Here is a 115,343-nt window from a genome sequence, read left to right as displayed (position 1 = left end):
CAGCCCATACTAGAAATCTACCAGATTATTTGATTAAGCTCATTGCTAATAAGGGTGGTGTTATAGGCCTAAACTTTGCCCAATCTTTTTTAGGCACATCACCGATAAGTCGAATTGAAGATATCGTAAAGCATGGATTATATCTCATCAATAAAGGTGGGGAGGATGTAGTTGCATTAGGAACCGATTTTGATGGTATTAAACCGGATACAGAAATTAAAGACACTTCTGAAATGTATCGATTATACGATGCATTTAAAGAAGCTGGTTTATCTGTGGAACAATGTGAAAAATTATTTTGGAAAAATGCAGATAGACTGTTAAAGGAGATTTTATAATGACTGATTTAAATCCAATCATTGCAGATCGTTTTACCGAGCATTTGGAAGTCTTTGGTAAGACAATGGAGCATATGGATACCATTCAAGAGATTGCATATCGCTGTAAGGCGGCTTTAGAGAATGGCAATAAAATTTTGTTCTGTGGGAATGGTGGTTCTGCTGCGGATTCTCAACATTTAGCAGCTGAATTGATTTGTCGTTTTAAAAAGGAACGACGCTCTCTTGCAGGTATTGCATTGTCTACTGATACATCTGCATTAACAGCTATTGCAAATGACTATGATTTTGAATCTGTTTTTGCACGTCAAGTAGAGGGCTTAGGCCGTACAGGTGACGTTCTCATTGGTATTTCTACATCTGGGAACTCCAAGAATGTTGTAAAAGCTGCAGAAATGGCCCGTTCTATCGGCATGCACACCATAGCTTTCACAGGTGAAGGCGGTGGAAAACTAGCTGAATTATGTGATATTACATTAGCTATTCCAAGCAATGTGACAGCACGTATTCAAGAAATGCACATTTTGGCAGGTCATATAATGTGCGAAATCATTGAAGAAGATTATTAACCGTTACGATCATATTTATAAATAGATACATGTTTGAAACCTGGTTTTTTAGATAACTCGTTATACATGTATATTGTGGTAAGGAATAGGTGGATTATGATAAATGCTACCATTAATCAATTTTTGACAAAACAACTACCTAACCTAAAGATTGCCGTTATAGGTGATGTGATGGTAGATCGTTATGTTTTTGGTGATGTAAGTCGTATTTCTCCGGAAGCACCGGTTCCTGTTAACCGCGTGGCAAAGATGAAAGAAGTGCTTGGTGGCGCTGGTAATGTTGCGTCAAACTTATCAAATTTAGATTGCACAGTATATCTTGGTGCTATTGCCGGTAATGATGACCATGGTCGTTTATTACAACAATTGCTAAAGACTGATAAGATTGATACAACAGGTTTATTAACGAGTGATGATCGTTCTACCATTACTAAAATGCGTATCTTAGGTGATCGACAACAGATGATGCGCCTTGATTTTGAAACGATTACAGATATAACAAGTGAGGAAGAGGACCGACTGTCTGCTTGGCTAGAAAATCTATGTAAGGCTGGTATCGATGGTATTGTTGTATCTGACTATGGCAAAGGCGTTTGTACACCAACATTGCTAAAAAAAATCTTTAGTTTAGCTAAGGAGTATGGCGTACAAACCATTGTTGATCCTAAAGGTTCAGACTGGTCTAAATATAATGGTGCAACCTGCATTACACCGAATGTAAAAGAACTAGGTGAATGTGTAGGTCATAAGTTAGCTAACGATGATGCCACCATCGTAGAGGCAGCCAAGTCAGTACTGGTTAATGTTGATTTAGAATATATTGTGGCTACACGGTCTGCAAAAGGGATTACTGTTATTGCAAAGGATGGACGCACATGGCATAATCCGGCTACACAACAAGAGGTATTCGATGTAAGTGGTGCAGGCGATACGGTTGTATCTATGATGATGACATGCCTTGCCAGCGGTCTATCTATGCGCTTGGCATTACATATCGCAAATGGTGCTGCTGGCATTGTCGTATCTAAGGTGGGCACATATCCAATCCACCGATCTGAACTATTGGATTTATGGCATTCTTATAAGCATAGTGTTCAATCTAAACCTTTATATACAAAAGAAGAGATGAAGCAACTTATTGCACAATGGCAAAACAAAGGTGAAACTGTTGTGTTTACTAATGGTTGTTTTGATATTCTTCATCGCGGACATATTACGTATTTACAAGAGGCGGCTCAGTTAGGCGATCATTTAATTATTGGATTAAATTCCGATGCTTCGGTTAGACGCCTAAAAGGGGAAACGCGTCCCATCGTACGTGAAGAGGATAGAGCTGCATTATTAAGCGCATTGCGTTGTATCGATGGTGTGGTGTTATTCGAAGAGGATACACCAGCTGAACTATTAGCTTATTTACGTCCTAATACGCTTGTTAAGGGCGGCGATTATAAGAGAGAAGACATTATTGGACGTGAGTCCGTAGATCATGTAGAGGTGCTTTCATTTAAAGAAGGTTATTCTACATCAGATATTGTAGGGAAAATAGCTACTATGGCTAAGGAGGGTAAATTATGATTATCGTAACAGGCGGTGCTGGTTTTATTGGCAGTAATATTGTGAAAGCGTTAAATGACCGTGGTCGTACAGATATTCTTATTGTTGATGACCTTACAGATGGTCGCAAAATTCGCAATATTCAAAATCTAGAATTCTTAGATTACATCGATTGTGATGATTTTGATTGTGCTATCGCTGACGGTACATTCGATGTGGGCCCTATTGAAGTCGTATTCCACGAAGGCGCTTGTGCAGACACAATGGAATATAACGGCAAATATATGATGAAGAACAACTATGAAGGTTCTAAAAATCTATTCCATTATTGCCAAGACCGTCGTATTCCATTCATCTATGCATCCTCTGCATCTACTTATGGCAATGGTACTAATGGTTTCGTAGAAAAACCAGAAGCCGAAGAAGCCCTCAATCCATATGCGTACTCTAAATTGTTATTCGACCGTTATGTGCGTAAATATGAAGGTGAGTATACAGCGCAAGTTGTAGGCTTACGTTACTTTAATGTATATGGTCCTAATGAAGCTCATAAAGATAAAATGGCTTCCTTAGTTCGCCAAATGTTCTACAAAAATAAAGAAACTGGTATTATCAATCTATTTGAAGGTACAGATGGCTACGAAGATGGTGGTCAAACACGTGACTTTATCTATGTTAAAGACGTAGTTAATGTAAACTTCTATTTCTGGGAACATCCTGAAATTTCTGGTACTTTTAACTGTGGTACAGGTAATGCTCATAGCTTTAACCAATTTATGCAAGCTGTTATCGACTACAACGGTAAAGGCAAGATTGAATATATTCCATTCCCTGAGGTATTAAAAGGTAAATACCAAAGCTTTACTGAGGCTGATACTACTAAATTATTGGCTGCTGGTTATGACAAAGGGTTCCATAAAATGGAAGATGCTGTTAAAGAATATTGTGAACTACTCGATAATAACGAAGGGTATTTACGTTAATGCGCAAGGTATTATTTTTAGATCGCGATGGTGTTATCAATAAAGATGTTAGCTATTTATATAAAATCAGCGATTTAGAATGGGTGGATGGAGCTAAAGAAGCACTAGCTTATGCGTATAGCAAGGGCTATGACCTCATTGTAGTGACAAATCAAAGTGGTGTAGCTAGAGGTTATTATAAGGAATCTGATGTTCAGATTTTACATGATCACATGGCTCATGAACTAGATCGCAGTGGGGCACCAATTTTACATTTTTATTATTGTCCTCACCATAAAGAAGGATCTGTGCAACTTTATGCTGTCGATTGTGAATGTAGAAAGCCAAAGCCTGGCATGATTAATCAAGCTATTAAGGATTATGATGTAGACCCTAAAAGTAGTTTACTTATTGGCGATAGTCAGCGCGATGTTGATGCAGCAGAAGCGGCTGGTGTAAAAGGCTATCTATTTACAGGTACAAATTTATTAGATTTTCTTAAGACTATTATTTAGTCCATTATTTATTTTACGCTTACTTTAGAGTAAATCAGATTCAACGGTGTTATGAGGCTTTTTAGTTGTGGTGTTGTATTTTGGGAGGCTATATGAAAGATTACAAGAATATACTCATCATTAAGATGAGTTCTTTAGGTGATGTGATTCATGCATTGCCTACCTTGTACGCAGTGCGTAAAAATTGGCCTGATGCGCATATTACATGGGCTATTCATGAACAATTTGAGAGTCTCCTACCTGGTAAACCATGGGTAGATGATGTAATCATTATCGACAAAAAACAACTTAAAAAGCCTGCTTATCTATGGCAGTTACGTAAGGATTTACATAGCCGTCATTTTGATATGACTTTAGACCTTCAATGTATTGCAAAGAGCGCCATTGTATCATTATTATCTGGTGCACCTGAAAAATATGGCTACTGGGAGCTTCGTGAAGGCAGTAATTTAGTTAATAAAGCACTTGTTGGTGAACATAAATACGATCATGTTATTGAACGATACCTCGATACCGTACGTGCTCTTGGAGGGGATGTAGAAGGTGTAGAGTTTCCTATGCCTGCTTATGTGGAGGCGGAGAAGTCCGTTAAGCATAAGTTACAATCTCATGGTGTAGAAGATGAATATGTAGTAGTTGTACCAGGTGCTCGCTGGATTGTTAAGGAGTGGCCACTTCTTAACTTTGGCGAGCTATGTATCCGCTTATGTGAATCTGGTAAAAAAGTAGTTATTGCTGGTGCTCCAGATGATGAAGAAAAAGGAGCTTTCATAAAAAACTATGTAAAAAATAAGAATCTCATCAACCTAGTGGGGTCTACATCCATGCCAGAGCTAATTGAGTTGATTCGACACTGTGAAATTTTCATCAGTGCTGATACGGGCCCTTTGCATATTGCTAATGCTCTGAAGCGGCCTTTGATTGCATTATTTGGAACCACATCTCCAAAACGAACTGGTCCATATGGAGGGAGTCATGTACATCTTATTATTTCACCTACATCAAAGGCTACACCTGAACAGCCATTAGTAGATGATCCTGATTGTATGGCTCAAATTCCTGTAGATGCGGTGTGGTCTGTATATGAGCAAGTAATTGGAAAGGAACTATAATGGAACTTGATTATAAACGCATTGTGGTCACCTTTCTTATGCACTTAGGTGATGTTATTTTAACGACTCCATTCTTAGAGGTATTACGTAAAGCTGCTCCACATAGCCATATTACATATGTAATAGATGAGAAATTACAACAAGTAATGCAGTATAATCCGAATATTGATGAACTGATTGTAGTAGATAAAAAGGGGCGTCATAATAGTATTTCTGGGCTCAATGAGATAGCTCGAGAGATTAATGCAAAGGGTAAACCTGATATCGTTATCAATTTACATCCCAATGAACGTACTTCCTATTTAGCTTGGAAGATTCATGCGCCCATTACGACTGGTATGAGTCATTTCCTATTTAGACCATTTATGACAAAGTATACCCGTCTAGACCGTAAAACTCGCCACGCTGCAGATATGTACATCAATGTACTAGAACAATTAGGTGTAACGGATATTTCTAATTCTGGTTTACATATTGAAACTTGTGAGGCATGGCGCCGTGAGGCTCAGGAGTTCTATGCTAGTCATGGTTTAACAGATAGTGATACGCTCATCGGTTTTAATATTGGTAGTGCTGTTCCTGAGAAACGCTGGCCTGCTGAACGATTTGCCCATGTAGCTGATTATTTGGGTCATTTAGGGTATAAAACAGTATTCTTTGGCGGCCCTATGGATCTCGAAATGGTGCAACCTGTAGTAGAACAAATGGAAACGAAACCGATTGTGGCTACCGGAAAATTCCAGTTAGGACCGTTGGCGGCGGCAATGAGCCGCTGTAATCTATTGATTACAAATGACTCTGGTCCTATGCATGTGGCCATCAGCCAAAAGGTGCCAATTGTGGCGCTTTACGGTCCATCAAACCCATTCTTTTATGGTCCGTACCAAGCTCATGCTATCGTTCTTGAAACGATGGACTCCTATGAGGTTGGTAAAAGCATGAAGAAGATTATTAAAGAAGGAAATTACAAAGGTTTGTCCGTAATTTCTGAAGAACAGGTCATTAAAGCAGCGGAAACGTTGCTTTCAGAATCGAAATAAACATATGAACTATATTGTATTTGATTTAGAGTGGAATCAACCCTATAGCAATGACATTAGCTTTATGAAGCGCACAAAAATGCCACTAACAGGGGAAATCATTCAAATCGGAGCGGTAAAACTGAATGAAAAGATGGACATTGTAGATCATTTTACAATGTTCATCAAACCACAATACCTGCCACGGATGCATAAACATGTCCGTGAATTGACAGGTATTACATCACGAGAACTCGATCATGGTGTGCCCTTTAAGACGGCTATGCAGTACTTTCAAAATTGGTGTGGTGATGAGTATATGTTGTTATCTTGGGGGTCTGATGACATTCTCATATTGCGTGAAAATCTAATGCTTCATAGGATGAAAGCTTTATCTTATGATCAATGGGTAGATGCACAGATGATTTATGCTTATCAGCGATATGGTACGAGTCAACAGTATTCTGTGGCTCATGCCATGGAGGACCTAAATATATCTACGGAGCATTTATCTGCTCATAATGCATTACATGATGCTGTATTTACGGCTCATATATGTCAAAAGCTAGATATACAACAAGGTATTTTACATTATGATCTAATTCGAAAGGAAAGTAGTAATCCTTTCTTATATCCACCAATTTTAACGTTCTTTATGTATGAGAACTTTCCTGAAAAGAAGCGCATTGTTCATGATAGAAGGGTTCGATTATCATTCTGCCCGTATTGTCAGACCCGCTTGGAAATGACGCGGCCAGAACGATTGCAAGGTGATAAGCATCTCGCTATAGGCGTTTGTCCTAAACATGGCGATTTTGCAGTGCAACTTAAAGTTGGAAAATATACGATTAAGTCCGGTAGTACTAAATTCTACGTTACAAAGGTATTAACGCATTGTACGGACGAAATTCGTTCTCTATATACTCAGAAGTCTGAAATTAATCGAGAGAAAGAGCGAAAATATTTGGAATTTCGCCGGGCGGAACTAGAAAAGGACCGCCAAAAATAATTTTATTAATTCCTGTTCACATCTATAGTTTCTTAATTATTAGCTTGTGAGCATTTAGAAAGGATAGATTATGGAACGCAAATATGCATGGCATAATTACGACGATGCCACTATGGAAAAGGTATATGCCTTAAGTGATACATATCGTCAATTTTTAGATAATGGTAAAACAGAACGTGAATGTGTTGTACAGGCCGTTGAATTTGCAGAAGCAAAAGGATATGTAAATTTAAAAGATATTATTAAATCCAATACACCAATTAAAGCTGGGGACAAGATTTATTACATACATATGGATAAATCCATTGCTTTATTTAATATTGGTACTGATGATATTGAATTAGGTATGAATATCTTAGGTGCTCATATCGATTCTCCACGTATCGATGTAAAGCAAAATCCACAATATGAAGATAGCAATCTCGTATTTTGGGATACTCATTACTATGGAGGCATTAAAAAATACCATTGGGTTGCTATGCCTCTTGCCATTCATGGCGTTGTAGTAAAAACAGATGGTACTCGTATCAACATCAATATTGGGGATAACGAAAATGATCCTGTATTCTGCATTACAGACTTGTTACCGCATTTGGGACAAGAGCAAATGCAAAAGAATGCAGCTAAGGTAATTGAAGGGGAAGCCCTTGATTTACTCATAGGCAGTCGTCCTGTAAAAGATGAAGAAAAAGAAGGGGTAACTAAATTTATTAACAACCTTCTTGAAAAAGAATATGGTTTTGTAGAACGTGATTTATTATCTGCAGAGCTCGAAATTGTACCAGCAGGTAAGGCGCGTGATATGGGCTTTGACCGCTCCATGGTTATGGCCTATGGTCAAGACGATCGCGTATGCGCGTACACATCCTTAGTAGCTATGCTTGAAGTAGACAATGTTAAACGTACTACTTGTTGTCTGCTTGTAGATAAAGAAGAAATCGGTTCTGTAGGCGCCACTGGTATGCAATCTCGTTTCTTTGAAAATGCAGTAGCAGAAGTTCTCACACTTATGGGTAAACCTAATTCTGTAAGTGTACGACGCACATTGGAAAATTCTCGTATGTTATCTTCCGATGTTAGCGCTGGCTATGATCCTTTATATGCATCTGCATTTGAAAAGAAAAATGCATCTTACTTAGGTATGGGGGTTGTATTTAATAAATTTACAGGCTCTCGTGGTAAAGCTGGTTCTAATGATGCCAATGCTGAATATATGGGCTTTATTCGTCGTGTCATGGAATCTAACAATGTAACATATCAAACTGCAGAGCTTGGTAAGGTTGATCTCGGCGGTGGTGGTACCATTGCTTATATCATGGCCTTATACGGTATGAATGTTATCGACTGTGGCGTGGCTGTGCTTAGTATGCATGCTCCATGGGAGGTTACATCTAAGGCGGATATTTACGAGGCTAAACAATGCTATGTGGCATTCTTAAATGCAGCTGATGAATCAATCTAAAATTATGGGGCTTTCACCATTGGTGAAAGTCCATTCTATGTGAGGTATATATGAATCAAACAGATTTAGGCGCAGCCATAGAGGCAGCGAAGGGAGAGGCAACAGAGGTTAAGACTGTAAAAGTCGATATTTTTGATATTCCTGAAACAAAGGCTGAAGAATATATTGCTAATCGTGAAGAGGTAGCAAAAGCTGCAGCACAGGTAATGAAGCCTTACTGTGTAACGGTAAAGCGTGAAACATTAGATCCTGAAGAAGGGGAGGCTGTAGTTGGTTATTATGTAACGGGTGAAATTTTAATGTGTGTCATCCTCGATCCATTTGAAGTGCCCGTTATGAAGGTAGCACTTGATAAGGGGACTCTTAAAGACTACATTTTAGCAGCTAATGATTTAACAGAAGACATGTTAGCATCTCTCGAAAAATAAGAGGATTTCATATCTTAATGTGTTCTATAAATGGACAAATGTAAAATACTTTAATCTGCTACATTGATGTAGTAAAGAAATTTGTTTATAATAGATGTATTATAGTCATTGCAGATAGGAAGGAAATCCCCATGAACTTAAAAAAAGGTATTGCCCTAGCGCTCACGGCGGCAGCATTGATGGCATTTACAGGCTGTGGCTCCAATGGAACAACATCTAATGGTGAATACAAGGTTGGTGTAGTACAACTGGTAGAACATCCTGCACTTGATGCTGCAAACAAAGGTTTTGTTGATGCTTTAAAAGAAAAAGGCTTGGCAGATAAAATTACCTTTGACCAACAAAATGCACAAGCTGATCAATCTAATTTGAATAGTATTGCACAGCGTTTTGTATCTGATCGTAAAAACTTAATCTTAGCGATTGCAACACCTGCAGCTCAATCTATGGCGAATGCAACTCACGATATTCCGATCTTGGGTACTGCTATCACTGATTATGAAGCAGCTAAACTTGTTAAATCTAATGAAAAACCAGGTGGTAATGTATCTGGTACATCTGATATGAACCCAGTAGAACAACAAGTTGATTTAATTTTACAAGTATTACCAAATGCTAAGACAATTGGTACTATTTATAGCTCTAGTGAAGTAAACTCTCAAATTCAAGTTGAGAAAATGAAAGCTTACGCAGCTACAAAAGGTGTTAAGGTTGAAGAAGTTACTGTTTCTAACGTAAACGATATTCAACAAGCAGCACAAAATCTTGTTTCTCAACGTGTAGACGCAATTTATGTGCCAACAGATAATGTAGTAGCTTCTGCGATGAGCAATCTTGTAGCGATTACCGACCCAGCAAAAATTCCTGTGTTTGGCGGTGAAGACAACCACGTAAAAGGTGGTGCTGTAATGTCCTTGTCCGTAGATTACTACAAACTTGGATACCAAACAGGTTTAATGGCAGCTAAAATTTTAACTGGTGAAGCTAAAGTTGAAGATATGCCTATTGAAATGCAAAAAGAATTTAAATTAGTTGTAAGTAAAGATAAATTACAAAAATTGGGCATCACATTACCAGAAGAGTTGATGAACAAAGCAACTATGATTTAATACAGAACTGGTAAGGAGTTACATATGAACTGGAAAAAAGGTATTGCAGTAGCACTTAGTGCTATTTCTATTATGGCAATTGTGGCAGGTTGCGGTTCTAATACAGCAACTAATGAGCAAAAGAAAATTGGTGTTATTCAATTGGTAGAACATCCATCTCTTGATGCTGCGAATAAAGGTTTTGTTGATGGTCTTGCATCTAAAGGCTATAAAGATGGGGAAAACATCAAATTAGACCAACAAAATGCACAAGCTGATCAATCTAATTTGAATAGTATTGCTCAACGTTTTGTATCTGATAAAAAGGATTTAGTATTAGCGATTGCCACACCAGCTGCACAAACAATGGCAAACGCATCTCATGATATTCCTATCATGGGTACTGCTATTACAGATTACGTTACAGCAAAACTTGTTCAATCTAACGAACATCCAGGTGGTAATGTTTCTGGGACATCTGATATGACACCTGTAGAAAAAGAGGTTGATCTTATTATTGCGTTAGTACCAAATGTAAAACGTATTGGTGCTATTTACACATCTTCTGAAATCAATTCCCAACTTCAAGTTGAAAAAATGAAAGCCTATGCAGCTACTAAAGGTATCACTGTTGTAGAAGCAACTGTATCTAACGTAAATGATATCCAACAAGCGGCTACAAATCTTGTGAACCAAGATGTACAAGCTATTTATACACCAACTGATAATGTATTAGCATCTGCTATGGCTAACTTAGCTCAAATTACTGATGCTGCTAAAATTCCAGTATTTGCTGCCGATGAAGGTATGACAATGACTGGTGGTGTGGCAACATATTCTGTTGACTACTATAAATTAGGTTATCAAACTGGTTTAATGGCGGCAAAAGTGCTTTCTGGTGAAGCTAAAATCTCTGATTTAGCTATTGAAACACAAAAAGATATTAAGTTAACTGTGAATGAAGAACGTGCTAAAAAATTAGGTATTACAATTCCTGAAGCACTTCGTAAAGATATGAAATAATAGAGGAGATTTTGATGTTAGATTTAGTGGTAGGCACCATAACAACTGGCCTTTTATGGTCTTTGTTAGCGGTTGGTGTTTTCATCACCTTCCGTGTATTAGATGTGGCTGACTTAACTGTAGAAGGTACGTTTCCAATGGGGGCGGCCATTTCTGCAATTTTAATTACTAGTGGTATGAACCCAATCTTATCTATCTTGATTGCCGGCATTGGTGGTATGGCCGCAGGTGCTGTAACAGGTTGGATTCATACAAAATTAAAGATTCCTGCGTTGCTCGCTGGTATCTTAACAATGATTGCTTTATACTCCATTAATCTTCATATTATGGGTAAAGCTAACGTATCCTTGCTTCGTATGGATACAATTTATACAATTATCGGTAGTGTACTTCATACAGCAAATATGTGGTCTGCAGCTATCGTAGGTATCATCGTAGCTGTTGTAGTTTGCTTATTACTATTCTGGTTCTTCGGCACTGAAATAGGTACAGCATTACGTGCAACAGGTGTTAACCCTCAAATGATTCGTGCCCAAGGCGTAAACACAGACAACATGATCGTTTTAGGTCTTTTGATTTCCAATGGTTTTGTTGGTATGTCTGGAGCTTTAATAGGTCAATTCCAAGGCTTTGCCGACGTAGGTATGGGTATTGGTACTATCGTAATCGGTTTGGCTTCTGTAATTATCGGTGAGGTAGTATTTGGTACAAAATCCTTCGTACGTAGCCTCATTGCTGTGGTACTTGGTTCTATCGTATATCGTATCGTTATTGCGGCTGTACTCTACATGGGTATGCCACCAAACGACTTAAAATTATTTACTGCTATTCTTGTTGCCATCGCGCTTTCCTTGCCTACATTGAAAGCAAAGTGGTTGGCTCGTTAAGGAGGACACTATGTTAGAAGTAAAAAATATGGTAAAAACCTTCTTTAAGGGCACAATCAATGAAAAAACTGCTCTTCAAGGTATTGATCTTCGATTAGAAGAAGGCGATTTCTGTACTGTAATCGGTGGTAATGGTGCTGGTAAAAGTACGTTGCTAAACTCCATCGCTGGTGTATTCCCAGTAGATGAAGGTTCTATTACAATTAATGATATTGATGTAACAAAAATGCCGGAATACAAACGTGCTAAATACATTGGCCGTGTATTCCAAGACCCTATGGTTGGTACGGCAGGTAACATGCAAATTGAGGAAAATTTGATCCTTGCTATGCGCCGTGGTAAAAACTTAGGTCTTAAATGGGCTTTCAAAGATAGCGAACAAGCATTCTTCAAAGAACGCCTTGCACTATTAGGTTTAGGCCTTGAAGACCGCTTATCTGCTCGTATGGGCTTGTTATCTGGTGGTCAACGCCAATCCATTACATTGTTGATGGCTACTATGCTTCGTCCTGAACTTTTATTACTTGACGAACATACAGCGGCTCTTGACCCTAAGACGGCAGAAAATGTTTTGCAATTGACTGATAAACTAGTTGCTGAACATAACTTAACGACTCTCATGATTACCCACAACATGCGTGATGCATTGCGCTTTGGTAATCGCCTCATCATGATGGATGCTGGTCGCATCATCTATGATGTAAAAGGGGAAGAAAAGAAAAAATTAACAGTTGCCGATTTATTACAAAAATTTGAAGTAGCTGGGGAAAATGCATTGAGCGACCGTATGGTGCTAGGTGCGAAATAATAGAAGAGGGCACAAGCCCTCTTTTGTTTATTTACTGTATTTATTCTTTACAAGATAAGGTAGATACTGTATACTAAATAAGGTCGTAAGACATATCGTAAGCGAAGTATTCGAATCTCCAACGGTTACTTAAGCTTATCGGGATTATTTATTTATTAGGAGGTAACATTAATGTTAACTACAGAAGCTAAATTAGCAGTAATTAAAGAATACGCTACTCATGAAGGTGACACTGGTTCTCCAGAAGTACAAGTTGCGATTTTAACAAGCCGCATCCAATACTTAACAGATCACTTGAAAGAACACAAAAAAGACCATCATTCCCGTCGTGGTTTGTTGAAATTGGTTGGTCAACGCCGTAACATGCTTGACTACCTTCGTCGTAAAGATATCGAACGTTACCGTTCCCTTATCGAACGTCTTGGTCTTCGTAAATAATAAAATTAGCCGTCCTATTGGACGGCTTTTTTATTTTATTTCTCTATGTTATAATAACGTTAGGCAAAGGGAAACGAATGCCGATATTCAATTGTGGCAACACAAAAAAAGGACAGAGCGGCAACTCTGTCCTTTTTTATTGTGCTAGTTGCTATCTAAATCTACTATCTAGCCACTTGATGATGTAATGGCAAGTTACACCACCTATGATAGAGATTATAAGGGAAATGAGATATTCAATCACGACAACACTTCCTTTCTGTTGCCAGAATAGGAGTTAGCAACAACTAGAGTATAACATAATAGTATGAACTAACGTATACTATAATTAATTGAAAATAGCTTATTTTTTCTTGATGATATATAATAAGAAGGTATACATATAAGAAGATTTTTAGGAGGAATAGGAATGGAACAATTCCAAATGGACCTAGCTGGTCGTATGCTTACGATCGAGACTGGGGAACTTGCAAAACAAGCTGGCGGTGCCGTAATGGTTGGTTACGGTGATACTCGTGTACTCGTTACTGCTACAGGTTCTAAAGAGGCGAAGGATATCGACTTCTTCCCACTTACAGTAGACTATGAAGAAAAAATGTACGCTGTTGGTCGTTTACCAGGTGGCTTCATTAAACGTGAAGCACGTCCACCTGAATCTGCGATTTTGAATAGCCGTTTGATTGACCGTCCTATTCGTCCATTATTTGATAAAGGTGTACGTAATGAAGTACACGTAGTGGCAACTGTTATGTCCGTTGATCAAGATTGTGATCCAGCAATCTGTGGTATGATTGGCGCTTCCGCTGCTTTATCTATTTCTGATATTCCTTGGAATGGTCCTATTGCAGGCGTTCGTATGGGGCGTATCAACGGTGAATTTGTTGTAAACCCAACAAAAGAACAATTAGAAGCAACAGATCTTAATATCGTTGTAGCTGGTACAAAAGATGCTATCCTCATGGTTGAAGGTGGTGCTCAAGAGGTTCCAGAAGAAACTATTCTTGAAGTCATCATGGCAGCTCATGAAGAAATTAAAAAAATCGTAGCTTTCCAAGAAGATATGAAAGCAAAAGTAGGCAAGGAAAAACGCGTATTTGAAAGTAAAGACGTGCCAGCTGAAATCGCTGATGCAGTTCGTGCATATGGTCATGATAAACTTGATGTAGCAGTTCGTTGTGCTGATAAACAACAACGTGATGCGCAAGAAAGTGAAGTGCGTGCAGATGTATTAGCTCACTTTGAAGAAATCTACCCAGATAACTTGGGTGATGTAAATAAAGCATTTGACGCAATGACAAAAGAAATCGTTCGTCATATGATTACAGTTGAAAAAATCCGTCCAGATGGCCGTAAACTTGATGAAGTTCGTCCAATCTCTTGCCGTACAGGTGTCTTACCTCGTACACATGGTTCTGGCTTATTTACTCGTGGTCAAACTCAAGTATTGAACGTTGCTACTGTAGCTCCATTGTCTGAAACTCAAACAATTGATGGCATTGGTTTAGAAACAGAAAAACGTTATATTCACCACTACAATTTCCCATCCTTCTCCGTAGGGGAAACTCGTTCTTCCCGTGGTCCTGGTCGTCGTGAAATTGGTCATGGTGCGTTGGCTGAACGTGCATTAGTACCTGTTATTCCTAGTGAAGAAGAATTTCCATATGCATTGCGCTTAGTATCTGAAGTATTGGAATCTAACGGTTCTAGCTCCATGGCATCCGTATGTGGCTCCACATTATCCTTGATGGATGCTGGTGTACCTATTAAAGCTCCTGTCGCTGGTATCGCTATGGGTCTCGTAACTCAAGGCGAACACTACACAATCTTAACTGATATTCAAGGCATGGAAGATGCTCTTGGTGACATGGACTTTAAAGTGGCTGGTACAGCAAAAGGTGTAACAGCAATTCAAATGGATATTAAAATTTCCGGCTTATCTCGTGAAATCCTTCATGAAGCATTAGAACAAGCTCATAAAGGCCGTATGCATATCATGGGTATCATGCTTGATACAATTGCTGAACCACGTCAACAAATGTCTGAATATGCTCCACGTATTATTACAATGAAAATTGATCCAGACAAGATTCGTGATGTAATTGGTTCTGGCGGTAAAGTAATTCGTGGTATCATCGATGAAACAGGTGCAAAAATTGATATCGAAGATGATGGCACAGTATTCATCGCTTCTGTAGACCAAGAAGGTGCTGCTAAAGCTCAACAAATTATCGAAAACCTTACTAAAGAGGTTGAAGTAGGTGAAGTATACCTTGGTAAAGTAACTCGTTTAATGGCATTCGGTGCTTTCGTAGAAGTATTACCAGGTAAAGAAGGTCTTGTACACATTTCTAAACTTGCGAAAGAACGCGTTGAAAATGTTGAAGACGTAGTAAATGTTGGTGATGAGATTATGGTAAAAGTTATCGAAATCGATAAACAAGGCCGTATCAACTTGTCCCGTAAAGATTGTTTAAAATAAGAGGTGTTACATGGATATTCGTGGCTTTGAAGTAGTTTCTGCTTTTGAAGAACAAGATATCAATTTACCGACACGTAAAACAACAGAAAGCGCAGGCTATGATATTGAATGCGCTGAAGCTGTTACTTTAGAACCAGGTCAAGTAGTATTAGTGCCAACAGGTATTAAAGCTTTCATGGCATACGATGAATACCTTGCCATTCACATTCGTTCTAGCATGGCCATTAAACGCCATCTGGCACTCGTGAATAGCACAGGCATTATCGACAGTGATTACTATAATAATGAGGACAACGAGGGTCATATCATGATCGCTCTACTCAATTATGGTAAAGAAACAGTTTCCCTAGAAAAAGGTGAACGCGTTGCCCAAGGCATCTTCTCAAAATACCTTATCACTAACGATGACGATGCTACAGGTATTCGTACAGGCGGTATTGGTAGTACTGGGACTATGTAAACAACATACAATTCTAAATAGAATGGTGAAAGCCGCTCAACTAAAGTTGAGCGGCTTTTTCTAATAAAATTTTTTAAATTAATTATTAACACACACGGATACGTGTATTATAATTACATCATAAGGTGAAAGATATCACCAACATGTAGAACGGAAAGTCTTAGATTCTAATAGCAATCCTATAACATAAAAAGCTTGATTAAGATGAGTATAGAATCTAGTATAATTTAATAGTTATCGTTCATAAACGATTTATAAGGTTAGACACTAGCAGCAATCCATTGATTAAATAACCAGAAAAAGTGATTTTGGAGACCTTTTGGTCTAGAGTATCGTGTCTAGTTTGACTATTGGAACCTTATTTTTGTGTACATAATTTGTGCTATAATGAAGAGTAGGTTTTATAAGGTAACAATCATTTTATATACGAGGAATCATATATGGCAATTAGCAAAGAGATACAAAAATCTAGCGAAATGAAATTTGATGGTAAACTAATTAAAGTTACTTATGATATAGCTGATGTTAATGGTAATGAAGCGTGGCGAGAGGTAGTTCATCATCCAGGGGCAACTGCGATTGTAGTTGTTACGGAAGATAATAAAATCGTAATGGAGCGCCAATTCCGTTATGCTCTGCAACAGCCTATGCTTGAAATTCCAGCAGGTAAATTGGATCCTAATGAAGAGCCTCTAACTTGTGCTAAACGTGAGTTAGCAGAGGAGACAGGATATCGTGCTAACGAGTGGATTCCATTAGGTACTATTGCAACAAGTCCTGGTTTCTGTAATGAAGTATTACATTTATATTTAGCAAAAGATCTCACTATGGGTGAAACTAATTGGGATCCCGACGAGTATGTAGAGCTTGAGTATTTTACTTTGCCTGAATTATTAGAGGCAATTAAGGGTGAACAAATTAAGGATAGTAAATCTTTGGCAGCCCTTATGCTTGCTATGCCGTACCTCAAATAGTATTACGTAATAGGAGGATATATGTTTAAACGAATTATCCTATTAGTTATGGACTCTGTTGGTATCGGTCATGCTGCTGATGCTACAAAATTTGGTGATGAAGGTTCTAATACATTAGGTCATATTGAATCGACGGCTGGTCAGATTCATTGTCCTAATTTAAAATCTATTGGCTTAGATCAAATTGCTGATATTTCTGATACTGGTGAAAGCATTAAAGGTGCTTTTGGCCGCATGGCTGAGCTCAGTACTGGTAAAGATACGACTAGTGGTCATTGGGAGATGATGGGGCATCCTGTTACCGTTCCATTCCCAACCTTTTACGAAGGTTTTCCAAAAGAATTAATGGATACTTTCACAAAGGAAACGGGATATGGTTATTTAGGTAATGAAGTTGCATCTGGGACAGAAATTATTGAGCGTCTGGGAGCAGAGCACATCAAAACAGGTAAGCCTATTGTATATACCTCGGCAGATTCTGTATTTCAAATTGCCGCCCATGAGGATGTGATCCCTCTAGAGGAACTATATCGTATATGTCAAATTACCCGTGATAAGGTTTGCGTTGGTGATTATTATGTAGGCCGTATCATCGCTCGTCCATTCGTAGGTGATCTTGGCAGTTTTGTACGTACCTCAAATCGTCATGATTATAGTCGTATGCCAGAGAAAAAGATGGTACAACAAGAGTTACAAGATGCAGGTGTACCAACCGTAGCCGTTGGGAAAATCGGAGATATTTATGCCCATGTAGGATGGGATGAAAGCTATCCAACAAAGACTAATTCCCATGGCATGAATATGGTTCCATACTTACTTGGCTCCTCTTTTGAGCATGGTCTAATGATGGTTAACCTTGTTGAATTTGATAGCTTATATGGTCATCGCAGAAATGTAGATGGATACAAACGGGCTATTGAGGACTTTGATTACCAACTAGGCGGCTTATTGCAATTACTGAATGATGACGATTTACTACTCATCACCGCTGACCATGGAAACGATCCAACTTGGAAGGGAACCGATCATACTCGTGAATTAGTACCAATTCTTGGTTATAGTCCACGTATTGATGGCCCCATAGACCTTGGCGATAGAAAAACCTTTGCTGATATTGGGGAAACTATATTAGAAAACTTTGGTCTGAAACAATGGGGCATTGGAACATCATTCTTAGAGAAACTTAGTAAATAATTTTCTAATATGTTTTTTGTACTTTTAGGTTCAGAATCTATATTATTACCTATGTACGACACTGATATAATTTCAAAATAACAAAATAATATGCTATATATGAGATACTACCAGTTAAAAATAAATAGTTTTAACTGGTAGTATCTTTAAAATAGTTAGTTACATCATAAAGAACGACCAACTTATGTACATCATAAGTTGATCGTTTTTTTACTTTATAGAAGTATATTTCTTATTTAATTATAGCAAGCCTTTACGCTCCATCATTTCTTTTATATTTAGTAAGGTGGATTTACAAACTACATCATATTCTAGTGTACTCAAGAAATCTGCAAATTTTCTATCATCTTCGTTTTTACAGTTTTCGTAAGGAATTTTACCATTTTGTTGATATGGTTCTAGAATCCGGTTACGTCGGTGCTTCCAAGTATTATAATAAGGACCTTTAAATTTTGTCATAAAGCCATTGCTATCAACTAGTACAAATCCTTCAGACTCATGATGTGAATTAAGTTCCTTATTTATGATGCTATTCAGTTCGTCCATTGTATTAACTTGTTGAATTGTTTTTACAATAGATATTAACTGAGTGTCATACTTTTTAAGGATGGAATCTAGTTCTGCTAGTCGCTCCCTAGAGAAAGATACATCAATATGCTTGCCATTTACATCTAACGTATTTTGAATCATATCAAGTACATAAAGATGGTCTTGGTCATATTTTATAATATGTGTATCTTCTTGACTAATGACTTCAAACATCATAGAACAGCTATTACGTTTTAATAACTCTTTGATTTCTTCTTGTAAGCTTGTAGGTAGTTTTTGGAATAAATTTTTAAACAGATCTACGTGCATACCTTCTGTAGTAGATTTAGAAGCAAAGACTAACTCATCATTAATAACACCAAGAATAGCGAGGTATCCATTTTCTTTAGTTCGAATTTCTACAGGGAAGGAGAGAGTATTAGCTAAATTATTTAACTCAGTTTCTGGTCGTTCATTGAGATTAAAGAATTTATTATAACTACGTAATTTCACATCTCCTGTCATACGATCAACAAATAACCCTCGAGCCTGTACTGTATTTTCATTCCATAATCGTTTGTGGAATACACGTGAGGTAAAGTTCAAGGAATATAGGTTAGGGGAGCATTTTTTTACTTTTACTAATTTAGAATTACCTAAAATATTAATATCTTCATTTTGCGTGAAAATGACATGTTGTGTCATGTTTTGGTATTCATGGCGCATGTACTCTTTATCGTACACATCATTTTTAATACCATTTTTAGTAAAAGCATCTGCAGTAATATCAATGTATTTGAGTTCTCCACCAAACTCTACTTCTCCTTCTAAGCAGAAGGAACATTTACCATCCGGAACACCGCGATGACCATGAATTTGAATAAAGTCCTGACACATTCCTTTTTCATAATTTGTATCATATATTTTAGCAATATCTGTTTCGTAAGCTCCAAAACCATTTATAAAGGTAGAGGTAGCTATAAAGGTCATGTTAGGTACATAGGAAAGACCAGCATGGGATACTAAATATTTTTTGCCATGAAAGCTGAAAGGATAGCATTGACGAAGTGATTTATAAAAGAGGCGTAATTCTCGTTGAAGTGATTCTACATCTTTTTTCGTCATATCTTTTACGATAGGTGCCACTACTTCTTTCATAAATCGTTTGGAATGATCTAAGTTTGAATTGAATGCAAAGTTTGCAATATGTCGTTCGTGATTACCTTCCAACATAATCGTATTAGGCAATGTACTAAGACGCATCATTTCGTACATCATTTCTTTATTTTCAATACCGCGCTCCAAATAGTCGCCACAAAAGATATACAGTGTTTTTTCATCCCATGGAGTGATAGCTTGTTGTAATGCCGTGTAACAGCCGTGAATATCACCGATGACACGCACTCGTTCATATCGATTCGTTAAATTTACAGTAAAGTAATTGTTGATTTCATCGATAGAATTTATTTTCCTACAAAATTTTGGTAATGTAGTTGTTTTAATCATCTTGTGCATGCGTTGTATAACTTGCTCAGGTACTCGTTTGTAATCTGTTCGTGTAGCATTACGAGCTAAACATTCTTCTAATGAGGTATCTGGTTCGTAGTAATATACAGTATATTTATATTTGTTAAGCAATTCTTTATATGCATTAACAGCTTTAGATGTAGTGTGGGTAGCATCTAAAACGACAAAGTCGCCATTGCTCATTCGTTTCTCTAAGCAATCTAATAGGAGTTCCCAGGCCGGACCATTATCCTCTTGTGAAATATACCAGCCGTTTTCACCAAGGGAAGGGCTGCGTAATAGCATACGGAAATGATCGGCTTCTAAGGTGTAAGCCTCAAGATTGTTGTCACGAATCCACTGAGACTTACCACTAGCAGGAGCACCACGCATTAATAATAGTGTTCTCATAGTAATAGTCCTCTAATCTGCCCATAGGGCGTAATAAAATATAACTGTATAAAAAACGAAACAATCATTATATAAAAAAGGGCATAAAAAAACAGCCTCAACGGAAATCCGAGAGACTGTCTTACTTGCTTTTAAAATTATAAAGCGTTTACTTTAGCTGCAAGGTTGGATTTTTTGCGAGCTGCAGTGTTTTTATGAAGTACACCTTTGGAGGCTGCTTTATCAATTACGCTAGTAGCATGAACAAGTGCTTGTTTTGCTTCTTCTACTGCGCCTGCTTGAACAGCTTCTACGGTTTTACGACTTGCTGTACGGATTTGAGATTTTACAGCGGCGTTTTTCGCACGACGTTCAGCATCCGTTTTTACGCTTCTAATACTGGATTTAATGTTTGGCAATTGAGTCACCTCCTTAAAAATCGTTTCTTATACCTGAATGATTATATCATACCACATATTGATACGCAAGGACTTTTCAGCCCAATATTTTCCTTGTTAATATGAAGTATAAAACATTTTCTATTGTTATTTAACTATAGCATATAAGTCTGTTTTATGAAATCAAGATTATTAATATATTTGCTAGTGTTGTAATTAGTTATTTATTTTGATTTTAAAAGTTACTTAGCTCCCTTATGTTATAATAAAGGATAGAATTAAGCGAGGTGTATTATGAAAAAATTAATGATTATAGATGGCAGTAGTTTGTTATTCCGTGCATTTTTTGCATTACCACCGTTGAAGTCTGCTTTGGGGACTCCAACGAATGCGGTGTATGGTTTTTTAACAATGCTCATCAAATTGTATGAAGAAATTAATCCTGATTATATTGCAGTAGCTTTTGATAAAGGTCGTCAGACTTTCCGTACTGAAATGTACAGCGAATATAAAGGCAATCGTCCAGATGCACCAGAGGATTTACGTCCACAGTTTAGTCTTATTCAAGATGTATTAAAAGCTTTAGGTATTTGTGTTATTGAAGAAGAAGGCTTTGAAGGGGACGATATTCTAGGATCTTTAAGTAAGAAATTTGGTACATCAGAGATGGCTGTTCAAATTATTACTGGTGACCGCGATAATCTCCAGCTCGTTACAGAGCATAGTCACGTGTTCTTAACTAAAAAAGGTATTTCTGATATGTTAGAGGTTACTCTTGATAACATGGAAGAACTCTATGGCTATGGTCCTGATAAGGTTATCGAAATGAAAGCCCTTATGGGTGATTCCTCTGATAATATTCCAGGTGTACCAGGTGTAGGAGAAAAAACGGCTCTTAAATTGATTACAGAATACGGTGATCTTGAGTCTGTATATGACCATATCGAAGATATTTCCGGTAAGAAATTAAAAGAGCGACTCGTAGAAAATAAAGACTTAGCATTTTTATCTCGTGAATTGGCAACCATTAAGACAGATATGGACTTATCTTACAAGGTTGAAGATTTTGTACAAAATTTCCATACCTCTGAGGTACAGCCTTTATTCGAAACCTTGGGATTTACTAAATTAACGCCTCGTATCGTACAAGTAATGGGCGGAGAGGAAGCTGATTTTGGTGATCCTGGTTCTTTATTTGCTCCACAAGAGGAAATTTCTCTAGATGATTTAGCAGATGCTAAGGCTTTAACCTCTGATTTCTATACAGATAAAACGGTGGCAATACATGTTGTGCTAGATGGTAAAACCCCATTTAGAACAGTTACGAATGCGTATTTATCTAATGGTGATACTATTGTAAAAACAGATGATACTAAAGCTGTATTAGCTGTTTTACAAGGTGCAAATGCTATCGTTACTACTCAAACTAAAGAGATTATTGAAGCCTTTGGTGAAGATGCGCCAGCTGAGATTTCTTTATTTAACGATGATAAAACCGCTCGTGTCCATGATATGTCTCTTCTTGCGTACTTGTTAGATCCTACGCGTACTAACTATGGTTATCTATATTTAACGGAACGTTTCTCTGTGCCAAGCATTGCTAGTGGTAGCGTAGATGTAGAATGCGTGTCTATGGTGAAAGCTTTACTCGCTATGAACGAAGTAGCTTGTGAATCTGCACGCCGTGAAGAGCTTTGGTCTCTATATGAAACAATTGAGTTGCCATTGATTCATACTTTAGTAGTAATGGAGAAAAATGGCATTTATATTGATACAGAAAAATTAGCTGAAACTACGGCTCGTTTTAAAGAGGAACTAGCGCAAGTACAGCAAGAGATTTACGATATCGCAGGGGAAACTTTCAACATTAACTCGCCTAAACAATTGGGTGTTATCTTGTTTGAAAAGATGAACTTACCAATCATTAAGAAAACTAAGACTGGCTATTCTACTGATGCAGAAGTACTTGATATGCTTCGTCATGAAAGTCCGATTGTAGAGAAAATATTAGCATACCGTTCAGTAGCAAAATTAGTATCTACCTATTGTGAAGGATTGGCGGTTCTTATTAATGATAAGACTAAACGTATTCATACTACCTTTAATCAAATGGTTACAGCTACAGGCCGTTTAAGTTCTTCTGATCCTAACTTACAAAACATTCCTGTTCGTACCGAAAAAGGCCGTGAGATTCGTGCCTTATTCTATCCTGGTGCAGGGTATGACACATTAGTGAGTGCCGATTATTCTCAAATTGAGTTACGTATTTTAGCCCATCTATCTGGCGATGAAGCGTTAATCAAAGCCTTTGTTGACGGTAAGGATATTCATCGCTTTACTGCGGCAGAGGTACTAGGTAAATCTCAAGAGGACGTAACGAGTGAAGAGCGTTCCCATGCGAAGGCGATTAACTTCGGTATCATTTACGGTATTTCTGATTTTGGCTTGTCTCGTGACCTTGGTATTACACGGGGGGAAGCTAAAAACTATATTGATTTATACTTTAGCCGTTATCCGAAGGTTAAAGAGTATATGGATCGCATGGTTCAAGAAGCTCATGAAACTGGTAAGGTTCGCACTATGTTCGGTCGTCAACGTGAATTGCCTGATATTAACAGCCGTAACTTTAACCGTCGCTCCTTTGCAGAACGTACTGCAATGAATACACCAATTCAAGGTACTGCGGCAGATATTATCAAGTTGGCTATGAACCAAGTCGAGAAAAAGCTAGAAGATGGAAACTTTACATCTCGTCTTTTATTACAGGTACATGACGAACTTGTATTAGAAGTGGTGAATTCTGAATTAGAAGCAGTAGAAGAATTATTACGTACGACTATGCAATCTGTTGTGGAGTTACAAGTACCTCTTATTGTAGATGTACATCATGCGGAAAATTGGGCGTTAGTTAAATAACAGTTTTTTTATATTAGCTTATTAAAAATAGAAGGCATATATGTTTAAAATAGGATTAACTGGTGGTATTGCATCGGGCAAGAGTACAGTCCTTACCTATTTTAAGGACAAAGGAATACCTTATATCGATGCAGATATCGTCGCTCGTGAGGTAGTAGAGCCCGGTACTGAAGGTTTAGAAGCAATTGTGGATGCCTTTGGTTCTAATGTATTGCATGATGACGGTACATTAAATCGTGAAGCATTGGGCGCTATTGTCTTTCACAATGAAGAAAAACGACAATTGTTAAATGGATGTCTAAAAACGCATATTCGCAATCGTATTTTGGAACTAACATCTCAATATGAATCGGTTAATACACCAATTTTAATCTATGATATTCCATTACTCATAGAGGGGGAATGGTATACCATGATGGATGAGGTTTGGCTTGTTTATGTAAATGAGCCTACTCAGATAGATCGCTTAATGAGTCGCAATGGATATACCAAAGAGGATGCTTTGGCTCGCATCAATAGTCAAATGCGACTCGACGATAAACGATCTTTTGCAGATCTAATCATTGATAATAATGGTACGCCTCAGTCTTTGACCGCAAAATTAGATACAATTTGGAGTGAGCGTCTAGAGCCGCTTTTACAAAAACCTCAATAATAACAATAGATGTGTCAAAATTGGTATATAAAAAATAGTATTAAATGGTATAATAAGCCCATGAAATTTAGTATTATAGTATCCTAGCATTTGGTTATAGCTAGATTATGGTAAATGTTATAGTAGTTATATGTAGAAAGGGGGATTTATGAAACGTGCAACGGCAACGGCGCTGTCTTGCGTCGTACTTGGGTGGTTTTATTTTGCTCATTTAGATGATCCTTTAGCGCGTCAAGTGGCGTACCCCTTTAACTATAGAGATGTAGTGATGGCTGCAGCTGAGAAGGAACAGGTTCCACCATCCTTGGTGGCTAGTGTTATCTTAGCTGAAAGCAAATATAAGAATACTGCTGAGTCTGAAACAGGTGCTCTTGGATTGATGCAGCTCATGCCAGATACAGCACGTTGGGTTGCTCAACAAGTTGGTCATGGTAATTATACAGATCGTCAGCTAAAAGAGCCTGAAACAAATATCGAGTTAGGAACATGGTATCTAGGCCATTTATTAAAAGAATTTAATGGCGATGAGGTGCAGGCGTTAGCTGCGTATAATGCGGGACGTGGCCATGTTGAATCCTGGCTTAATGAGAATAAATGGAATGGCATGGTTGATACTATACCATTTCCAGAAACACGTAGCTATGTAAAAGCTGTTTTACAGTATCAACAGAAATATGAGGCATTATATGGAAACGATTATTGAAGCTTGTAAAGCATTAGATTATTCATGGTTGCCTCAGCAGATTGGGGGATTTACCTTAGTAGCATCCAATGAATCTGATTACACTGCGCTACTTGAACGCCTTACAGCAGGTGAAGAGGTATTAAAGGTACCTATTTTCCATTATCAAAATGACTTAGGTTGGCGTTGGTGTGCCTTATATGATAAAGAGGTAGAGGATTATACGGTACATATTGAGATGCCTTTATTTTCCTTTGTGGATATTTCGTTTGTACGGGCTGATTTAGAGTCGTTCTGGAAAGGGTTACAAGATCGATGTGTCAAAGGTTTAACTAATATGTTAATCGAGCCAGCGAATAACTTTACCTTTACGTATCGTCGCCGAGGAATACCTGAATGGGATTTTTCAGAGGTCATGCCAAAAGAATTGGAAGGTTTTATATGTGATGTTGATCCAGCTCACGGAATTCGGATGATTAATGGTTCTTTTATTATCGGTGAATATCGTAAGATGGATGAATGTACTGGATTATTGCTATATTATAACGAATTACGTGATGAGTACTTTGCAGAGCTTCGTTACAAAAACTATCCTGAAATAGACCATCATTTAGATGCTAAAAATTTAGTTGATTTAACCACAGTTCTTCGTGAGCATCTAGGTCCTATATTAAAAGGGTTAAATGAGCGGGTTGACTAATAATTGTAAAGTGTGACTATGCTATTTTTTGAGTTATTTTATATTATATGAAATAATCTAAGTGGGAATGTTTGGTTAAAGCCCATAAGAAAGCGTAGAATTTGTATATACACAGTAAATGTGATATACTATATATGACTTTTATATAAATCTTTTAAAAGAGTGGGCTTATGTCCACTCTTTCATTTATGATTAGCCTAATTTTAAGGTGTTTGTAATCAAGAGATATATACAAGATGTAGTAATGAAGGAGGCGATGGCTATGAAGAGAGAAGCAGTAGAGGAATTTGTATCCTCTGTAGTTGAAGGTATTATAGCCGGCACCGAAATGGAACTAGTCGATGTAGATTACGTTCGTGAACGCGATTGGTATTTACGTGTCTATCTCGACAAGCCAGGTGGTGTAGATTTGGATGACTGTCAGTTGGTTAGCGAAAAACTAAGTGCTGTGCTCGACGAAAAAGATCCAATTACGGAAAACTATTTATTGGAAGTATCTTCTCCAGGCCTAGATCGAGTTCTTAAGAAGGATAAGGATTTGGTTCGCTATAATGGTCGTGATGTTGATATCCAACTATTTAAACCGATTAATGGCAGTAAGCAATTTACTGGTGTATTAGAAGGTTTTACAGACACAACTATCGATTTTACTATCAATGGTGAAAGCATGACATTCGAACGGTCTGCCATTGCACAAATTCGATTACATCTTGATTTTTAATATATGGAGGCATACGAGTGAGTCAAGAATTAATTCAAGCGGTAATGGTGCTTACAAAGCAAAAAGGTTTTGCTCCTGAGGTTATTTTTGAATCCTTAGAGGCTGCATTGTTGCAAGCATATCGCAAAGAACCTACATCTAATCCAGATGCGTACGTTGTGATTGACCGTGAAACAGGCGTTTATAAAGTAATGGCTAAAAAACAAGTAGTAGAAACTGTGGAATTGCCAGAAACAGAAATTAGCTTGTTAGAAGCGCGCAAAATTGACAAACGTTTTGAAGTTGGCGACGTAGTAGAAGTCGATGTTACTCCAGCTAACTTTGGCCGTAGTGCTGCCCATACTGCAAAACAAATGCTTATTCAACGTTTGAAAGAGGCTGAACGCAGCGTAGTATATGAAGAATACTATAGCCGTGAAGGCGATATCATTACTGGCGTTATTACACGTGTTGAAGGTAAAAATGTATTTATCAATTTAGGTAAAACAGAAGCAATCTTGCCACCTACTGAGCAAATTGCTACAGAAACATATCGCGAAGGAGATCGTATTAAATGCTATATCGTAGAGGTTAAGAAAACTACGAAAGGGCCTCAAATCATGATTTCCCGCACACATCCTGGTTTATTAAAACGCCTCTTTGAATTAGAGGTACCAGAAATTTATGAAGGTGTGGTAGAGCTTAAATCCGTAGCTCGTGAGCCAGGTATGCGTTCTAAGATTGCTGTTTATAGCCGCGATGAAAATGTTGACCCAGTAGGTGCTTGCGTAGGTCCTAAAGGCCAACGTGTACAACATATCGTTGATGAGTTACATGATGAAAAGATTGATATCGTTAAATGGGATGAAGATCCAGCAATTTATATCGCAAACTCTTTGAGTCCAGCAAAGGTTGTATCTGTTGATGTAAGTGAAGAAGAAAAATCCTCTTACGTTGTAGTTCCTGATTATCAATTATCCTTAGCAATTGGTAAAGCAGGTCAAAATGCTCGATTAGCAGCCAAATTAACTAACTGGAAAATCGATATTAAGAGTGAAACTCAAGCAGCTGAAGAACCTTTTGCAGGTTTTGGTAATGCTGAGGATGGAGAATAGTCATGAAACCGAAATCCCAACCTATGCGCACCTGTGTAGGATGTGGTGAGCCAAAGGTAAAACGTGAATTGATTCGTGTAGCCTTGAGCCCAGACGGTAACATCAGTATTGATCGCACTGGTAAAGCACCAGGACGTGGAGCCTATCTATGTGAATCCATGTTGTGCTTTGAACAAGCCTATAAGGCAAAACGATTAGAACGGTCATTAAAGCATAGTGTATCGAAAGAGATATACGAAGCGTTACAACGTGATTTACAAGAGCATGAGTAATCACTGATATACATGAATGAAGATAAAATTTTGAATCTCTTAGGTTTAGCACAACGAGCAGGCAAAGTTATTTCTGGTGATTTTATCGTAGAAAAGGCTATAAAGAGAAAGGAACCAAAATTGGTACTTCTCGCTGGTGACTGTGCAGCCAACAATGAAAAGAAATATACTCAATTAGCAGAAACACATCATATTCCACTTCATAGTATTGCCAATAAAGAGGCGTTAGGAACTGCCATTGGTAAAGAAGTTAGGGTAGTAGTCGCCGTACTAGATGATGGGTTTGCAAAGGCAATAGTAAAAGAGATTGATCGATAATAAGGGGGTATGTAGATGTCCAAAAAGCGCGTCCATGAAATCGCCAAAGAGTTCGGCGTAGAAAGTAAGCAGGTCATTTCTATCTTGCAACAACATAATATTAATGTTACGAAAGCAGTGAATTCTGTAGATGATTCCGGTTATGAAATTGTAAAAAAACAATTGAGTAAGAAATCTGAAGCACCTAAAGTAGCACAGAAAACAGAACAAAAAGTAGAACAAAAATCTGCTCCAACTGCAGCTCATAAACAAGAAGCTGCGCCACATAAACAACAAAATCCAAATCGTTCTAACGAACAGAAAAAGGATAATCGTAAACAAGGTGGTCAAAAACAAGACGATCAATCTAAACAAAATGACCATAAAAAGGGCAATGTACGTCATGTACAAATCTCTGAACCTACACGTAAATCCGAAGGTAACCAACAATCTGGTGACCGCGCTAACAACCGCCCTAACAATAATAATCGCAATAATGACAATCGCAATAACAATGGTCGTCCTAATGATGCGCGTAATAATGATAATCGCAATAACGACAATCGAAACAATGATAACCGCAATTCTAATAACAATGATCGTCGTAACAAGAAAAATAAAAAAGGTGGTAACAACCGTCCTCAATCCTTGTTATCTACATCTATGCAAAAGAAAAAGAATCGCGTAAAACATCGTAATGAACAGTACTTACAACAAAAAGCTGAGGCTGAACGTAAGGCTGAAGCAGCGATTGCTACAGAAATCGAATTATCCGGGCCTTTAACAGTTAAAGAACTAGCTGAAAAAATGGGCCGCGAAGTATCTGAAATCATCAAAAAGTTGATGCTTTTAGGTGTTATGGCTAGCATTAACCAAGAGGTTGACGTTGATACTGCTACAATCGTAGCTGAAGAATTTGGTGTAACTGTAACAGAAGTAGAACCTGAAGAAGATCCTACTGATATTATCGAAATTGAAGATGCACCAGAAACATTAAAACCTCGTCCTCCGGTTGTTACTATCATGGGTCACGTTGACCACGGTAAAACATCCTTGTTGGACGTAATTCGTCAAACTAATGTAACAGCTGGCGAAGCAGGTGGCATCACTCAACATATCGGTGCTTACCAAGTTCGTTATAACGACAATAAAATTACATTCCTTGATACTCCTGGCCATGAAGCGTTTACAGCTATGCGTCTACGCGGTGCTAAATCTACAGATATCGCAGTTCTTGTTGTAGCTGCTGATGATGGCGTAATGCCTCAAACTATTGAAGCCATAAACCATGCTAAATCTGCAGATGTACCAATTATTGTTGCTATCAACAAAATGGATAAACCAGGTGCTAACCCAGACCATGTTAAACAACAATTGTCTGAACATGGCCTTTTACCAGAAGAATGGGGCGGCGATGTAATCATGGTTCCAGTTTCTGCTAAACAAAAACAAGGTATCGACGACTTGCTCGAAAATATCTTGCTCGTAGCAGAAGTTATGGAATTAAAAGCGAACCCTAACCGTAAAGCTTACGGCGTAGTTATCGAGGCTCAACTTGATAAAGGTCGTGGTGCTGTATGTACCGTATTAGTACAAAAAGGTTCCCTTCGTGTAGGTGACACTGTACTTGCTGGTACTGCTTATGGTAAAGTACGTGCCATGACAAATGAACGCGGTGAAAAGGTAAAAGTAGCTCGTCCTTCTATGCCAGTAGAAATCTTGGGCTTCTCAGAAGTTCCACAAGCTGGTGAAATTATCAATGGTATGGATGATAACGAAGCACGTGCAATCGCAGAAAAACGTATTGCTAAACAACGCGTTCAAGAATTGCAAGCTACTCATAAAGTTACATTGGATGATATCTTCAATCAAATTCAACAAGGTGAGTTAAAAGATCTTAATATCATCATTAAAGCAGACGTTCAAGGCTCTGTAGAAGCATTGCGTCAATCATTGGAAGGTATTAAAAATCCTGAAGTACGTATCGTTATCGTTCATGCTGCAGTAGGTGCTATTAATGAATCCGATATCATGTTGGCTTCTGCATCTAATGCCATCGTTATGGGCTTCAATGTACGTCCTGATGCAAATGTACGTCGCGCTGCAGAAAATGAAAAAGTTGACCTTCGTACATATCGCGTAATCTACGATGCTATTAATGACGTTGAGTCCGCGATGCGTGGTATGTTGGCTCCTCAATTCAAAGAGGTTGTCGTTGGTCGTGCAGAGGTACGTCAAGTTATTTCTACACCTAAAGCTATCGTTGCCGGTTCTTATGTAACAGAAGGTCGTATTACTAACGATTCTGAAGTACGTTTGATCCGTGATGGTATTGTTGTATTTGAAGGTAAGGTTGACTCTTTACGTCGATTCAAAGACGAAGTAAAAGAAGTTAAAACATCCTTCGAATGTGGTATCTCCTTAGAAGGTTACCGCGACATCAAGGAAGGCGACGTAATTGAAGCGTACTTGATGGAAGAAGTTGCACCTCAAATATAGGAGGTTTATATGAGTGACGTTCGTGTCAGAAAATTACAAGAATTCATCAAACAAGAGGTAAGTCAAATGTTGATGCGTGGATTGAAAGATCCTCGCATCGGCTTTACTACTATTACCGATGTTCATGTAACCGGTGATTTACGAGAGGCTACAATTTACGTTTCCTTGTTTGGTTCCGATAAGGAAAAAGAAGATACTCTTATCGCTTTAAAGCATGCAGCAGGCCATATTCGTACTGAGCTTGGCAAAGTACTTAAGTTGCGGCATATTCCTTCTATCACATTTGATAAGGATACGTCTTTAGACTATAGCATGCATATTGAATCCCTTTTGAATGAAATCAAAAAGGACGAAGAAAAAAATTAACACAAAGGATAGAGAACATGAGTAAGATTACTATTAATCAATTACATGTGGCTCTGTGTGAAGCTAATTCTATTATGCTAACCGTCCATGTTAGACCCGATGGTGATGCTATCGGGTCCATGGTGGCCTTTTACGAATCCCTTGTAGGGCAAGGTAAAACTGTATATATGGTAGTGGATGATGTAGTTCCTGAAAAGTACTCATTCTTACGATATACGGACCACATCCATGATGTAGCGTATTTTGAAACAAATCCTGTTGATATTGATATGCTAATGGTATTGGATGCTAGCACGTATGAGCGAATTGGCAAAGTAGGTGCACTATGGAGTGCACCTATTTTTAATATAGACCACCATATTTCTAATACGGAGTTTGCGGATCATCTATATTTAAAGCCTAATTTTGCTGCTACTGGTGAAATTATTACCTATTTATGTACAAAATGGAATTGGCCTATCACTGAGTCTATGGGCACTGCATTATATATGGCTATTGCTACAGACTGTGGCTTCTTTAAGTTCAGTAATACCACAGCCAATACTTTAGAAATGGCTGCAAAATGTGTAGCAGCTGGTGCTAGACCTAATGTTATTTCTGAAACGATTGAAGCTGTGTCTGCCAGTCGTCTTGAATTAACAAAACAAGTTATGCAAACTATCGAGTTTTACAAGAATAACACCGTGGCTACAATCGAGTTGAATCGTGAAGCCATGACAATTCTTGGGGATGATACGGATGGTTTTGTAGATATTATTAGAAACGTTGATACTGTTGATATAGCTATTTTATTAAAAGCTGAAGCTGATGATAGAACGCGGGTAAGCTTGCGTTCTAAAGGAACTGACGTGAATGCTATAGCTAGCAATTTTGGCGGTGGCGGACATATTCGAGCTTCCGGTTGTACCATTAATTTACCATTACAGGAAGCAAAACAAGCTCTTATTGAGGTGATTAAATAATGGATGGCGTTTTACCATTTTTAAAACCTCCTGGAATAACAAGCCATGATGCTGTTGCCATTTGTCGCCGCATTTTAAACGAGAAGCGCATAGGACATAGTGGTACTTTAGATCCTATGGCTTATGGTGTATTGCCAGTATTTCTTGGTAAGGCTACGCGCCTCATCGAGTACACGGATGGATTCGATAAAACTTATGTAGCAGAATGTAAATTCGGTACTTTTACAGATACTGAAGATAGCTCTGGACAACCGGTATTGCCTGATAAAGCTATGGCATTGAGAGATGGTGTTTTATTGAATGAATCGATTCAAAGTTCAGAACTTTCTGATACTATGATAAAACCAACCTTTGATGAATTAGTTAATACATTGAATACCTTTACTGGTGTGCAAGATCAAAGACCATCAAAATATTCTGCTATTAAGATAAATGGTATCCGTGCTTATGAATATGCTCGTAAAGGGATTACTGTAGAATTGCCATTACGTCAAATTCATATAAAACATATTGAGCTGATAGCCTATGGATTTCCTTATTTTACAGTTCGTGTAACTTGTTCTGGAGGCACCTATATTCGTTCATTATTACGTGATATCTGTGTTTCACTAGGTATACCAGGAACCATGACATCTTTGGCACGTACCCAAGTAGGACCATTTGATATTGGTGCCGCTAAAATGGCTGAAGAGTTGATGCTTCATGGTGAAATCCTATTGTTACCAACGGATACAGCCGTTTCTCATCTTTCAAAAGTGACGGTAAATAGTGTACAATTAAAGATGATGGTTCAAGGTAAGGAATTGCCTATTGATAGCGAATTTTCTTTTACCGAGCCAGAGAATTATTATAGAGCCTATGGTCCTCATGGATTCATTGGTATTATGAAACGAACAAACCACACATTAAAGGTGGAAAAAAATATTTTTATTGAAGGATAAGTATGAAGCAATTACATTCGTTTGATGAACTACGTCAAATCAAAGATACAAAAGTATATGCCCTAGGTACCTTTGATGGCATTCATCGAGGTCATCAACGAGTTATACGGAAGGCTGTTGAAGAAGCTGCATTAGTTAATGGTGTTAGCATTATCATTACCTTTGAACATCATCCGTTGACAATTCTACATCCAGAACGTGTTCCGAAGAGGGTTATTCAAGAAGAGGTTATGGATACCGTTCTTGATGATTTGAATGTAGATTATATTTTGCGATTACCTATGAATGAAGAACTACTTCAAATGAGTGCTGATGAATTTTTAGATGCTCTTTGTACGGATATGAATGTTCAAGCCATCGTAATAGGTGAGAATTTTACATTCGGTGCAAAAGGATTAGGTAATCCTACATATATGAAACAAGCATTAGCTGATAAGCATATACAAGTCCTAGTACAGCCTTTATTGCCTTGTGATGGTCTTAGTACACCTATTTCAAGTACTGAAATCAGAAAAGCGATTCGAGAAGGGCGATTAGAAGATGCTACTGCTTGGCTAGGAAGACCATTTCAATTTAAAGGGACTGTTATTAAAGGTGATCAACGAGGACGTACATTAGGGTTTCCTACATTAAATTTATTACTTCCTAATGAAATGGCTACACCTCCAGATGGAGTGTATGCTAATCGCGTGTGTATTGATGGCATTTGGTATGATGGGGTAGGTAATATTGGGGATAATCCTACCTTTAAAAATCAGTACCATAGATGCGAAGTACATCTGTTTAACTTTGACCAAGATATATATGGAAAAACAGTTCTTGTACAATTTATTTCCTATATTAGAGGCGAAGTTAAATTTAATAACTTACAAGATCTTATTGATCAAATGAAGGTGGATGAAGAACAGGCTTTAGCTATTTTGGCTAATGCATAATAAGGGGGTTCTCATGGATATTAAAGAAGCTCGTAAACAAATAGATAGTATTGATGCTGTATTAGTCGCTGAATTTGAAAAAAGACTATCTTTAATCAAAGAAATTGGTAAATATAAAGATGAACATCATTTACCCTTAGTAGATGAAGCGCGTGATGAAAGTATTGTTGCATTGCATACTGCAAATTGCAAAGATAAAACGTTATCACCGTATGTTGAAAATTATATAAAGACTGTTGTTTCTATGAGCAATGAGTTTTTAAAAGAGCATATGCATAAGCATATTTTTCTCATCGGTATGCCAGGAGCTGGTAAGACTACAGTTGGTAAAATGTTAGCCAAGGAATTGGGCCGAGACTTTTACGACTTAGATCAAACAATTCAAGATAAAGTAGGGAAATCTGTACAAAATATTTATATTTATGATGGTAAAGATGCTTTCAGCGAGTATGAATACAGTACAATTAAAGAATTAATTCATAATAAGCCATCTGTTATTGCTACCGGTGGTGGTACCGTTACCTATGACAAAACAGTAAAGTTAATGCGTAATAATGGTCTTGTTGTATTTGTTAATCGCGATGTAAATCATATCCTAGATGATTTGGATCTTGAAATTCGCCCACTTGTTAAAGAAAGCATTGAGTATATCTTTAATGTATATGAAGAACGATACCCTTTATACGAAGAAGTGGCACATATTAAAATCGGTAATGAAGGCAGCATTACCGATGCGGTACAAGAAATTATTGAAGCCTTACCTAATACGGAGAAATAATGGACGCCATACGAGGATTTGTATACCGAACTATATATGAGAATACACAACGTACATATTGCGTGTTTGTCCTTAAAGATTATAATGAGGAATACATTACTTGTACTGGTAAATTTGAGTCTCCTAAAGAAGGGGAGGATATCGAAGTCCGCGGCCGTTATGTAGAACATGAAAAATATGGTCGACAATTTGATGCTACTAGTGTAGAGAAGTTAAAACCTGACAATATGGGTGCTGCAAAGACCTACTTAATGAACTTAGGGATTAAAGGTTTTGGTGAAAAGTCCGTAGAAAAGGTACTTGATTATTTTGGTATTCGTATATTAGAAATTTTACGAGAGGAACGTCCTGAAGAAATTAAGGATGTTCCTGGTCTTCGAAAAAGTATTAAGGATGAACTATTTAATACGTTACTTGGTGAAGGTATTTTATCCGATTTAAATCACTTTTTTGAAAGTCACCATATTTCGTCTAAATGGAGTCGAACTGTATACACTTATTACGGTGTTCAGTCTGTGGCTGTTATTGAAGATAATCCTTATACTTTGTTACGTGTAGCACCAGATATGCTCTTTGGTACGGCTGATACACTGGCGGAACATTTAGGTATTACTGGCAGTGACTCTCGCCGTTTAGCGGCTGGTTTAGAATGGATTTTACGCAGTTTAGATAATCAAGGTCATACTTGTTTGCCTGTAGATCAACTTATTGGCCGTTTAGATGATCTGTTACATACTGATGTAGATGATATTGCTAACTTTATTGAAGATCTTTTGGAGCAAGGTGCTTTATATAGTACTTATTATGAAGATATCTTATATATTTACCCTCCAGAAATGTACGTGTCTGAAGTAGAAAGCGTTCATTATACAAAGGATTTTTTATTAGAGGCAGATCCAATTTCTCTAGATATTCCAAGTTTTATAGATAAATTTGAAGCAGATAATCACATTACATTTGGTGATGCTCAAAAAGAGGCTATTCAGTTATCTTTCTTTGAAAAGTTTTCTCTTATTACTGGTGGCCCTGGTACGGGCAAAACGACGATTATTAAGGCTTTAGTAAAAGGATTTCAACTTGGTGGCTTGGGGCGTATTATTCTATGTGCACCTACGGGGCGTGCTGCAAAACGACTTACAGAGGCTACCGAGTTTGAAGCAACAACGATACATCGCTTATTAGTGCCTGTTCAGGGCAGTGATTCTTATGACTTTACTAAGAATGAAGATGATCCTTTAGATATAGATGTTATTATCATTGATGAAGCATCTATGCTCAATGTACGTTTATTCTATTCGTTAATGGCAGCTATTCCAAAGGAAGCTCATGTTATTATCGTAGGTGACGTTGATCAATTGCCACCTATTGGAGCAGGCTTTGTATTAAAAGATTTGCTCGATAGTGACTGTGTGCCTTATACGCGACTTAACCAGATTTATCGACAAAGTTCTGGTAACACTATTGTAGAAAGCGCCTATGCTATTAACCGTGGTGAAATGCCAAAACTTGATAGTCTAAGTGAAGAGTTTTCCTTTATACCTGTTAAGTCTTACGATATGATGATGAAAGCTATCATAGATGTATATAAGCGAGAACAGGAGCATATTGAGGATGAGTTAGATATTCAAATTATTTCTCCTATGAGACGTGGTGAAGCTGGAAGTACACTCATTTCTCAGTATGTACAACAAGCAGTTAATCCTCCAGATAGTTTAAAAGGGGAAGCACGCGTTAATGGTATTACATACCGTGTAGGGGATAAAGTTATCCAAATCCTCAATGATTATGAGTTAGAAGTCTTTAATGGTGAGATTGGAATTATATATGCCATTACACGGACAGATATTTGTATCCGATTTATTCATAAAGAGGTTCGTCTACCTATCGACGAAGCACATATGATTATGCCAGCTTATGCTATTACAGTTCATAAGAGCCAAGGTAGCGAGTATGGTGTAGTTATCATTCCGTTTGTTCCACGTTATGGTGGTATGTTGCAACGTAATTTGTTGTACACTGCTGTTACACGAGCTAAACGGAAGGTTATTATCGTTGGTACAACGAGCGCTATAGAACGTGCTGTACGTACTGTAAACGGTGATGAACGATATACATTGTTTAAAGAACGACTACAAGGGAGATGTGATTCGTAATGAGTCTTTGGGATTTCCTATTTCCACCTGTATGTCCTCACTGTGGGGCCTCTGTAGCAACACAAGGGGATTGGTGTAAATCTTGTTTTACTGATCTACTGCATATTCGTCATGTACCAAACAAATTTCTACATTATGTAGAGGATGTATGTATATTGGCTGAATACCGCGGTGGTTTAAAGTCTATAATTTACGATGTAAAATTCAACGAAAAAAAGGAGCAGTCCAAAGGGGCTGCTCCTTTTTTAGCATCGTACAACCTTTACATGAAATATGATGAGTTTCATATTGTTAATAGCAAGTGCTCTGTTATTTATGATTATATTATTCCTGTTCCGTCTAGCGAAAGGAAAAAAGCTAAGAGAGGATATAACCAAGTTGATTTATTTTTTACCAAGTGGGCAAAATCTTTACAAAATATAGATAATAAACATTTTGCTTGGTTAGACTGTTTATATAAATTTGATACTTCTAATGATATGTGGGCGTTAACGAATAAGGAACGACATCAAAATATTGAGGAGGCCTTTGTCATTGGCGCTAACTATAAAGATATTGAATTAAAGGATAAGACAATACTTATCGTAGATGATATATATACTACAGGGGCTACGATTGAAGCCGTCGCAAAGGTCATTAGAGCATATAAACCTTGTAAAATTGATGCTTTAACATTAGCTAGCGGTAGTTTTTAAGTATATAAAAAAGCGTTCACCTTATGGTGAACGCTTAATCATGAGACTAACCAAGAACATCGATAAATGCTTTTACTACATCTGGATCGAAAAGGGAGCCAGATGCACTAAAGAGTTCTTCTTTAGCTTTAGCTTTAGTTTTTGCCCAAAATTCAGTAGAAGGATTCACTGTTGTATCGTAATAATCTGCTACAGCGATAATTCTAGCTCCTAATGGGATATTAGCACCACGTAAATGTTTAGGATAACCAGAGCCATCCCATTTTTCATGGTGATAACGAATATAAGGCAAGATTTGTTGACAACATGGGTAGTTTTCAATCATATTGGCACCACTCGCAGCATGTTGTTTATACTTGGACATTTCTTGCTTGTTAAGATATGGAGATTTTTGAATTAATGCATTAGGTACCATTAAAAGCCCTACGTCATGAAGTAAAGCTGCGTGGCGAATTTGCTCAATTTCATTGAATGGTAAACCCATCTTAGCAGCAATACTAACTGCATAGTTTGAAACTTGGATAGAATGAGTGTATAGATGATAGCTCTTCATTTGTATCATTTGCAAGAGCTGAGCACTAATGGCTTCTAAACTGTCCTTCTCCAGTTCGTACAACCCTGATGGTTGCATTAATGATAACATAAACATAATAAACCCCTTTAACTAACATGTAGAACATATGGTACAACCCCTCGTACTTATGTTCATATCGTACAACTTTAGGCCGTTCTTATTTAATAGTATACAAATTATACACCATAAATAATGTTTTGTGTATGATACGTATGTTCTGTTATACATGTTGTATTCATATTTAGCATACTAAAAATAATTGACATTTTAGGAATGCACTAAATATAGTACCTTGAAATATTAATTTTATAAATATTAAAATAATATGAAGAATATTTTAGGTTTTCTATTACAATTTTCTATACATCGGAAAAAAGGGGTTGCAAAATTTGTTCTCATTTCAATGAGAAATAAACGTTAATATGTTCGATAAAGATAAAAGTTTTGTATATTTTATTAAATTATATGTCTTCGTAAATCTAGACATGAATTATGTTATTCTTTATAATACGTCTATACGGGTCTGTGGTTGAAAGTCGATGCCAGTCGCAGGCAAAACGATCCACATAAGCAACCCAAGGGGTTGTGAGCATGGTGCGGCTTAGGTGTAAGTCCTGCCGGGAAAACCGAGAGGAGTAGTAGTGGGGAGTCTCGGACTTATGAGCGAACCTTCCAGCAGGCGAGTGTGGGGGCAAAGACCAGGTCAGCCGTATACGGGCACATGAGGCTTTTCTCATGTGCTTTTTTCTTTTTATACATCTGTATATTAAAAAATCTATAGAAAACCACTACCTATGGGAAAGTTATTATACATTGATATCATAATTATACAATGAGTGCATAAAAATAAAATGCAAATATAGTGATTTATTGATATCTGAGAATTTTCTATACAAAATTGTTGACATAATTATACTAAGTGATATACTAGTGTAATAAAAATAGTTAGTTTAGTGAACGAGGATGATTTGATGTTAAATAGGAAGTTAAAAAAATTAATCATTGGTGGTTGTATGTTAGTATTGGCTGGTACTGTAATTGGCGGTTGTGGAACTTCTACACAAACAACTTCTAATAAATTAATCGTTGGTACTAATGCCACATTTGTTCCATTTGAATTTAAAGATGAAAAAACTCAAGACTATACAGGCTTTGATATTGATCTTATTCGTGCCATCGGTAAGCGTATCAATAAAGATGTAGAGCTTAAGAATGTTGCCTTTGATGCTCTAATTCCAGCGTTAAATACACATGATATTGATGTAGCAGCATCTGGTATGACTATTACAAAAGCTAGAAGTGAAAAGGTGTTATTCTCTTCTCCATATTATGAAAATGCACTTGCTGTAGTATATAAAGATGGTGCCAATATTACATCCCTTGATGATCTTAAAGGTAAAAAGATTGCTGCTCAATTAGGTACAACTGGTGCTGATTTAGCTCATAAAATTGAAGGTACTACTGTAAAAGAGTTTGACCATAGTAATGAAGCTTTGTTAGAATTACAAAATGGCGGTGCTGATGCAACTGTAATTGACTTGCCGGTAGCTCAATTTTATAGTACTAAACATCCAGACCAACATATTAAATTTATGGCATATCCAAATACGAAAGAATATTTGGGCTTAGCAATCAATAAAGACAACAAAGACTTGCAAGAACAAATTAATAAAGCAATCGCCGATATGAAGGCCGATGGAGAATTTAATACATTATATAAAAAATGGTTTAATGTAGATGCACCAGCCGATATGCCAGTAGTGTTAGAATTTAAATAATAGGAGAGATCATGAGTTTTAATTGGGGGTTAATTGCGGATAATTTACCGCTTTTATTACAAGGTGCACTTGTAACCGTTGAAATTACAGCCATGTCTGTAGGCTGTGGTTTCTTTATCGGTCTATTAGTAGCCATAGCAAATTTATCTAAATTTACTGTAGTTAGATTATTAGCAAAATGCTATGTAGATATCATTCGTGGTACACCACTATTGGTACAAATCTTCTTGATTTACTTCGCATTGCCAATGATTACTGGACAACGTATTGATCCATTTATTGCTGCTGTTACTGCATGTAGTATTAACTCTGGTGCTTATGTATCTGAAATCTTCCGTGCTGGCATTCAGTCTATTGATAAAGGTCAAATGGAAGCGGGTCGATCTCTTGGTTTGACTTGGGGCCAAACTATGCGTTATATCATCATGCCGCAAGCTTTCAAAGCAATTATTCCACCATTGGGTAATGAATTTATTGCTATGTTGAAAGACTCCTCATTGGTTTCTGTAATTGGTTTCGAAGAATTGACACGCCGTGGTCAACTAATCATTGCCAAAACATATGCATCATTTGAAATTTGGGGGACAGTTGCTGTTATCTACCTTATTATGACAGTAACAATTTCACAATTGGTTGGTTACCTTGAAAGGAAATATAGCATTAAATGATTAAGTTAGAAAATGTACATAAATCCTTTGGTAAAAATGAAGTATTAAAGGGCATTGATTTACATATCGAAAAAGGTCAAGTTGTAGTTATTATTGGTCCATCAGGTTCTGGTAAAAGTACAGTATTGCGTACTATGAATTACTTGGAAGAGCCTACATCTGGTAAGGTCATTGTAGATGGTATGGATCTTTCAGATAAATCTAAACTTAATGAAGTCCGTACGGAAGTAGGAATGGTATTCCAAAACTTTAATCTTTTCCCACACATGACTGTAATGGAAAATCTGACCTTAGCACAAACTAAGGTCCGCAAAACATCTAGTGATGAGGCTAAAAAAATTGGTCAAATTTTATTAGATCGAGTAGGTTTGAAAGATAAAGCAAATGCTTATCCTGACTCTTTATCTGGTGGTCAAAAGCAACGTGTTGCTATAGCTCGTGCTTTAGCAATGAAACCAAAGGTTATGCTCTTTGATGAGCCTACCTCTGCATTGGATCCAGAAATGGTTCGCGAAGTTCTGGATGTAATGAAGTCTCTAGCCGAAGAAGGTATGACGATGGTTATTGTTACTCACGAAATGGGCTTTGCCAAAGAGGTTGCGGACCGCGTATTATTTGTAGATGGTGGATTAATTCTTGAAGATGATACTCCTGAAAAAGTATTTGATGCACCAACAAATGATAGAACAAAATTGTTCTTATCGAAAATTTTATAATAATAATTTCTAACATAAAAGGAAGTAAATTCTGTTTACAGAGTTTGCTTCCTTTTTTGACTATTTTTAAAGTTAACTGAATTTGTACATATTAGATTTTATGATATATGAATCTATTTATATCTATTAATATATTTGATAACTTGATGTCAATTCATTCAATTAGCCCCTATAAATAAGCCATTCTAGGTATTAATTAATCTATGAAATACGATTATTGCCATAAATATTTGTGATATATAAATATTTTATACATACATATCTTATGATAATAATTTTTAATTCATATAATTTTATGATTATAAAATTATGCAATAAATTAATATGCTGTTCGCAAATATTTATAACGTTGATAAATAAAGGGTTTTATGTGATTTTTGTAGGGTGGGATACAAATAAGATATCTTTGTATATTCATTAAAAGTGTTAATATTATTGTTTGATATTTTATACATGCTGTGTTATGATACAAGTGTAGTGCAAGACAGTAAGACAATATATATATTTTTAGGAGGATGTTACCATGTTAGGTAAAGTAAAATGGTTTAGCGCAGAAAAAGGTTATGGTTTTATTGAACGCAAAGACGGTAGCGATGTATTCGTACATTACTCTGCGATCCAAGACGAAGGTTTCAAATCTTTGACAGAAGGTCAAAATGTAGAGTTTGATATCGTTGATGGTAACCGTGGCCCTCAAGCTGCTAACGTTGTAAAAGCGTAATTACATACCAAAAAATACATAAAAGCAACATATAGTAAAACTCTGATATCGCATGATATCAGAGTTTTTTTGCTACTACTGAAAGTAATATTTATAATTCTACAAAAAATATAAAAATTTTTTGAAAAAAAGAGGAGTTTTATATGTGAATGTAGAAATACTAAATATAACACGAGAGATAAGTAAAAAAATACTACACACTCGTATCTCGTGGATGATTTTTAGAAAGGGTGTTGACTTATGAAAGTAGCAATCAGAGGTAAAAACATTGAAGTGACAGATGCTTTAAGAGCATACATCGAAAAGAGATTGAGCAAATTAACTCGTTACTTCGATGATGAGTTAGATGCACAAGCGGTTTTATCCGTTGTAAAAGATAAATCTACTGTTGAACTTACATGCTTCGTTAATAAAATTGTTCTTCGTGGTGTAGAAACAAACGATGATATGTATGCTGCTATTGATTTGGTAATAGACAAAATCGTACGTCAAATTCATAAACATAAAACTCGTTTAGCTAAACGCTTTAAAAAACAAGAGGCTTTCCATCCAGAAGCTTTAGCGGCTCCTGTAGAAGAAGAAGCTATCGAAGTTGTAAAACGCAAACGCTTTGCAGTGCGTCCTATGGATGTAGAAGAAGCTATTTTACAAATGAATCTTATTGGTCATGACTTCTTTATGTTCTTCAATGCTGAAACAGAAGCAATGAATGTAGTATATCGTAGACATGATGGATTCTATGGCTTGATCGAGCCAGAATTACAATAACTTATAATGTCGGCTGACAATAATCCTAACTCCTTTCTACTTTTTTAATCAGCCGATTATTATACTAAGGTGGATGACCATTTTGAGTCATCCACCTTTTTTATAAAAACCTATAAATAATCGTGAAATGCCTTGAATTCTTTGACTATTCAAGGCATTTTCGTTATAATAAATTAGATAAAATAATGTAAGATGTCCTATAGAGGAGTGATTTGTTTGTTAAGCTTTTTACAAAGGCTATTAGGCAATAATAACGCAAAAGAAATCAAGAAAATGCGTGCTATTGCTGATCATATTAATGAAATTGAACCGAATTATGTTAAATTAAGTGATGCTAACTTAGTAGCAAAAACCGATGAGTTTAAACGTCGTTTGCAAAAAGGGGAAACGTTAGACGACATTTTACCAGAAGCATTTGCCGTAGTTCGTGAAGCGTCTAAACGCGTGTTAGGCATGCGTCATTTTGATGTACAGTTGATTGGTGGTATTTGCCTTCATAGAGGTAATATTGCAGAAATGCGTACTGGTGAAGGTAAAACATTAGTTGCTACATTACCAGTTTATCTAAATGCTTTGACAGGCAATGGGGTGCATGTTGTTACAGTAAATGATTATTTGGCGACTCGCGATAGCGAACAAATGGGGCGTTTATATAACTTCTTAGGCCTTTCTACAGGTCTTATTGTAGCTAATCTCGATTTTAACCAACGTAAAGAAGCATATGCATGCGACATTACATATGGTACAAATAATGAGTTTGGTTTTGACTATTTGCGCGATAACATGGTATCTGATGTATCACAAATGGTACAACGTCCATTGAATTATGCAATTGTCGATGAAGTTGACTCCATCCTTATCGATGAAGCGAGAACTCCATTAATTATTTCTGGTCCTGGTCAACGTTCCACAGATAATTACTACAAGTTAGCTAAAATTGTTCCTCATCTTGTGAAAGATGAAGATTATACAATTGATGAAAAACAAAAAACTATTGCACCTACAGATTCTGGTATTGCTAAAGTAGAAAAAATGCTTGGTGTTGAAAACTTGTATGATTCAGAAAATATTGAGTTAAATCATCTACTTGGTGCATCTCTTCGTGCATATGCTATGATGCATCGCGATACTGACTATGTAGTTAAAGATGGTGAAGTTGTCATCGTCGATGAATTCACAGGTCGTTTGATGTTTGGTCGTCGTTATTCCGATGGTTTACACCAAGCAATCGAAGCTAAAGAAGGCTTGAAGGTTGAACGTGAAAGCCAAACATTAGCTTCTGTTACATTCCAAAACTATTTCCGAATGTATAAAAAGCTTGCTGGTATGACTGGTACAGCCAAAACAGAGGAAAAAGAGTTTATCGATATTTACGGTTTGGAAGTATTACCTATTCCTCCAAACAAACCATTGGCTCGTATAGATTTGCCTGATCAAATCTTTAAAACAAAGGCAGCTAAATATCGTGCTGTAGTACGTAATGCTGTAGAACGCCATCAAACTGGTCAACCAATTTTGATTGGTACTACATCTATTACACAATCTGAAGAACTTTCAGATATGTTATTACGTTCAGGGGTACCACATAAAGTATTGAATGCTAAACATCATGAAAAAGAAGCGGAAATTGTAGCAGATGCTGGTCAAATGGGTATGGTGACAATCGCTACAAACATGGCTGGTCGTGGTACTGATATCACACTTGGTGAAGGTGTCCCTGAATTAGGCGGTTTGGCTATCTTAGGTACTGAACGTCATGAAAGTCGCCGTATCGATAATCAGTTGCGTGGTCGTGCTGGTCGTCAAGGTGACCCAGGTTCCTCTCAATTCTTCTTATCCTTAGAAGATGATTTAATGCGTATCTTTGGTGCTGATAATATTACAGGTATCATGGATAAACTAGGCATGGAAGAGGATGAGCCTATTGAGCATTCTTTGATTACTAAATCTATTGAACGTGCTCAAAAGAAAGTAGAAGATCATAACTATAATATTCGTAAATATGTCCTTGAGTATGATGATGTTATGAATCAACAACGTGAAGTATTATACGAACAACGTCGTCGTATTTTACGTAACGAATCCTTACGTGACACAATCAATGAAATGATTGATAAACTTGTTACTGAATCTGTAGATGCTTATGCAGATGAAAAATTATATCCAGAAGAATGGGATTATGAAGGTCTTTATAAGCATTTAAGTCAATATTTCTTAACAGAAGAGATTATGTCCTCTCAAGATATGGAAGAGTATAGCCGTCAAGAATTGTTAGAACGTTTACTTGAAATTGCTCATGCTGAGTATCAAGATCGCGTTGATATGCTTGGTGATGCTATGTTTGGCCAACTTGAAAAGGCTATTATGTTGCGCGTTGTTGATAACAAATGGATGGAACATTTGGATAATATGGATATGTTGCGTGAAGGTATTGGTCTTCGTGCATATGGCCAAAAAAATCCATTGGTGGAATATAAATTTGAAGCCTTTGATATGTTCCAAAACATGATTGCTGCAATTCAAGATGAAACAATCATGGCGTTATACAAAATTCGTGCACAATTGATTCAAGAAATTGAAGAACCAGTTGACCACTTAGAAGGTGCACAACCCCATCATGAAGATGTGTTGGAGCCACAAAACATAGATTAAGATTTGTGAATGGCACGTTGCTCAATGGGATTTCCTTCTGGGCAACGGCCATTTTTCTATTTTATTAAGGTGATAATTTATCGATGTAATAAGCTAATAAGTAAAAGGTGGTGAACATAAATTGTTAGAAGATTTAAAACCGATTATTTCTAATCTTGAAGAACGTATTTATGGAATGAGGGATTCACTTTAACATCGCTCAGAAAGAGGATCGAATCTTTACACTAGATGTACAAATGAGCGACCCTACATTTTGGGACGATCCAGATAAGGCTCGTGAGATTTCTCAAGAGGCTACACAATTAAAGAATGCTGTAGAAAGCTATAAACAACTTGTTAGTGACATCGAAGATGCTAATGTAATGCTAGAGATGGCTATAGAGGAAGATGATCGTTCTCTAGAAGGAGAGATTAAGGATTATGTTCAACAAATAGAAGAAACTGTAGAAAAACAAGAGGTTCTTTTATTGCTTAGTGGTGAGTATGATGCTAATAATGCGATCTTAACATTCCATGCTGGTGCAGGTGGCACAGAGGCTCAAGATTGGTGCTCCATGCTGATTCGCATGTACTTGCGTTGGGCTGAAAAAGCAGGATTCTCTATTGAATTGATGGATGAACAACCAGGTGATGAGGCGGGCACAAAATCTGCTACATTTTTAATTAAAGGTGAAAATGCCTTTGGTTATTTGAAATCTGAAAAAGGTGTACATCGTCTAGTTCGTATTTCACCATTTGATGCTGCGGCACGTCGTCATACATCCTTTGCTGCTGTTGATATAATGCCAGAAATTGATGATACAGTAGAAATTAATATTGATATGAAAGATGTACAAGTAGATACATATCGAGCTAGCGGTGCTGGTGGTCAGCATATCAATAAAACTGATTCTGCTGTACGTATGACGCATAGGCCAACAGGTATTGTCGTTCAGTGTCAAACTCAACGTTCTCAAATGCAAAATAGGGAACAAGCATTACGTTTATTACGAGCAAAATTATTTGAATTAGAATTAGAAAAACAAGCAGAACTTAAAGAGCAAATAGGTGGTACATACCAAGCCATTGAATGGGGCAGTCAAATTCGCTCCTACGTATTCCACCCATATAATCTCGTTAAGGATCATCGTACAGGGGTTGAAACAGGGAATGTACAATCCGTTATGGATGGTAATTTAGATCAATTTATGGAAGGCTTCTTGAAAAAAGAAGCAAATTTAACAATTTAGGAGTTCTTATGAAAAAGTTTTTACTATTCCTACTAGTGCTGATTATTGCCTTGGCAGCAGCAACACAATTTTTATTACCTTCTTATATTAGTTCTCGTATTGAAAAACAATTAAATGATTCCCTAAAACCATCTGCTCAAACTGTAAATGTTGAGTCTCAACCAGGATTCAAATTACTTTATGGTGAAGCTGATCATGTGTACGGTTCTTTAGATGATGTAAAACTTGGTAAATTAAATTTTGCAAACTTCAAATATGATGCAACACAAATTCTAGTTAATCCAATTTCATTATTGGCTAGCCAAGAAATAGATGTTGTTAGAGTAGGAAACTCAAGTATTGACGGTATAGTTACTAATGAAGATTTAGCAACATTTTTAAGCACTCAAGCAGGCAGTGAAATTCAAGATGTACAAGTAAATATTAGTAAAGATAACATTAGTTTAACTGGCAAGATGAATGTAGGTATGGTATTTAAAGGCGCTGTTAAATTAGATGGCAATTTAGAATTAAAGGATAATACTTTATTATTTGCACCTAAGAAATTCACCATTAATGGTGCAACTATCCCAGGTTTAACATCTAATGTACTAGAAGCTACTGAAATCTATAACTTCAATAACTTCCCTATTCCTGTAAAAGCAGAAAGCTTAACTATCGATAATGGTGAAATTCACATTAAAGTTAAACCAGTGCTCAACTAGAAAGGATTTGTCGTGAATCATCGGAACACCCAGAAAAGTAAGTACTCTTGGATTCTTATATTATGTATTATTGTAGGCCTTGTATCCTCTTTATACTTAGTATTTGAACGCCATCAGATAGAAAAATCTCAAAACCATATAGAAAATATCGTAGATTATGATGCTGTTTTACGGGCTAATGCATTTGAAAAACGTAGTCAACAAGAGGCCTTTGATGCGCTTCGCAATGCAGGTGTAACAGCATTTGCTATTTATGATCGCACCTTAGAAAAAGCGAAAGATGCAGGTCAAGTTAAGGTATTATCTTCCGAAGAAATGGATTCTGTCCGTGTTAATGGGACATCCGTGAAACATGGTGCAACTTATGTAGCTTTGATTTCTGGTAAAGAAGGCTATTATAAAGAAATTCGGGAAGATTTATATCATCGTATTGGTAAAGATAAAGTAAAAGAGCTCAATACAAGTATTGGTCCGGTTCTCGAGTTATATGGTGCTACTGCAGATAGCTATCTAAAAATGAATCTTGGTATTTCCAAGCTTCAAGCTCAAGAGGTTGCTAATCGTGGATTTAATGTTATTGTTCGACCTACAAATTACAGAAATGTAACGTCTGAAGATCTTCAATATCTATTTAAACGCCTTGAAGGAATTCCACATGTTACTGGTATGATTTTTGCTGGTAAAGAAGCTCTTGGTGCGCCTAACTTAACTGATGAAACCTTAGAATTATTACATAAAAATCACATTCCTTTAGTTGGTATCGAAGCTGTTAACCAACTTCAATATGAGCCACAACAAGGTTTCTTAGAAATGGCTGCTAAAGAGAATTATAGCGTTGGTCGTGTATATACAATTGCTAAGGACGAATTAAAGAAAATTACTCCTGAAGAAGCGGCACAACGTTTCTATATTAGTGATATTGAACGAAATATTCGTTTCAATTTATTCCCTATGTATGAAACTGGTGTAAATAATGAAACAGTATTACAAACTACCATTAACTATATTGGTATGACTACTGAAAAATTATCTACAAAAGGTTATGAATTTGGTCCTGCTGATATTTATCCACCATATACACCTAATCCATTGTTAGTTGTTATTACTATGATAGGTGCTATTGCACTGTTTGTTTACGTTGGTCAAATGTTACTTCCAATGCGTAAACATACACAATTGGTCGCATTCTTTGGAATATCTCTTGTATCTGTAGTATTATTCATCATTACAAGTGGCACACTGATTACTCAAATTTGGGCCTTATCTAGTGCTATTGTGGCTCCTGTAGGTGCTATGATCCGTTTGATGGAAGAATGGCGTCGTTATGATGGTGCTCGTCCATTAGGTGCTATTAAATCTACCGTATTAGCAGTTCTTTATCTCGTAATTGCTGCACTCTTTGCAGCTATTGGCGGTATGTATATTGCATCTTTGCTAGGAAATACGAAATTCTTCATGGAATTTGCTATCTTTAGAGGTGTTAAGTTAACATTTGTACTTCCAGTTGTATTGGTGATTATCGCTTATTTACAACGTTTCCCATTGTGGAAAGGTCGTATGATTAACTCTAAAGAAGAAGCAAAGAAATTTGTAGTTGAATTTTTAACAATGGATGTTAAGTTCTACGTATTCTTTGTAATGGCTGCTCTTGGTGGCGTTGCATGGGTATTTGTTGGCCGAAGTGGTCATACAGCAGGTGTTCCTGTACCAGGATTTGAACTCATGCTTCGTCGTTTTCTTGAAAATACAATGTATGCAAGACCTAGAGAAAAAGAGTTCATTATTGGTCACCCTGCATTAATGTTAGCTACATTTGCATTCCTACGCAAATGGCCTACAGTGATCCATTTCTTATTAACTATTGCTGGTGTTATTGGCGTAGCGTCTATGGTTGAAACATTCTGTCATATTAGAACTCCTGTATTCATGTCTATTATGCGTGGATATGATGGTTTGTTAATTGGTGCGCTCTTAGGTTTGCTTCTTATCATTGCTGTTCGTTTCATGATGTATGTAACACAATGGTTCCAAGCTCGGGAGGTTGACCATGAGTAATATTGTTATCTCTGGCTACTATGGTTTCGGTAATGCTGGTGATGAAGCAATGCTTTGTGCTATTATCGATGCCATTCGTAAAGAGGAAGCAGATGCGCATATTACTGTTATTTCTGGTAATCCTACAGAGACGAGCAAAAAGCACAATATTCATGCGGTGGGAACATTTTCTGCATTCGGTATTCTAAAGGCTATTTCAAATTCTGATTTAGTTATCAGTGGTGGAGGCAGCCTGTTACAAGATGCTACTAGTATTCGCAATACATATTACTACTTAAGTATTATGGCTTTAGCAAAAATGATGGGTAAAAAGGTGATGCTATACTCACAAGGTATTGGACCTTTAAATCGCCCTTCTACAAGGAAAGCTGTTAGCTTTGTTTTGCGTTTTGTTGATACTATAACGGTTCGTGATTCTATTTCTAAATCTGAATTAGATTCCTTAGGAATTGAAGATGTTGAGGTTACGGCTGATGCTGTATTAGCCATGCAACCAGCTGATTTGAATATTGGAAAACGCATTCTAGACGGCTATACATCTAAGCTACCTATATCCACAGAAGCTCCAAAAAGAATCGGAGTAGCTGTTCGTAGTTGGAAAGATGATACAGAATACCGTGAATCACTAGCCAATGTCTTAAGTCGACTGCAAGAACAGGATAATGTAGAGATTATATTTATACCTATGTCTCATCCAGAGGATACAAAAGAAGCTAAAATTATTGCTAGTTATATGCCAAAAGGAGCTATTGTTCTTGAAGGACCATTCTCTACAGAGGAACAAGTATCCTTGTCGGGTAATGTGGACCTTATGATTGGCATACGTCTTCATGCATTAGTATTTAGTTCTTTAATGAAGAAACCTGTAATTGGCATTTCCTACGATCCTAAAATCACTAGTTTCTTACATATGATTGGTCAAGAACCAATCGGTACAATGACCCATCTTAGAGAAGAGGCTTTATATCAGAGATGTCATAAGCTCTTAAATTCAAGAGAAGAGTACCAAGCATCTTATGATCGTATTGAAGCATTACGTGTTAACTCTCAACGCAATGCAGAAATCGCTATTTCATTACTTAAAAATTATTAATATATTGGATCTAATCCAGAAAGTGAGGTCTCTATGGCTACATTAACACAAGATGTTAAACAACTAGTTCAAGAGAAGGCAAAAGCTATTCGCGTGAGTATTGTTCAGTCTGTAACGGCAGCGAAATCTGGTCACCCAGGTGGTTCTCTATCCATCGCCGATGTGATGGCCTTGTTGTACTATGTAGAAATGAATGTAGATCCAGCAAATCCAAAAGCTCCTAATAGAGATCGCTTTGTCCTTTCTAAAGGTCATGCAGCGCCTGCATTATATGCTACATTGGCTGAAAAAGGTTATTTTTCTAAAGATGAACTTTTGAATTTACGTAAAATTGACCATATGTTACAAGGTCACCCTGATATGAAACATATTCCAGGTGTTGATATGTCCACAGGTTCCTTGGGTCAAGGTATCTCTGCAGCATGTGGCATGGCATTGGCTGGTAAAATTGACAATGCAGATTACCGTGTTTATTCCATTCTTGGTGATGGTGAACTTGAAGAAGGTCAAGTATGGGAAGCTGCTATGTTTGCTGGCCATTACAAACTCAATAACTTAACTGCTTTTGTCGACTTTAATGGTCTTCAAATTGATGGAGATATTACTAAAGTTCTTTCTCCATTGCCTATTCCTGAGAAATTTAAAGCTTTTAACTGGAATGTTATTGAAGTAAATGGTCATGATCTTGATGAACTTCATAATGCTATTGAAGCAGCTAAAGCTTTCACAGAAGGTCCAACTTGCATTGTAATGCATACTGTAAAAGGTAAGGGCGTTGAAGAAATGGAAGGCCAAGCAGGTTGGCATGGCAAAGCACCAAGCGCTGAGCAAGGCATAGCCTTTGTTAATGAAATTATGGGGGTACAATAATGGGTAAAGCAACACGTGAAGCATATGGTAATGCGTTAGCTCGCATCGGTAAAGAAAATACAAATATTATCGTATTAGATGCAGATTTATCAAAATCTACTAAAACTGATACATTTAAAAATGTTTGCCCTGAACGTTTCTTTAATGTAGGTATTGCAGAACAAAATTTGATTTCTGTTGGTGCAGGTCTTGCAGCAGCTGGTAAAACCCCATTTGTTTCTTCCTTTGCAATGTTTGCAACAGGTCGTGCATTTGAACAAATTCGCAATGCTGTATGTTATCCAAAATTGAATGTAAAAGTTTGTGCTACTCATGCAGGTATTACAGTAGGTGAAGATGGTGCTACACATCAAAGCTTGGAAGATATTTCTTGTATGCGTACACTACCTAATATGACAGTAGTAGTACCTGCGGACGAACGTGAAACAGAAGCTGTAGTTGAATGGGCTGCATCCTATGATGGTCCTGTATACGTTCGTTTGGGCCGTGCTGGTGTAGATGATGTAACAGCTGAAGGTTATACTTTTGTACCGGGTAAATCTACTACTTTAGTTGAAGGTTCTGATGTAACAATTATCGCTTGTGGTGCTTTGGTTGGTCCTGCTGTTGAGGCGGCAAAAACCTTAGCTAAATCTAATGTATCTGCACGCGTTATTAATATGGCATCTATCAAACCAATTGATGCAGATGCAATCGTAAAGGCAGCTACTGAAACAGGTGCTATTGTTACAGCTGAAGAACATAATATCATTGGTGGCCTAGGTTCTGCTGTGTCTGAAGTTGTTGTTGCTAATAAGCCAGTACCTATGGAATTCGTTGGTGTTCGAGATACATTTGGGGAGAGTGGTACACCAAAAGAATTAATGGCTAAATATGGCTTAACAGCAAAAGACATTGTAGAAGCAGTAAAACGTGTAATCACTCGTAAATAATCAAAGGGGATCCCATGATTGAATTTAAGAATGTTAGTAAAGTCTATGATAATGGTTCTGTTGCATTAGACGATGTGTGTTTAACTATAAATGACGGCGAATTTGTCCTCATTTGTGGTCACAGTGGTGCAGGGAAATCAACTCTATTTAAATTATTAACTCATGAAGTAGTACCTGACTCTGGTACTGTTATAGTTGATGATTTTGATGTTACGCGTATGAAGCGTAGTAAAATTCCAAAATTACGTAGAAAGCTTGGTGTTGTATTCCAAGATTTCCGGTTATTACCGAATAAAACGGTATCAGAAAATATTGCTTTTGCACTTGAAGTAATTGAAGAGAAACCAAAGGTAATTAAAGAAAAGGTAAGTCATGTACTAGAGCTTGTTGGGTTAACTGACAAGGCAAATGATTTACCAGAGGATCTATCTGGTGGTGAACAACAACGTGTTGCTATTGCCCGCGCCATTGTAAATCGACCATCTGTGCTCATTGCTGATGAACCGACTGGTAATCTAGATCCTGATACAAGTAAAGGTATTGTAGATTTGTTTAAGCATATCAATAATTTTGGCACAACTGTTATTATGGTTACCCATAATATGGATCTTGTTTCGTATTTAAATAAACGTGTTATTCGTCTTAAAGATGGTCGCGTTCAAAGTGATAACATGAGAGGTGCAGAAATTAATGAAGCCTAGAACATTGAAATACTTTTTTAAAGAAGCCCTCAAATCTATGAAGCGTAACGGTCTTATGACGTTAGCATCTATTTCTACAGTGGCTTTATCTCTATTTATGCTTGGGGTATTCCTTTGCGGTGTTATTAATTTGAATAACATGGCATCTAGCTTAGAGAACCAAGTTCAATTGAGTATTTACTTAAAAGATGGTTTAACAACTGACCAAATTATGGCGGTAGGTAAGCAAATTAAAGCTATACCAAATCTTAAGCATTTGGAGTTTGTTAATAAAGAGCAAGCTATGAAGGAATTCAAAGCTCGTCTTGGTGATCAACAACAATTAGTAAATGCCCTAGGTGATGTAAATCCATTGCCAAATTCTTATGTATTAACCTTTGATAATCCTAGTGATGTTAAGGCCACAGCTAAATTAGCTACTACATTCCAAGGTGTTGAAAGTACACATTATGGTCAAGATATTGTGGAAGAACTCTTCCGTATAACTCAAGTTATCAGAATTGGTGGTATCGTATTAATTGCATTCTTAGCAGCAGCTACATTATTTATCATTTCTAATACAATTCGTTTGACTGTGTTCGCTCGTCGTAAAGAAATTGCCATCATGAAATATGTAGGTGCAACAAATGGCTTTATCCGTTGGCCATTCTTGATAGAAGGCATGTTATTAGGTTTAGTTGGAGCTATTATTGCCGTTCTTTGTGTAGGTGAATTCTACCATTTTATTACTATGGAAGTTTCTGAGTCTTTAGCATTCTTCCCATTAGTACCAATGTTCCCATTCTTCTATGATGTGGCTATCTATATTTTAGTTGGCGGTATTATAGTAGGTGCTATTGGTAGTACAATTTCTTTAAAACAATACATGAAGGTGTAATGTTTATGAAATACAACACAATCAAATCCCGTCTGGTGGCAACAATTTTAACAGGTATAGTAGTACTGGGAACACCACTATACATTGTTGCGGAAGATGAGGATTTAACGAATCAATTAGATTCAATTCAACAACAAGTTAATCAACAAAACTCTATTAAAGCTGATGCTGAAACTGTCATTGTAAGCGTATCTGAACAGTTGCGTCAAATTGAAGAGCAATTGCGTCAAGCTCAACAACAGTTAGAGTCTATTCAACAACAACGTGTAGCCGTTGAAAATGATATTACTGTTAATGAAAAGTTACTAGCAGAAGCACAAAAACGTTTAGAAGGACGTGAGTCCGTATTTTATAAGCGTGTACGTGACATTTATATCAATGGTCGTCTAAGTTATTTAGATGTTGTTATTGGTTCTAAAGACTTTAGTGATTTTGCAAATCGACTAGAGATTTTAAAACGCATTATTGATGCTGACATTAAATTAATCGATGAAATCAAAAAAGAACGTGCTGAAATTGCTGCACGTAAGCAAGCTCTTGAGCAATCTCGAGCTAAATTAGTGGAGCTTGAAAAGGCGGCAGTAGCTAAACAAGCTGAAATTGAACAAAAGAAGAAAGAACGGGAAGTCGTTCTTCAAAAAGCACAAAATGATCGTGCCACTGCAATGCAAGCTGTGGAAGAACTCAATGCTTCTTCCGCTCAAATTACTGCACTATTAAAAGCACGTCAAGCGGAACGTGCAGCGGCTCGCGCTGCTGCAGAAGCGGCGGCCGCAGCAGCAGCTCAACAGTCTGCACCAAGTTACTCTTGGGTGCAAGGTTCTGGTCAACTGGGTTGGCCTGTAAGTGGTGAAATTACTTCTCCATATGGTTATCGTACGCATCCAATTTGGGGAACAACGATTTACCATTCTGGTATAGATATTGGTGTTGATGAAGGTACACCTGTTCATGCTGCTGATGGTGGTACCGTTGTTTGGTCTGGTTGGATGGGCGGCTATGGTTATGCCGTAGTTATCGACCATGGTAATGGCATGTCTACCCTTTATGGCCATAATTCTGAGCTTGCTGTCTCTGAAGGACAAGATGTATCTAAAGGTCAAGTTATAGCCTATGCTGGTAGCACTGGTAATAGTACTGGACCACACGTACATTTTGAAGTTCGTATAAGTGGGGATCCTGTGGATCCTATGGGATATTTATAATATGAAATTTGATACACGTACGGTGTTATGGAGCCTATTGAAATACATAGGCTCTGGCATCGTTATTATGTGGCTCATGTTTTGGTATCTATCTGGTTCATTCTGGGGGTTACCAAGACTATTTGTAGCCTACTATGCTGCGAGTCAAGTCTTTATGACACCTATGTCTAAAGCTACCCTTTATGATGGTATGTTAAAAGGTTTGATTGGCTCTTTGGGAGAGCCTCATAGTGTTTATTTAGATGCTGATGAATTTAAGTCCATGAAAATGCAAACATCTGGTACTTATGCTGGTGTAGGCATGGTTCTTGGGCATGATGATAAAGGTTTATATGCAGTTAGTATTATGGAAGATCAACCAGCTTTCAAAGCGGGTATTAAACCTGGCGACCATATTATTGCTATCGATGGTCAATCTACAAGTGATATAACTGTAGAAGATGCATCCTCTCGAATTCGAGGTGAGGCAGGTACTGTTGTAGCCCTTGATATAGAGCGCAATGGTGAAACATTGCACTTTGATATCACTCGTGAATCCATTGTGTTACCAACTGTTAAAAGTAAAATGCTCACAAGTACAGTGGGATACATTCGTATCAGTCAATTCGCTGAGAATACAGCTGATGATTTTGAAACACAGTTTAAAGAATTGCAATCTCAAGGTATGAAGGCACTGGTGTTAGATCTCCGTGATAATCCTGGTGGTTTGTTATCTACAACAGAAAAGATTTCTAACTATATTATGCCTCCAGGTACACTAGTAACGGTACAAAATCGAGCTGGTAAAAAAGATGTTTATAAGTCGAATGGCCCAGAAGTAGCTATGCCATTAGTAGTTCTTGTTAATAAAGGATCTGCTAGTGCATCTGAAATTATAGCTGGTGCTATTCAAGACCGTAAACTAGGTACTATTTTAGGTACTAATACATATGGTAAAGGTACAGTTCAAACTATTTACCCTAGCCTTGATAATGAAGGCGTTAAGGTAACTATAGCTAAATACCATACACCAAATGACCGTATTATTGACGGCATTGGTATTAAACCAGATGTAGAGCTTGATCTACCAAAAGGTGTAAATCCATCTAGTACATTAGATGATATTCAAATTAAAAAGGCATTAGAGTTATTACAGCAATAATGCATAGGAGTTAAAATATGTTTATAGATAGAGCGCGTGTCTTTGTTAAGGCCGGTGATGGTGGGGATGGCATGTCTAGCTTCCGCCGTGAGAAATACGTGCCAAATGGCGGCCCTAGTGGCGGCGATGGTGGTAAAGGGGCAGACGTTATTTTTAAAGCGGACAAGAATATTAATACTCTTGTAGACTTTAGATATAAACGTCAGTTTAAGGCGCCTGCTGGTGGTAATGGTGAAAGCTCCAATAAGCATGGTCGCGGTTCTGAGCCACTGATTATCCCGGTTCCGTTGGGCACTGTAATTAAAGAAGAAGAAACAGGTAAAATTTTCTGTGACCTCGTTAACGATGGCGATACATTTGTTATTGCTAAAGGTGGTCGTGGGGGCCGTGGTAATGCACGCTTCCAAACAAGTGCTAACCGTGCACCGACATTTGCAGAAAAAGGTGAACCTGGTGAAGAGTTCTGGTTACAACTAGAACTAAAAGTATTAGCTGACGTTGGTTTATTAGGGTACCCATCTGTAGGTAAATCTAGTATTTTACGTAAGGTTTCTAAAGCTCAACCAGAGGTTGCGGCTTATCACTTTACTACATTGACACCTGTACTTGGGGTAGTAACAATCTCTGGGGACCGTAGTTTTGTACTAGCTGATATTCCTGGGCTTATTGAAGGTGCTAGCGAAGGTGTTGGTCTAGGACATAACTTCTTGCGTCACGTAGAACGGACTAACATTTTAATTCACGTCCTTGATGTATCTGGTATGGAAGGACGCGATCCAAAAATTGATTTTGATGCTATTAACGAAGAGCTTCGTAAATATTCTGAAAAATTAGCCAATAAAAAACAAATTGTTGCACTCAATAAGATTGATATGGTCTTTGATGATACAACAATTCCTGATACAAAAAAATATTTTGAAGATAAAGGCTACGAAGTATTCCTTATCAATGCATTGAGTGGCGAAGGTTTACCAGAACTTATGGAACGAGCATACTACTATGTAGAAAACTACGAGCCAGAACCGGAAGCAACTGATGATACAGTAGTATACGAAGCAAAACCAGATGTAGAATTCGTTATCACTCGTGGTGACGATGCTGCATTCTATATTACAGGTAAACGTATTGAACGTTTAGTAGCAATGACAAATTTAAGTGATGATCAATCTCTTCGTAGATTCCAACGCATTTGGCGCTTTATGGAGCTAGATGCAAAATTAAAAGAAAAAGGTTGTAAAGACGGTGATGAAGTTGTGATTGGCGATCAACGCTTTACATTCCAAGAGTAGGAGTAATAATGACAGGAAAACAAAAACGGTATTTACGCTCTTTGGCAGCAACAATGCCACCAGTAGTTCAAATTGGTAAAAATGGTTTAGAAAATAGTGTTATTGATAGCGCTCGCGCAGCCTTAATGGCTCGTGAATTAATCAAGGTGAAATTACACAACAATAGCCCTGAAGATAAGACGATTTTCCAAGAGTTAGCCGATATGTTAGGTGCTGAATTAGTCCAAGTCATTGGTTTTAATGGTGTTTTATATAAAGCTAAAAAAGAACCTAAAATTATTTTACCTAAGTAAATCGTCATATTACTGAATTTTATTATAGTGGGAACGTCATAACCTGTTGACCTAGGAGGTTAATCTATGCGCAGTGCTATCATCGACGCAAAAAGAATAGTAGTTAAAGTAGGCAGTAGTACGCTATGTTATGCTAATGGACATTTAAACTTAGAGCGCATAGAAAGATTAGTACGCCAATTATCAGATTTAGCTAATCAAGGTAAAGAGGTTATCCTTGTTTCTTCTGGTGCAACGGGAGCTGGCCTTGCCCCTCTAGGATTTAAAGAAAAACCTAGAGATCTTGTTTTGAAACAAGCTGCTGCTGCCGTAGGACAAGGCATTCTTATCCATATGTATGAGCGTATGTTCCGTGAATACGGTCGTACAGTAGGTCAAATTCTTTTAACAAAAGAAGATAGTACAGGCCGTCATAGTTATCTTAACTTGCGGAATACACTACATACGTTATTGCAACTCAATGTTATTCCTATTATCAATGAAAATGACGTGGTTGCTATTGAGGAATTTAAAATTGGTGATAATGATACTTTATCTGCTACCGTGGCTGGTATTGTAGATGCTGATTTGCTTATCATTTTATCCGATATCGAAGGATTATATACTGCCAATCCAGCAACTCATCCTGATGCAACATTGATAGAAGTCGTTTCCGAAATTACTGATGAAACCTATGCTATTGCAGGTGGAGCTGGATCTAATATGGGTACAGGTGGCATGTATACCAAGATAAAGGCAGCCCATATGGCTACAAACTCTGGCGTACCTATGGTAATTACATCCGGTGAGGTGGAGGATTCTGTGCGCCGCGTATGTAAGGGTGAAAATATTGGTACCCTCTTTGAAGCACATGATGCTGGCTTATCAGGAAAACATCACTGGCTTGCCTTTGGTAAACGGTTAAAAGGGTCAATCACTATTGATGATGGTTGCGCTCGTGCTGTATTAGATAAAGGTGCTAGCATTTTACCAGCTGGTATTATTGATGTAGATGGGGCATTTGGGCCTGGTGATACCATCTCTATTTACCATGATGGTAAAGAAATCGGTCGAGGTCTTATTAACTATGGCATCGAAGATATGAAGGCCATTAAAGGTCATAATACAAATGATATAGCTAAAATTTTAGGAATTAATACAACCTATGATGAAGCAGTACATCGTAATAATCTAGTTTTATTACATTGAGGATATCCTATGAACCAGTATGAAGAAATTTGTAAAGATATGGGTCAAAGAGCTAAAGCGGCATCTTTTGAATTAGCTCAAATTGATCAAGGTACATTAGATTCTGCATTATTGGCAATCGCTGATGCTGTAGAAGCACAAACCGATGAAATCATGGCTGCCAATAAGTTAGATTTAGACAAATCTGGCGATTATAATGTACCTCAAACTATGATAGATCGATTAACATTAACACCTAATCGTATTGCTCAAATGGCAGAAGGTGTTCGTCAAGTGGCGACTCTTGAAAGCCCTGTGGGATCTGTTATGGAAACGATTACACGTCCTAATGGCTTGACTATAGAAAAAAGAGTAGTACCTTTTGGTGTTATTGGTATTATTTTTGAAGCGCGCCCCAATGTGACTATCGATGCTGGTGTACTTTGTTTAAAAACTGCAAATGCTACTATATTGCGCGGTGGTAAAGAGGCATTCCATACTAACCAAATCATTGTGTCTATTATGCGCAATACCCTAGAAACTCTTGGAATTACGCCAGATGCGATTCAACTCGTGGAGGTTCTAGATCGAGATATGGTTGGTGTACTATTACACCAACGTGAATATATTGATGTTGTTATTCCACGTGGTGGAGCAGGACTCATTCGCCGTGTTGTTGATGAAAGTAGTATTCCTGTCATTGAAACGGGGAGTGGTGTATGTCATACCTTTGTCGATGAATATGCCAATCTAGATATGGCGTTAGAAATTGCTATTAATGCAAAGGTACAGCGTCCATCTGTATGTAACTCTATGGAGACTCTATTAGTACATCAAGCTGTAGCTGCTGAGTTTTTACCTCGTCTTGATGTAGCGTTACAAGAATATGGGGTACGAATTCACGGCGATAATGCTGTAGCTCAATATATGGGTAATACAATTCCTTTAACAGATGATTCTTTCAATACAGAATATAATGATATGGACTTAAATATACGTATTGTTGATACTCTTGAGGAAGCAATCGATCATGTGAATTTATATTCTACACATCATTCAGAAGCTATAGTAACAGATGAACCAATGCGTGCAAAAGTATTTATGAACTTAGTAGATTGTTCTACAGTTTATCACAATGCATCAACTCGTTTTACTGATGGTTTTGAATTTGGTTTTGGTGCAGAAATTGGTATTAGTACCCAAAAGCTTCATGCTCGCGGACCAATGGGATTACAAGCACTAACATCATATAAATACTTTGTATTTGGAGAAGGCCAAGTTCGAAAGTGAAGACCGTATATAACTTAATAAGGGCATACTACAGATATATTCAGACTCCAAAAGGTCGATACGAATGGATATCCTATGGAAAGGCATTGCTCTTGTTTATCGTTATCAGTGTCATTGTCATTAAGGGTGTGGCATTATTATGGTAGAGAAACGTCGTATAGGAATCATAGGTGGAACATTTAATCCTATCCATTTAGGGCATCTAATGATTGCTGAGGTGGCTTGTGAAAGCTTTAACCTAGAAAAGGTAATTTTTGTACCTGCCAAGGTTCCACCTCACAAACAACATGATGTAATAGATAGTAGTCATCGATATGCTATGACGGCAGCAGCCGTATCAGATAATCCTAATTTTGAGATTTCTGATGTAGAGATGCGTCGAGAAGGCCCTTCGTATACAGTTGATACTATTCAACATTTTAAGGTCCTTTATGGACCAAATGTTGAATTTTACTTTATCGCTGGTACTGATACAATTCGTGCATTACCAACGTGGAAGTTTATTGAGGAATTATTAGATGAGGTCCACTTTATTGGCGCTACAAGACCTGATGGATCAAGTGCAATTGACGAAACATTAACGATTTTAGGCCCTAAAGCACGTGAAAAAATACATCTTATGGAGGTTCCTGAGATGAAATTATCTGCTACGTATTTACGAGAACGTCTACGCTCTGGTAAAACAGTTCGATATATGTTGCCAAAATGTGTGGTGGAATATATTGAGGAACACCATATTTATGGGAAGGAATAAAGGATGTTATCATTTGATGAAATACAACTTAGAGTGAGTCAATGGCTGAGCAAGAAACGATTTAAGCATACTCTTGGCGTTGTGGAATCGGCTACTCATTTAGCTAAGCTTTATGGCGTTGATGTTGAAAAGGCTAGATTAGCTGCATTACTACATGATTGCGCTAAAGAATTGCCTTTACAGGATATGCAAGATCTTGTGAAAAGTGAATCTTATGATGCTGATCAAGAATTATTAAGTAATGGTAATCTTTTACATGGTTTAGCTGGTATGATTCGAGCAAAAAAAGAGTTTTCTATATCTGATGATGAGGTTTTAGAAGCCATTCGAGTTCATACGACTGGAAAGGTACATATGTCTACGCTAGATAAGGTGATATTTTTAGCAGACTATATTGAGCCTAATCGAAATTTTCCCGGTGTGGATGAGTTGCGTAACGTTTCAGAACTAGATTTAGATAAGGCGGTATTGCTTGGTTTTGATAATACTATTATTCATCTTATAGAGCAAAATTTATCGATTTATCCGTTGACCATTCTTGGTCGTAATGATGTGTTACAATCTTGTAAATAATGGAGTTTATATATGGAAGAACGTGAACGAGCAAGAGCTCGCCGTCGTAGAAGAAGACGTCAACAAAAGTCATCTGTTAAATGGCCTAGATTTATAGTAGCTGTTATTGTAGTACTTGCCCTACTTGGGGGTATAGGCTATGGTTTGTATACTGGGGTATCTTATGTGTATAGAGCTGTTACAGGTACTACTGAGACAACTGATACAGCTGTAGATAATGGAAATAAACAAGATGGTAATACTGTATCTGTAGAACAAAAAGGATTAGATAAACCATTATACATTCTTGTTGTCGGTACTGATGATAATAATCCTAGTCAAAGTGATAGTCTATTCTTGTTATCCATTAATTTAGATCAAAAAACAATGGATGTTATTGGCATTCCTAGTAATAGTAAAATTGATAATAGAGATCAGACAGATGCAAGTATGCTCAATAGCATCTATGAAAAAGGTGGTATTGATCTAACAAAGGCTGTTATAGAAGATATGTTCCATATTTCTATACCATATTATGTTGTAGTTAATCAAAATGCTTTCAAAAAGACTAACGATGTATTAGGAAATCAACAAATCTATGTAGAACAGACTATGGAACACGTGGATGCAGAGGGAAATAAAGATATTGATTTGCAACGAGGATATCAAACATTAGATAGTGATAAGGCTTTATCCTATTTACGATATTCTGATCCAAAACACGATACATTTACACGTGTACAACGACAAGAAAGATTTTTGAAACTTTGGGTAGAAGAAGAGCATAATTCATTCTTCTTAACAAATGCATGGCATATTTGGAGAATTTGGGATCATTATGATAGTAATATTTCTACATTAGATGCCATTAAGCTTGTGTATAATGCTAGCAAAATTAATAAGGAAGAGATTCATTTCTATATTCTTCCTGGTGAAAAAGAGTTAGTTGGCGATATGACATATTGGAAGGTAAATCCAACAGAAGCACAACGATTAGTAGGCATTACGATGGGAAATCTACCAGCCAATGAAATGACACAATTTGTAACAGCTCCAACTAATAGCACAGCCAAGGTTGCACCTGAATCAGAACATAATGGTGGTACTATCACAAAGCCATCAGAACCGGGTGATGAGAGTACTAATAAACGTTAAAAGGGGAATAGTATGAAAAATAAAGAAGAAGTTAAACAAATCGTATTACAATTAGCACAAGCAGCTTTTGATAAAAAAGGCAGAGATATCGAAATTCTCGATTTAGAAGGTGTATCTATGTTAGGGGATTACTTTCTAATTGCTAGTGCAAATAATATTAAGCAATCTCAGAGTATTGCTGATGAAATGGAAGATAAAGCAGCAGAATTGGGCATGACAGTAAATCATAGAGAAGGTTATCGCGAAGGTGAATGGATTTTACTTGATTTTGGCGATATTATTTGTCATGTCTTTGGTGGTGATGAGTTGCGAGAATTCTACGGTTTAGAAGAATTATGGAATGATGCAGTTCGAGTTCCATTTGAAGGAGTATAGTATGGCTACAGAATTGTTGGAAAATACAATTGCCACATTAAAAGTATTGCGTACTAGTGATCAAGGGGCTTTTCTAGATGGTCAAACTGGCAATACAAATGATGATATTTTGCTCCATAAGGATCAACAAACATCTCCTGTTGCCATTGGTGATGAAGTAGAGGTATTTTTATATCGCGATCCAAAGGGGCGTTTGACTGCTTCTATGCGTTTACCAGCGATGAAGGTAGGGCAAATTGGGTATGTTGAGGTAATCAATACTACAAACTTTGGCTGTTTCGTAGAGGTTGGTACTGAGCGTGGTATCTTCATGCCTCACGCAGAGATGCGTGGTCGTCCTCAAGTGGGCGAAAAAGTTTGGGTTCGACTCTATACAGATAAATCTGGTCGTTTTGCGGTATCTATGGATGTTGATGACGAAATGCGTCGCGCATCTAAGGCTGCTACAGATGCTAAAGTAGGACAACTTGTTAAAGGCGCTATCTACAACTTGACTAGTGATGGGGCATTCTTCATCACTCCTGAACGATGGATTGCCTTTTTACATCGTTCTGAGATGACTAGAAAATTAAAGGTTGGAGAAATGGTTGAAGGTCGTGTTACCTTTAAACGTGAAGATGGTCGTGTCAATGTATCGATGCGTCCTACTAAGGAAAAGGCACTCATTTCTGATGGAGACATTATAATGGAGTACCTTCTTAATCGTGGAGGCAAGATGCCATATAGCGATGAGTCTTCTGCGATGTTGATTAAAGATAAATTCAATATCAGTAAAGCTGCCTTTAAGCGTGCTTTAGGGCATTTGATGAAAGAGAAAAAAATTGTTCAAGATGATGGTTGGACATTGTTAACTGAAACAGGACGTCAATGGACACCTCCTGTTGGTAATGAATCACAAGAAGAGGAATAAAGGCGATGAAAATTGTCATTGTAGGTGCTGGTAAGGTTGGCTATTCCTTGGCACAACGCTTGATACAAGATAATCATGATGTATATGTAATTGATCGTTCTCCAGAACGTATACAAAATCTTGAAAATACACTAGATGTTAGCCTTGTTCAAGGAAATGGCAGTGATATACAATTGCTCAACGAAATCGGTATGGATGATGTAGGAATGTTTATTGCTGTTACCGATTCTGATGAAGTAAATATGTTATCTTGTTCTGTAGCTAAAATTACAGGTGTTCCTACAACGATTGCTCGTGTGCGAGATAATACCGTAGCAGAACATATGGATGATGAGATGCGTGCTAAATTAGGGGTCGATTTATTTATCAATCCTGAAATGGTTACGGCTCAAGAGCTTTTACAAATTCTAGAGACTCCATCAGCTATTGATGTAGAAGATTTTGGCCAAGGTACTGTACGCCTTATGGAATTTAAGATTACAGATGATATTCCATTAATAGGTCAACCTTTAAAAGAAATTAAATTCCCTGAAGGTGTTTTACTAGTAGGGGTTTTACGTTATGGTGAAATGATTATTCCCCATGGTGAAAGTATTCTACAAGTTGATGACAGTGTATTCTTCTTAGGCTTAAAAGAGTCTGTTGAAGAAGTGGAAAATCTTTGGTTCCATAATCACAGTACATTTTATAAACGGGCTGTTATCATTGGGGCTGGTCTATTAGGTAGAAATCTAACAGTTCTTTTAGAACAAGCTGGATTCTCTGTTAAGGTCATTGAAAAAGATTTTAACCGCTGTGAAAAACTTGCTAATCTTGTGGATAAGTCCATGGTTATCAATGGAGATGCTACAGACTTTGACCTTTTAGAAGCAGAAGAAATTGCAGATAGTGATGTTATAATTGCTGTTACAGATGATGATAAGCTCAACTTGCTCGTTGCTCTTGTAGGCAAGCATATGGGCATACCAAAGACAGTTGTGCGCGTAGGTCGACCTGAATACATTATGCTTATGGAACAAGTGGGGATTGATGTGGTATTCTCGCCACGTTTATTTACAGCGAGTCAAATTTTACGTTTCGTGCGTAGTGGAGAAGGTGTTTTATCTATTTCGACCTTTGAAGGTGGAAAAGCGGAATCTATAGAGGTTGCCATTACAAGTGAATCACCTGTGGCTGGTAAACAATTAAAGGACATCCGTTTACCAGGGAAGGCGTTAGTTGGTGTAATTTTACGTGGTGATGAAGCCATCGTACCACGTGGTAATACTGAAATCTTAGATGGAGATCACATTGTTCTATTTGCGTTACCTGAATCTGTAAGTAAATTACTTAAATATCTTACTTAGTATGGAGGGACTATGCGCATTCAAATTGTCATGTCCTTAGTGGGGCGATTATTATATATATTTGGGATTTTTACATTAATTCCTTTTATATATGGTATCGTATTTGAAACTGCATATTGGTCGTTTTTGGTTACTACTGGTATTTCATTTGGCTTAGGTGGACTTTTATCCTATTATGGTCATGAAACTCAAAGTTTTAGTCTTCGTGATGGGTTTTTAGTTGTATCAGCTACATGGATATTAACTATTATCTTAGGTTCCTTACCATTTATTCTCAGTGGTATATTAACCAATGTATTTGATGCTCTATTTGAAGCTACATCAGGGATTACAGCAACTGGAGCTACAATTATTAATAGTGTAGATGATTTACCTAAGACATATGTTTTATGGCGTGGACTAATGCACTGGATTGGTGGGATGGGGATTATTGTCCTTATCTTATCGTTCTTAAAGAACTTAGGTGCAGACGCAGCTCATATGTTTAATGCAGAAGCATCGGTACCAAAACCTGGTGTTGTTATGCCCCGTATTCAATCAATGGCCAGTAAACTTTGGCGTTTATATGTTGCTTTTACCGCCATTTGTTTCGTTATGCTGTGGGCTGGTGGTATAGAGCCTTTTGATGCATTAAATTATGCATTTTCCATTATTGCTACAGGTGGTTTTGCACCTACATCTGCTGGTACATTTATTTATGAACAAAGCAACTATATCTGTTTTGTATTTATATTTTTCATGATACTTGCTGGTGGTAATTTTGCAGTATATTATAATGCACTGCAAAGAGGCATTCGTGTTTTGATTGATGATTTTGAAACACGTATGTATTGGCTAGTTATTTTTATTGGAATTGCTATAATATCAATTTCGATGGCAGTACAATCAAATATTAATGATCCAATTCAAATCTTTAGAGATGTTTCCTTTAATTATGTATCGATTCAAACTGGTAGTGGATTTGCTGTAAGCGATTATGATTTATGGCCAGCCGCTGCACAGATGATGTTATTTATTTCATCATTTTTTGGTGGTTGTAGTGGTTCTACAACAGGGGGCGTAAAAATTATTCGTCTCATTATTCTAATTAAGAGCAGCATTATTTATTTAAGAAAATCAATTCATCCTGAGATGGTACAAGTCGTGCGCATTAATGGTAAACCGATGCCTACTAAATGGATACAGATGGCACAGCAATTTTTATTTTTATATTTAATGATTTACGTTATATCTGTTTTCCTTATGACTTGTTCTGGAATGTCTACTTATGATGCGATGCAAATTATAACAGCTTTTCTTAGTAATGTTGGCATTGGATTTGGTGGCTTTGGGCCTACAGATGCCTTTGGTAGTATGTCTGATGGTGCTAAATGCGTAGCAATGGCAGATATGTTATTAGGTCGTTTGGAATTATTTACAATTCTTGTTATGCTTCATCCTCAATTCTGGGAAGGGTATTTTATAAAAAAACAATCTGCTAAACGGTATCGTATCCTATAGGAGGGCGAATAATATGAATATTATAAAACGCCCTCTAGGGCTTTATAAAGCAAATTGTTATGTATTAATTAAAGATGGAAAATCTCTTATTATTGATCCCGGGTTTCATTGTAAGCATATAATTGAAATGGTAGGAGATTCTGAGCCTATAGCAGTATTATTAACACATGGTCATTGTGATCATGTATCGGCTCTTGATGAGGTTTGTGAGTATTATAATATTCCTGCTTATTTACATCCTTTGGATCAAGAGTTATTACAACTAATCCGACGTAGACCTAGTGTATATAAAAAGAAGATGTACACGAATTGTAAAGATTTAGTGGCTGGTAAATTAGAAGTAGGGCCTTTTAAAATAATCGTACATCATACACCAGGCCATAGTGCTGGATCAGTTTGTTTGGAGATTGGTGGACATCTTTTTTCTGGAGATACTTTATTCAAACAAAATGTAGGAAATACCGACAACTATAAGAGTAATCCCCATGATTTAATCATTAGTTTGAAGCATATATTAACGTTGTCAAAGGATTTAATTGTCGAACCAGGACATAAAGAATCTACAACATTAAAAGATGAAGAAGAATTCATCAAAAATATTGTAGGATAGTGTTGACAAAAGTCCTGATAACCGATATACTAAGCAAGTACTTTGGATACGGCCCCGTGGTGTAGCGGTTAACATGTCGCCCTGTCACGGCGAAGATCGTCAGTTCAAATCTGATCGGGGTCGCCATTCATGCCTCGGTAGCTCAGTTGGTAGAGCAACGGACTGAAAATCCGTGTGTCGACAGTTCGATTCTGTCCTGAGGCACCATGTACATGCGGGAATAGCTCAGCGGTAGAGCACCGCCTTGCCAAGGCGGGGGTCGCGAGTTCGAATCTCGTTTCCCGCTCCAATTTTATATGGCGGCATAGCCAAGCGGTAAGGCAGAGGTCTGCAAAACCTTTATTCCCCAGTTCGATTCTGGGTGCCGCCTCCACAATCGTTACCCATGCCGGGGTGGCGGAACAGGCAGACGCAACGGACTTAAAATCCGTCGGTTGGAAACAACCGTACCGGTTCGATTCCGGTCCTCGGCACCAATTAAGACTAACTTCGGTTAGTCTTTTTTCTTATGTAAATCTAGATTTTAAATGTGTATAATTTAAAAATATGAGAGTGCGTTTGTTATTAGAATGGCATATTTCAAATACGATTATCTATGTTTAATAAAGTTATGAATAATAAAGCAAAATTATTAATTAGTGAATGTCTATGTGGCGTATCCTGTCGTTATGATGGAAAAGATAATCTTATAGAACAGTTACCACTGTTAAAGGATACTTTTGATCTGGTATCCGTATGTCCAGAAGTATTAGGTGGTCTTACCATACCTCGAGACCCTGCGGAACGACAAGGTAAACGTGTATGTATGGCTAATGGAACTGATGTAACCACAGAATTTTATAAAGGGGCTCAAATTGCATTGCATATAGCAATGCAACAGGGATGTAAGCAGGCTCTAATGAAAGCAAAAAGTCCTAGTTGCGGTTATAAGCGCATTTATGATGGTACCTTTAGTAAAACCCTGCGAGAGGGGCATGGATGTACTGTAGAGGCCCTATTAATGAATAATATAGAGGTTTATACGGAAGAAGATATTGACCTATTAATGGAACAAAAAAAAGAGATGAGTTTTTAACTCATCTCTTTTTTCGTGTTAGTGAAACCTAAACTACTTATACTAACATAATAAAATGCTTTTATATTACTGAAAATGTTAAGGTTTATTTTCCTGCGTTTACAGGATCATTAGTTAATGGTTGTTCCCCTAGTAAGGTAGTTAGGTTATGTAAATTGAATCGATACTTATCATTACTAAAGTCTCTTGTTACATCATACCGTTGATTAGGTGCGTGCATAAGACCAATCAATGTGTCATATAGTAAATCATTTGTAAAGTATTGATGTTCGTGTTTAGAGAGTTCTTCTGCTGTTTGAGGATACTCAGCACGATATTGAGGTGATAAATATATCCAGAATGGAATATGGGTCATAACAAAGTCAAATGTATCTGGATTATGAGATTTATCCAAGCTTTCACCATGGTCAGAGAAATACACCATGGCTTGCAAGTTTAATTTTTCCTTACCATAAGTATAAATCTGTTGTAATAACCAATCTGTATATAATTGACTATTAGCATATGCTTCTTGACCATCTGGATACGGACCTTGTTTCCATTTACTAAATTCATGTGGATAACGGTCATTGTAGTAAATATGACTACCCATGATATGAATGACAATAAAGTTATTTTTACTTGGATCAACAGACTGTAATAATGGTAAGAGTGATTCATCATAGCGGTCAGAGAAAGCATAGGATTCATGTGACCATTTAGTGGTGTCTGCTGTTTTAGCCATTAATGAAATAGCTGTATCATATTCACCAAATACACCTTGGTTACTAAACCAAGAAGTAGTATATCCTGCTTTTTTAGCAACATCTAAAATATTCGCAGAATCGAGGAACGGTTTATCATCATATTGATTACGTTCAGATAGAGCACGTTCGAGGGTAGGTACTGTTTGTACATACGATGAATATGCGTTATCAAAGAAGACAAAATCTTTATTATCTGCACGCATAGTACCTTGCCATGGCGTATCATCATAAGGGAAGTTTGGATTATATACCTTCATATAATCACGAGAACTAGATTCACCGATGACTAATATGATAGTACCTGGTGTTTTATTAGCAGAAGTTTCCTTTGTATCCAAATTGAAGGAATCGAATACTAAATGATGGTTATCATTATATTGTTGCATTTGTTTTACATAGTCGCCAGCTGCAATCCAGTTTGCTACAATACATGTTTTCGGGAATAAGAAGAATGGTACGTATACTAAGAATGCTACTATAGATGCAATGAGTAATGTAGAGCGCATAGGTCGTGTAGTATTTAAGTTTACTACCGCTTTCATTCCTAGATTAGACCAATAGAGTAGATAGGTCCATATTACAAGGCCAATACCAACAGCGATAAGACCAGGAATACCAGCAGCATTTTTTAAGAAACCAAATGCTTCTTCAGGATTTGTCATGTATACTGCTAGTAAACTAGCTGGCGTTAAACAATGCCATGTAGTTAGATAGTATCCTATTTGTAAGAATGGGATAAGGCTCAATATCATGGTAATAATAGCCATGATTAATGATGTAGTTTTATGGAGACGATTCGTTTGGTTCAGTAAAAATTGAATCCCCGATAAACCCATAAAGATTAATAAGCCAAATAAAAAATCATTAGCAAATTCATAAAAATATAAAGGTTTTACATAGGACCAGTGGAACAAAAGTGGGAATGTAAGGGCCCAAAGAATACCGACTAAGCCATATCCCAAAAATGGTCTATGAAAAACGGTACATCCCATAAAATATTGAAATAAAAAAGTACCTACAATTGTTGGTACTGCTAAAATCGTTATATCTTCAACATCTAGACCTAGTGTAATAGGTTCATAGATGAAAAATAGAGCTATATATAAAGCAATACCAATGATACCAAAGCGAAAGATGGGGTTTCTCCCAATTTGCTTTAAATTAGATGACATAATAAATCCCCTCTTGAAGGAATACACAATAATTTATTTCTATAATATATAATAATTACTATAATAAAGATAGCAGATGACTGTAAAAAAAACAATTATTTGAAAGTACTACTATAAATGCTTTATAATTATATAGTTAAAGTATATTTTCTAAGGATTGGGGTTTATGGGAGATTATAATTACAAGTTGGATGTCTTTGAAGGTCCTTTGGACTTGCTTTTGCATCTTATTGAAAAACATAAAATAGAAATCACCGATATTCCTATCGTTGAAATTACGAGTCAATACTTGGAATATTTAGATAATTGGAATCATTTTGATATTCATTATAGTAGTGAGTTTCTTGTAATGGCTTCTACTTTGTTACAGATTAAATCGCGTATGCTATTACCTAAAGCTGAACCTGAGCCAGAGGATGTTGAAGATCCACGTGATGAATTGGTAGCTAAATTAGTAGAGTTTAAAAAAATCAAAGATTTTACAGCTATACTGATGGAACGTACGGCTGTATCCGCCAATATATTTAGTAGACCTGAAGAAACAAGCGTACTTGGGATAGATAATGTATATAGTTTAGAACTTTCCCGATTATATGAGATTTTTTATCAGACTATAAAACGCGCTAAGGAATTACCTGAAGAGGAGCCTATTCGCGAGGTCAAGGTTGAAAAAGACAGTTATAGTTTAGAGGATATGATTTTGTCTTTATCTAGTCGAGTACGACGTGGTGAAAGTTTATATTTTAGAGAGTTATTAATAGCAATTGAAACAAAAAGTGGTATGGTAACAATCTTTATGGCTGTTTTAGAATTGTTGAAGCAACAAGTTATGGAAATGCGCTATGAAGAGAATGATATTATATTCACTGCAGCCTTAGAAGGTACCGTATAGAAAGGGGGCTATATGAGCTTACCAACAATGCATTTAGAGGCCGTGTTATTCTCATCGGCAAAACCTATATCAATAGAAATGCTTGAAGAAGTATTTGAACTTTCAAAAGAGGAAGTACAAGATTATGTAGATACATTACAACGGGAACTAGAAGCGCAAAATCGCGGCATCCGTTTGAGAGTATCTGGAGCAGGTATTGAGTTAGTTAGTGCCATGGAAAGTGCTGACTATGTAGGTCATATCCGTAAGAGAGAGGATAAATTATCTAATGCAGCGATGGAAACATTAGCTGTCATAGCCTATAAACAACCTATAACTAAAGCTGAAATTGAAGAAATCCGCGGTGTAAATAGTGATAAGATTATTAAACAATTACTCAATCGATCTCTTATTGCGGAACTAGGTCATAAAGATACTGTAGGAAGACCTATTCTTTACGGAACAACTGACGAGTTTTTAAGGAGTGCTGGCGTAGAATCTATTGAAGCTTTACATCAAGAAGTTTCAGAAACAGAAGGATAATATGGAACGATTACAAAAATTTATTGCTAGTTGTGGTGTAGCATCACGACGCAAGGCAGAAGAATTGATTACAGAAGGAAAAGTTCAGGTTAATGGTCGTAGAATCACTGAATTAGGTGTAAAAATTGACCCTCAAAAGGATAAAGTTAAGGTTAATGGCCAATTATTAGCCCAAGAGAAACCAGTTTATTACTTATTAAATAAACCAAAGGGAGTTATTACATCTGTGTCTGACCCTCAAGGTCGTGAAACTGTTTTAGATTATATTAAAAATGAATCAAAACGAATCTATCCAATAGGTCGCCTTGACTTATATACAGAAGGCTTATTGTTGTTGACAAATGATGGTGAGTTGGCGCAAAACTTAACTCATCCGTCTAAGGGCGTAGAAAAAACATATGAAGTGCGTATTAAGGGCCGTGTTCGTGATGAAGATTTACAGGTTATTGCCAATGGTGTTGAACTGGAAGATGGTATAACAGCTCCTGCAACAATTGTAGATCTCGGTTTTGATGATCATAATGGTGTTCATGAAGTAGAAATTACAATCCATGAAGGTCGTAATCGACAGGTTCGTCGTATGTTTGAACACTTTGGGTACCGTATTCATAACTTAAAACGAATTGCCTATGCGGGGCTTACCTTAGGTGGTGTTAAACGTGGGGGTTCTCGTCAGCTTACAATTCGTGAAGTAAAAGCCCTAAAAGCGTTAGGAGCAGGTAAGGAATGAAACAAATTGTAGTCATTGGCGGTGGTGCAGCAGGTCTTATGGCATCAGTTATAGCTGGTCGTGAAGGGGCACGTGTCATCTTACTAGAAAAAATGAATATGGTTGGTAAGAAGATGGGCATTACAGGTAAAGGTCGCTGTAATATTACAAATAGTGCAGATATGGCCGAGTTCATTAAAAATACGCCTGGTAATGGTAAGTTCCTATATGGCGCTTATGAACGCTTTAGTAATGAAGACTTGCTTGAATTATTACATAGTTGGGGCTTAAAAACTAAGGTTGAACGAGGGGGACGTGTATTCCCAGAATCTGATTCTGCTTTAGAAGTACGCAATATATTCATGAAAATCCTTAAAAAGTATAAAGTTCAAGTTCATTTAAATGAACCTGTTACATCTATTACTGTTGAGGATGGTCGTGTTGTAGGGGTTACAACAGATAAGGAACAATATGCTTGTGATGCCGCTATCATTTGTACAGGTGGTGCCTCTTATCCGTTAACTGGTTCTACTGGTGATGGATATGCTTTAGCTAAAAAAGTTGGTCATACCATTACGGATATAAGACCATCATTGGTACCAGTTGTAACAGGGGAATCTTGGGTAAAAGATATTATGGGGCTTAGTCTTCGTAATGTTGAGGTATCCGTTATTTCTAAAAATAAGGTACAAGCGAAACAATTTGGGGAAATGATGTTCACTCATTTCGGCCTTACGGGTCCTACAATCTTGTCTTTAAGTCATACAGTAGGTAAATTGTTGCGTAAGAAAAATCCACAAATCACTATTGAAATAAATCTGAAGCCTGCATTAACTGCAGAAGTTTTAGACAAACGCTTACAGAAGGATTTTGATTTATATTCAAAAAAACAATTAGCTAATGGGATGAAAGATTTGTTACCTGTCAATCTGATTCCGATTGTGATAAACCTTGCTGAATTAGATCCAAGCAAACCAATTAATCAAATTACAAAAGAAGAACGTATGCGTTTATGTCATGTATTACAACATATGACATTAACTGTAAAGGAGTTACGCCCTGTAGCAGAAGCAATTGTTACAGCCGGTGGTATTTCGTTAAAAGAGTTTAGTCCCAAAACCATGGAGTCTAAATTGGTAAAAGGCTTATATGGTGCTGGTGAGGTTCTGGATATTGATGCCTTTACGGGCGGCTATAATTTACAAGCTGCGTTTTCTACTGGTTATGTGGCGGCTATGCATGCTGTACATGGTGATGAAGAATAGAGGTTATTATGAATACAAAAAAAATTGCCATTGCTATTGATGGTCCTGCAGGGGCTGGTAAAAGTAGTATTTCAAAAGTAGTGGCCAATGAATTGGGTTATTTATATATCGATACAGGCGCTATGTATCGAGGTGTAACATGGGCGGTTCTCGATAGCCATGTTGATGTGAACAATCAAAAAGATGTAGAATCATTGCTTCCTTCATTAGATTTAACATTAGAGCCTACTGCAAATGCTTGTAAAGTATTTGTAAAAGGTCAAGACGTGACAGATCTAATTCGACAACAACAAATCAATGAGAATGTATCAACTATTGCCTCTTATAAAGGTGTTCGTGAATACTTAGTTGAACGACAACAAGCTATGGCTGCTGTTGGTGGTGTTATTTTAGATGGTCGCGATATAGGTTCTGTTGTACTACCAAAGGCTGAGTTGAAGATATATTTAACAGCATCTGTAGATGCACGAGCAAAACGTAGATGGCTTGAAGTTCAAGGTACTTCTAATGAACAATCATTAGAAGATATCAAAAAGAATGTTGAAAGTCGCGATGAAATGGATAAAAATCGCGATGAATCTCCACTGGTGTGCGTTGAGGATGCTATTGTTGTTGATTCTAGTAACATGACGTTTGATGAAACAGTGGAACATATATTACATCTAGTACAGGAGCGAATCTAAGATGAATAAATTTTCTACATGGCTTTGGCGTACTGCCTTTTGGTTGCGCTATAAAGTCGGCTATGGACTAAAGGTATATGGGCGTGATAATTTTCCTATGGAAGGTCCCGTTATTGTTGTACCAAATCATTTGAGTAACAATGATCCGCCTATCTGCGGCTATGCATTACCTAGACATGTACATTTCATGGCGAAACAGGAATTATTTGTGAATCCCATTTCTCGATTTTTCTGTACATGGCTTGGTGCATTTCCACTAAATCGCGGTGCTATCGACAAGGTAGCTATACGTCATGCCTTAGGATTATTGAAAGACAATAAGGTGCTAGGGATATTTGCTGAAGGAAATCGTCAAAAGAGCGGTAAGCTTGGGAGATTTCATGATGGCGCAGCATCAATTGCATTGCGTACAGGCATTGGTATAACACCAGTTGCTATTATTGGATCTCATAATATGAAGAAAAATCAAGTAGCTTGTATTATTGGTAAACAAGTTCCTGTAAATAAAGCTAAACCAACACCTGAAGCAATCAAAGAGGTTAATGACCGCGTTAAAGGTGAAATTCAACGCATGATAGATTCGTATCATGAAAATCGTATAGAGGAGAATTTATGGAAATAATTTTGGCTGAAAACCATGGCTTTTGTTACGGTGTTAAGCGAGCCGTTGAAATGGCTAATGAAGCTGCCGATGGTAAGGGTAAAAGTTATACATTAGGTCCTATCATTCATAATCCTCAAGTTGTAGGTCGCCTTGAAAGTAAAGGTGTAAGTCCTATTCAAGAGGTAGCAGATATTGACGAAGGGACAATGATTATTCGATCTCATGGTGTAGGCCCTGCTATTTATGCAGAAGCTGAAGAAAAGGGATTACATATTTTAGATGCTACATGTCCTCATGTAAAAAAAGCGCAACAAGATGCTAAGTCTGTCATAGAAGATGGAATGACTTTGGTGATTTTGGGCGAAAAAAACCATCCTGAGGTAAAAAGTATCAATTTATGGGCAAATAACAAAGGAATAATCATCGAAGATGAAGAATCCGCCCAAAAACTACAAATTGTGGAAAAAATGGGTGTTGTTGTACAAACAACCTTTTCACAATTCAAATTTAACAGTATAATAGAGATATTAGAGAAAAAATCTAAGAATCTTAAGGTTTTCAAAACGATATGCAATGCAACGCAAGAACGACAGAACTCTGCCGTTGACTTAGCACGTAATGTAGATCTTATGATAGTGATAGGCGGTAAGAATAGCGGAAACACAAACCGATTGGCAGAGGTTTGTCGTGACGTTGGATGTACAACTTATCACATTGAAACTTCTACTGAATTACAACTGGAATGGTTTAACCGAGTACAGACGGTAGGAGTTACAGCAGGAGCATCGACTCCCGACTGGATTATTAAGGAGGTCATTGAGACAATGAAAGATTTTGCAGAATTATTAGCAGCAGAAGGTCAAGAAGAATTTAAGAAAGGGAACGTTGTAGAAGGTACAGTAGTTCAAGTTGAAGATGAACGCGCTTATGTATCTTTTGGCTACAAAACTGAAGCCATTTTGAACAGAACTGAAATTTCTTATCCAGCACCAGAATCTGCCAAAGATGTGTTGAAAAATGGTGATGAAATTAAAGCAGTTATCATGAACCACATCAAAGAAGATAATCCTATTTATCTTTCCATGACTCGCTTGGCTAAAGATGAAGATTGGCAATATGTTATCGAAGCACAAGAAAAAGATGAAGCTATCGTATGTAAAGGTATTGATGCTATCCCAGCAGGTTTGGTAGTAACAGTTAAATCCCTTCGTGGTTTCATTCCATTGTCCCAAGGTGATGTTCATTTCGTAAAATCCTTGGACAACTTGGTTGGTACAGAATTCGAAGCTAAAGTACTTGAAATCGACGAAAAGAAAAACCGTTTGGTTCTTTCCCGTCGTGCAGTATTGGAAGTAGAACGTCAAGCTAAATTAGCTGAAGCATTGAAAAACATCAACGTTGGCGACAACTATAAAGGTATTGTTCGTAAAATCATGCCTTATGGTGCTTTCGTAGATATCGGTGGTATTGAAGGTTTACTTCACATTTCCGACATTTCTTGGCAAAAAATCAAAAAAGTGGAAGATGTTCTTTCCGTTGGTCAAGAAATCGAAGTTAAATTACAATCCTTCGACGCTGAAAGCAACAAATTATCCTTGTCCTTAAAAGCTTTGACTAAGAGCCCATGGGACGTAGCTGAAGAAACATTGCATGTTGGCGATGTTATTAACGGCAAAGTTGTTCGTTTGGTAGCTTACGGTGCATTCGTAGCTGTTAATGACGACATTCAAGGTTTACTTCACATTTCTCAAATTACAAAACAACGTAATGCGAAAGTTGAAGACTACTTAAACCGCGGTCAAGAAGTAGAAGTTAAAATCATTTCTCTTAACAAAGACGAAAAGAAATTGGGTTTGGCTTTAACTGAATTGATGGAAGCAAAAGAAACTGCAGAAGACGCTGAATAATTCATTGTCTAATATAAGGCTAACCAAGGTTTCCTTGGTTAGCCTTTTTGCGTACTTTACGTAGAATATGATAAAATATAGTAATGTATTAGATTAGATAATGAGGTGAAACCATGGCAAAACCATTAGTGGCTGTTGTAGGTCGTCCAAATGTTGGGAAATCTACACTTTTTAATGCCATTGTTAATAAACGAATCTCTATTGTTGAAGATATTCCTGGTGTAACACGGGATCGTATTTACTTTGACGCAGAGTGGTTAAATCGTGAATTTACAATGATAGATACAGGTGGTATCGAATTCATAACAGATAATAGTCATGTTATTCCTAAGATGATGCGTTTACAAGCTGAATTAGCAATTGAAGAAGCGGATGTAATATTATTTGTTGTCGATGGTAAACAAGGAATTGTTCCGGCTGATGAAGAAGTTGCAAATATATTACGTGCTAGCGGCAAACCTGTAGTTTTAGTTGTTAATAAAATTGACAGTGTTAATCAAGAACCTAATATTTATGAATTCTATAATCTTGGCTTAGGTGATCCAATTGGTATTTCTGCTAAGAATTTAATGAATTTAGGGGACTTGCTTGACGATACGGTTAAACATTTCCCTCCAGTTGGTACAAATGTTGATGATGAAGATACTATTCACGTAGCGGTTATTGGCCGTCCTAATGTAGGTAAATCTTCTTTGACTAATGCATTATTAGGGCAAGACCGCGTAATCGTATCGGATGTAGCAGGGACAACACGTGATTCCATCGATACATATTGGACTCATGGAGATCAAAAATTTGTCCTTATCGATACTGCAGGCATGCGACGTAAATCTAAAATCGAAGAAGCTGTTGAACGATATAGTATTGTGCGTTCTTTACGCTCTGTAGACCGTTCGGATATTGTTGTTCTTGTGCTTGATGCTCAAGATGGTGTTACAGAACAAGATAAGAAAATTGCTGGTTATGCCTATGAAGCAGGCAAGGGTGTAATTATTGTTGTAAACAAATGGGATCTTGTTGAAAAAGATGATAAAACAACACTGCGATTTACTGAAGATATTTATGATGAATTAGGCTTCTTACAGTTTGCGCCGATTCTATTTGCATCTGCATTGACTAAGCAACGTATTCATCGCTTAGCTGATATGTTGAAATTCGTTTCTGAACAACAGTATCGCCGTGTATCTACAGGTACATTAAATCAATTATTGCAAGATGCTCAAACAGTAAATCCTGTACCATCTCGTAATGGCAGAATTCCAAAGATTTACTATATGACACAAGCAAGTGTTAAACCACCTACATTTATTTTGTTTGTAAATGAACCAGAGTTAATTCACTTCTCGTATATGCGTTTCTTGGAAAATAGATTACGTGAGTCCTTTGGCTTTGAAGGAACACCAATTCGTTTAGTGTTGCGTGGTAAGAAACGAGATGATGAAGACTAATGGATATTATGGTTATCGTATATGCTATATTGGCATATCTTATTGGTTCAATTCCTAGTGGTTTAATTATCGGTAAGACCTTCTTTAATACAGATGTCCGCCAATATGGTTCTAAAAATATAGGTGCCACTAACACATATCGCGTTATAGGTCTCAAAGCTGCATTACCTGTATTTCTCTGTGATGCCTTAAAAGGCGCGGCTGGGGTAATATTATTATCCTCTTATGGACCTATGTATATGATCTTAGGTGGTATCCTTGCTATGATGGGCCATAACTGGTCTATATTCTTAGGCTTTAAAGGGGGTCGTGGTGTAGCTACAGGACTAGGTGTATTAATTGCTTTGTCACCATTAGTTGCTTTGATTGCCTTCTTGGTATGGGGCGTTATTGTCTATTTCACTAAGCTCGTATCACTAGGATCAATTATAGCTGCCGCTTTGGTACCAATCTTAATGTATTTTACAGGCGAATCTTATTGGTTCGTTGGCTTTGGCGCTTTGGCTGCTTTATTTGTCATTGTTCGCCATTGGGATAATATCAAACGTTTACTTGCAGGTAATGAGTTAAAAGTAGAACGTATCAAAAAGGATTAATATATGAATGTTGTTGTTGTCGGCTCTGGTAGCTGGGGTACTGCTCTTGCTATTAAATCCGTATTAGCTGGAAATACCACAACTTTATATTGTCGTCGCCCAGAATTTGCAGATCAATTAGCTAAAGATCTAGAGAATAAAGAGTATTTACCTGGCGTAACATTACCAAATGAATTAGTATATAGTTCAGATCTTGCTACCTGTATTAAAGGGGCTGATATCATTCTCATGGTTACGCCATCTGTACATGTACGTACTAGTTTAGAGTCTATTAAGCCATATGCTCATAAAGAACAATCGTATATACTTTGTTCAAAAGGTGTAGAGCGTACTACTGGCAAATTGCTGACTACAGTTATGAGAGAGGTTCTAGGAACTGTTGGATGTAATCTCGCTGTTTTATCTGGTCCAAATCATGCGGAGGAAATTGGACGAGATTTACCGGCTGCATCTGTTTTAAGTACAGAAGATCTTGATGTGGCTACGATGCTGCAGAAAGCATTATGTAGTCAAAACTTTAGAATTTATGCAAATACTGATATTACTGGTGTTGAGTTAGCGGGGGCTACAAAGAATATTATTGCTCTCGCTGCTGGTATTGTAGACGGTCTAAAGTTAGGGGATAACTGTAAAGCATTGCTCTTAACACGTGGGTTGCATGAGATGACTCGTTTTGGTGTAGCCTTAGGTGCTCAAAAAGAAACCTATGCCGGCCTAGCTGGTATGGGAGATTTGATTGCCACATGTATGAGTCCCCATGGTCGCAACCGGGCAGCTGGACAACAATTAGCAGATGGAAAGACGATGGACTATATTATTAATCATACGAATATGGTTGTAGAAGGTTTCTTTGCTACTGACATTATTTATAAAATGGCTTGTGAACATCATATTGAAATGCCAATAACAAAGGCTTTATATGAAGTTTTATATGAAGAAAAATCTCCTGCGTTGGCATTAGCAGAATTGATGGGACGAGATATTAAAATTGAAGTATCATAAATAAAAGATACTTTTAATTTGGTTATTTATATACTATAATTAATGAGTATAATCTTGTGAGGGTTGTATGCGAATTATTGGCGGAACTGCAAAGGGACATACTATAAAAGCACCTAAAGGGGTAGATACTAGACCTACACTTGATCGTGTTCGTGAAAGTGTGTTTAATGTATTATCTAATAGAGGTATATTTGGTACTCATGTATTAGATATATTTTCAGGTACAGGTGCAGTAGCTATTGAAGCCTTAAGTCGTGGTGCAGCACATGCAGTAGCGGTAGACTTTAAAACAGGAAAATTGATTTTGGAGAATGCCAAACATTGTCATGTGGAAGATCGGTTAGAAATCATTCCGAGGAAACTTTCACAATTAAAAAATTATATAATGGGACGACAGTTCGATTATATTTTTTCTGATCCACCATATGAAAATGGATTTATACAAGAAACCATAGATATGGTTGTAGACTGTGATTTATTAAAGCCCGAAGGTGTTTTATTACTAGAGCACCATAAGGACGAGGCATTTACCTTGCCTGAATCATGGAAATGTATAAAAGAACAGAAATTTGGTTATACGATGGTTTCCTATTTTGTAAACACTGCTGAAAGGAGCTAAACCTGTGCGTATAGGTGTGTGTCCGGGTAGTTTTGACCCAGTAACAAATGGACATGTTGATATTTTTGAACGAGGCAGTCGATTAGTTGATAAATTAATCATTGCTGTCAGCTCTAACCCAAATAAAAATTCTCTATTTACCATGGAAGAACGGGTTGAGATGATTCAAAATTCTGTCAAACATATTCCTAATGTTGAAATTGATTGTACAGGTGGTCTACTTAACCAGTATGTTAAATCTAAGAATGCCACTATAATCATTCGAGGATTGCGAGCTTTAAGTGACTTTGAATATGAATTTCAACGTGCGTTGTTTGCAAAATATTTGGATGATGATATTGAAACTGTATTTATTATGACAAATAACAAATACTCTTTCGTCAGCTCCACAGGTATTCGTGAACTTGCAAAATTTGGCGGTAAGCTAGATGGTTTAGTTCCGGATGATGTTAAGGAAAAACTTGAAGAACGCTTTAATACGGTCCATAATAAATAGGGGTGAAATGTATGAAAACAGAAAAATTATTAGAAGATTTAGAGGTTCTTATTGAATCTAGCAGCCGTATTCCTATGACTACAAAACGTATGGTTGAGGAAGACGAAATTATGCGTATTATTGATTCTATTCAAGAGTCTTTACCATTGGAACTTGAAGAGTCTCGTCGTATTGTAGCAGATAAAGATAAAGTACTAGCTGATGCTCAACGTCAAGCTGAAACTTTGATTGATCAAGCTAAAGACTACATTGCTAAATTAACTGCTGAAAGTGAACTAGTTAAACAAGCTCAAGAACAAGCTAATCAAATTATCAATGCAGCTAACCAATCCTCTGAGGAATTGAAATCCAGCTCCATCCAATATGCTGGTGATGTTCTTAAATATGTGGAAAACAATTTAGAAAAAACATTGGAAAGCTTACGTCAAAATCGTGAAAGTTTGAAACAAACTGAACAACGTACAGAAGAAAACCAATAATATTATAAGAAAAGAAGCGAAGGATTTCCTTCGCTTCTTTTTTATTCATTATAATTATCAGGCTTTTTAGGCTCAACGATCATTGTTTGATGAGTGCTAAAAATAACAAAACCAAGTGGAGACCCAGGTGGCTTTTTTATATTTTTAATGTATGTATAATCTACAGGTACTTTGCTGGTTTCACGTGCCTTACTAAAGTAGGCTGCGTATTGAGCGACTTTAGATAGAATCATATCATCAGGCTCTACATTAAGTCTTAATATGAGATGGGAACCTTGAATATCTTGTGTATGGAACCAAATATCTGTTGGTTTGGCAAATCGATGAGTCAAATATTCATTTTGTTGATTGTTACGGCCAATAAATATTTCACCTTCATCAATGGTTAAATGAATGTAATTTGATTTACCTAATTTATATGATAATGGCTTCTTCGATTTTTTAATAATGCCTGCATCCATACATTCTTTACGAATTTCTTCTAAGCTTTCACGGGTAGTGGCTAATGAAATACTATATAAAATTGATTTGAGATATTCAAGTTTTGTAGTACTAGCATTAAGTTGATATTCACCACTGACCATACGATTTTTTAATTTAGTATAGAGCTTATAATACCATTGACCGTTTTCTACAATTGTAAGATTTGGCTTTAGAGGAATTGTTAATAATTCTCCATCTTCAGAAAGAAGATTTGGTAATTGGATAGAAGGTTCATATTGAACTTGTAAGTGAGCATTAATCATTAAGATATCACCATATAGTTTATATGTATCCATTTTATTGGTGTCATCTAATTCATCTTTAATCTTTTGATGACGACCTTCTTCTTTTTTTATGGCTGCTGTTAAGATCTTTTCTAGTTCTTTATCTGCAGTGTGAATGGATTTTGTATTATGAATCGATTCTTCTAAGGCTTCTGAAATCGTACTATATTCTTTAAGGACTTTATAATTTTGTAGGATAAAAGTGGCATGTGCTTTTTTATTATTATCATTAATTAAAGTAAGCAAACCATTACTTTCATTGAGCTTAATTTTTAACTCATATAACGCCTTAGCTAAGGCATCAACTTGTGTGGGAATTAAGTCACTTATGATTTCATTACCACTAAGATCTGAAGTTAATAATACTTCATCCAATAAAGGTTTACCAAAACCGTTAAAGATGGCACGTATAGATTGTTGTACAGTGCCATCACCGAAGGAGGTAAGTAAATTTTTGATTTCATTATAATCAAAATCCATTAAACTCACACGATTAGCATTAGGTGGTAATTCATAGTATAGTTTAGGACTTATAGAACGTTCACGATTCATTAAAGGCGATACATGAATTAATGATTCTAGAATAACTCCATCTTGAACAAAGATACAGTTTGAATACTTGCCCATTAGTTCCACATATATAAATGTACTCGTAATAGAACCATCCATTTCAAGCTTATCCGTTTGGATACACATGATTCGATCACCATTGATTTGTTCAACCTTTACAATACGGCTACCCTCAATATGTTTACGAAGAAACATACATAGTGAACTAGGTTCCTTTGGTAAATCTTGAAGAGGTTTGCTGAGATACATTGCGGGGGTTGCACCAACAGTGATGACTAGGCTTTGATCTTCGTTAAGTGCACGAATTTTAAATAGTAATGTAGTTTTATCTATTTGATATAATTTTTGTATTTGACCTGTTTGTAATCGCTCATTTAGTTCTTTAGCGAGAACAGACATGGTAAGTCCGTCTAAATTCATGGTACTCCTTTCAATTCTATTTAGAAGTATAGTTTAGTATAACATAATGTACATATAATTCTTAGTATTTAAACACGGAATGTATAATTCGTGGTACAATAATAAAAACTGCTAAGGAGGATATCATATGAAAAGTATGACCGGTTTTGGTTCTGGTACGGCAACCAAAGATGGCATTACCTGTACGGTAGAAATTAAGACTGTAAATGCACGATTTTTGGATTTATTTATACGTAGTCCAAAGCAAATAAACCCTTTTGAAAGTATTATTCGCGGGTTAGTACAAGATCGAATTACTCGTGGTAAAGTTGAAGTATCTGTTTCTATTCAGGATGCAGGGGAAAGACCTAAAACTTTTACAATAAATAGTGTATTGAGAAAGCAGATACAAGAATTGCTTGTTCGAGAAGAGTTTTATGATGACCCTAAAAAGGTGCCTTTACAAGCGGTCAATTCCATTTCTAATGAATGGATACAACAACAAGATACTCCGATTGCAGAAGATGTGCTTTCAGAAATAGTACAAGAATCTACAAACCAAGCACTAGATGCCTTAATAACAATGCGTACTGTAGAAGGTAAACATATTGAACAAGATTTATTGTCTCGTATCACTACTTTAGAAAATATAATCAAGAGTATTGATGAGAATAAGGCCGGCGCTGTAGATGCGTATCGTGAGCATATAAAGGGAAAAATTCAAGAATATTTAGTGTCTTTAGAGGCAAGTATCAGTGAAGATCGTTTTTTGCAAGAAATTGCTTTATTGGCTGATAAGACTGATATTACGGAAGAGATTGTCCGATTTACCTCACATGTGGTACAATTAAAAAACACACTTGTAGATGAGAATTCCATCGGTCGTAAGGTGGATTTTATTTTGCAAGAAATGAATCGTGAAGTGAATACAATTGGTTCCAAAGCTATGGATTCAAGTATTACAGAGTTTGTGGTTCAGCTAAAATGTGAGTTAGAGAAAATTAGAGAACAAGTACAGAATGTAGAGTAATAGGAGGTCCATAAATGAGTATTCAGTTATTGAATATAGGCTTTGGTAATATGGTATCTGCTAACCGTGTTATGGCTATTATTAGTCCCGAATCTGCACCGATAAAACGTATGGTTCAAGATGCGCGTGACAAGGGCCTACTCATTGATGCTACATATGGTCGTAAGACTCGTGCTGTATTAGTTATGGATAGTGGTCAAATTGTATTATCTGCAATTCAACCAGAAACCGTAGCACATCGACTTGTGCAATATGATGTAGACGAAGATACAGTAGAATCATAGGAGTACATATGTCAGACAGAGGATTATTAATCGTTATATCCGGGCCATCTGGCGCAGGTAAAGGTACGATTTGTGCGAATATTCGAAAAGAAATGCCTAATTTAGTATATTCTGTTTCAATGACCACACGGGCACCTCGTGTTGGTGAAGTAGAAGGGGTTAATTACTTCTTTCGCTCGAAACAAGAATTTGAAACTCTATTAAGTGAAGATGCATTTTTAGAATATGCAAAAGTATATGATAATTACTACGGTACACCGAAGCAACATGTAATGGATTTATTGGATGATGGTAAAAGTGTACTGTTAGAAATTGATATTCAAGGTGCTATGCAAGTTAAAGAACGTTTTAGTGATGCTGTATTTATTTATATAGTACCACCGTCATTAACTGAGTTATCTGAGCGATTACATAATCGCGGTACAGATGCGAAAGAAGTTATTGATAAACGGTTGTCATTAGCCTGTTCTGAATTGGCATTAGCCCATCGATATGACTATATAGTTGTAAATGATGATCTCGGAGAGGCATCTGAGAAGGTTGCATCTATCTTACGAGCTGAATCCTGTAAGATTAGTCGCAATAAAGAGCAAATTCAATTTATTTATAAACAGTATCAAGAGTCTAAGGAGAAGTGATAGTATGATGGTAAAACCTCCATTGAAAAAATTGGAAAATCAAGTAGATAGTAAATATACTTTGGTAACATTGGCAGCTAAACGTGCTCGTGAACTAACAGATGGCGAACCATGCTTAGCTGAATCTACACATGCAACTGACAAGCCGGTTTCCTTGGCATTCTATGAAATTGCCGAAGGTGAAGTGACTTATAAACGCACTAAAGAAGGCATTAAATAAGAAAAACGATTCCTTGTATCATTGATACAAGGAATTTTTAAAAGGAGAAGAAAATGCGAGGAAAACATATCATTGTCGCTGTATCTGCAGGTATTGCTGCGTATAAGGCAATTGAAGTAGTTAGCAGACTTCGTAAAAAAGGTGCTGAAGTGAAGGTGGTTATGACTCAAAACTCCACTCATATAGCTTCACCTCTTACATTTGGTGAAATTAGTGGACATCCTGTAGCTATCGACATGTTTGAACAAGTACATCAATGGGATGTGGAGCATATTGCATTAGCTACATGGGCAGATGCATATGTGGTTGTTCCAGCTACGGCAAATGTAATTGGTAAAATATATGCCGGTATTGCAGATGATATGCTAACAACAACAATAATGGCTACTAAGGCTCCAAAATATCTTTGTCCTGCTATGAATACAGAAATGTATAACAATCCGATTACTCAACGTAATTTGGAAGGTTTACGTTCTCTTGGCTACCATATTATGGAACCTGCTGAAGGATGGCTTGCTTGTGGGGTTACCGGTATGGGGCGCTTACCAGAGCCCGAAGCCATTGTAGATTGGCTTGAATCACAGATGTGCAAATCTAATGAACTTGAAGGTACTACAGTACTTGTTACAGCAGGTGGTACGCAAGAAAATATCGATCCTGTTCGTTATATTGGTAATCGTTCTAGCGGTAAGATGGGGTATGCTATTGCGGAACAAGCTGTTCGTATGGGAGCCAATGTGATTTTGGTAAGTGCTCCTACATCGTTACCTGTCCCAAGTGGTGTAGAGTTTGTTCCTGTAGATTCTGCTTTATCTATGCAACATGCTGTTGAATCTCGATATGATGAGGTAGATGTTGTTATTATGGCGGCTGCTGTATCTGATTTTAGAGTCCTTCACAAGGCAGAACAAAAAATAAAGAAAATGGAGTCCATGACTTTAGAACTTGTTAAAAATCCAGATATTCTACAAGGTTTAGGTGCTAAAAAGAATCATCAAATTCTTGTAGGTTTTGCAGCAGAAACTGAGCATGTTATTAAATACGGTCAAGATAAGGTTACTAGAAAAAATTTAGATATGCTTGTAGCAAACGATGTTAGTAAATCTAATGCAGGCTTTAATGTAGATACAAATGAAGGATACTTCTTATATCCTCATAAAGATCCTAAAGAAATGCCTAATATGAAAAAATCTGAATTGGCCCATAATATTATGAAAGAAGTTGTAGAATTGGTAAAAAATAAATAACACGATACATGAGAGAATCTTATGTTTGTAGTTTGTAATTGATAGAAAGATATGTAATAATGACTTGCTTTATCAATGTAAATACACTATAATATTTCTGTAACTCATCAAGAGTAGTGGAGGGATAGGCCCTATGAAGCTACAGCAACCATTCCAAGAGGAAAAGGTGCTAATTCCTATGACAAATGTCGTTAGATGGGAGGGTCTCTCATGAGTACATGAGAGGCTTTTTTTCGTATTAGGAGGATAAAATGGCTGAAAAACATATGTTTTTTACTTCTGAATCTGTTACTGAAGGCCATCCAGATAAAATAGCTGACCAAATTTCTGATGCTGTTTTGGATGCGATTATTGAAAAGGATCCAACTGCTCGTGTAGCTTGTGAAACTTTAGTTACTACTGGTCTAGTTCATGTAGTAGGTGAAATTTCTACTAATACATATGTAGATATTCCTCGCATCGTACGTGATACAGTTCGTGAAATTGGTTATACACGTGCAAAATTTGGCTTTGACTGCGACACTTGCGGTGTACTTGTTTCTATTGATGAACAATCTGCTGATATTGCGATGGGCGTAGATGAAGCTCTTGAATCTAAAGATGGTAATGGTGAAGCACTAGATAAAATCGGTGCTGGTGACCAAGGTATGATGTTTGGTTATGCATCTAATGAAACACCTGAACTTATGCCTATGCCTATTTCTTTGGCTCATCGTTTATCTCGTCGTCTTACAGAAGTTCGTAAAGATGGCACTTTAACATATCTTCGTCCAGATGGTAAAACTCAAGTTACTGTTGAATATGTTGATGGTAAACCAAAACGTATTGATACAATTGTTATCTCTACACAACATAGCCCTGAAGTTACGCAAGAACAAATTAAAGCAGACTTGAAACGCTTTGTTATCGATGCAGCATTGCCTGCTGAATTTGTTGATGAAAATACAAAATATTTCATTAACCCAACTGGCCGTTTCGTAATCGGTGGTCCTCATGGTGATGCTGGCTTGACTGGCCGCAAAATTATCGTAGATACTTACGGCGGTATGGCTCGTCATGGTGGCGGTGCTTTCTCTGGTAAGGATCCATCTAAGGTTGACCGCTCTGCAGCATATGCAGCTCGTTATGTAGCTAAAAATGTTGTAGCAGCAGGCCTTGCTGATAAGTGTGAAGTACAAGTTGCTTACGCTATTGGTGTTGCACATCCTGTATCCGTTTTAGTTGATACTTTTGGTACAGGTCGCATTGAGGAAACTAAAATTCAAGAACTTATTAAGAAACATTTCGACCTTCGTCCAGCAGGTATTATTGAAATGCTTGATTTGTTAAAACCTCATTATCGCAAAACTGCAGCATATGGTCACTTTGGTAGAACTGATGTAGATTTACCTTGGGAGCGTACTGACAAAGCAGCAATTTTAAAAGCTGAAGCTGGCTTATAATACAAAAGGTCTTAGTAGAATTTCTACTGAGACCTTTTATAGTAAATGAAAGGATATAATGTATGCGTGTCGCAAAAGTTATCATCAATAGACCTGCTAAACAACTTCATAAACCGTTAAGCTACTTAATGCCTGAAAAGTTTGGTAATGTCTTACCTGGTACACGTGTACTTATTCCTTTAGGCAATAGTCGCGAAGAGGGAATTCTGATTGGCTATGAAGATTTAAGCGAGCCCCCTGAGTTCACATTGCGAAATATTGTTCAAGTATTAGACAATGAACCTTGGTTCACACCTGAAATGATGGATACTGCTCGTCGTTTAAATGAATATTATTTATTCTCCTATGGCGATGCATTGCGTTTATTTACTGTTAATAAAACTCTAAAATCTTATGAGGCGCCTAAGGAAGAATGGCTTGTGGTTACACCTGCTTTTACGGTAGAACAATTTAGTGAACGAAAAAAGAAACAACGAGAGTTGGCAAAATATTTACTTGAAGTAGGGGGCGCATCAAAAGCTTTATTATTAGCTAAAGGCTTTTCACGTATGGTCATTAAACAAGTGAGTGAAGCTAAGGGGATTACTATTGAATCTAGATTTAAAGCGACAAATACTACCTTTGATGAACTGTTTACAGCAGAAGTCAATATACCACTAACTGATGCACAACAAGCCGTGTATGAACCGATACAAGAAGCGATGAATACACATCACCATAAAACCTTTTTGTTACATGGTGTAACGGGTAGCGGAAAAACTCAACTATATTTAAAAGCTACAGCAAAATGCATTAGTCAAGATAAGACTGCTATTATTCTAGTTCCAGAAATTATTTTGACAGATCAGATAGTGCGTCGTTTTGTAGAAACCTTTGGTGATGAAGTTGTAGTATTTCATAGTAAGTTAACAGTTCAACAACGCAATAATAACTGGGAGCGTTTGCGTCGCAAGGATAGTCATATTATCATTGGTGCACGATCAGCAGTATTTGCTCCAGCTGAGGACATTGGACTTATCGTAGTAGATGAAGAGCATGATACTTCTTATAAGCAAGAGGACATGGTTCGTTACCATGCTAGAAATGTTGCTTTATGGCGTGGGGAAGCACATGGTTGTCCTGTAATACTAGGTTCTGCAACACCATCTGTAACCTCCTATTACAAAGCTAAGCAAGGGGAGTATCAGTTGCTTGAATTACCACATCGTATTTTTGAACAACCAATGCCAAAAGTAACTATTGTGGACATGAAGGAAGAAATTCTTCATGGCAACTATTCTGTTTTTTCTGATGCTATGAGTAGCTTAATTCAAAAAACATTGAATGAACATAACCAAATGATTATTCTATTGAACAGACGTGGTTATAGTACCTTTGTAATGTGTCGCGATTGCGGGGAAACTATTATGTGTCCTCATTGTGATGTAGCTATGGTATATCACCAAGCAGGTGAAGAATTACGGTGTCATTATTGTGAACATCATGAACCGATTCCTACGGTCTGTCCAAAGTGTAATAGTCAACGTATTAAATTCTTTGGATCAGGTACACAAAAGGTAGAGGAAGAGTTGCGACGTCATTTTAAATCGGCTCGTATTGCCCGCCTTGATCAAGACGTAACTAAAAATAAACAATTAGCAGAAGATATTTTACATGATTTTGGGACTCATAAATATGACATCTTACTGGGAACACAAATGGTGTCAAAAGGTCATGACTTTAAAGATGTAACAGCTGTCGGTATTTTAACGGCTGATTCAGTTTTAAATATTCCTGTATATTCCGCATCTGAAAGAACTTTTGATTTACTCACACAAACATCTGGCAGGGCTGGTCGTGGTGATAAACCGGGCAGTGTAGTAATACAAACATATAATCCGTTAAATTATGCTATAATAAAGAGTAAGGCTCATGATTATGTAGGCTTTTACAACGAAGAAATTCAAAATCGTAAAGCATTAGGATATCCTCCGTTTAGAGAGATGATTCACATGGTAGTGCGTCATCAAAATATGGAGACCTTAGAGGCCATAGCTAATCGTATTGTAAGCGATTTAGAGGTCCATAAAGGTGATACCGATATTCTCATTAATGGACCTTATGAAGCAAGTATCAAAAAAGTACGGGATATGTATCGTTTAGCGATTATGATTCGAGGTACTGACTTATCAAATTTAAAAGAATATATATATAATTCATGGATCTTCACACAAGAAGGACTTTTGATTGATGTAGATCCTGTTTAGTATAGGAGTATAAATGGCAGTATTAGATGTTGTGAAAGCAGGTCACCCCATTTTAAAACAAATTGCGGAACCTGTAGAACATGTTAATAAAAAACTTAGAGCCCTTATCGATGATATGGCGGAAACAATGTATGAGACTGAGGGCGTTGGACTTGCTGCACCTCAAGTAGCGGTGTCAAAACGAATTATCGTCGTAGATGATCATGCCGGTAGTGGTCTCATTGCATTGATTAATCCTGAAATTACGCATGCTGAGGGATCTCAAGTGGGACCAGAGGGTTGTTTAAGTGTACCAGGGTATTTTGGCGATGTGGAAAGATTCGATAAAATTACTGTTAAAGGTATAGACCCTCATAATAAAAAGGTAACAATTAAAGCTGAAGGATTTTTAGCGCGTATTTTTCAACATGAGATTGATCATTTAGACGGTCATTTGTTTATTGAAAAAGCAACTAACTTACGATTGATTACTGATCACCAAGAGGAGAAAGAAATTGTCTAATCAAAAACAATTGCGTGTCGTATTTATGGGGACGCCTGACTTTTCGGTTCCTACTTTGGAAGCATTAATAAAGGCTGGACACTCTATTGTTGGTGTATACTGTCAGCCAGATAAACAAAAAGGTCGCGGTAAACAAGTTCAAATGCCACCTGTAAAAGTGGCAGCTTTAAAACATAATTTACCTGTATTCCAACCTGTTACCTTACGTGATGAACAAGTACAAGCGGAACTTGAAGCGTTACAACCTGATGTAGTAGTGGTTATTGCGTACGGTAAAATCTTACCGCCATGGCTTATTCGCTTACCTCAATATGGATGTATTAACGTCCATGCATCTATTTTACCTAAGTATAGAGGGGCTGCGCCGATTCATTATGCCATATTAAATGGGGATACTAAAACAGGTGTTACCATTATGCATATGGATGATGGTCTTGATACTGGTGACATTATCGATATCGTGGAAACCGATATCTTACCTGGTGAAACGACAGGTCAATTATTTGAACGTATGGCGGTGCTTGGTGGCGAAACGATTGTTCCCGTATTAACTCGTTGGGTTAATGGAGAAATTGTGGCTACGCCACAAGATGATACAATGGCTACACATACTGCTAAGATTACAAAGGAAATGGGGCATATAGACTGGTCTAAGTCAGCCCATGAAATTGTAAATCTTATTAGAGGTCTTAATCCAGCTCCTGGATGTTATACATATCTCGATGGAAAACGTTTAAAAGTATGGTCTGGTGAAGTGGTCCCAAGTGATACGACTCACTGTTTGATAGATATCCATGGTAAACATGTACCAATTGCTATATCAGCCACAACTATACCTGGTACAATCGTATCTAAAATAGCCGGTTTAGGTGTATATTGTGGTGATGGAAATATAATTCTATTGACAGAGGTTCAGCCAGAAAATAAAAAACGTATTTCTGCTATTGATTTTATTAATGGACATCAGATAAAGGAAGGTATCGTTTTTGGAGACTCAATATAAGCAGTACGAAACGTATCCGTTATACCTGATATTGTCATCAATTACATGTACTTTAATTACAGCAATAATCGGATTTCTAATGTATGTGTTAGAACCGGGGCTTTCACAATTACATCCTATTGCACCCATAATAAGTATAGTCGTTTTTTCTGTATGCATTTGTGTTATATGGTTATTGTGTATATCCTTGATTATTGCTAGTTTTGGTATACTACGGTTACATCCTATTGTTTTAAGGATAGCTAATCGGTTTATATATGGATTATTTCCATTATCTTTATTGATTGGCAAAGTGAGAGGGGTTACTAAGGATCAATTGCGTCAGTCTATGATTGATTTAATTAATCATCTCGTGATGCTTGATATGTATACAGTTGATCCAGAACGTATATTGTTATTAACACCTCATTGTTTACAAGAAAGTTCATGTGTTCATAAGGTTACACATGACGTATACAATTGTAAGCAATGTGGTAGATGCCAAGTTGGAAGTTTATTGCAAATTGCTAAAGAGTATGGTTGTCAATTTATAGTGGTAACAGGTGGTACATTAGCACGGATGAAGGTAAAAGAAGCACGACCAAAGGCTATTGTCGCTATTGCTTGTGAACGTGATTTAGCAAGTGGCATGGCTGATGTATTTCCCATACCTGTCATTGGCGTTTTAAATGAAAGACCTAATGGACCTTGTTGCAATACTACAGTAGATCCTCAACGTGTTCGCGCAGCAGTTGAACAATTAATTGGTAGGAAAAACGATGACTGAAGTTAAAACGAATCAACAACTAAATATTCGATTGCTCGCAGTGAAAGCTTTGAGTGATATTAATCGTAATGGTGCTTATGCCAATATCAAGTTACAAGAGTATTTACAAAAATATCATTTATCCGATTTAGATCGAAGATTTTTCACGGAGTTGGTCTATGGTGTTATCCGTAGAAAAAATTATTTAGATGCCATTATTGTTCATTTCGCGAAAAGACCATTAAAGAAATTATCGTCCATGGTTGTAGAAATCCTTAGACTTGGCATTTATCAAATTATCTATATGGATAAAGTCCCTGAAAGTGCAGCGGTCAATGAATCTGTAAAACTGGCAAAAAAGTTAACTAGAGGATTATCTGGCTTTGTAAATGCCGTATTACGTTCAGTATTACGTGAAAGTGATAGTATTTCTATTGGTGAACTTGCCAAGTCTGAGGCTGAAGAAATTTCTTTCATTTATAATCAACCTTTATGGCTTGTTGATTTATGGATGAATGAAATGGGGAAGGATAAGACTATAGATCTTTGTGCTTGGTTTAATGAACAACCTCGTTTGACAGCACGTATAAATACTGTAAAAGTATCTATTGAGGATTGTTTAAAAGAACTACGAGCTTTAGGTTGGACTGTTGAACAGGACAATGATATTCCAGAAGTAGTTTATATTGATGCACATCAAGGGCACTTGGAAAAAGCAAAACCTGTTATGGAAGGTCATATTACCTTTATGGATAAAGCCTCTATGCTCGTTGCTCATGTAGTTGATCCTAAGCCAGGCGAGCGCATATTAGATTGTTGTGCTGCACCAGGTGGCAAGTCTATGCATATGGCAAGTCTCATGAATAATACGGGTGCTATTATGAGTTGTGATATATACGATCATAAATTAGAGCTTATGAATCAAAATGCTGAACGACTTGGAGTATCCATAGTTTCAACTAAGCTACAAGACGGTCGTTATTTACCCGATAATTGGAAAGAACAATTCGATCGCGTCTTAGTAGATGCACCGTGTTCTGGACTTGGCATATTACAAAAGAAATTGGATATGCGTTGGCGTAAAACACAATCTTTACTTACTGACTTACCTCCATTACAGCTTGAAATATTAGAAAAAGCTGCTGAAATGGTCAAAGTTAATGGATATTTAGTATACTCTACTTGTACTATCAATAGTGGAGAAAATGAGGATGTACTAGAAAAATTCCTAGCAACTCATAAGAACTTTATCATTGATCCTGTATCATTTGAAGGGTTGCCACAAGCTGTAGAGGGTATGATTACAACATATCCGCCACGAGATCAGATGGATGGATTCTTTATGGCTCGTGTAAAACGCATATCATAATAATAGAAATGGAGTACCATGATAGAATTATTGGGTAAGTCTTTAGAAGAGTTACAATCTATCTTTAAGACCCATAATATACAAAAGTTTCGAGCGAAACAGTTAATAGACTATATTTATCATAGATATATATTTGATTTTGAAGAGATGACGCAGTTTCCTAAAGAGTTGCGTCAATGGTTAAGTGATAACTGTGTTATTTCTTTACCAACATTAATTACGGAGTCTGTATCTCCAGATGGGAAGACTCGTAAAATTCTTGTTGAAATGACAGATCAAAGCCGGGTAGAAGCCGTTTTAATTGAGCAACATTATGGATACTCTGTATGTGTTTCTTCTCAAGTTGGCTGTGCCATGGGCTGTGTGTTCTGCGCCTCTACACAGGGTGGTTTATATCGTGATTTAACAGTGTCTGAAATCATTGGACAAGTTGTTATTTTCGGAGCTCTTACAAAAGAGCAAATCCATTCTGTTGTAGTTATGGGGGCAGGGGAACCATTACAAAACTATGATAATGTTTTGCAGTCACTGCAACTATTACATGATCCTATGATTTGTAATATTAGTTATCGGAAGATGACTATTTCCACTTGTGGTTGGGTTCCTAATATTTATAAATTAGCTGATGAAGGTTTGCCTATAACGTTGGCTCTTTCATTACACGCTACAAATAATGAAGTGCGTCGTAGTATTATGCCAGTTGGGGCTCGTTATGAATTGACGGAAGTCTTAGATGCGGTAAAATATTATTATGATACGACTCAACGTCGTATCACCTTTGAGTATATTCTTATAGATTCAGTAAATGCATCTATGGAGGAGGCTCATGCATTGGGGAAAATCTGTAAAGATTTCCCAAATTGCCATGTTAACTTAATACCTGTTAATGGCAATGAGCATATAGAATTATATAAACCATCTATTACAAATATGAATACATTTAAAGACATCGTTGCTTCCTATGGCGTATCTGTGACGGTACGCAAAGAGATGGGCGATGCTATCCAAGCCGCATGTGGGCAATTAAAAGCAGCTCATGGTCGGAAAAAGGAGAATCATGAATAATTTTGTTGGTTTAAGTAAAATTGGACTTGTACGTCAACGCAATGAAGACCGTTTCTTTATTGATGGTAACGTTTGCGCTGTCACTGATGGCATGGGTGGATATAGTGGCGGTGAAATCGCTAGTACCTATGCTGTTGATGAAATTAAAGAGTATTTGGCCTCCCTTGAAACAGTGGGGCAACAAGATTTATGTGATGCTATTATTCATGCCAATGAACGTATAGCTAATCGCGTAGCTCATGAAGAACGTCTTGCTGGTATGGGCACTACTGCTGTTGTTACGGCCGTTAATGGTGACCAATTATACTGGGCAAGTGTTGGTGATAGTCGTTTGTATGTATATAGAGATGGTCTTTTACGACAAATTACTACAGATCATTCTATGGTACAAGAATTATTAACTGCTGGAGAGATTACAAAGGATGAAATGCTAAATCACCCTCAACGAAACTTATTGACCCGTGCAGTTGGGGTTGATAATACTTTAGAGGTTGATAGTGGTGTAGAATCTATTCTTCCAGGTGATCGTATTTTACTTTGCACTGATGGACTATGTGGTTATGTATCAGATGATGTTATTGCTAGTGCATTACAATCTAATAATGATGATATGAAGGTTGTAGAATCATTGATGGAAGCCGTATATGATGTCGGAGCAGGAGATAATGTGACCATTGTGGTGGGAACAATCTAATCTAGAAATGGAGAAATAATGAGTACTATGAATATAAAAGGTATACTTCTAGATAACCGCTACCGAATTGTTGATAAAATTGGCGTTGGCGGAATGGCTGACGTATACCTTGGAGAAGATACCTTATTAGGTAGACAAGTAGCAATTAAAGTATTGCATGCTAACTTTGCTAATGATGATGAGTTTGTTACGCGTTTTAAACGAGAAGCACAAGCGGCGGGCAAACTAAATCATCCTAATATTGTAAATATGTATGATGTAGGGTTTGATCAAGATTTACACTATATCATTATGGAATATGTAGATGGTGAAACATTAAAAGAATATATAACGCGACATGGAAGACTATCCATAGACGAGGCTGTAAAATTCACTATTGCTATCGCAGAGGGGTTAGAACACGCGCATACGATGGGAATAGTGCATTGTGATATTAAACCTCATAATGTCATTATTACTCGTACGGGGCGTGTAAAAGTAACTGACTTTGGTATTGCTCGAGCTATGAATGCTACTAATACAGTTATGTACACGAATTCAATTTTAGGCTCTGCTCACTATTTATCACCTGAACAAGCCAGTGGAAAACCAGTAGATGGTAATACTGATATCTACTCTTTAGGCGTAGTTTTATATGAAATGCTTACAGGTAGAGTTCCTTTTGAAGGGGAGACTCCAATTGCAGTAGCATTAAAACATGTACGTGAAAAAGTAGCTCCTCCAACTCGATATAATCCTTCAATCCCACCGCTTTTAGAAGCTGTCGTAATGAAGGCATTATCTAAAAACCCTACAGATCGTTTTGATTCTATTTCTGACATGATAAGTGATTTACGATTGTCTCAAGGCTTTACAATGGGTAAAACTCAACGTCATGAACCATATGATTTTGCAACTCAAATGATTCCAGCTGTTGATCCTGAAGCACTTGAGGATTTCAGTGATATTCAAGAAGAGCAAAAAGATGAGGGTAAAAAGAAGAGCATGTTAAGTAAAATAGCATCTATCCCACAAAAATATATCGTCCTAGGGGCTGCCGTAATTTTTTTAGTAGCCTTCTTAGGTGCCTTCTTGAGTTATGGTAATTTCTGGAGTAACACAACTGTAGATGTACCTAATGTTGTGGGTAAACAAGTTTCTGTAGCTAAAAATATTTTAGAAGATAAACATTTGCGTGTTTCTACAAGCGAGGTTACTAATCCTGATGTACCAGCTGGTCAAGTTATTTCTCAAACACCAGGTGCAGGAGAAAAGGTTAAAGAACAACGTACAATTCACCTTGTTGTATCTAAAGGTGTTGGTGATATTACAGTACCGGATTTGTCTGGTTTAACAGTAGACCAAGCTCGACAACGACTTAAAGATGTTGGTTTAGTTGTTGGTAAAGTAACACAACAGTCTGTAGATAATAAACCTGATGGTGTTATCATAGCTCAAAGTCCATCTGGTGACTCTAAAGTTTCTAAAGGTACAACAATTGATCTCGTTGTAAATAAAGCAAAAGCTAAAAAGATTCAAATGCCAAATGTCATTGGTATGACTTTAAAAGATGCACGAGATACATTGAGTAATGCTCATCTTGGTGTTAATCAAGTCGCTGGTTCTGTAGAGGAAAAATCTGTTGTAACAGAACAAAGCATAAAAGCTGGCGATGAAATTGATGAAGGTACTGCAGTAAATCTAACTACTGAATATAAAAATGACAAAAAGAAAGATGATAAAAAATCTGATAGCAGTAGTAATAAAACTACTGGTACGGTAGATATTACAGTGCCGGCAGGCTCTAAAAACCAAGAGCTAAAAATTGTCGTAAAAGATGATGACGGTTCTGCTGTTATTTACGATGATACAAATAAACCTGGTGATCGTATTGTTAAAAAAGTGTCTGGTGTAGGTAATGTTCGCATTGAGGTTTATCTCAATGGTGCATTAGTACAAGAAACAGCATTATAGGGGAATTATGATTACAGGTATTGTTGTCAAAAATATGAATGGTTACTTTTATGTACAAGACGATGCAAGTACTGTTCATGAATGTAAAGTTCGAGGTAGATTAAAGAAAGGTCGCTATAGTTTACTTGTCGGTGATCGTGTTACGATTTCTGAGGATGGATTCGTTGAGTCCATCCTCGATCGTCATAATTCCATGGTTAGACCTGCGGTAGCTAATATTGATCAAGTCGTATTGGTTGTAGCTGCTCATGAACCCGATATTAATGAGCTTTTACTAAATAAAATGCTTGTCATGATTGAACATGCAGATATACCGATTGTATTATGTATTAACAAATGTGATTTGATGGATCCAAATACAGAAGCCATGGTAAAGCTTTATAAATCTATCGGCTATGAAGTATTGATGACATCTACATATAATATGACAGGTATTGATGAGTTACGTCGTGTGTTAGCGCATAAGGTAACTGCCTTTGCAGGCCCTTCTGGTGTTGGTAAAAGTAGTCTATTAAATGCTGTTGATCCTAAGTTTGCATTCCAAACGGGTGAGGTTAGTGACAAAATAAAGCGCGGTAAACATACTACTCGTCATGCTTCTTTATATAGTTTGGATTCAGATTCTTTTATTATGGATACACCTGGATTTAGTGCAATTGAGTTTAACGATGTTTCATTAGAACGGTTACCTACATTATTCCCTGAATTTAGTAATTATGTTGATACATGTAAATTTAATCCTTGTTATCATGAGCATGAACCTATTTGTGGCATAAAAGATGCTTTAGATGCAGGCCATATTCATCAAGGACGATATGATGCATATATGTCTATACGTAATGACATAGAAAGTCAACGAAAGAGGTTTTAAAATGATTAAAATTGCACCATCTATGCTCTCTGCAAATTTTGCAACATTAAGCGAAGAAATAAAATCTATTGAATTAGCTGGAGCTGATTTATTGCATATTGATATTATGGATGGTCATTTTGTACCAAACCTAACATTTGGTGCACCTATCGTGAAAGCAATCCGTCCTTATACACAATTACCATTTGATGTTCACTTAATGGTTACAAATCCTGGTGACTATGTAGAAGAATTTGCAAAGATTGGTGTAGAGTATTTTACATTTCATCAAGAAACTGTGCCACATATGCATCGTTTAATCCAACATATTAAACAATGTGGCATGAAAGCAGGGGTTGCACTTAATCCAAGTACACCAGTGTCCTTGTTAGAGGATGTGGCTGCTGATCTAGACATGATTTTAATTATGTCTGTAAATCCTGGCTTTGGTGGACAATCTTTTATTCCAAATGCTATTAAAAAAGTTAAACAAGCTAAAATGCTACTAGAGGCAGTAGATAATACAACTGCAGTTATTGAAGTAGATGGTGGCATTAATGATATTACATGTGTCCCGATTAAAAGAGCAGGTGCTACTATTTTAGTAGCAGGATCTGCTGTATTTGGCGCTGATGATCGAGCACATATGATTGAATCTATTCGCAATAATTAAGATTTATATTGTATCAGCAATATAGAGTACAAGCTTTAATATAGTCTATTGATGATTCATTCATTAAATTAAAATAAGGAGTGATGGATTCTTAAAGAAATCCTCACTCCTTGCTTGCTTTTACAATAATTATTTGTTAAAATTATCAAGTATGAAAAATATGCACGTCGGTGGACTTCGGTACTGTGCCTAATTTTGGGTGACCCGAAGGATGAAGCGGCGGAGGTTAATTAACAGGAGGTGCCACAATGGCAGTAGTATCAATGAAACAATTATTAGAGGCTGGTGTACACTTTGGTCATCAGACTAGAAGATGGAACCCTAAAATGGCGAAATTCATCTTCACTGAACGCAATGGTATTTATATCATTGACTTGTCTAAAACAGTTAAAAAAGTAGAAGAAGCTTACTCTTTCTTACGCGAAGTTGCTTCCCAAGGCGAAGTAATCTTGTTCGTAGGTACTAAAAAACAAGCTCAAGAAGCTATTAAAGAAGAAGCTATCCGCGCTAACATGTTCTTCGTTAACGAACGTTGGTTGGGCGGTATGTTGACTAACTTCAAAACAATTGAAACTCGTATTAAACGTTTAAAACAATTGGAAGCTATGGCAGAAGATGGTACTTTCGAAGTATTGCCTAAAAAAGAAGTTATCGGTCTTCGTCATGAAATGGAAAAATTGGAAAAATACCTTGGCGGTATCAAAGATATGCCTAAAATGCCAGGTGCTCTTTTCGTAGTTGATCCTAAAAAAGAAAAAATCGCTATTGCAGAAGCTAAAAAATTGGGTATTCCAGTTGTTGCAACAGTTGACACTAACTGCGACCCTGATGAAGTAGAATTCCCAATCCCAGCAAATGATGACGCTATCCGTGCTGTGAAATTATTGGCTGGTAAAATGGCTGATGCTGTTCTTGAAGGTCGTCAAGGCGAATCTTTGGATGGTGCTGAAGCTGCAGAATAATTCTGCTAAGATACTTAATCATTTCTGATTAGCATTTGAAAGATAAATCTATAACATATATAATTAGGGTAAGGACTATATCCTTACCTTAATTAGTACTAGGAGGAACAAATAATGGCAATTACTGCTGCTATGGTAAAAGAATTGCGCGACATGACTGGCGCAGGTATGATGGATGCAAAAAAAGCATTGGTTGAAACTGACGGTAATATCGATAAAGCGGTTGACCTTCTTCGTGAAAAAGGTTTGGCTGCTGCAGCTAAAAAAGCTGGTCGTATTGCAGCTGAAGGCGTAGTACAATCTTACATTCATGCTGGTGGTCGTATCGGCGTTTTAGTTGAAGTTAACTGTGAAACTGACTTCGTTGCTAAAACCGATGATTTCCAAAACTTGGCACGCGATATCGCTATGCAAATCGCAGCTGTAAACCCTACATACTTGAACCGTGAAGAAGTTCCTGCTGAAGTAATCGAACACGAAAAACAAGTATTATTGGAACAAGCTAAAGCAGAAGCTGAAGAAGACGTTAAAGCAGGCCGTAAACCAAAACCTGAAGCTGTTTTGGAAAAAATGGTTAATGGCCGTATTGAAAAATTCTATAAAGAAAATTGCCTATTAGAACAAGCGTTCATTAAAGATGGTGACAAAACAGTTACAGATATCATTAATGAAAATATTGCAAAAATCGGTGAAAACATCAACGTACGTCGTTTTGTTCGCTACGGTTTGGGCGAAGGCATTGAAAAACGCCAAGATGACTTCGTAGCTGAAGTAATGGCATCTGTTGGTAAATAATTAAGAAATAATAAGAGAACACCGTACAGTGTTCTCTTATTTTGCAATAGAGGAGTAAACACATGGCAAAGAGAAACTTTAGACGTATTGTTTTGAAGTTGAGTGGTGAAGCATTAGCGGGTGAACAAGGTTTTGGTATTAACCCTGATGTTGTTGAAGAATTTGCAAAAGAAATTGCTGCTTTAGCAAAATCCACTGATTTAGAAATCGCAATTGTTGTTGGTGGCGGTAACTTGTGGAGAGGATTAGCTGGTAGTAACCAAGGTATGGATCGTGCTACAGCTGACTATATGGGTATGCTAGCAACAGTAATGAACTCCTTAGCATTGCAAGATGCATTAGAACAAGCAGGCGTAGATACTCGCGTTCAAACTGCTATCGAAATGCAAGAAATTGCAGAACCTTATATTCGTCGTCGTGCCATTCGTCACTTAGAGAAAAAACGTATCGTAATCTTCGGTGCTGGCCTTGGTAAACCATATTTCTCTACAGATACGACTGCTGCATTGCGCGCTGCTGAAATTGAAGCAGATGCAATTCTGATGGCGAAGAAATTTGCTGACGGTGTATATGATTCTGATCCTAAAACGAATCCTAATGCCGTTAAATTTGATGAATTAACATATAATGATATCATTACAAAAGAATTAAAGGTTATGGATGCAACATCCACAACTTTATGTAAAGATAACAATATTCCTATTATCGTATTTAGCATGGACATTCCAGGTAACATTACAAAAGCCGCTAAAGGTGAAGAGATTGGTACCATTGTTCGAGGAGAATAATTCAAATGGAAATTAAAGAATTGTTACAACAAGCAGAAGAACGCATGAATAAGTCTATTGAGGCTTTAAAACATGAATTCGCATCTATTCGTACAGGCCGTGCTAGTGTAGCATTGCTTGATAAAGTAATGGTTGATTATTATGGTAGCCCTGCTCCAATTAACCAAGTTGCGAATATCTCTGTACCTGAGCCTCGCATGATTGTAATTGCACCTTGGGATAAAACTATGATTGGTGCCATTGAAAAGGCAATTTTACAGTCCGATCTTGGTTTAAACCCAGGTAATGATGGTGCTCAAATTCGTTTAACTATTCCTCAATTAACTGAGGAGCGCCGTAAAGAAATCGTTAAAGTTGTTCATAAAAAAGCTGAAGATGCTAAAGTTGCAGTACGTAACATTCGTCGCGATGTAAATGATGCATTGAAAAAAGAAGAAAAAGCTAAAACAATTACTGAAGATGATGCTAAAGACGGTTTAGATCAAATCCAAAAACTTACAGATGCTAAAATTAAGCAGATTGATGAGTTAAAAGCAGTAAAAGAAAAGGACGTATTAGAAGTATAATGTTAGATTCTAATAGCCTTATTGGAATGCCATGGCAGCTTGCAAAGTCTCGTTTGCAAGCTGCCCATATTCCTTTTAAGGTAATGATTGGGGGATCCTTTAATCGCTTTTTTGATATTGCCGATAAAGGACTTTATGTAGCACGTATTACCAAGGTTGATGAGTGTTTACATATACTAGTGTATAGACCAATGATTGCCAGCGACTTCGGAAATTCTATCGAGGTAGACTATGCTAAAGAAATTATTTAACCGTAAACCATCTGATACGCCTGATATTGACAGTAATGCGATACCAAAACATGTTGCTATTATTATGGATGGCAATGGTCGTTGGGCTAAAAGAAGAGGGATGCCACGATCTATGGGGCACCGTGCAGGAGCCGATGTATTAAAGCAGATTGTTATCGGTGCAGATGAGATTGGAATTAGAGCTCTTACGGTATATGGTTTCTCCACAGAGAACTGGAAGCGTCCTGAACAGGAAGTTTCTTTACTTATGGCTCTCATAAAAGAATACTTAAACAATAATGTTAAGTATATGCATGAACATAATGTCCGCATTCGCTTTATTGGATATATTGGTGCTCTTTCAGAGGAGCTTCAAAAGATTATTCGCGATGCAGAATTATTAACTCAGAATAATACAGGCCTTACTTTACAGTTAGCTATTAACTATGGTGGGCGTGATGAAATAGTTAGGACTATCCGCAACATCACCAATTCTGTTGTAGATGGATCTATTACTACAGACGATATTACAGAAGACTATGTAAGCTCTCAATTATTTACTAAAGAGTTTAGTGATGTAGACTTATTGATTCGTCCAAGTAGTGATTTTAGAATTAGTAACTTTTTATTGTGGCAGCTAGCTTATGCTGAATTCTGGTTTACTGATTTACATTGGCCAGATTTCACTAAAGAAACATTATTAGAGGCTGTTGCAGCATATCAAAAACGGGAACGCCGATTTGGTGGCTTACGTGATGAGGAATAAAAAATGTTAAAAACACGTGTTATTACCGCTGTTATAGGTTTTATTATTGCCTTAGGGGCCATTACGTTAGGCGGACCAGTATATGATGTTCTTATTACGCTGTTAGCCCTATTAGGGTGGCGTGAGTTTGTTTTGCTCGGTAAGGCTAAACATGTACGCATGTCCATTATATGGGGTTACATCAGTATATTATTATTGATGCTTGCCTTCGCATGTCATCAATATATTCTAGCTATAGCTATTTTAGTATTAAGTTTATTTGCCAATTATATGTTATGTACATTTGGTGCAAATAAATATTCTATGGCTAGCGTATCCTTTAGCTTATTTGGTTTACTATACGTTGGTATTGGCATGATTTCTCTGCTCATGATTCGTCATGATTCTATTTACATGTCTTTATCAATGCCATTTGAACTACATAACTGGGGAACAATTACACTTTGGTTATTATTATTTACTACGTGGGCTAGTGATACTTTTGCTTACTTTTCAGGTCGTGCCTTTGGTAAACGTAAGATTGTACCGTCAATTAGTCCTAATAAAACATTAGAAGGTTTTATTGGTGGTTTTGTAGGCTGTATCATTACAGGCGCAGCATTTTCGTATATCGTTGGTATTCCATGGTGGATGGGCATTCACGTTGGAATGATTAGTGGTATACTTGCACCATTAGGTGATTTATTTGAATCAAAGATTAAGCGATTATGTAATGTGAAAGATTCTGGTACCTTATTACCAGGTCATGGCGGTGTATTGGATCGGTTTGATAGCTTGTTATTTACGGCACCTATTACATTAATTTATATATTACTATTCTCGTTCTAATCTAATAGAGGTAAGCTTATGAAATACCTAAGTATTATTGGCAGTACTGGCTCAATCGGTACACAGACACTAGATGTGGTGTCTCAACATCCAGATCAATTCAAGGTGGTTGCCTTAGTGGCACATCATAATATTGACCTCTTAGAAAAACAAATTAAAGAATATCAGCCATTAGTAGCCGGTCTAGTTGATGAAAGTGCTTTTAAAGAACTACAAGGACGCTATACGGGTCCTACAAAACTTGTGGGCGGTAAGGAAGCACTCATTGCGGCAGCAACGATTCAAGAAGCTACAATGGTTGTTACTGCTATTGTTGGTGCTGCAGGTATTGAACCTACTGTAGAGGCTATAAAGAAACGTAAGACTATAGGTCTAGCTAATAAGGAAACATTAGTTGCTGGTGGACCATTGATTACATCGTTAGCAAAAGAGTATGGCGTACAAATTCTACCTATTGATAGTGAACATAGCGCAATATTCCAGTGTTTAGAAGGGCAAAATCGCGAGAATGTTGATTCCTTGATTGTTACTGCTTCTGGTGGCCCTTTACGCACTTGGGACTCTGATAAAATTCAAACTGCTACAGCTGCTGATTGCCTACGTCATCCAACTTGGAATATGGGCAACAAGATTACGATTGACTCTGCATCTCTATTTAATAAGGGCTTAGAGGTAATTGAAGCCCATTGGCTATTTGGTTTTGATTTTGATCATATTGACGTAGTGGTACATCCACAAAGCATTGTTCATTCAATGATCCGTATGAAGGATGGGGCTATCTTAGCACAAATGGGTAATCCTGATATGAGAGAGCCTATTCAGTATGCTTTGACATATCCTAAACGTGAAACTTTACATATGAATCACCTTGATTTTTCAAAGGTTTTACAATTAGAATTCTTGCCACCTCGATATGATGATTTCCCGGCTCTTCGTCTTGCTTATGAAGTGGGCCGAGCAAGCGGTTTTAAACCAGCTGTGTTTAATGCTGCAAATGAAACTGCAGTTTATGCATTTTTAGATGATAAAATCGCCTTTGGAGATATTTATAAAGTCGTTACATCAGTCCTTGAATCTATGGGACCTGAAGATGACTTTACATTAGACAATTTATTATCCATCGATAGATGGGCTCGTGAAAAGGCCACATCATTGATGGTATAGGAGTATATATGACTACGGCATTAGCCACAATATTTGTATTTGGTTTAATCGTGTTTATTCATGAATTAGGCCATTTTATTACAGCAAAAATGTCAGGTATGCAAGTAGACGAATTTGCCATTGGTTTTGGTCCTGCTATATTTAAGGTACAAAAAGGGGAGACACTATACTCTATTCGTATCATTCCTCTTGGTGGCTTTAACCGTATTGCGGGCATGAGTCCTGATGAGCCTCTAAATGAGCGCTCCTTCTATAATAAATCTGCGTGGAAGAAATTTATTGTTATTTCTGCAGGTGCTGTATTTAACTTTTTATTGGCCATTGTTATTTTCTTTGGCCTTAATGTGACTGTAGGTAATCTTACCTATACAAATGAACCTGTTATTGGCAATATCATTTCTGGTAGCGCCGCTGAACAGGCTCATTTACAAGCTAACGATAGGATTATTACTATTGATGGCAAAAAAATTACTACTTGGGATGACATTCGTCCTAGTTTACAAGGTACAGCCAATCATGGTGTAACTGTCGTTGTAGAACGTGATGGACAATCTGTAGAAACTACAGTAATACCTAAACTAGAACAAGATAGTGTCAAAATTGGTATTTATCCTAGTTTTACTCGTGAAACTTATAGTATTGGCGAATCTATAAGCCTTGCTGTTAGCCGTACAGGACAAACCATAGTTGCTATGCTCAGCGGTTTGTATGATATGATTCGTGGCACTCAAGCTGCTGAATTATCTGGACCCGTTGGAATTTCACAAATGGCTGGCACCATTGCTCAATCTGGCTTTGCACCATTATTAAGTTTTGCTGCATTCCTTAGTATTAATCTTGGGGTTATTAATCTTTTACCACTACCTGTATTAGATGGTGGTCATTTGATTATTATTTTAGCTGAAGCTATAACAGGCCGCAGATTACCTGCTAAAGCTCTCATGTATATTCAAATGGTTGGTGTTGCCTTAATGGTAGCATTGTTCTTATATGTAACGACTCAGGATATTTTCCGATTACTATAAGGCAGATGGGAGATTACAATGATTGTACGTAAACCAACAAATGGTATCTATGTAGGTACAGTTAAAATTGGTGATTATGCACCGGTAAGTATTCAATCTATGATTACTACTGATCCGGTACATACGGAAAAGGCGATTGCTGAAATTAATCGTTTAGCTGAGGCTGGTTGTGAATTAGTTCGCGTTGCTGTTCCTACAATGGAGTCTGCAAAGGCTTTAAAAGCCGTTAGAGCTGGCATTTCTATTCCACTGATTGCCGATATACACTTTGATTATAGATTAGCTTTAGAAGCTATTGAAAATAATGTTGATGGCTTGCGCATTAATCCTGGTAATATTGGGGGCGAAGATAAAGTATTAGCCGTTATTGAAAAGGCTAAACCTAAACAAATCCCAATTCGTATCGGTGTTAATGCAGGTTCTTTACCAAAGCATATTCTCGATGCTCATGGAGGTCATCCTACAGCAGACGGCATGGTAGAAACTGCTTTAGAACACGTAAGAATTCTAGAGAAATTAGACTACCGTCAAATGAAATTATCTATTAAAGCTACAGAAGTCCCTTTAATGGTTGAAGCTTATCGTAAATTATCCGATAAAATTCCTTATCCATTACATTTAGGTGTTACCGAAGCAGGTACTATTAAACAAGGTACTATTAAATCTGCTATGGGGATTGGCTCTTTATTACTCGATGGTATCGGTGATACATTGCGTGTATCTTTAACAGGAGATCCAATTCATGAAATCGAAGTAGGTCGTAGTATTTTAAGTAGCTTAGGCTTACGAAACTTTGGTGCCACTATGATATCTTGTCCTACCTGTGGTCGTTGCCAAGTTAATTTATTTGATATGGCTGGCATTGTAGAGGAACGATTAGCATCTATTAAAGCACCAATTAAGGTAGCTGTAATGGGCTGCGTCGTAAATGGACCAGGGGAGGCTCGTGAAGCTGATTTTGGTATTGCTGGTGGTAATGGTCAAGGTATTGTTTTCCGAAAGGGTGAAGTTATCAAGACTGTACCAGAAGCTGAATTAGTCGATACATTATTTAGAGAAATTGATCAATATTTAGAAAACTTAAATGAGGAGTCTTTATGTTAGCCACTAAATTATATGCACCTACATTGCGTGAGGTTCCATCTGACGCTGATGTAGTTAGCCAACAGCTTATGCTTCGCGCTGGTTTTATGCGTAAAACTGCAAATGGTTTGTATAGCTTTTTGCCATTGGGGTGGAGAAGTATAAAAAAAATTGAAGCCATTGTACGTGAAGAAATGGATCGTGCTAGTGCTCAAGAAATTATGATGCCTATTTTACAACCTGCAGAAATTTGGAAAGAGTCTGGCCGTTGGAATGCATATGGCGCAGAAATGATGCGTATTAATGACCGTCATGATAATGAGTTCTGCTTAGGACCTACTCATGAAGAAATGATCACGACCCTCGTAAAAAACGAAATTAATTCTTATCGTCAATTGCCAGTAAATTTATATCAAATTCAAAGTAAATTCCGTGATGAACGTCGTCCTCGTTATGGTTTGATGCGTAGCCGCGAATTTATTATGAAAGATGCATATTCTTTTGATGTAGATGAAGCTGGTTTAGACGAATCTTATAAATCTATGTATGATGCATATACACGTATTTTTACGCGTTGTGGTCTTACATTCCGTCCTGTAGAAGCTGATAGTGGTGCCATCGGCGGTAGTGGAACACATGAATTTATGGCAATTGCTGAAGCAGGTGAAGCTGATATCGTATATTGTACTAAATGCGACTACGCTGCCAATATCGAAATCGGTAAGCCTGGCATTATGAAGCAAGCAGAGGAAGCTCTTCAAGAGTTATCTGTTGTTGATACTCCAAATGCAAGCACTATTGAAGCTGTTGCCGATATGTTAAATTTACCATTAGAAAAAACGATTAAAGCTGTTGTATTCTCCATTGATGGTAAAGTTGTATTAGCAATTGTTCGTGGTGATCATGAAGTAAATGAAGTGGCAGTCCAACATGCAGTTCTTGGTTCTGTAGAGCCAGAAATGGCTACACCTGAAGAATTAGAAAAAGTTGGCTTAACAGCTGGTTTTATTAGTCCAGTAGGATTAAAACAAACAGAGGAGTTTGCTATTGTTGTGGATGAATCTGTTATGGAAACTTACAATGTTTGTGGCGGTGCCAATAAAAAAGATGCGCATTATGTTAATATCAATCCTAAGCGTGACTTTAATGTAGAAGATATTATTGTTGCTCCAATTCGCTTGATTACTAAGGATGATGTGTGTCCTAAATGTGGTGGTGCATTAGAACATGCTAAGGGTATTGAAGTAGGTCAAGTATTTAAATTGGGTACTAAATATTCTGAAGCATTACAAGCTACATTTTTAGATCAAAATGGTCGTCCTAATCCAATGATTATGGGCTGCTATGGTATCGGTGTATCTCGTACATTAGCTGCAGCTATTGAGCAATACCACGATGAAAATGGTATTATTTGGCCTCGTTCCATTGCTCCATTTGAAGCCGTTATTGTACCGATTAATGCAAAAGATGAAGCTTTGATGTCTACAAGTCAAACTATTTACACTGCATTACAAGAGGCGGGTGTAGATGTATTGCTCGATGATCGTAAAGATCGTGCAGGCGTTAAATTTAAGGATGCTGATTTAATTGGTTATCCACTTCGTATTACAGTAAGTAAAAATACACTTGAAAATAATGAAGTAGAAATTCAAATTCGTAAGTCTGGAGAGGCGCTTCCATGTGCTATTGATTCTGTAGCTACAAAAGTAAAAGAATTACTTCAAAACTTATAATACAATTGCGATTCTAGTGAATGCTCATTAGGGTCGCAATTTTTCTTTCTAAACTTGAATTAATAGACTAAATCAGTCATAATTAAAGGATAGGATATTTGTAATGGGAGGTATTATATGCTTGTAGATTTTCATATGCATTCCGTTTATTCTGATGGTATTGAAACGCCAAAGCAATTATTGCGTCATGCCTTAGATTGCCATGTGTCTATGATGGCTTTAACTGATCATGATGAAATTGATGGCATTAAAGCATTGCGTACTGCTCAACGTGAATTAGATCCTAATAAAACGATTAAAATTATAAACGGCTGTGAATTTAGTGCTGATTATAAAGATAAATCTATTCACATTTTAGGATATTGTTTTGATGAAAATAATAAAGAGTTAAATGATTTTATTACGTTCTTTAAACGAAAACGTGAAGAACGTGTCGATGAAATGATAAGACGCTGTAATAGCGAAGGATATCAAATTACAAAAGAAGAATTAATCAAACAATTTCCTGATACTAAAGCTTATGGACGGCCACATATTGGTAAACTTTTAATTGATGGTGGATATGCTAAGGATGTTAATGAAGTCTTTAGAGGAATTCTTCGTAAGGACAGTCCTTGCTATGTGCCAAAGGTGAAAGTTGAGGTTCAACATATTATTGATATTATTCATAAAGCTGGTGGTTTTGCCGTTATGGCACATCCTAAACTAGTTTCCAGTGATGAATATGTGCTAGAAATGTTAGATTTTGATTTTGATGGTATAGAGGTGTATCATTCAAAACATAATGACGAAGATGTAGAACGATATAAAGCGTTAGCTAAACAGCATAAACTCTTTATTACTGGTGGTTCTGATTACCATGGAATTCCAGGAAAAGAACCAGATAATTTTGGTGATTATTTAGTATCTGGACAAGATGTATCAGAATTTCTTAGTTTGTTATAAACGATGAGGTAGGCTATGGAAGTCATCGCATTTGTAGGTAGTAGTGGCACTGGTAAAAGCCATCGTGCGCTCGTAGTGGCTCATGAAAATCAAATTGAATGTATTATAGATGATGGTATCTTAATTCATGATAATAAAATCGTAGCAGGTTTTTCTGCTAAGAAGGAATCTAGTCGATTAAAAGCAGTTCGCCGCGCTATTTTCCAAGATGAAGTGCAAGTAAAATCTGTTCGGGAACAACTTGATAAAATTAATCCTAATAAACTCATGATTATTGGTACATCTGATAACATGGTTAAGAAAATTACAAAAGCATTAGGACTACAAGATCCTGATCGATATATTCGTATTGAAGATGTTGCTACGCCAAAGGAGATCGAAAAGGCTCAACATGCTCGTCTAAAAGAAGGTAAACATATTATTCCAGTACCAACAATGGAATTAAAACCTCACTTTAGAGGGTATTTAATTGATCCAATTAAAACGATGTGGCGTCGTCGTACCTTGAAAAAACAAGATCAAGATACATTAGGACAAATTGGTTCTGAAGGCTTTGAACGTTCTGTAGTGCGTCCTGCTTTCAGTTATTATGGTCGACTTACCTTTGATGATGATGTAATCATCAAATTAATTCGTAATGGCCTAAAAAAAGTAGCTGGTGTTGATGATTCCAGTGTTATTTCTTTCAAAAAAGGTGATAAAGGCCAAAATGGTCTCGTTGTAGATATGGCTGTTGTTATTGAACATGGTTATCCTGTAAAAACATTAATGCAACAAGTACAAAAATCTGTACGCAATGAGATTGAATACATTACAGGTATGTCTATTGAACGGATGTCCATAAAAGTTAAAAATATTATTGAAACTAAACGTAAGATTGTTAAAGTATAGGAGTTAGAATGAAGTCTTATTATATTTACACCTATGGTTGTCAAATGAATACTGCCGATTCTGAGCGCTTATCGCATCAGCTAGAATCTGTTGGGTATACGCCGACAGAGGACGTGGAAACTGCAGATTTAATTTTATTAAATACTTGTGCAGTGCGTGAGAATGCAGAAACTAAAGTCTATGGCCGCATAGGTGAGCTAATGAGACTAAAGAGAAAAAATAAAAACTTGATTCTTGCTGTTACGGGTTGTATGGCACAAAAGAATCAAGCTGAAATGTTTAAGCGCGCTCCTCATATTGATATTGTCTTAGGGACTCATAATATTCAACATATTAATGAAATGATTGAAGAGGTACAACGGGGACATACACATCAAATTAGTGTAGATATGGATAATACTGTACTTCCTGAATTAGAAGCGAAGCCAAATGGTACATTCTATGCTTGGGTGCCAATTATGAATGGTTGTAATAAGTTCTGTACGTACTGCATCGTTCCTCACGTTCGTGGTAGAGAAATTAGTCGTCCTGTAGAGGCCATCGTAAAAGAAGTAACTGAACTAGGGGCAAAAGGGTTTAAAGAGATCACTTTATTGGGGCAAAATGTAAACTCTTATGGCTTAGATTTTAAAGATGGTACAGATTTTGGTACATTAGTAGACGCTCTCGATGGTATTCCAGGTATTGAACGTATTCGTTATATGACAAGTCATCCTCAAGATATGAGTAAATCTATGATAGATGCCCTTGGTCGTTCTTCTAACATTGTTACACACTTACATTTACCAATTCAATCTGGATCAGATCGCATTCTTAAAAAGATGAATCGACACTATACAGTAGAGCATTATAAAGAATTACTTTCCTACTGTCGTGAGAAGATTAAAGATGTAGTAGTTACTACAGATATTATTGTAGGCTTCCCAGGGGAAACAGAGGAAGATTTCCAAGCTACATTACAATTATTGAAAGATGTACGTTATGATATGGCGTATACTTTCATCTATTCTAAACGTTCTGGTACGCCAGCAGCGACTATGGATGATCAAGTTCCGGAAGAGGTTAAACGCGTGCGTTTACAAACATTGATGGACGTACAAAATGAAATCTCTTATGAACTAAATAAACCTATGGAAGGGCAAGTGTTTGATATTATTGTAGAGGGGCCAAGTCCTCGCGATGAAGATATGTGGTTTGGTCGTACTTCGGGGAATAAAATGGTGTTATTCCCGAAAGACGATTCTTTATCAATTGGTGAAACAGTACCAGCATATATTGATAAAGCACAAACTTGGGTTTGCTACGGTACAATACAAAAGGGGTAAGTATGGCAAAAAAGCAAACACCTATGATGGAGCAGTATTTAGATATTAAATCTAGGTATTCTGAAGAATTACTGTTCTTTCGTTTAGGTGACTTTTATGAATTATTTAATGATGATGCATTAATTGCATCTCGTGAACTTAATATAACCTTAACCGGTCGCCCAACAGGAGATGAGGAACGCACACCAATGTGTGGCGTTCCTTTTCATGCTGCTGAAAGTTATATAGAAACATTGGTAAAAAAAGGTTATAAGGTTGCTATTTGTGAACAATTAGAAGATCCCAAAGCAGTCAAGGGTATCGTTAAGCGTGACGTTATTAAAGTTATTACACCGGGAACTGTAATGACTGAAAATGGTAATGATGCACGGTCAAACAACTTTTTATCATTATTTTACATGGTAAAAGATGCATGGATACTTGTATTTTCAGATGTATCTACTGGGGAGGTTATTTGGCATCGTACTACTGATTGTGAAAAACGAAGTGATATGTTTGATGCGCTCAGCATGTATCGTCCAAGTGAAATTATATTGCCTGAAGGAACTGTATTACCGCAAGATATAAAAGACTTTATGGATAATCAATTCAGCAATATTGTATTATCTCCGTTTAGTACATATCATACACAACGAGAGGTCGCGGAAAAAGCAGTTACTCACTTTGGTGATTTAGGCCTTATGGAAGAGGATGTATGGGAAGCATTAGGGTATATGCTTCTATATTTAGAAGAAATTATTAAGTCTGAAATTTCCCATATTAATTATGTTCATCAATTGAGTGTAGGTAATCGTCTTATTTTAGATACATCTTCTTTGCGCCATTTAGAAATTACTCATAACTTACGTGATGGTGGTCAAAAAGGTACATTACTTGATGTACTTGATCGCACATTAACACCAATGGGGGCGCGCCTATTAAAGCAATGGCTTGAAAGTCCGTTGACTGATGTAAATCAAATTCAACGTAGACAAGCTGCCGTGGCAGAACTCATTACACGTGGAGCAGAGCGGTCTAATATCCGTAGCTTACTAGATTGTATTTATGATTTTGAACGTATTGTAGGTCGTGTGGAAACTGGTTCTGTTTCACCTAGAGATTTAACAGCACTTCGCGAATCATTAGCTGTTTTACCTGACATTAAAAACCTCTTAAGTACATGTGCAAGTTTATCATTAACGTCTATTAATGACCGCATTCAAGACCATAAAGATATTTATGATTTATTATGTCGTGCTATTGCAGATCAACCAGCATTGACATTAAAAGAAGGTCGCGTCATTAAAGATGGTTTTAATCCAGATTTAGATGAACTACGTTCTTTAGCTACTAATAGCGAGCAGTGGCTAGCTAAGATGGAAGCAGATATCAAAGAAGCTACCGGTTTATCTAAAATTAAAACTGGTTATAATAAAGTCTTTGGATATTACTTTGAAGTGTCACATAATAAATCTGAACAAGTACCTGATTACTTTATTCGAAAGCAAACTTTAGCTAACGCGGAGCGTTATATTACGCCTGAGTTAAAGGAGTTTGAAATCAAAATTCTTAGCGCTAAAGACAAGATAATCGCTTTAGAGTATGAATTATACCAACAGCTACGAAATGATATAAAACTTGTCATTAAAGATGTACAAGAAACAGCTCGTGCTCTTGCTGAGCTTGATGTATTGTGTTCTTTGGCACTAGTAGGTTACGAAGAGAATTATATTTGTCCTACTATCGTAATGAATGGTCAAATCAATATTCGAGATGGTCGCCATCCTGTAATTGAGAAATTCTTGAAGCGTGAAGTTTTTGTACCAAATGATATAGTTCTAAATCATGATGATGAAGAATTCTTACTCATTACGGGTCCTAACATGGCCGGCAAATCAACATATATGCGTCAAGCTGCTATTTTGATGATTATGGCACAAATCGGTTCCTTTATTCCTGCCCGTGAAGCATCTATTTCTCCAGTAGATCGTATCTTTACACGTGTAGGTGCTAGTGATGATATTTCTACTGGCCAAAGTACGTTCATGGTAGAAATGAAAGAGGTAGCCTATATTTTAGAGAATGCTACACATAACAGCTTAATCATTTTAGATGAAATTGGTCGTGGTACGAGTACCTTTGATGGTTTAAGTATTGCCCAAGCTGTAGTAGAGCATATTTGTAAACACATTCACGGCAAGACATTATTCGCTACTCATTACCATGAACTGATTTGTTTAGAGGAAAGCTATAGTAAACTAAAAAATTACACTGTGGCTGTTAAAGAAAAAGGTAAAGATGTTGCCTTCTTGCGCCGCATTATCAAAGGTGGTGCAGATCGAAGCTATGGTATTCATGTAGCTAGATTGGCAGGCTTACCAAACTCTGTATTAAAACGGGCAGAAGTGATTTTGGAATCGCTGGAAGACCAAAGTCATGATACTAGTGATTTAAATAATCGTGTGATTGGAGCTCAACCTAATAATGTAGTGAAGGCTGTTACTAAACAAGTTAATGATTCTCCATTAGGCAATTTATTTACACATTCAGTGGTCGATAGTCTGCTAGAAGTAGATGTAATGAGCATGACACCGATTGAAGCATTAAATAAATTATATG

113 protein-coding genes, 5 tRNA genes and 1 riboswitch (2 of these 119 cut by a window edge) are annotated in these 115,343 nt (G+C 37.0%); of the genes, 113 read left to right on the top strand and 5 right to left on the bottom strand.

Annotation, left to right across the window (positions count from 1 at the left end):
* The 19 genes from KH109_RS03245 to KH109_RS03155 all read left to right on the top strand — a co-directional run.
* On the top strand, nucleotides 1-338 hold the end of the coding sequence (locus KH109_RS03245) for a membrane dipeptidase (RefSeq protein WP_295215670.1). It extends 589 nt beyond the left edge of the window; 338 of the gene's 927 nt are visible here — the last part of the coding sequence; its start codon lies off the left edge, out of view; its stop codon occupies nucleotides 336-338.
* Nucleotides 338-907 carry a D-sedoheptulose 7-phosphate isomerase gene (gmhA, locus tag KH109_RS03240; protein WP_295215667.1) on the top strand — a complete coding sequence of 190 codons (570 nt, stop codon included), beginning with the start codon at nucleotides 338-340 and terminating at the stop codon, nucleotides 905-907. Before KH109_RS03245 ends, gmhA begins: the two co-directional genes overlap by 1 nt.
* 96 nt (nucleotides 908-1,003) lie before the next feature.
* Entirely contained in the window at nucleotides 1,004-2,482 is a 1,479-nt protein-coding gene (rfaE1, locus tag KH109_RS03235; RefSeq protein WP_295215664.1) for a D-glycero-beta-D-manno-heptose-7-phosphate kinase, read from the top strand.
* Nucleotides 2,479-3,444, top strand: a complete 966-nt coding sequence (rfaD, locus tag KH109_RS03230; protein ID WP_005386892.1) for an ADP-glyceromanno-heptose 6-epimerase — start codon at nucleotides 2,479-2,481, stop codon at nucleotides 3,442-3,444. Before rfaE1 ends, rfaD begins: the two co-directional genes overlap by 4 nt.
* On the top strand, nucleotides 3,444-3,938 hold the full coding sequence (locus tag KH109_RS03225) for an HAD family hydrolase (protein WP_295215660.1): 495 nt from the start codon (nucleotides 3,444-3,446) through the stop codon (nucleotides 3,936-3,938). The genes rfaD and KH109_RS03225 overlap by 1 nt, the downstream gene beginning before the upstream one ends.
* Nucleotides 3,939-4,030: 92 nt before the next feature.
* Nucleotides 4,031-5,050, top strand: coding sequence for a glycosyltransferase family 9 protein (locus KH109_RS03220; RefSeq protein WP_295215657.1), 1,020 nt, complete (start codon nucleotides 4,031-4,033; stop codon nucleotides 5,048-5,050).
* Nucleotides 5,050-6,090, top strand: coding sequence for a glycosyltransferase family 9 protein (locus KH109_RS03215; protein WP_105094261.1), 1,041 nt, complete (start codon nucleotides 5,050-5,052; stop codon nucleotides 6,088-6,090). The genes KH109_RS03220 and KH109_RS03215 overlap by 1 nt, the downstream gene beginning before the upstream one ends.
* Before the next feature lie 4 nt (nucleotides 6,091-6,094).
* Complete coding sequence (locus KH109_RS03210; RefSeq protein WP_156719737.1) at nucleotides 6,095-7,078, top strand: 3'-5' exonuclease; 984 nt, start codon at nucleotides 6,095-6,097, stop codon at nucleotides 7,076-7,078.
* 70 nt (nucleotides 7,079-7,148) lie between these two features.
* Nucleotides 7,149-8,540 (top strand): aminopeptidase, encoded by a 1,392-nt coding sequence (locus tag KH109_RS03205; RefSeq protein WP_295215652.1) that lies wholly within the window; start codon nucleotides 7,149-7,151, stop codon nucleotides 8,538-8,540.
* A gap of 50 nt (nucleotides 8,541-8,590) precedes the next feature.
* The gene (locus KH109_RS03200; RefSeq protein ID WP_274205083.1) at nucleotides 8,591-8,968 is read left to right on the top strand and encodes a hypothetical protein; all 378 of its coding nucleotides are present in this window, start codon (nucleotides 8,591-8,593) and stop codon (nucleotides 8,966-8,968) included.
* Between the two features lie 131 nt (nucleotides 8,969-9,099).
* Entirely contained in the window at nucleotides 9,100-10,077 is a 978-nt protein-coding gene (locus tag KH109_RS03195) for an ABC transporter substrate-binding protein (RefSeq protein ID WP_119206687.1), read from the top strand.
* A gap of 24 nt (nucleotides 10,078-10,101) precedes the next feature.
* A complete protein-coding gene (locus tag KH109_RS03190) occupies nucleotides 10,102-11,079 on the top strand; it encodes an ABC transporter substrate-binding protein (protein ID WP_287533620.1) in 978 nt (325 codons plus the stop codon).
* Nucleotides 11,080-11,093: 14 nt separating this feature from the next.
* Entirely contained in the window at nucleotides 11,094-11,966 is an 873-nt protein-coding gene (locus KH109_RS03185) for a Branched-chain amino acid ABC transporter, permease protein (protein WP_024066234.1), read from the top strand.
* Nucleotides 11,967-11,976: 10 nt separating this feature from the next.
* Complete coding sequence (locus KH109_RS03180) at nucleotides 11,977-12,774, top strand: ABC transporter ATP-binding protein (protein ID WP_024066235.1); 798 nt, start codon at nucleotides 11,977-11,979, stop codon at nucleotides 12,772-12,774.
* A 171-nt stretch (nucleotides 12,775-12,945) separates the two neighbouring features.
* Nucleotides 12,946-13,212, top strand: coding sequence for a 30S ribosomal protein S15 (gene rpsO, locus KH109_RS03175; protein WP_005386879.1), 267 nt, complete (start codon nucleotides 12,946-12,948; stop codon nucleotides 13,210-13,212).
* 409 nt (nucleotides 13,213-13,621) lie between these two features.
* Nucleotides 13,622-15,691, top strand: a complete 2,070-nt coding sequence (locus tag KH109_RS03170; RefSeq protein WP_295215647.1) for a polyribonucleotide nucleotidyltransferase — start codon at nucleotides 13,622-13,624, stop codon at nucleotides 15,689-15,691.
* A 10-nt stretch (nucleotides 15,692-15,701) separates the two neighbouring features.
* A complete protein-coding gene (dut, locus tag KH109_RS03165) occupies nucleotides 15,702-16,151 on the top strand; it encodes a dUTP diphosphatase (RefSeq protein WP_060924693.1) in 450 nt (149 codons plus the stop codon).
* A 440-nt stretch (nucleotides 16,152-16,591) separates the two neighbouring features.
* Nucleotides 16,592-17,125 carry an NUDIX hydrolase gene (locus KH109_RS03160; RefSeq protein WP_178885109.1) on the top strand — a complete coding sequence of 178 codons (534 nt, stop codon included), beginning with the start codon at nucleotides 16,592-16,594 and terminating at the stop codon, nucleotides 17,123-17,125.
* Between the two features lie 21 nt (nucleotides 17,126-17,146).
* A complete protein-coding gene (locus KH109_RS03155) occupies nucleotides 17,147-18,319 on the top strand; it encodes a phosphopentomutase (RefSeq protein WP_295215643.1) in 1,173 nt (390 codons plus the stop codon).
* Between the two features lie 240 nt (nucleotides 18,320-18,559).
* On the opposite strand, the gene KH109_RS03150 is transcribed toward KH109_RS03155, so the two are convergent.
* Nucleotides 18,560-20,764 (bottom strand): RNA ligase, encoded by a 2,205-nt coding sequence (locus KH109_RS03150; RefSeq protein ID WP_178885103.1) that lies wholly within the window; start codon nucleotides 20,762-20,764, stop codon nucleotides 18,560-18,562.
* A 137-nt stretch (nucleotides 20,765-20,901) separates the two neighbouring features.
* Nucleotides 20,902-21,162 (bottom strand): 30S ribosomal protein S20, encoded by a 261-nt coding sequence (rpsT, locus tag KH109_RS03145; protein ID WP_009351773.1) that lies wholly within the window; start codon nucleotides 21,160-21,162, stop codon nucleotides 20,902-20,904.
* A gap of 273 nt (nucleotides 21,163-21,435) precedes the next feature.
* On the opposite strand from rpsT, the gene polA reads away from it, so the two are divergent.
* From polA to KH109_RS03065, 16 genes are all read left to right on the top strand, one after another.
* A complete protein-coding gene (polA, locus tag KH109_RS03140; RefSeq protein WP_295215640.1) occupies nucleotides 21,436-24,057 on the top strand; it encodes a DNA polymerase I in 2,622 nt (873 codons plus the stop codon).
* Between the two features lie 40 nt (nucleotides 24,058-24,097).
* Nucleotides 24,098-24,712: a dephospho-CoA kinase gene (coaE, locus tag KH109_RS03135; RefSeq protein WP_295215637.1), complete on the top strand. Its 615-nt coding sequence runs from the start codon at nucleotides 24,098-24,100 to the stop codon at nucleotides 24,710-24,712.
* Nucleotides 24,713-24,860: 148 nt separating this feature from the next.
* The gene (locus KH109_RS03130) at nucleotides 24,861-25,415 is read left to right on the top strand and encodes a lytic transglycosylase domain-containing protein (protein WP_105085506.1); all 555 of its coding nucleotides are present in this window, start codon (nucleotides 24,861-24,863) and stop codon (nucleotides 25,413-25,415) included.
* The gene (locus KH109_RS03125) at nucleotides 25,399-26,094 is read left to right on the top strand and encodes a hypothetical protein (RefSeq protein ID WP_295215635.1); all 696 of its coding nucleotides are present in this window, start codon (nucleotides 25,399-25,401) and stop codon (nucleotides 26,092-26,094) included. The genes KH109_RS03130 and KH109_RS03125 overlap by 17 nt, the downstream gene beginning before the upstream one ends.
* 262 nt (nucleotides 26,095-26,356) lie before the next feature.
* Nucleotides 26,357-26,815 (top strand): ribosome maturation factor RimP, encoded by a 459-nt coding sequence (gene rimP, locus KH109_RS03120; protein ID WP_039969229.1) that lies wholly within the window; start codon nucleotides 26,357-26,359, stop codon nucleotides 26,813-26,815.
* A 17-nt stretch (nucleotides 26,816-26,832) separates the two neighbouring features.
* Nucleotides 26,833-27,909 (top strand): transcription termination factor NusA, encoded by a 1,077-nt coding sequence (gene nusA, locus KH109_RS03115; RefSeq protein ID WP_178885094.1) that lies wholly within the window; start codon nucleotides 26,833-26,835, stop codon nucleotides 27,907-27,909.
* Nucleotides 27,910-27,911: 2 nt separating this feature from the next.
* Nucleotides 27,912-28,181 carry a YlxR family protein gene (locus KH109_RS03110; protein ID WP_295215631.1) on the top strand — a complete coding sequence of 90 codons (270 nt, stop codon included), beginning with the start codon at nucleotides 27,912-27,914 and terminating at the stop codon, nucleotides 28,179-28,181.
* A 12-nt stretch (nucleotides 28,182-28,193) separates the two neighbouring features.
* Nucleotides 28,194-28,499: a ribosomal L7Ae/L30e/S12e/Gadd45 family protein gene (locus KH109_RS03105; RefSeq protein WP_295215628.1), complete on the top strand. Its 306-nt coding sequence runs from the start codon at nucleotides 28,194-28,196 to the stop codon at nucleotides 28,497-28,499.
* Between the two features lie 15 nt (nucleotides 28,500-28,514).
* Nucleotides 28,515-30,977: a translation initiation factor IF-2 gene (gene infB / locus KH109_RS03100; RefSeq protein ID WP_295215626.1), complete on the top strand. Its 2,463-nt coding sequence runs from the start codon at nucleotides 28,515-28,517 to the stop codon at nucleotides 30,975-30,977.
* 9 nt (nucleotides 30,978-30,986) lie between these two features.
* Nucleotides 30,987-31,343: a 30S ribosome-binding factor RbfA gene (gene rbfA / locus KH109_RS03095; protein WP_005386857.1), complete on the top strand. Its 357-nt coding sequence runs from the start codon at nucleotides 30,987-30,989 to the stop codon at nucleotides 31,341-31,343.
* A gap of 17 nt (nucleotides 31,344-31,360) precedes the next feature.
* Nucleotides 31,361-32,305 carry a bifunctional oligoribonuclease/PAP phosphatase NrnA gene (locus KH109_RS03090; RefSeq protein ID WP_213467776.1) on the top strand — a complete coding sequence of 315 codons (945 nt, stop codon included), beginning with the start codon at nucleotides 31,361-31,363 and terminating at the stop codon, nucleotides 32,303-32,305.
* A complete protein-coding gene (locus tag KH109_RS03085; RefSeq protein ID WP_295215622.1) occupies nucleotides 32,305-33,246 on the top strand; it encodes a tRNA pseudouridine(55) synthase TruB in 942 nt (313 codons plus the stop codon). Before KH109_RS03090 ends, KH109_RS03085 begins: the two co-directional genes overlap by 1 nt.
* Before the next feature lie 2 nt (nucleotides 33,247-33,248).
* Nucleotides 33,249-34,181, top strand: a complete 933-nt coding sequence (ribF, locus tag KH109_RS03080; RefSeq protein ID WP_295215619.1) for a riboflavin biosynthesis protein RibF — start codon at nucleotides 33,249-33,251, stop codon at nucleotides 34,179-34,181.
* A gap of 13 nt (nucleotides 34,182-34,194) precedes the next feature.
* Nucleotides 34,195-34,959, top strand: a complete 765-nt coding sequence (locus tag KH109_RS03075; RefSeq protein WP_105085516.1) for a shikimate kinase — start codon at nucleotides 34,195-34,197, stop codon at nucleotides 34,957-34,959.
* Nucleotides 34,959-37,112 carry an ATP-dependent RecD-like DNA helicase gene (locus KH109_RS03070; protein WP_295215615.1) on the top strand — a complete coding sequence of 718 codons (2,154 nt, stop codon included), beginning with the start codon at nucleotides 34,959-34,961 and terminating at the stop codon, nucleotides 37,110-37,112. Before KH109_RS03075 ends, KH109_RS03070 begins: the two co-directional genes overlap by 1 nt.
* Nucleotides 37,112-37,807, top strand: a complete 696-nt coding sequence (locus KH109_RS03065) for a phosphoribosyltransferase family protein (protein ID WP_213467780.1) — start codon at nucleotides 37,112-37,114, stop codon at nucleotides 37,805-37,807. Before KH109_RS03070 ends, KH109_RS03065 begins: the two co-directional genes overlap by 1 nt.
* 46 nt (nucleotides 37,808-37,853) lie before the next feature.
* On the opposite strand, the gene KH109_RS03060 is transcribed toward KH109_RS03065, so the two are convergent.
* Complete coding sequence (locus KH109_RS03060; RefSeq protein WP_295215608.1) at nucleotides 37,854-38,456, bottom strand: HD domain-containing phosphohydrolase; 603 nt, start codon at nucleotides 38,454-38,456, stop codon at nucleotides 37,854-37,856.
* Between the two features lie 896 nt (nucleotides 38,457-39,352).
* Here KH109_RS03060 and KH109_RS03055 point away from each other — a divergent pair.
* From KH109_RS03055 to KH109_RS02890, 34 genes are all read left to right on the top strand, one after another.
* On the top strand, nucleotides 39,353-40,159 hold the full coding sequence (locus tag KH109_RS03055) for a basic amino acid ABC transporter substrate-binding protein (RefSeq protein WP_105094300.1): 807 nt from the start codon (nucleotides 39,353-39,355) through the stop codon (nucleotides 40,157-40,159).
* 11 nt (nucleotides 40,160-40,170) lie between these two features.
* Nucleotides 40,171-40,827 (top strand): amino acid ABC transporter permease, encoded by a 657-nt coding sequence (locus KH109_RS03050; RefSeq protein ID WP_024066676.1) that lies wholly within the window; start codon nucleotides 40,171-40,173, stop codon nucleotides 40,825-40,827.
* Nucleotides 40,824-41,543, top strand: coding sequence for an amino acid ABC transporter ATP-binding protein (locus tag KH109_RS03045; protein WP_024066677.1), 720 nt, complete (start codon nucleotides 40,824-40,826; stop codon nucleotides 41,541-41,543). Before KH109_RS03050 ends, KH109_RS03045 begins: the two co-directional genes overlap by 4 nt.
* 523 nt (nucleotides 41,544-42,066) lie before the next feature.
* Complete coding sequence (locus tag KH109_RS03040) at nucleotides 42,067-42,264, top strand: cold shock domain-containing protein (protein ID WP_295215604.1); 198 nt, start codon at nucleotides 42,067-42,069, stop codon at nucleotides 42,262-42,264.
* A gap of 240 nt (nucleotides 42,265-42,504) precedes the next feature.
* On the top strand, nucleotides 42,505-43,032 hold the full coding sequence (gene raiA, locus KH109_RS03035; RefSeq protein WP_024066679.1) for a ribosome-associated translation inhibitor RaiA: 528 nt from the start codon (nucleotides 42,505-42,507) through the stop codon (nucleotides 43,030-43,032).
* Between the two features lie 216 nt (nucleotides 43,033-43,248).
* Complete coding sequence (secA, locus tag KH109_RS03030) at nucleotides 43,249-45,684, top strand: preprotein translocase subunit SecA (RefSeq protein ID WP_105089104.1); 2,436 nt, start codon at nucleotides 43,249-43,251, stop codon at nucleotides 45,682-45,684.
* A 121-nt stretch (nucleotides 45,685-45,805) separates the two neighbouring features.
* Nucleotides 45,806-46,913 (top strand): peptide chain release factor 2 gene (prfB, locus tag KH109_RS03025; RefSeq protein WP_295215601.1). Its coding sequence is split into 2 segments (ribosomal slippage): nucleotides 45,806-45,862 and nucleotides 45,864-46,913, totalling 1,107 coding nucleotides; the frame shifts between segments, so codons are not numbered across the junction.
* Nucleotides 46,914-46,921: 8 nt separating this feature from the next.
* The gene (locus KH109_RS03020; protein ID WP_024066682.1) at nucleotides 46,922-47,617 is read left to right on the top strand and encodes an LmeA family phospholipid-binding protein; all 696 of its coding nucleotides are present in this window, start codon (nucleotides 46,922-46,924) and stop codon (nucleotides 47,615-47,617) included.
* A 12-nt stretch (nucleotides 47,618-47,629) separates the two neighbouring features.
* Nucleotides 47,630-49,672, top strand: coding sequence for a DUF5693 family protein (locus KH109_RS03015; protein ID WP_295215599.1), 2,043 nt, complete (start codon nucleotides 47,630-47,632; stop codon nucleotides 49,670-49,672).
* On the top strand, nucleotides 49,665-50,765 hold the full coding sequence (csaB, locus tag KH109_RS03010) for a polysaccharide pyruvyl transferase CsaB (protein WP_119208223.1): 1,101 nt from the start codon (nucleotides 49,665-49,667) through the stop codon (nucleotides 50,763-50,765). The genes KH109_RS03015 and csaB overlap by 8 nt, the downstream gene beginning before the upstream one ends.
* A 33-nt stretch (nucleotides 50,766-50,798) precedes the next feature.
* Nucleotides 50,799-51,635 carry a transketolase gene (locus tag KH109_RS03005; protein ID WP_060924672.1) on the top strand — a complete coding sequence of 279 codons (837 nt, stop codon included), beginning with the start codon at nucleotides 50,799-50,801 and terminating at the stop codon, nucleotides 51,633-51,635.
* Nucleotides 51,635-52,567 (top strand): transketolase family protein, encoded by a 933-nt coding sequence (locus tag KH109_RS03000; protein ID WP_295215595.1) that lies wholly within the window; start codon nucleotides 51,635-51,637, stop codon nucleotides 52,565-52,567. The genes KH109_RS03005 and KH109_RS03000 overlap by 1 nt, the downstream gene beginning before the upstream one ends.
* 14 nt (nucleotides 52,568-52,581) lie before the next feature.
* Nucleotides 52,582-53,268 carry a cell division ATP-binding protein FtsE gene (gene ftsE, locus KH109_RS02995; protein WP_295213585.1) on the top strand — a complete coding sequence of 229 codons (687 nt, stop codon included), beginning with the start codon at nucleotides 52,582-52,584 and terminating at the stop codon, nucleotides 53,266-53,268.
* Complete coding sequence (ftsX, locus tag KH109_RS02990) at nucleotides 53,258-54,145, top strand: permease-like cell division protein FtsX (RefSeq protein ID WP_024066929.1); 888 nt, start codon at nucleotides 53,258-53,260, stop codon at nucleotides 54,143-54,145. The genes ftsE and ftsX overlap by 11 nt, the downstream gene beginning before the upstream one ends.
* Before the next feature lie 5 nt (nucleotides 54,146-54,150).
* Nucleotides 54,151-55,350 carry a M23 family metallopeptidase gene (locus tag KH109_RS02985; protein WP_173015022.1) on the top strand — a complete coding sequence of 400 codons (1,200 nt, stop codon included), beginning with the start codon at nucleotides 54,151-54,153 and terminating at the stop codon, nucleotides 55,348-55,350.
* Between the two features lies 1 nt (nucleotide 55,351).
* Nucleotides 55,352-56,491, top strand: a complete 1,140-nt coding sequence (locus KH109_RS02980; RefSeq protein WP_295215590.1) for a S41 family peptidase — start codon at nucleotides 55,352-55,354, stop codon at nucleotides 56,489-56,491.
* 17 nt (nucleotides 56,492-56,508) lie between these two features.
* A complete protein-coding gene (gene obgE / locus KH109_RS02975) occupies nucleotides 56,509-57,780 on the top strand; it encodes a GTPase ObgE (protein WP_119208216.1) in 1,272 nt (423 codons plus the stop codon).
* 8 nt (nucleotides 57,781-57,788) lie between these two features.
* Entirely contained in the window at nucleotides 57,789-58,073 is a 285-nt protein-coding gene (gene yhbY / locus KH109_RS02970) for a ribosome assembly RNA-binding protein YhbY (RefSeq protein ID WP_024066152.1), read from the top strand.
* Between the two features lie 66 nt (nucleotides 58,074-58,139).
* On the top strand, nucleotides 58,140-59,261 hold the full coding sequence (proB, locus tag KH109_RS02965) for a glutamate 5-kinase (protein ID WP_295215586.1): 1,122 nt from the start codon (nucleotides 58,140-58,142) through the stop codon (nucleotides 59,259-59,261).
* A 9-nt stretch (nucleotides 59,262-59,270) separates the two neighbouring features.
* Entirely contained in the window at nucleotides 59,271-60,530 is a 1,260-nt protein-coding gene (locus tag KH109_RS02960) for a glutamate-5-semialdehyde dehydrogenase (RefSeq protein WP_295215583.1), read from the top strand.
* A 139-nt stretch (nucleotides 60,531-60,669) separates the two neighbouring features.
* Entirely contained in the window at nucleotides 60,670-61,284 is a 615-nt protein-coding gene (gene nadD, locus KH109_RS02955) for a nicotinate-nucleotide adenylyltransferase (RefSeq protein WP_295215580.1), read from the top strand.
* Nucleotides 61,285-61,287: 3 nt separating this feature from the next.
* The gene (yqeK, locus tag KH109_RS02950) at nucleotides 61,288-61,857 is read left to right on the top strand and encodes a bis(5'-nucleosyl)-tetraphosphatase (symmetrical) YqeK (RefSeq protein WP_257846571.1); all 570 of its coding nucleotides are present in this window, start codon (nucleotides 61,288-61,290) and stop codon (nucleotides 61,855-61,857) included.
* Between the two features lie 12 nt (nucleotides 61,858-61,869).
* Nucleotides 61,870-62,991, top strand: a complete 1,122-nt coding sequence (locus tag KH109_RS02945; RefSeq protein ID WP_119208207.1) for an LCP family protein — start codon at nucleotides 61,870-61,872, stop codon at nucleotides 62,989-62,991.
* A gap of 12 nt (nucleotides 62,992-63,003) precedes the next feature.
* Entirely contained in the window at nucleotides 63,004-63,366 is a 363-nt protein-coding gene (rsfS, locus tag KH109_RS02940) for a ribosome silencing factor (RefSeq protein WP_024066146.1), read from the top strand.
* A gap of 1 nt (nucleotide 63,367) precedes the next feature.
* A complete protein-coding gene (locus tag KH109_RS02935; RefSeq protein ID WP_295215576.1) occupies nucleotides 63,368-64,276 on the top strand; it encodes a S1-like domain-containing RNA-binding protein in 909 nt (302 codons plus the stop codon).
* A 5-nt stretch (nucleotides 64,277-64,281) separates the two neighbouring features.
* The gene (gene trkA / locus KH109_RS02930; RefSeq protein WP_295215573.1) at nucleotides 64,282-65,622 is read left to right on the top strand and encodes a Trk system potassium transporter TrkA; all 1,341 of its coding nucleotides are present in this window, start codon (nucleotides 64,282-64,284) and stop codon (nucleotides 65,620-65,622) included.
* A gap of 12 nt (nucleotides 65,623-65,634) precedes the next feature.
* Complete coding sequence (locus KH109_RS02925; protein ID WP_295215570.1) at nucleotides 65,635-67,122, top strand: TrkH family potassium uptake protein; 1,488 nt, start codon at nucleotides 65,635-65,637, stop codon at nucleotides 67,120-67,122.
* 13 nt (nucleotides 67,123-67,135) lie between these two features.
* Nucleotides 67,136-67,732 (top strand): MBL fold metallo-hydrolase, encoded by a 597-nt coding sequence (locus tag KH109_RS02920; protein ID WP_295215567.1) that lies wholly within the window; start codon nucleotides 67,136-67,138, stop codon nucleotides 67,730-67,732.
* Between the two features lie 50 nt (nucleotides 67,733-67,782).
* Nucleotides 67,783-67,858 (top strand) — tRNA-Asp (locus KH109_RS02915).
* A 5-nt stretch (nucleotides 67,859-67,863) separates the two neighbouring features.
* Nucleotides 67,864-67,939, top strand: a tRNA-Phe gene (locus KH109_RS02910).
* 7 nt (nucleotides 67,940-67,946) lie between these two features.
* A tRNA-Gly gene (locus KH109_RS02905) sits at nucleotides 67,947-68,021 on the top strand.
* A 9-nt stretch (nucleotides 68,022-68,030) separates the two neighbouring features.
* Nucleotides 68,031-68,105 (top strand) — tRNA-Cys (locus tag KH109_RS02900).
* 14 nt (nucleotides 68,106-68,119) lie between these two features.
* Nucleotides 68,120-68,208, top strand: a tRNA-Leu gene (locus tag KH109_RS02895).
* Nucleotides 68,209-68,327: 119 nt separating this feature from the next.
* Nucleotides 68,328-68,807, top strand: coding sequence for a DUF523 domain-containing protein (locus tag KH109_RS02890; RefSeq protein WP_295215563.1), 480 nt, complete (start codon nucleotides 68,328-68,330; stop codon nucleotides 68,805-68,807).
* Between the two features lie 85 nt (nucleotides 68,808-68,892).
* Here KH109_RS02890 and KH109_RS02885 read toward each other — a convergent pair whose 3' ends face one another.
* A complete protein-coding gene (locus KH109_RS02885; RefSeq protein ID WP_287513488.1) occupies nucleotides 68,893-70,725 on the bottom strand; it encodes a phosphoethanolamine transferase in 1,833 nt (610 codons plus the stop codon).
* A gap of 166 nt (nucleotides 70,726-70,891) precedes the next feature.
* On the opposite strand from KH109_RS02885, the gene KH109_RS02880 reads away from it, so the two are divergent.
* The 13 genes from KH109_RS02880 (at nucleotide 70,892) to KH109_RS02820 (ending at nucleotide 81,947) form a co-directional block, all read left to right on the top strand.
* Nucleotides 70,892-71,617, top strand: a complete 726-nt coding sequence (locus KH109_RS02880; RefSeq protein WP_295215556.1) for a segregation/condensation protein A — start codon at nucleotides 70,892-70,894, stop codon at nucleotides 71,615-71,617.
* Between the two features lie 12 nt (nucleotides 71,618-71,629).
* A complete protein-coding gene (gene scpB, locus KH109_RS02875) occupies nucleotides 71,630-72,139 on the top strand; it encodes an SMC-Scp complex subunit ScpB (RefSeq protein ID WP_295215553.1) in 510 nt (169 codons plus the stop codon).
* A 1-nt stretch (nucleotide 72,140) separates the two neighbouring features.
* The gene (locus KH109_RS02870; protein WP_105085545.1) at nucleotides 72,141-72,869 is read left to right on the top strand and encodes a pseudouridine synthase; all 729 of its coding nucleotides are present in this window, start codon (nucleotides 72,141-72,143) and stop codon (nucleotides 72,867-72,869) included.
* The gene (locus KH109_RS02865; RefSeq protein ID WP_295215548.1) at nucleotides 72,866-74,113 is read left to right on the top strand and encodes an NAD(P)/FAD-dependent oxidoreductase; all 1,248 of its coding nucleotides are present in this window, start codon (nucleotides 72,866-72,868) and stop codon (nucleotides 74,111-74,113) included. Before KH109_RS02870 ends, KH109_RS02865 begins: the two co-directional genes overlap by 4 nt.
* Nucleotides 74,114-74,121: 8 nt before the next feature.
* Nucleotides 74,122-74,796 (top strand): (d)CMP kinase, encoded by a 675-nt coding sequence (cmk, locus tag KH109_RS02860; protein WP_295215546.1) that lies wholly within the window; start codon nucleotides 74,122-74,124, stop codon nucleotides 74,794-74,796.
* 1 nt (nucleotide 74,797) lies between these two features.
* On the top strand, nucleotides 74,798-75,418 hold the full coding sequence (locus KH109_RS02855; RefSeq protein WP_295215543.1) for a lysophospholipid acyltransferase family protein: 621 nt from the start codon (nucleotides 74,798-74,800) through the stop codon (nucleotides 75,416-75,418).
* Entirely contained in the window at nucleotides 75,409-77,307 is a 1,899-nt protein-coding gene (locus KH109_RS02850; RefSeq protein WP_105085549.1) for a bifunctional 4-hydroxy-3-methylbut-2-enyl diphosphate reductase/30S ribosomal protein S1, read from the top strand. The genes KH109_RS02855 and KH109_RS02850 overlap by 10 nt, the downstream gene beginning before the upstream one ends.
* Before the next feature lie 113 nt (nucleotides 77,308-77,420).
* Nucleotides 77,421-78,755: a ribosome biogenesis GTPase Der gene (der, locus tag KH109_RS02845; protein ID WP_060924659.1), complete on the top strand. Its 1,335-nt coding sequence runs from the start codon at nucleotides 77,421-77,423 to the stop codon at nucleotides 78,753-78,755.
* On the top strand, nucleotides 78,755-79,351 hold the full coding sequence (gene plsY, locus KH109_RS02840; RefSeq protein WP_060924658.1) for a glycerol-3-phosphate 1-O-acyltransferase PlsY: 597 nt from the start codon (nucleotides 78,755-78,757) through the stop codon (nucleotides 79,349-79,351). The genes der and plsY overlap by 1 nt, the downstream gene beginning before the upstream one ends.
* A 3-nt stretch (nucleotides 79,352-79,354) precedes the next feature.
* Nucleotides 79,355-80,353: an NAD(P)H-dependent glycerol-3-phosphate dehydrogenase gene (locus KH109_RS02835; protein ID WP_295215538.1), complete on the top strand. Its 999-nt coding sequence runs from the start codon at nucleotides 79,355-79,357 to the stop codon at nucleotides 80,351-80,353.
* Between the two features lie 67 nt (nucleotides 80,354-80,420).
* Nucleotides 80,421-80,972, top strand: a complete 552-nt coding sequence (rsmD, locus tag KH109_RS02830; protein WP_060924657.1) for a 16S rRNA (guanine(966)-N(2))-methyltransferase RsmD — start codon at nucleotides 80,421-80,423, stop codon at nucleotides 80,970-80,972.
* Nucleotides 80,973-80,976: 4 nt separating this feature from the next.
* The gene (gene coaD, locus KH109_RS02825) at nucleotides 80,977-81,468 is read left to right on the top strand and encodes a pantetheine-phosphate adenylyltransferase (RefSeq protein ID WP_024066177.1); all 492 of its coding nucleotides are present in this window, start codon (nucleotides 80,977-80,979) and stop codon (nucleotides 81,466-81,468) included.
* Between the two features lie 11 nt (nucleotides 81,469-81,479).
* Nucleotides 81,480-81,947 (top strand): hypothetical protein, encoded by a 468-nt coding sequence (locus KH109_RS02820; protein ID WP_005386756.1) that lies wholly within the window; start codon nucleotides 81,480-81,482, stop codon nucleotides 81,945-81,947.
* 41 nt (nucleotides 81,948-81,988) lie between these two features.
* Here KH109_RS02820 and KH109_RS02815 read toward each other — a convergent pair whose 3' ends face one another.
* On the bottom strand, nucleotides 81,989-83,704 hold the full coding sequence (locus KH109_RS02815; RefSeq protein ID WP_295215536.1) for an NFACT family protein: 1,716 nt from the start codon (nucleotides 83,702-83,704) through the stop codon (nucleotides 81,989-81,991).
* 127 nt (nucleotides 83,705-83,831) lie between these two features.
* Here KH109_RS02815 and KH109_RS02810 point away from each other — a divergent pair, with 127 nt between their 5' ends.
* From KH109_RS02810 to mutS, 31 genes are all read left to right on the top strand, one after another.
* Nucleotides 83,832-84,713 (top strand): YicC/YloC family endoribonuclease, encoded by an 882-nt coding sequence (locus tag KH109_RS02810; protein WP_295215533.1) that lies wholly within the window; start codon nucleotides 83,832-83,834, stop codon nucleotides 84,711-84,713.
* Nucleotides 84,714-84,727: 14 nt separating this feature from the next.
* A complete protein-coding gene (gene remA / locus KH109_RS02805) occupies nucleotides 84,728-84,997 on the top strand; it encodes an extracellular matrix/biofilm regulator RemA (protein WP_005386753.1) in 270 nt (89 codons plus the stop codon).
* Nucleotides 84,998-85,005: 8 nt separating this feature from the next.
* A complete protein-coding gene (gene gmk, locus KH109_RS02800; protein ID WP_060924654.1) occupies nucleotides 85,006-85,635 on the top strand; it encodes a guanylate kinase in 630 nt (209 codons plus the stop codon).
* 4 nt (nucleotides 85,636-85,639) lie between these two features.
* The gene (gene rpoZ / locus KH109_RS02795; protein WP_060924653.1) at nucleotides 85,640-85,855 is read left to right on the top strand and encodes a DNA-directed RNA polymerase subunit omega; all 216 of its coding nucleotides are present in this window, start codon (nucleotides 85,640-85,642) and stop codon (nucleotides 85,853-85,855) included.
* A 53-nt stretch (nucleotides 85,856-85,908) separates the two neighbouring features.
* Entirely contained in the window at nucleotides 85,909-87,102 is a 1,194-nt protein-coding gene (gene coaBC, locus KH109_RS02790) for a bifunctional phosphopantothenoylcysteine decarboxylase/phosphopantothenate--cysteine ligase CoaBC (protein WP_295215530.1), read from the top strand.
* Between the two features lie 101 nt (nucleotides 87,103-87,203).
* Nucleotides 87,204-87,304, top strand: a riboswitch (SAM riboswitch).
* Between the two features lie 49 nt (nucleotides 87,305-87,353).
* The gene (gene metK / locus KH109_RS02785; protein WP_060924651.1) at nucleotides 87,354-88,544 is read left to right on the top strand and encodes a methionine adenosyltransferase; all 1,191 of its coding nucleotides are present in this window, start codon (nucleotides 87,354-87,356) and stop codon (nucleotides 88,542-88,544) included.
* A gap of 62 nt (nucleotides 88,545-88,606) precedes the next feature.
* Nucleotides 88,607-90,790, top strand: a complete 2,184-nt coding sequence (priA, locus tag KH109_RS02780; RefSeq protein ID WP_295215527.1) for a primosomal protein N' — start codon at nucleotides 88,607-88,609, stop codon at nucleotides 90,788-90,790.
* Between the two features lie 13 nt (nucleotides 90,791-90,803).
* A complete protein-coding gene (def, locus tag KH109_RS02775; protein ID WP_295215525.1) occupies nucleotides 90,804-91,292 on the top strand; it encodes a peptide deformylase in 489 nt (162 codons plus the stop codon).
* Complete coding sequence (fmt, locus tag KH109_RS02770) at nucleotides 91,285-92,295, top strand: methionyl-tRNA formyltransferase (RefSeq protein ID WP_295215524.1); 1,011 nt, start codon at nucleotides 91,285-91,287, stop codon at nucleotides 92,293-92,295. Before def ends, fmt begins: the two co-directional genes overlap by 8 nt.
* Nucleotides 92,279-93,061: a DUF116 domain-containing protein gene (locus tag KH109_RS02765; RefSeq protein WP_363158456.1), complete on the top strand. Its 783-nt coding sequence runs from the start codon at nucleotides 92,279-92,281 to the stop codon at nucleotides 93,059-93,061. Before fmt ends, KH109_RS02765 begins: the two co-directional genes overlap by 17 nt.
* Nucleotides 93,054-94,409 (top strand): 16S rRNA (cytosine(967)-C(5))-methyltransferase RsmB, encoded by a 1,356-nt coding sequence (rsmB, locus tag KH109_RS02760; RefSeq protein ID WP_295215519.1) that lies wholly within the window; start codon nucleotides 93,054-93,056, stop codon nucleotides 94,407-94,409. The genes KH109_RS02765 and rsmB overlap by 8 nt, the downstream gene beginning before the upstream one ends.
* Before the next feature lie 18 nt (nucleotides 94,410-94,427).
* Entirely contained in the window at nucleotides 94,428-95,474 is a 1,047-nt protein-coding gene (gene rlmN / locus KH109_RS02755; protein ID WP_295215517.1) for a 23S rRNA (adenine(2503)-C(2))-methyltransferase RlmN, read from the top strand.
* Entirely contained in the window at nucleotides 95,467-96,168 is a 702-nt protein-coding gene (locus KH109_RS02750; protein ID WP_295215516.1) for a Stp1/IreP family PP2C-type Ser/Thr phosphatase, read from the top strand. The genes rlmN and KH109_RS02750 overlap by 8 nt, the downstream gene beginning before the upstream one ends.
* A gap of 27 nt (nucleotides 96,169-96,195) precedes the next feature.
* Entirely contained in the window at nucleotides 96,196-98,121 is a 1,926-nt protein-coding gene (pknB, locus tag KH109_RS02745) for a Stk1 family PASTA domain-containing Ser/Thr kinase (protein ID WP_295215738.1), read from the top strand.
* Nucleotides 98,122-98,128: 7 nt separating this feature from the next.
* Nucleotides 98,129-98,992, top strand: coding sequence for a ribosome small subunit-dependent GTPase A (rsgA, locus tag KH109_RS02740; RefSeq protein ID WP_156719083.1), 864 nt, complete (start codon nucleotides 98,129-98,131; stop codon nucleotides 98,990-98,992).
* A 1-nt stretch (nucleotide 98,993) separates the two neighbouring features.
* Nucleotides 98,994-99,644, top strand: coding sequence for a ribulose-phosphate 3-epimerase (gene rpe / locus KH109_RS02735; RefSeq protein WP_156719084.1), 651 nt, complete (start codon nucleotides 98,994-98,996; stop codon nucleotides 99,642-99,644).
* A gap of 248 nt (nucleotides 99,645-99,892) precedes the next feature.
* Entirely contained in the window at nucleotides 99,893-100,606 is a 714-nt protein-coding gene (rpsB, locus tag KH109_RS02730) for a 30S ribosomal protein S2 (RefSeq protein WP_060924643.1), read from the top strand.
* Between the two features lie 114 nt (nucleotides 100,607-100,720).
* Nucleotides 100,721-101,401 carry a translation elongation factor Ts gene (gene tsf, locus KH109_RS02725; RefSeq protein WP_270524306.1) on the top strand — a complete coding sequence of 227 codons (681 nt, stop codon included), beginning with the start codon at nucleotides 100,721-100,723 and terminating at the stop codon, nucleotides 101,399-101,401.
* Nucleotides 101,402-101,463: 62 nt separating this feature from the next.
* A complete protein-coding gene (pyrH, locus tag KH109_RS02720) occupies nucleotides 101,464-102,189 on the top strand; it encodes a UMP kinase (RefSeq protein ID WP_024066541.1) in 726 nt (241 codons plus the stop codon).
* 5 nt (nucleotides 102,190-102,194) lie between these two features.
* Nucleotides 102,195-102,755, top strand: coding sequence for a ribosome recycling factor (frr, locus tag KH109_RS02715; RefSeq protein ID WP_295215506.1), 561 nt, complete (start codon nucleotides 102,195-102,197; stop codon nucleotides 102,753-102,755).
* A complete protein-coding gene (locus KH109_RS02710) occupies nucleotides 102,755-103,006 on the top strand; it encodes a hypothetical protein (protein WP_105085568.1) in 252 nt (83 codons plus the stop codon). The genes frr and KH109_RS02710 overlap by 1 nt, the downstream gene beginning before the upstream one ends.
* Nucleotides 102,987-103,751 (top strand): isoprenyl transferase, encoded by a 765-nt coding sequence (locus KH109_RS02705; RefSeq protein WP_295215503.1) that lies wholly within the window; start codon nucleotides 102,987-102,989, stop codon nucleotides 103,749-103,751. Before KH109_RS02710 ends, KH109_RS02705 begins: the two co-directional genes overlap by 20 nt.
* A gap of 3 nt (nucleotides 103,752-103,754) precedes the next feature.
* A complete protein-coding gene (locus tag KH109_RS02700) occupies nucleotides 103,755-104,579 on the top strand; it encodes a phosphatidate cytidylyltransferase (RefSeq protein ID WP_295215501.1) in 825 nt (274 codons plus the stop codon).
* An 18-nt stretch (nucleotides 104,580-104,597) separates the two neighbouring features.
* On the top strand, nucleotides 104,598-105,743 hold the full coding sequence (locus KH109_RS02695) for a 1-deoxy-D-xylulose-5-phosphate reductoisomerase (RefSeq protein WP_295215498.1): 1,146 nt from the start codon (nucleotides 104,598-104,600) through the stop codon (nucleotides 105,741-105,743).
* 8 nt (nucleotides 105,744-105,751) lie between these two features.
* Entirely contained in the window at nucleotides 105,752-106,768 is a 1,017-nt protein-coding gene (gene rseP, locus KH109_RS02690) for an RIP metalloprotease RseP (protein WP_295215496.1), read from the top strand.
* A gap of 18 nt (nucleotides 106,769-106,786) precedes the next feature.
* Nucleotides 106,787-107,872, top strand: coding sequence for a flavodoxin-dependent (E)-4-hydroxy-3-methylbut-2-enyl-diphosphate synthase (gene ispG / locus KH109_RS02685; protein WP_295215494.1), 1,086 nt, complete (start codon nucleotides 106,787-106,789; stop codon nucleotides 107,870-107,872).
* Entirely contained in the window at nucleotides 107,866-109,584 is a 1,719-nt protein-coding gene (locus KH109_RS02680; protein WP_295215492.1) for a proline--tRNA ligase, read from the top strand. The genes ispG and KH109_RS02680 overlap by 7 nt, the downstream gene beginning before the upstream one ends.
* Before the next feature lie 117 nt (nucleotides 109,585-109,701).
* Nucleotides 109,702-110,529, top strand: coding sequence for a PHP domain-containing protein (locus tag KH109_RS02675; protein ID WP_295215489.1), 828 nt, complete (start codon nucleotides 109,702-109,704; stop codon nucleotides 110,527-110,529).
* Between the two features lie 15 nt (nucleotides 110,530-110,544).
* On the top strand, nucleotides 110,545-111,420 hold the full coding sequence (locus KH109_RS02670; RefSeq protein WP_295215485.1) for an Asp23/Gls24 family envelope stress response protein: 876 nt from the start codon (nucleotides 110,545-110,547) through the stop codon (nucleotides 111,418-111,420).
* An 8-nt stretch (nucleotides 111,421-111,428) separates the two neighbouring features.
* Nucleotides 111,429-112,745: a tRNA (N6-isopentenyl adenosine(37)-C2)-methylthiotransferase MiaB gene (miaB, locus tag KH109_RS02665; RefSeq protein ID WP_295215482.1), complete on the top strand. Its 1,317-nt coding sequence runs from the start codon at nucleotides 111,429-111,431 to the stop codon at nucleotides 112,743-112,745.
* A gap of 2 nt (nucleotides 112,746-112,747) precedes the next feature.
* Nucleotides 112,748-115,343: the 5' portion of a DNA mismatch repair protein MutS gene (mutS, locus tag KH109_RS02660; RefSeq protein WP_295215478.1), read on the top strand. The gene runs 38 nt beyond the window's last position; 2,596 of the gene's 2,634 nt are visible here — the first part of the coding sequence; the start codon lies at nucleotides 112,748-112,750; the stop codon falls past the right edge of the window.

Source organism: Veillonella sp. (assembly GCF_018381775.1).
Lineage (GTDB): Bacteria > Bacillota > Negativicutes > Veillonellales > Veillonellaceae > Veillonella.
Note: the sequence above shows the minus strand (reverse complement) of the source record. Positions and strands in the feature narration are given on the sequence as shown.

Coding starts and splice junctions, on each gene's coding strand:
- gmhA (WP_295215667.1), top strand. CDS start 338: ATGACTGATTTAAATCCAATCATTGCAGATCGTTTTACCGAGCATTTG.
- rfaE1 (WP_295215664.1), top strand. CDS start 1,004: ATGATAAATGCTACCATTAATCAATTTTTGACAAAACAACTACCTAAC.
- rfaD (WP_005386892.1), top strand. CDS start 2,479: ATGATTATCGTAACAGGCGGTGCTGGTTTTATTGGCAGTAATATTGTG.
- KH109_RS03225 (WP_295215660.1), top strand. CDS start 3,444: ATGCGCAAGGTATTATTTTTAGATCGCGATGGTGTTATCAATAAAGAT.
- KH109_RS03220 (WP_295215657.1), top strand. CDS start 4,031: ATGAAAGATTACAAGAATATACTCATCATTAAGATGAGTTCTTTAGGT.
- KH109_RS03215 (WP_105094261.1), top strand. CDS start 5,050: ATGGAACTTGATTATAAACGCATTGTGGTCACCTTTCTTATGCACTTA.
- KH109_RS03210 (WP_156719737.1), top strand. CDS start 6,095: ATGAACTATATTGTATTTGATTTAGAGTGGAATCAACCCTATAGCAAT.
- KH109_RS03205 (WP_295215652.1), top strand. CDS start 7,149: ATGGAACGCAAATATGCATGGCATAATTACGACGATGCCACTATGGAA.
- KH109_RS03200 (WP_274205083.1), top strand. CDS start 8,591: ATGAATCAAACAGATTTAGGCGCAGCCATAGAGGCAGCGAAGGGAGAG.
- KH109_RS03195 (WP_119206687.1), top strand. CDS start 9,100: ATGAACTTAAAAAAAGGTATTGCCCTAGCGCTCACGGCGGCAGCATTG.
- KH109_RS03190 (WP_287533620.1), top strand. CDS start 10,102: ATGAACTGGAAAAAAGGTATTGCAGTAGCACTTAGTGCTATTTCTATT.
- KH109_RS03185 (WP_024066234.1), top strand. CDS start 11,094: ATGTTAGATTTAGTGGTAGGCACCATAACAACTGGCCTTTTATGGTCT.
- KH109_RS03180 (WP_024066235.1), top strand. CDS start 11,977: ATGTTAGAAGTAAAAAATATGGTAAAAACCTTCTTTAAGGGCACAATC.
- rpsO (WP_005386879.1), top strand. CDS start 12,946: ATGTTAACTACAGAAGCTAAATTAGCAGTAATTAAAGAATACGCTACT.
- KH109_RS03170 (WP_295215647.1), top strand. CDS start 13,622: ATGGAACAATTCCAAATGGACCTAGCTGGTCGTATGCTTACGATCGAG.
- dut (WP_060924693.1), top strand. CDS start 15,702: ATGGATATTCGTGGCTTTGAAGTAGTTTCTGCTTTTGAAGAACAAGAT.
- KH109_RS03160 (WP_178885109.1), top strand. CDS start 16,592: ATGGCAATTAGCAAAGAGATACAAAAATCTAGCGAAATGAAATTTGAT.
- KH109_RS03155 (WP_295215643.1), top strand. CDS start 17,147: ATGTTTAAACGAATTATCCTATTAGTTATGGACTCTGTTGGTATCGGT.
- KH109_RS03150 (WP_178885103.1), bottom strand. CDS start 20,764: ATGAGAACACTATTATTAATGCGTGGTGCTCCTGCTAGTGGTAAGTCT.
- polA (WP_295215640.1), top strand. CDS start 21,436: ATGAAAAAATTAATGATTATAGATGGCAGTAGTTTGTTATTCCGTGCA.
- coaE (WP_295215637.1), top strand. CDS start 24,098: ATGTTTAAAATAGGATTAACTGGTGGTATTGCATCGGGCAAGAGTACA.
- KH109_RS03130 (WP_105085506.1), top strand. CDS start 24,861: ATGAAACGTGCAACGGCAACGGCGCTGTCTTGCGTCGTACTTGGGTGG.
- KH109_RS03125 (WP_295215635.1), top strand. CDS start 25,399: ATGGAAACGATTATTGAAGCTTGTAAAGCATTAGATTATTCATGGTTG.
- rimP (WP_039969229.1), top strand. CDS start 26,357: ATGAAGAGAGAAGCAGTAGAGGAATTTGTATCCTCTGTAGTTGAAGGT.
- KH109_RS03110 (WP_295215631.1), top strand. CDS start 27,912: ATGAAACCGAAATCCCAACCTATGCGCACCTGTGTAGGATGTGGTGAG.
- KH109_RS03105 (WP_295215628.1), top strand. CDS start 28,194: ATGAATGAAGATAAAATTTTGAATCTCTTAGGTTTAGCACAACGAGCA.
- infB (WP_295215626.1), top strand. CDS start 28,515: ATGTCCAAAAAGCGCGTCCATGAAATCGCCAAAGAGTTCGGCGTAGAA.
- rbfA (WP_005386857.1), top strand. CDS start 30,987: ATGAGTGACGTTCGTGTCAGAAAATTACAAGAATTCATCAAACAAGAG.
- KH109_RS03090 (WP_213467776.1), top strand. CDS start 31,361: ATGAGTAAGATTACTATTAATCAATTACATGTGGCTCTGTGTGAAGCT.
- KH109_RS03085 (WP_295215622.1), top strand. CDS start 32,305: ATGGATGGCGTTTTACCATTTTTAAAACCTCCTGGAATAACAAGCCAT.
- ribF (WP_295215619.1), top strand. CDS start 33,249: ATGAAGCAATTACATTCGTTTGATGAACTACGTCAAATCAAAGATACA.
- KH109_RS03075 (WP_105085516.1), top strand. CDS start 34,195: ATGGATATTAAAGAAGCTCGTAAACAAATAGATAGTATTGATGCTGTA.
- KH109_RS03070 (WP_295215615.1), top strand. CDS start 34,959: ATGGACGCCATACGAGGATTTGTATACCGAACTATATATGAGAATACA.
- KH109_RS03065 (WP_213467780.1), top strand. CDS start 37,112: ATGAGTCTTTGGGATTTCCTATTTCCACCTGTATGTCCTCACTGTGGG.
- KH109_RS03060 (WP_295215608.1), bottom strand. CDS start 38,456: ATGTTTATGTTATCATTAATGCAACCATCAGGGTTGTACGAACTGGAG.
- KH109_RS03055 (WP_105094300.1), top strand. CDS start 39,353: ATGTTAAATAGGAAGTTAAAAAAATTAATCATTGGTGGTTGTATGTTA.
- KH109_RS03050 (WP_024066676.1), top strand. CDS start 40,171: ATGAGTTTTAATTGGGGGTTAATTGCGGATAATTTACCGCTTTTATTA.
- KH109_RS03045 (WP_024066677.1), top strand. CDS start 40,824: ATGATTAAGTTAGAAAATGTACATAAATCCTTTGGTAAAAATGAAGTA.
- KH109_RS03040 (WP_295215604.1), top strand. CDS start 42,067: ATGTTAGGTAAAGTAAAATGGTTTAGCGCAGAAAAAGGTTATGGTTTT.
- raiA (WP_024066679.1), top strand. CDS start 42,505: ATGAAAGTAGCAATCAGAGGTAAAAACATTGAAGTGACAGATGCTTTA.
- KH109_RS03020 (WP_024066682.1), top strand. CDS start 46,922: ATGAAAAAGTTTTTACTATTCCTACTAGTGCTGATTATTGCCTTGGCA.
- csaB (WP_119208223.1), top strand. CDS start 49,665: ATGAGTAATATTGTTATCTCTGGCTACTATGGTTTCGGTAATGCTGGT.
- KH109_RS03005 (WP_060924672.1), top strand. CDS start 50,799: ATGGCTACATTAACACAAGATGTTAAACAACTAGTTCAAGAGAAGGCA.
- KH109_RS03000 (WP_295215595.1), top strand. CDS start 51,635: ATGGGTAAAGCAACACGTGAAGCATATGGTAATGCGTTAGCTCGCATC.
- ftsE (WP_295213585.1), top strand. CDS start 52,582: ATGATTGAATTTAAGAATGTTAGTAAAGTCTATGATAATGGTTCTGTT.
- ftsX (WP_024066929.1), top strand. CDS start 53,258: ATGAAGCCTAGAACATTGAAATACTTTTTTAAAGAAGCCCTCAAATCT.
- KH109_RS02985 (WP_173015022.1), top strand. CDS start 54,151: ATGAAATACAACACAATCAAATCCCGTCTGGTGGCAACAATTTTAACA.
- KH109_RS02980 (WP_295215590.1), top strand. CDS start 55,352: ATGAAATTTGATACACGTACGGTGTTATGGAGCCTATTGAAATACATA.
- obgE (WP_119208216.1), top strand. CDS start 56,509: ATGTTTATAGATAGAGCGCGTGTCTTTGTTAAGGCCGGTGATGGTGGG.
- yhbY (WP_024066152.1), top strand. CDS start 57,789: ATGACAGGAAAACAAAAACGGTATTTACGCTCTTTGGCAGCAACAATG.
- proB (WP_295215586.1), top strand. CDS start 58,140: ATGCGCAGTGCTATCATCGACGCAAAAAGAATAGTAGTTAAAGTAGGC.
- KH109_RS02960 (WP_295215583.1), top strand. CDS start 59,271: ATGAACCAGTATGAAGAAATTTGTAAAGATATGGGTCAAAGAGCTAAA.
- nadD (WP_295215580.1), top strand. CDS start 60,670: ATGGTAGAGAAACGTCGTATAGGAATCATAGGTGGAACATTTAATCCT.
- yqeK (WP_257846571.1), top strand. CDS start 61,288: ATGTTATCATTTGATGAAATACAACTTAGAGTGAGTCAATGGCTGAGC.
- KH109_RS02945 (WP_119208207.1), top strand. CDS start 61,870: ATGGAAGAACGTGAACGAGCAAGAGCTCGCCGTCGTAGAAGAAGACGT.
- rsfS (WP_024066146.1), top strand. CDS start 63,004: ATGAAAAATAAAGAAGAAGTTAAACAAATCGTATTACAATTAGCACAA.
- KH109_RS02935 (WP_295215576.1), top strand. CDS start 63,368: ATGGCTACAGAATTGTTGGAAAATACAATTGCCACATTAAAAGTATTG.
- trkA (WP_295215573.1), top strand. CDS start 64,282: ATGAAAATTGTCATTGTAGGTGCTGGTAAGGTTGGCTATTCCTTGGCA.
- KH109_RS02925 (WP_295215570.1), top strand. CDS start 65,635: ATGCGCATTCAAATTGTCATGTCCTTAGTGGGGCGATTATTATATATA.
- KH109_RS02920 (WP_295215567.1), top strand. CDS start 67,136: ATGAATATTATAAAACGCCCTCTAGGGCTTTATAAAGCAAATTGTTAT.
- KH109_RS02890 (WP_295215563.1), top strand. CDS start 68,328: ATGTTTAATAAAGTTATGAATAATAAAGCAAAATTATTAATTAGTGAA.
- KH109_RS02885 (WP_287513488.1), bottom strand. CDS start 70,725: ATGTCATCTAATTTAAAGCAAATTGGGAGAAACCCCATCTTTCGCTTT.
- KH109_RS02880 (WP_295215556.1), top strand. CDS start 70,892: ATGGGAGATTATAATTACAAGTTGGATGTCTTTGAAGGTCCTTTGGAC.
- scpB (WP_295215553.1), top strand. CDS start 71,630: ATGAGCTTACCAACAATGCATTTAGAGGCCGTGTTATTCTCATCGGCA.
- KH109_RS02870 (WP_105085545.1), top strand. CDS start 72,141: ATGGAACGATTACAAAAATTTATTGCTAGTTGTGGTGTAGCATCACGA.
- KH109_RS02865 (WP_295215548.1), top strand. CDS start 72,866: ATGAAACAAATTGTAGTCATTGGCGGTGGTGCAGCAGGTCTTATGGCA.
- cmk (WP_295215546.1), top strand. CDS start 74,122: ATGAATACAAAAAAAATTGCCATTGCTATTGATGGTCCTGCAGGGGCT.
- KH109_RS02855 (WP_295215543.1), top strand. CDS start 74,798: ATGAATAAATTTTCTACATGGCTTTGGCGTACTGCCTTTTGGTTGCGC.
- KH109_RS02850 (WP_105085549.1), top strand. CDS start 75,409: ATGGAAATAATTTTGGCTGAAAACCATGGCTTTTGTTACGGTGTTAAG.
- der (WP_060924659.1), top strand. CDS start 77,421: ATGGCAAAACCATTAGTGGCTGTTGTAGGTCGTCCAAATGTTGGGAAA.
- plsY (WP_060924658.1), top strand. CDS start 78,755: ATGGATATTATGGTTATCGTATATGCTATATTGGCATATCTTATTGGT.
- KH109_RS02835 (WP_295215538.1), top strand. CDS start 79,355: ATGAATGTTGTTGTTGTCGGCTCTGGTAGCTGGGGTACTGCTCTTGCT.
- rsmD (WP_060924657.1), top strand. CDS start 80,421: ATGCGAATTATTGGCGGAACTGCAAAGGGACATACTATAAAAGCACCT.
- KH109_RS02820 (WP_005386756.1), top strand. CDS start 81,480: ATGAAAACAGAAAAATTATTAGAAGATTTAGAGGTTCTTATTGAATCT.
- KH109_RS02815 (WP_295215536.1), bottom strand. CDS start 83,704: ATGAATTTAGACGGACTTACCATGTCTGTTCTCGCTAAAGAACTAAAT.
- KH109_RS02810 (WP_295215533.1), top strand. CDS start 83,832: ATGAAAAGTATGACCGGTTTTGGTTCTGGTACGGCAACCAAAGATGGC.
- remA (WP_005386753.1), top strand. CDS start 84,728: ATGAGTATTCAGTTATTGAATATAGGCTTTGGTAATATGGTATCTGCT.
- gmk (WP_060924654.1), top strand. CDS start 85,006: ATGTCAGACAGAGGATTATTAATCGTTATATCCGGGCCATCTGGCGCA.
- rpoZ (WP_060924653.1), top strand. CDS start 85,640: ATGATGGTAAAACCTCCATTGAAAAAATTGGAAAATCAAGTAGATAGT.
- coaBC (WP_295215530.1), top strand. CDS start 85,909: ATGCGAGGAAAACATATCATTGTCGCTGTATCTGCAGGTATTGCTGCG.
- metK (WP_060924651.1), top strand. CDS start 87,354: ATGGCTGAAAAACATATGTTTTTTACTTCTGAATCTGTTACTGAAGGC.
- priA (WP_295215527.1), top strand. CDS start 88,607: ATGCGTGTCGCAAAAGTTATCATCAATAGACCTGCTAAACAACTTCAT.
- def (WP_295215525.1), top strand. CDS start 90,804: ATGGCAGTATTAGATGTTGTGAAAGCAGGTCACCCCATTTTAAAACAA.
- rsmB (WP_295215519.1), top strand. CDS start 93,054: ATGACTGAAGTTAAAACGAATCAACAACTAAATATTCGATTGCTCGCA.
- rlmN (WP_295215517.1), top strand. CDS start 94,428: ATGATAGAATTATTGGGTAAGTCTTTAGAAGAGTTACAATCTATCTTT.
- KH109_RS02750 (WP_295215516.1), top strand. CDS start 95,467: ATGAATAATTTTGTTGGTTTAAGTAAAATTGGACTTGTACGTCAACGC.
- pknB (WP_295215738.1), top strand. CDS start 96,196: ATGAATATAAAAGGTATACTTCTAGATAACCGCTACCGAATTGTTGAT.
- rsgA (WP_156719083.1), top strand. CDS start 98,129: ATGATTACAGGTATTGTTGTCAAAAATATGAATGGTTACTTTTATGTA.
- rpe (WP_156719084.1), top strand. CDS start 98,994: ATGATTAAAATTGCACCATCTATGCTCTCTGCAAATTTTGCAACATTA.
- rpsB (WP_060924643.1), top strand. CDS start 99,893: ATGGCAGTAGTATCAATGAAACAATTATTAGAGGCTGGTGTACACTTT.
- tsf (WP_270524306.1), top strand. CDS start 100,721: ATGGCAATTACTGCTGCTATGGTAAAAGAATTGCGCGACATGACTGGC.
- pyrH (WP_024066541.1), top strand. CDS start 101,464: ATGGCAAAGAGAAACTTTAGACGTATTGTTTTGAAGTTGAGTGGTGAA.
- frr (WP_295215506.1), top strand. CDS start 102,195: ATGGAAATTAAAGAATTGTTACAACAAGCAGAAGAACGCATGAATAAG.
- KH109_RS02710 (WP_105085568.1), top strand. CDS start 102,755: ATGTTAGATTCTAATAGCCTTATTGGAATGCCATGGCAGCTTGCAAAG.
- KH109_RS02705 (WP_295215503.1), top strand. CDS start 102,987: ATGCTAAAGAAATTATTTAACCGTAAACCATCTGATACGCCTGATATT.
- KH109_RS02700 (WP_295215501.1), top strand. CDS start 103,755: ATGTTAAAAACACGTGTTATTACCGCTGTTATAGGTTTTATTATTGCC.
- KH109_RS02695 (WP_295215498.1), top strand. CDS start 104,598: ATGAAATACCTAAGTATTATTGGCAGTACTGGCTCAATCGGTACACAG.
- rseP (WP_295215496.1), top strand. CDS start 105,752: ATGACTACGGCATTAGCCACAATATTTGTATTTGGTTTAATCGTGTTT.
- ispG (WP_295215494.1), top strand. CDS start 106,787: ATGATTGTACGTAAACCAACAAATGGTATCTATGTAGGTACAGTTAAA.
- KH109_RS02680 (WP_295215492.1), top strand. CDS start 107,866: ATGTTAGCCACTAAATTATATGCACCTACATTGCGTGAGGTTCCATCT.
- KH109_RS02675 (WP_295215489.1), top strand. CDS start 109,702: ATGCTTGTAGATTTTCATATGCATTCCGTTTATTCTGATGGTATTGAA.
- KH109_RS02670 (WP_295215485.1), top strand. CDS start 110,545: ATGGAAGTCATCGCATTTGTAGGTAGTAGTGGCACTGGTAAAAGCCAT.
- miaB (WP_295215482.1), top strand. CDS start 111,429: ATGAAGTCTTATTATATTTACACCTATGGTTGTCAAATGAATACTGCC.